The 109,947-nt window shown below is 68.5% G+C and carries 109 protein-coding genes, 2 tRNA genes and 4 pseudogenes (1 of these 115 only partly in view); 56 read left to right on the forward strand and 59 right to left on the reverse strand.

Going from position 1 to position 109,947, the window contains the following annotated elements; translation table 11 throughout:
• The 4 genes and pseudogenes from ACSMFO_RS22815 to ACSMFO_RS22830 form a co-directional block, all read left to right on the forward strand.
• Positions 1 to 265, forward strand: a pseudogene (locus ACSMFO_RS22815) (histidine kinase); the annotation flags it as partial.
• Entirely contained in the window at positions 266 to 676 is a 411-nt protein-coding gene (locus tag ACSMFO_RS22820; protein ID WP_037341577.1) for a roadblock/LC7 domain-containing protein, read from the forward strand.
• Entirely contained in the window at positions 673 to 1,044 is a 372-nt protein-coding gene (locus ACSMFO_RS22825) for a DUF742 domain-containing protein (protein WP_016336739.1), read from the forward strand. Before ACSMFO_RS22820 ends, ACSMFO_RS22825 begins: the two co-directional genes overlap by 4 nt.
• Positions 1,025 to 1,630, forward strand: a complete 606-nt coding sequence (locus ACSMFO_RS22830; RefSeq protein ID WP_026466899.1) for a GTP-binding protein — start codon at positions 1,025 to 1,027, stop codon at positions 1,628 to 1,630. Before ACSMFO_RS22825 ends, ACSMFO_RS22830 begins: the two co-directional genes overlap by 20 nt.
• A 62-nt stretch (positions 1,631 to 1,692) precedes the next feature.
• Here ACSMFO_RS22830 and ACSMFO_RS22835 read toward each other — a convergent pair whose 3' ends face one another.
• A complete protein-coding gene (locus tag ACSMFO_RS22835) occupies positions 1,693 to 2,118 on the reverse strand; it encodes a DoxX family protein (RefSeq protein ID WP_350582228.1) in 426 nt (141 codons plus the stop codon).
• 195 nt (positions 2,119 to 2,313) lie between these two features.
• Positions 2,314 to 2,754, reverse strand: a complete 441-nt coding sequence (locus ACSMFO_RS22840; RefSeq protein ID WP_436460439.1) for a DoxX family protein — start codon at positions 2,752 to 2,754, stop codon at positions 2,314 to 2,316.
• A 141-nt stretch (positions 2,755 to 2,895) separates the two neighbouring features.
• Between ACSMFO_RS22840 and ACSMFO_RS22845 the strand changes: the two genes are divergently transcribed.
• Positions 2,896 to 3,363 (forward strand): NUDIX domain-containing protein, encoded by a 468-nt coding sequence (locus tag ACSMFO_RS22845; RefSeq protein WP_436460440.1) that lies wholly within the window; start codon positions 2,896 to 2,898, stop codon positions 3,361 to 3,363.
• Between the two features lie 304 nt (positions 3,364 to 3,667).
• Here the strand turns inward: ACSMFO_RS22845 and ACSMFO_RS22850 are convergent, their stop codons facing one another.
• On the reverse strand, positions 3,668 to 4,312 hold the full coding sequence (locus ACSMFO_RS22850; RefSeq protein ID WP_436460441.1) for an HAD-IA family hydrolase: 645 nt from the start codon (positions 4,310 to 4,312) through the stop codon (positions 3,668 to 3,670).
• A 148-nt stretch (positions 4,313 to 4,460) separates the two neighbouring features.
• Between ACSMFO_RS22850 and ACSMFO_RS22855 the strand changes: the two genes are divergently transcribed.
• Genes ACSMFO_RS22855 through ACSMFO_RS22865 form a run of 3 tightly spaced genes read left to right on the forward strand, consistent with a single transcriptional unit; the run spans position 4,461 to position 8,332 of the window.
• Positions 4,461 to 6,047, forward strand: coding sequence for a discoidin domain-containing protein (locus ACSMFO_RS22855; RefSeq protein WP_436460442.1), 1,587 nt, complete (start codon positions 4,461 to 4,463; stop codon positions 6,045 to 6,047).
• A gap of 60 nt (positions 6,048 to 6,107) precedes the next feature.
• A complete protein-coding gene (locus tag ACSMFO_RS22860) occupies positions 6,108 to 7,352 on the forward strand; it encodes an MFS transporter (protein WP_037341585.1) in 1,245 nt (414 codons plus the stop codon).
• On the forward strand, positions 7,349 to 8,332 hold the full coding sequence (locus ACSMFO_RS22865) for a hypothetical protein (protein WP_436460443.1): 984 nt from the start codon (positions 7,349 to 7,351) through the stop codon (positions 8,330 to 8,332). The genes ACSMFO_RS22860 and ACSMFO_RS22865 overlap by 4 nt, the downstream gene beginning before the upstream one ends.
• 201 nt (positions 8,333 to 8,533) lie before the next feature.
• On the opposite strand, the gene ACSMFO_RS22870 is transcribed toward ACSMFO_RS22865, so the two are convergent.
• From ACSMFO_RS22870 to ACSMFO_RS22885, 4 genes are all read right to left on the reverse strand, one after another.
• Entirely contained in the window at positions 8,534 to 9,079 is a 546-nt protein-coding gene (locus ACSMFO_RS22870; protein WP_436460444.1) for an O-acetyl-ADP-ribose deacetylase, read from the reverse strand.
• Positions 9,080 to 9,092: 13 nt separating this feature from the next.
• A complete protein-coding gene (locus ACSMFO_RS22875; protein ID WP_436460445.1) occupies positions 9,093 to 9,890 on the reverse strand; it encodes an alpha/beta fold hydrolase in 798 nt (265 codons plus the stop codon).
• A 23-nt stretch (positions 9,891 to 9,913) separates the two neighbouring features.
• On the reverse strand, positions 9,914 to 10,558 hold the full coding sequence (locus tag ACSMFO_RS22880; protein WP_436460446.1) for a DUF998 domain-containing protein: 645 nt from the start codon (positions 10,556 to 10,558) through the stop codon (positions 9,914 to 9,916).
• A gap of 123 nt (positions 10,559 to 10,681) precedes the next feature.
• Positions 10,682 to 11,815 carry a metallophosphoesterase gene (locus ACSMFO_RS22885; protein WP_436460447.1) on the reverse strand — a complete coding sequence of 378 codons (1,134 nt, stop codon included), beginning with the start codon at positions 11,813 to 11,815 and terminating at the stop codon, positions 10,682 to 10,684.
• A gap of 138 nt (positions 11,816 to 11,953) precedes the next feature.
• Here ACSMFO_RS22885 and ACSMFO_RS22890 point away from each other — a divergent pair, with 138 nt between their 5' ends.
• Positions 11,954 to 12,808 (forward strand): hypothetical protein, encoded by an 855-nt coding sequence (locus tag ACSMFO_RS22890; RefSeq protein ID WP_436460448.1) that lies wholly within the window; start codon positions 11,954 to 11,956, stop codon positions 12,806 to 12,808.
• Positions 12,809 to 12,859: 51 nt separating this feature from the next.
• Here the strand turns inward: ACSMFO_RS22890 and ACSMFO_RS22895 are convergent, their stop codons facing one another.
• Complete coding sequence (locus ACSMFO_RS22895) at positions 12,860 to 15,121, reverse strand: ATP-binding cassette domain-containing protein (RefSeq protein ID WP_436460449.1); 2,262 nt, start codon at positions 15,119 to 15,121, stop codon at positions 12,860 to 12,862.
• Between the two features lie 78 nt (positions 15,122 to 15,199).
• On the opposite strand from ACSMFO_RS22895, the gene ACSMFO_RS22900 reads away from it, so the two are divergent.
• The 5 genes from ACSMFO_RS22900 to ACSMFO_RS22920 all read left to right on the forward strand — a co-directional run bounded on the left by ACSMFO_RS22900 (position 15,200) and on the right by ACSMFO_RS22920 (position 19,447).
• On the forward strand, positions 15,200 to 15,982 hold the full coding sequence (locus tag ACSMFO_RS22900; protein ID WP_436460450.1) for a TetR/AcrR family transcriptional regulator: 783 nt from the start codon (positions 15,200 to 15,202) through the stop codon (positions 15,980 to 15,982).
• A 10-nt stretch (positions 15,983 to 15,992) separates the two neighbouring features.
• Positions 15,993 to 16,424 carry a nitroreductase family deazaflavin-dependent oxidoreductase gene (locus ACSMFO_RS22905; RefSeq protein ID WP_038509054.1) on the forward strand — a complete coding sequence of 144 codons (432 nt, stop codon included), beginning with the start codon at positions 15,993 to 15,995 and terminating at the stop codon, positions 16,422 to 16,424.
• A gap of 321 nt (positions 16,425 to 16,745) precedes the next feature.
• Positions 16,746 to 17,225, forward strand: coding sequence for a pyridoxamine 5'-phosphate oxidase family protein (locus tag ACSMFO_RS22910; protein WP_051972360.1), 480 nt, complete (start codon positions 16,746 to 16,748; stop codon positions 17,223 to 17,225).
• Between the two features lie 30 nt (positions 17,226 to 17,255).
• On the forward strand, positions 17,256 to 18,803 hold the full coding sequence (locus tag ACSMFO_RS22915) for a GAF domain-containing protein (RefSeq protein WP_436460451.1): 1,548 nt from the start codon (positions 17,256 to 17,258) through the stop codon (positions 18,801 to 18,803).
• Positions 18,800 to 19,447: a response regulator gene (locus tag ACSMFO_RS22920; protein ID WP_073848207.1), complete on the forward strand. Its 648-nt coding sequence runs from the start codon at positions 18,800 to 18,802 to the stop codon at positions 19,445 to 19,447. Before ACSMFO_RS22915 ends, ACSMFO_RS22920 begins: the two co-directional genes overlap by 4 nt.
• Here ACSMFO_RS22920 and ACSMFO_RS22925 read toward each other — a convergent pair.
• On the reverse strand, positions 19,444 to 20,076 hold the full coding sequence (locus tag ACSMFO_RS22925) for a sigma-70 family RNA polymerase sigma factor (protein ID WP_436460586.1): 633 nt from the start codon (positions 20,074 to 20,076) through the stop codon (positions 19,444 to 19,446). The two genes, ACSMFO_RS22920 and ACSMFO_RS22925, sit on opposite strands and share 4 nt — an antisense overlap.
• Positions 20,077 to 20,319: 243 nt before the next feature.
• Between ACSMFO_RS22925 and ACSMFO_RS22930 the strand changes: the two genes are divergently transcribed.
• Positions 20,320 to 22,089, forward strand: a complete 1,770-nt coding sequence (locus tag ACSMFO_RS22930) for a chitinase (RefSeq protein ID WP_436460452.1) — start codon at positions 20,320 to 20,322, stop codon at positions 22,087 to 22,089.
• A gap of 378 nt (positions 22,090 to 22,467) precedes the next feature.
• Here the strand turns inward: ACSMFO_RS22930 and ACSMFO_RS22935 are convergent, their stop codons facing one another.
• The 3 genes from ACSMFO_RS22935 to ACSMFO_RS22945 form a co-directional block, all read right to left on the reverse strand.
• Entirely contained in the window at positions 22,468 to 23,814 is a 1,347-nt protein-coding gene (locus ACSMFO_RS22935) for a cellulose binding domain-containing protein (protein WP_436460587.1), read from the reverse strand.
• 37 nt (positions 23,815 to 23,851) lie between these two features.
• The gene (locus tag ACSMFO_RS22940) at positions 23,852 to 25,480 is read right to left on the reverse strand and encodes a glycosyl hydrolase family 18 protein (protein WP_436460453.1); all 1,629 of its coding nucleotides are present in this window, start codon (positions 25,478 to 25,480) and stop codon (positions 23,852 to 23,854) included.
• Between the two features lie 261 nt (positions 25,481 to 25,741).
• Complete coding sequence (locus ACSMFO_RS22945) at positions 25,742 to 26,173, reverse strand: RpiB/LacA/LacB family sugar-phosphate isomerase (RefSeq protein ID WP_436460454.1); 432 nt, start codon at positions 26,171 to 26,173, stop codon at positions 25,742 to 25,744.
• A 60-nt stretch (positions 26,174 to 26,233) separates the two neighbouring features.
• Between ACSMFO_RS22945 and ACSMFO_RS22950 the strand changes: the two genes are divergently transcribed.
• Positions 26,234 to 26,863, forward strand: a complete 630-nt coding sequence (locus tag ACSMFO_RS22950; RefSeq protein ID WP_063273720.1) for a TetR/AcrR family transcriptional regulator — start codon at positions 26,234 to 26,236, stop codon at positions 26,861 to 26,863.
• A 50-nt stretch (positions 26,864 to 26,913) separates the two neighbouring features.
• Here the strand turns inward: ACSMFO_RS22950 and ACSMFO_RS22955 are convergent, their stop codons facing one another.
• Entirely contained in the window at positions 26,914 to 27,456 is a 543-nt protein-coding gene (locus ACSMFO_RS22955) for a DM13 domain-containing protein (protein WP_436460455.1), read from the reverse strand.
• A gap of 155 nt (positions 27,457 to 27,611) precedes the next feature.
• Between ACSMFO_RS22955 and ACSMFO_RS22960 the strand changes: the two genes are divergently transcribed.
• Positions 27,612 to 28,466, forward strand: a complete 855-nt coding sequence (locus ACSMFO_RS22960) for a bile acid:sodium symporter family protein (RefSeq protein WP_436460456.1) — start codon at positions 27,612 to 27,614, stop codon at positions 28,464 to 28,466.
• Between the two features lie 14 nt (positions 28,467 to 28,480).
• Positions 28,481 to 29,284: an alpha/beta fold hydrolase gene (locus ACSMFO_RS22965; RefSeq protein WP_436460457.1), complete on the forward strand. Its 804-nt coding sequence runs from the start codon at positions 28,481 to 28,483 to the stop codon at positions 29,282 to 29,284.
• 215 nt (positions 29,285 to 29,499) lie between these two features.
• Here the strand turns inward: ACSMFO_RS22965 and ACSMFO_RS22970 are convergent, their stop codons facing one another.
• Complete coding sequence (locus tag ACSMFO_RS22970) at positions 29,500 to 30,837, reverse strand: aspartate aminotransferase family protein (RefSeq protein WP_436460458.1); 1,338 nt, start codon at positions 30,835 to 30,837, stop codon at positions 29,500 to 29,502.
• An 87-nt stretch (positions 30,838 to 30,924) separates the two neighbouring features.
• Here ACSMFO_RS22970 and ACSMFO_RS22975 point away from each other — a divergent pair, with 87 nt between their 5' ends.
• Positions 30,925 to 31,821 (forward strand): LysR family transcriptional regulator, encoded by an 897-nt coding sequence (locus ACSMFO_RS22975; RefSeq protein WP_037341651.1) that lies wholly within the window; start codon positions 30,925 to 30,927, stop codon positions 31,819 to 31,821.
• Here ACSMFO_RS22975 and ACSMFO_RS22980 read toward each other — a convergent pair.
• Positions 31,742 to 32,968 carry an MFS transporter gene (locus ACSMFO_RS22980; RefSeq protein ID WP_436460459.1) on the reverse strand — a complete coding sequence of 409 codons (1,227 nt, stop codon included), beginning with the start codon at positions 32,966 to 32,968 and terminating at the stop codon, positions 31,742 to 31,744. The genes ACSMFO_RS22975 and ACSMFO_RS22980 overlap by 80 nt on opposite strands.
• 64 nt (positions 32,969 to 33,032) lie before the next feature.
• Here ACSMFO_RS22980 and ACSMFO_RS22985 point away from each other — a divergent pair, with 64 nt between their 5' ends.
• Both ACSMFO_RS22985 and ACSMFO_RS22990 read left to right on the forward strand, forming a co-directional pair.
• Positions 33,033 to 33,404 carry a MerR family transcriptional regulator gene (locus ACSMFO_RS22985; protein ID WP_436460460.1) on the forward strand — a complete coding sequence of 124 codons (372 nt, stop codon included), beginning with the start codon at positions 33,033 to 33,035 and terminating at the stop codon, positions 33,402 to 33,404.
• Positions 33,405 to 33,492: 88 nt separating this feature from the next.
• On the forward strand, positions 33,493 to 34,632 hold the full coding sequence (locus ACSMFO_RS22990; protein ID WP_436460461.1) for a Gfo/Idh/MocA family protein: 1,140 nt from the start codon (positions 33,493 to 33,495) through the stop codon (positions 34,630 to 34,632).
• Here the strand turns inward: ACSMFO_RS22990 and ACSMFO_RS22995 are convergent.
• Together ACSMFO_RS22995 and ACSMFO_RS23000 are read right to left on the reverse strand one after the other, a co-directional pair.
• A complete protein-coding gene (locus ACSMFO_RS22995; protein WP_360134060.1) occupies positions 34,629 to 35,372 on the reverse strand; it encodes a GAF and ANTAR domain-containing protein in 744 nt (247 codons plus the stop codon). The genes ACSMFO_RS22990 and ACSMFO_RS22995 overlap by 4 nt on opposite strands.
• A gap of 59 nt (positions 35,373 to 35,431) precedes the next feature.
• On the reverse strand, positions 35,432 to 37,321 hold the full coding sequence (locus tag ACSMFO_RS23000; RefSeq protein ID WP_436460462.1) for a GTP-binding protein: 1,890 nt from the start codon (positions 37,319 to 37,321) through the stop codon (positions 35,432 to 35,434).
• A gap of 353 nt (positions 37,322 to 37,674) precedes the next feature.
• On the opposite strand from ACSMFO_RS23000, the pseudogene ACSMFO_RS23005 reads away from it, so the two are divergent.
• The 5 genes and pseudogenes from ACSMFO_RS23005 to ACSMFO_RS23025 all read left to right on the forward strand — a co-directional run bounded on the left by ACSMFO_RS23005 (position 37,675) and on the right by ACSMFO_RS23025 (position 43,524).
• Positions 37,675 to 40,827, forward strand: a pseudogene (locus ACSMFO_RS23005) (hypothetical protein).
• Positions 40,828 to 40,888: 61 nt separating this feature from the next.
• Positions 40,889 to 41,488, forward strand: a complete 600-nt coding sequence (locus ACSMFO_RS23010) for a TetR/AcrR family transcriptional regulator (protein WP_436460463.1) — start codon at positions 40,889 to 40,891, stop codon at positions 41,486 to 41,488.
• Entirely contained in the window at positions 41,478 to 42,359 is an 882-nt protein-coding gene (locus ACSMFO_RS23015) for a crotonase/enoyl-CoA hydratase family protein (protein ID WP_436460464.1), read from the forward strand. The genes ACSMFO_RS23010 and ACSMFO_RS23015 overlap by 11 nt, the downstream gene beginning before the upstream one ends.
• Positions 42,356 to 43,246: an AurF N-oxygenase family protein gene (locus ACSMFO_RS23020; protein WP_436460465.1), complete on the forward strand. Its 891-nt coding sequence runs from the start codon at positions 42,356 to 42,358 to the stop codon at positions 43,244 to 43,246. The genes ACSMFO_RS23015 and ACSMFO_RS23020 overlap by 4 nt, the downstream gene beginning before the upstream one ends.
• A 20-nt stretch (positions 43,247 to 43,266) precedes the next feature.
• Positions 43,267 to 43,524 carry a hypothetical protein gene (locus ACSMFO_RS23025; RefSeq protein WP_037341666.1) on the forward strand — a complete coding sequence of 86 codons (258 nt, stop codon included), beginning with the start codon at positions 43,267 to 43,269 and terminating at the stop codon, positions 43,522 to 43,524.
• Between the two features lie 91 nt (positions 43,525 to 43,615).
• Here ACSMFO_RS23025 and ACSMFO_RS23030 read toward each other — a convergent pair whose 3' ends face one another.
• From ACSMFO_RS23030 to ACSMFO_RS23045, 4 genes are all read right to left on the reverse strand, one after another.
• Positions 43,616 to 44,590 carry a hypothetical protein gene (locus tag ACSMFO_RS23030; protein WP_436460466.1) on the reverse strand — a complete coding sequence of 325 codons (975 nt, stop codon included), beginning with the start codon at positions 44,588 to 44,590 and terminating at the stop codon, positions 43,616 to 43,618.
• Between the two features lie 1,004 nt (positions 44,591 to 45,594).
• The gene (locus tag ACSMFO_RS23035) at positions 45,595 to 46,314 is read right to left on the reverse strand and encodes a S1 family peptidase (RefSeq protein WP_073848191.1); all 720 of its coding nucleotides are present in this window, start codon (positions 46,312 to 46,314) and stop codon (positions 45,595 to 45,597) included.
• Positions 46,315 to 46,643: 329 nt separating this feature from the next.
• Complete coding sequence (locus tag ACSMFO_RS23040; protein WP_436460467.1) at positions 46,644 to 47,582, reverse strand: NAD-dependent epimerase/dehydratase family protein; 939 nt, start codon at positions 47,580 to 47,582, stop codon at positions 46,644 to 46,646.
• 11 nt (positions 47,583 to 47,593) lie between these two features.
• Positions 47,594 to 48,856: a DUF3100 domain-containing protein gene (locus tag ACSMFO_RS23045; RefSeq protein ID WP_436460468.1), complete on the reverse strand. Its 1,263-nt coding sequence runs from the start codon at positions 48,854 to 48,856 to the stop codon at positions 47,594 to 47,596.
• 178 nt (positions 48,857 to 49,034) lie between these two features.
• Between ACSMFO_RS23045 and ACSMFO_RS23050 the strand changes: the two genes are divergently transcribed.
• Positions 49,035 to 49,376 carry a hypothetical protein gene (locus ACSMFO_RS23050; protein ID WP_436460469.1) on the forward strand — a complete coding sequence of 114 codons (342 nt, stop codon included), beginning with the start codon at positions 49,035 to 49,037 and terminating at the stop codon, positions 49,374 to 49,376.
• A gap of 4 nt (positions 49,377 to 49,380) precedes the next feature.
• On the opposite strand, the gene ACSMFO_RS23055 is transcribed toward ACSMFO_RS23050, so the two are convergent.
• Positions 49,381 to 50,337, reverse strand: a complete 957-nt coding sequence (locus ACSMFO_RS23055; RefSeq protein WP_436460470.1) for an ArsR/SmtB family transcription factor — start codon at positions 50,335 to 50,337, stop codon at positions 49,381 to 49,383.
• A 49-nt stretch (positions 50,338 to 50,386) separates the two neighbouring features.
• On the opposite strand from ACSMFO_RS23055, the gene ACSMFO_RS23060 reads away from it, so the two are divergent.
• Positions 50,387 to 50,815 carry a hypothetical protein gene (locus tag ACSMFO_RS23060; protein ID WP_436460471.1) on the forward strand — a complete coding sequence of 143 codons (429 nt, stop codon included), beginning with the start codon at positions 50,387 to 50,389 and terminating at the stop codon, positions 50,813 to 50,815.
• Positions 50,816 to 51,184: 369 nt separating this feature from the next.
• On the opposite strand, the gene ACSMFO_RS23065 is transcribed toward ACSMFO_RS23060, so the two are convergent.
• From ACSMFO_RS23065 to ACSMFO_RS23075, 3 genes are all read right to left on the reverse strand, one after another.
• On the reverse strand, positions 51,185 to 51,955 hold the full coding sequence (locus ACSMFO_RS23065) for a GAF and ANTAR domain-containing protein (RefSeq protein ID WP_436460472.1): 771 nt from the start codon (positions 51,953 to 51,955) through the stop codon (positions 51,185 to 51,187).
• Positions 51,956 to 51,995: 40 nt separating this feature from the next.
• On the reverse strand, positions 51,996 to 52,697 hold the full coding sequence (locus ACSMFO_RS23070; RefSeq protein WP_436460473.1) for a GAF and ANTAR domain-containing protein: 702 nt from the start codon (positions 52,695 to 52,697) through the stop codon (positions 51,996 to 51,998).
• Positions 52,698 to 53,111: 414 nt separating this feature from the next.
• A complete protein-coding gene (locus ACSMFO_RS23075; protein WP_436460474.1) occupies positions 53,112 to 53,288 on the reverse strand; it encodes a hypothetical protein in 177 nt (58 codons plus the stop codon).
• 517 nt (positions 53,289 to 53,805) lie between these two features.
• Between ACSMFO_RS23075 and ACSMFO_RS23080 the strand changes: the two are divergent.
• The 3 genes and pseudogenes from ACSMFO_RS23080 to ACSMFO_RS23090 form a co-directional block, all read left to right on the forward strand.
• A pseudogene (locus ACSMFO_RS23080) lies at positions 53,806 to 54,857 on the forward strand (acyl-CoA desaturase).
• A complete protein-coding gene (locus ACSMFO_RS23085; RefSeq protein ID WP_436460475.1) occupies positions 54,854 to 54,997 on the forward strand; it encodes a hypothetical protein in 144 nt (47 codons plus the stop codon). Before ACSMFO_RS23080 ends, ACSMFO_RS23085 begins: the two are co-directional and overlap by 4 nt.
• A pseudogene (locus ACSMFO_RS23090) lies at positions 54,991 to 55,251 on the forward strand (DUF5994 family protein); the annotation flags it as partial. The gene ACSMFO_RS23085 and the pseudogene ACSMFO_RS23090, both read left to right, overlap by 7 nt.
• 368 nt (positions 55,252 to 55,619) lie before the next feature.
• Here ACSMFO_RS23090 and ACSMFO_RS23095 read toward each other — a convergent pair.
• Positions 55,620 to 56,087 carry a hypothetical protein gene (locus tag ACSMFO_RS23095; RefSeq protein WP_436460476.1) on the reverse strand — a complete coding sequence of 156 codons (468 nt, stop codon included), beginning with the start codon at positions 56,085 to 56,087 and terminating at the stop codon, positions 55,620 to 55,622.
• Positions 56,088 to 56,177: 90 nt separating this feature from the next.
• On the opposite strand from ACSMFO_RS23095, the gene ACSMFO_RS23100 reads away from it, so the two are divergent.
• Positions 56,178 to 56,738, forward strand: coding sequence for an STAS domain-containing protein (locus tag ACSMFO_RS23100; protein ID WP_436460477.1), 561 nt, complete (start codon positions 56,178 to 56,180; stop codon positions 56,736 to 56,738).
• A 492-nt stretch (positions 56,739 to 57,230) separates the two neighbouring features.
• Here ACSMFO_RS23100 and ACSMFO_RS23105 read toward each other — a convergent pair whose 3' ends face one another.
• Positions 57,231 to 58,079: a hypothetical protein gene (locus ACSMFO_RS23105; protein WP_436460478.1), complete on the reverse strand. Its 849-nt coding sequence runs from the start codon at positions 58,077 to 58,079 to the stop codon at positions 57,231 to 57,233.
• 53 nt (positions 58,080 to 58,132) lie between these two features.
• Positions 58,133 to 58,894, reverse strand: a complete 762-nt coding sequence (locus tag ACSMFO_RS23110) for a hypothetical protein (RefSeq protein WP_436460479.1) — start codon at positions 58,892 to 58,894, stop codon at positions 58,133 to 58,135.
• Between the two features lie 1,090 nt (positions 58,895 to 59,984).
• Here ACSMFO_RS23110 and ACSMFO_RS23115 point away from each other — a divergent pair.
• Positions 59,985 to 60,233, forward strand: a complete 249-nt coding sequence (locus tag ACSMFO_RS23115; RefSeq protein WP_436460480.1) for a hypothetical protein — start codon at positions 59,985 to 59,987, stop codon at positions 60,231 to 60,233.
• A gap of 176 nt (positions 60,234 to 60,409) precedes the next feature.
• Here the strand turns inward: ACSMFO_RS23115 and ACSMFO_RS23120 are convergent.
• Positions 60,410 to 60,482 (reverse strand) — tRNA-Lys (locus ACSMFO_RS23120).
• A gap of 195 nt (positions 60,483 to 60,677) precedes the next feature.
• On the opposite strand from ACSMFO_RS23120, the gene ACSMFO_RS23125 reads away from it, so the two are divergent.
• On the forward strand, positions 60,678 to 61,898 hold the full coding sequence (locus tag ACSMFO_RS23125; RefSeq protein WP_436460481.1) for an Ig-like domain-containing protein: 1,221 nt from the start codon (positions 60,678 to 60,680) through the stop codon (positions 61,896 to 61,898).
• 51 nt (positions 61,899 to 61,949) lie between these two features.
• On the opposite strand, the gene ACSMFO_RS23130 is transcribed toward ACSMFO_RS23125, so the two are convergent.
• From ACSMFO_RS23130 to orn, 3 genes are all read right to left on the reverse strand, one after another.
• Entirely contained in the window at positions 61,950 to 62,249 is a 300-nt protein-coding gene (locus ACSMFO_RS23130) for a hypothetical protein (RefSeq protein ID WP_436460482.1), read from the reverse strand.
• 101 nt (positions 62,250 to 62,350) lie between these two features.
• Positions 62,351 to 62,426: transfer RNA gene (locus tag ACSMFO_RS23135), tRNA-His, on the reverse strand.
• A 77-nt stretch (positions 62,427 to 62,503) separates the two neighbouring features.
• Entirely contained in the window at positions 62,504 to 63,112 is a 609-nt protein-coding gene (orn, locus tag ACSMFO_RS23140; protein ID WP_076153439.1) for an oligoribonuclease, read from the reverse strand.
• A gap of 112 nt (positions 63,113 to 63,224) precedes the next feature.
• Between orn and ACSMFO_RS23145 the strand changes: the two genes are divergently transcribed.
• A complete protein-coding gene (locus tag ACSMFO_RS23145) occupies positions 63,225 to 64,751 on the forward strand; it encodes a helicase HerA-like domain-containing protein (protein WP_436460483.1) in 1,527 nt (508 codons plus the stop codon).
• Between the two features lie 47 nt (positions 64,752 to 64,798).
• On the forward strand, positions 64,799 to 65,176 hold the full coding sequence (locus ACSMFO_RS23150; protein ID WP_037342546.1) for a DUF3224 domain-containing protein: 378 nt from the start codon (positions 64,799 to 64,801) through the stop codon (positions 65,174 to 65,176).
• Positions 65,177 to 65,262: 86 nt separating this feature from the next.
• On the opposite strand, the gene ACSMFO_RS23155 is transcribed toward ACSMFO_RS23150, so the two are convergent.
• The 3 genes from ACSMFO_RS23155 to ACSMFO_RS23165 all read right to left on the reverse strand — a co-directional run bounded on the left by ACSMFO_RS23155 (position 65,263) and on the right by ACSMFO_RS23165 (position 68,379).
• Positions 65,263 to 66,204, reverse strand: a complete 942-nt coding sequence (locus ACSMFO_RS23155) for a S1C family serine protease (RefSeq protein WP_037341693.1) — start codon at positions 66,202 to 66,204, stop codon at positions 65,263 to 65,265.
• Positions 66,205 to 66,283: 79 nt separating this feature from the next.
• On the reverse strand, positions 66,284 to 67,612 hold the full coding sequence (locus ACSMFO_RS23160) for a M20 family metallopeptidase (protein WP_436460484.1): 1,329 nt from the start codon (positions 67,610 to 67,612) through the stop codon (positions 66,284 to 66,286).
• On the reverse strand, positions 67,609 to 68,379 hold the full coding sequence (locus ACSMFO_RS23165; protein WP_436460485.1) for a class I SAM-dependent methyltransferase: 771 nt from the start codon (positions 68,377 to 68,379) through the stop codon (positions 67,609 to 67,611). The genes ACSMFO_RS23160 and ACSMFO_RS23165 overlap by 4 nt, the downstream gene beginning before the upstream one ends.
• 142 nt (positions 68,380 to 68,521) lie before the next feature.
• Between ACSMFO_RS23165 and ACSMFO_RS23170 the strand changes: the two genes are divergently transcribed.
• The 3 genes from ACSMFO_RS23170 to ACSMFO_RS23180 are packed head-to-tail and all read left to right on the forward strand — an operon-like array spanning position 68,522 to position 71,497.
• On the forward strand, positions 68,522 to 69,463 hold the full coding sequence (locus ACSMFO_RS23170) for a DNA-3-methyladenine glycosylase family protein (protein ID WP_436460486.1): 942 nt from the start codon (positions 68,522 to 68,524) through the stop codon (positions 69,461 to 69,463).
• A gap of 35 nt (positions 69,464 to 69,498) precedes the next feature.
• Positions 69,499 to 70,212, forward strand: a complete 714-nt coding sequence (locus ACSMFO_RS23175; protein WP_038509213.1) for a M50 family metallopeptidase — start codon at positions 69,499 to 69,501, stop codon at positions 70,210 to 70,212.
• Between the two features lie 52 nt (positions 70,213 to 70,264).
• Positions 70,265 to 71,497, forward strand: a complete 1,233-nt coding sequence (locus tag ACSMFO_RS23180; RefSeq protein ID WP_436460487.1) for an aldehyde dehydrogenase family protein — start codon at positions 70,265 to 70,267, stop codon at positions 71,495 to 71,497.
• A 289-nt stretch (positions 71,498 to 71,786) separates the two neighbouring features.
• Here ACSMFO_RS23180 and ACSMFO_RS23185 read toward each other — a convergent pair whose 3' ends face one another.
• The 4 genes from ACSMFO_RS23185 to ccrA all read right to left on the reverse strand — a co-directional run bounded on the left by ACSMFO_RS23185 (position 71,787) and on the right by ccrA (position 76,041).
• On the reverse strand, positions 71,787 to 72,932 hold the full coding sequence (locus ACSMFO_RS23185; RefSeq protein ID WP_436460488.1) for an adenylate/guanylate cyclase domain-containing protein: 1,146 nt from the start codon (positions 72,930 to 72,932) through the stop codon (positions 71,787 to 71,789).
• Positions 72,932 to 73,381, reverse strand: a complete 450-nt coding sequence (locus ACSMFO_RS23190) for a universal stress protein (RefSeq protein WP_037341714.1) — start codon at positions 73,379 to 73,381, stop codon at positions 72,932 to 72,934. Before ACSMFO_RS23190 ends, ACSMFO_RS23185 begins: the two co-directional genes overlap by 1 nt.
• Before the next feature lie 105 nt (positions 73,382 to 73,486).
• Complete coding sequence (locus ACSMFO_RS23195) at positions 73,487 to 74,596, reverse strand: chromosome segregation protein (RefSeq protein ID WP_395861375.1); 1,110 nt, start codon at positions 74,594 to 74,596, stop codon at positions 73,487 to 73,489.
• A 104-nt stretch (positions 74,597 to 74,700) separates the two neighbouring features.
• Complete coding sequence (ccrA, locus tag ACSMFO_RS23200; RefSeq protein WP_038509217.1) at positions 74,701 to 76,041, reverse strand: crotonyl-CoA carboxylase/reductase; 1,341 nt, start codon at positions 76,039 to 76,041, stop codon at positions 74,701 to 74,703.
• Between the two features lie 204 nt (positions 76,042 to 76,245).
• Here ccrA and ACSMFO_RS23205 point away from each other — a divergent pair, with 204 nt between their 5' ends.
• A complete protein-coding gene (locus ACSMFO_RS23205) occupies positions 76,246 to 76,614 on the forward strand; it encodes an SPW repeat protein (protein ID WP_436460489.1) in 369 nt (122 codons plus the stop codon).
• A 16-nt stretch (positions 76,615 to 76,630) separates the two neighbouring features.
• Positions 76,631 to 77,194, forward strand: a complete 564-nt coding sequence (locus ACSMFO_RS23210) for a TetR/AcrR family transcriptional regulator (RefSeq protein ID WP_037341723.1) — start codon at positions 76,631 to 76,633, stop codon at positions 77,192 to 77,194.
• On the opposite strand, the gene mce is transcribed toward ACSMFO_RS23210, so the two are convergent.
• Positions 77,188 to 77,637: a methylmalonyl-CoA epimerase gene (gene mce, locus ACSMFO_RS23215; RefSeq protein WP_038509219.1), complete on the reverse strand. Its 450-nt coding sequence runs from the start codon at positions 77,635 to 77,637 to the stop codon at positions 77,188 to 77,190. The two genes, ACSMFO_RS23210 and mce, sit on opposite strands and share 7 nt — an antisense overlap.
• 131 nt (positions 77,638 to 77,768) lie before the next feature.
• Between mce and ACSMFO_RS23220 the strand changes: the two genes are divergently transcribed.
• Both ACSMFO_RS23220 and meaB read left to right on the forward strand, forming a co-directional pair.
• Positions 77,769 to 78,950 carry an acetyl-CoA C-acetyltransferase gene (locus ACSMFO_RS23220; RefSeq protein WP_436460490.1) on the forward strand — a complete coding sequence of 394 codons (1,182 nt, stop codon included), beginning with the start codon at positions 77,769 to 77,771 and terminating at the stop codon, positions 78,948 to 78,950.
• 5 nt (positions 78,951 to 78,955) lie between these two features.
• Positions 78,956 to 79,924 (forward strand): methylmalonyl Co-A mutase-associated GTPase MeaB, encoded by a 969-nt coding sequence (meaB, locus tag ACSMFO_RS23225; protein ID WP_436460491.1) that lies wholly within the window; start codon positions 78,956 to 78,958, stop codon positions 79,922 to 79,924.
• Between the two features lie 4 nt (positions 79,925 to 79,928).
• On the opposite strand, the gene ACSMFO_RS23230 is transcribed toward meaB, so the two are convergent.
• Together ACSMFO_RS23230 and ACSMFO_RS23235 are read right to left on the reverse strand one after the other, a co-directional pair.
• On the reverse strand, positions 79,929 to 80,273 hold the full coding sequence (locus ACSMFO_RS23230; RefSeq protein ID WP_037341734.1) for a beta/gamma crystallin domain-containing protein: 345 nt from the start codon (positions 80,271 to 80,273) through the stop codon (positions 79,929 to 79,931).
• A 116-nt stretch (positions 80,274 to 80,389) separates the two neighbouring features.
• A complete protein-coding gene (locus tag ACSMFO_RS23235) occupies positions 80,390 to 80,977 on the reverse strand; it encodes a hypothetical protein (protein WP_436460492.1) in 588 nt (195 codons plus the stop codon).
• Positions 80,978 to 81,123: 146 nt separating this feature from the next.
• On the opposite strand from ACSMFO_RS23235, the gene ACSMFO_RS23240 reads away from it, so the two are divergent.
• Positions 81,124 to 81,804, forward strand: coding sequence for a peptidylprolyl isomerase (locus ACSMFO_RS23240; protein WP_436460588.1), 681 nt, complete (start codon positions 81,124 to 81,126; stop codon positions 81,802 to 81,804).
• A gap of 84 nt (positions 81,805 to 81,888) precedes the next feature.
• On the opposite strand, the gene ACSMFO_RS23245 is transcribed toward ACSMFO_RS23240, so the two are convergent.
• Positions 81,889 to 83,268 (reverse strand): PLP-dependent aminotransferase family protein, encoded by a 1,380-nt coding sequence (locus tag ACSMFO_RS23245; protein WP_436460493.1) that lies wholly within the window; start codon positions 83,266 to 83,268, stop codon positions 81,889 to 81,891.
• A gap of 46 nt (positions 83,269 to 83,314) precedes the next feature.
• Here ACSMFO_RS23245 and ACSMFO_RS23250 point away from each other — a divergent pair, with 46 nt between their 5' ends.
• Together ACSMFO_RS23250 and ACSMFO_RS23255 are read left to right on the forward strand one after the other, a co-directional pair.
• Positions 83,315 to 83,779, forward strand: coding sequence for a carboxymuconolactone decarboxylase family protein (locus tag ACSMFO_RS23250; RefSeq protein WP_016336647.1), 465 nt, complete (start codon positions 83,315 to 83,317; stop codon positions 83,777 to 83,779).
• Complete coding sequence (locus ACSMFO_RS23255) at positions 83,776 to 84,519, forward strand: isocitrate lyase/PEP mutase family protein (RefSeq protein WP_436460494.1); 744 nt, start codon at positions 83,776 to 83,778, stop codon at positions 84,517 to 84,519. Before ACSMFO_RS23250 ends, ACSMFO_RS23255 begins: the two co-directional genes overlap by 4 nt.
• Before the next feature lie 63 nt (positions 84,520 to 84,582).
• Here ACSMFO_RS23255 and ACSMFO_RS23260 read toward each other — a convergent pair whose 3' ends face one another.
• The 6 genes from ACSMFO_RS23260 to ACSMFO_RS23285 form a co-directional block, all read right to left on the reverse strand.
• On the reverse strand, positions 84,583 to 86,211 hold the full coding sequence (locus ACSMFO_RS23260) for a solute symporter family protein (protein WP_436460495.1): 1,629 nt from the start codon (positions 86,209 to 86,211) through the stop codon (positions 84,583 to 84,585).
• Positions 86,208 to 86,549, reverse strand: coding sequence for a DUF485 domain-containing protein (locus ACSMFO_RS23265; protein WP_436460496.1), 342 nt, complete (start codon positions 86,547 to 86,549; stop codon positions 86,208 to 86,210). The genes ACSMFO_RS23260 and ACSMFO_RS23265 overlap by 4 nt, the downstream gene beginning before the upstream one ends.
• 67 nt (positions 86,550 to 86,616) lie before the next feature.
• Positions 86,617 to 88,350: a cation acetate symporter gene (locus tag ACSMFO_RS23270; RefSeq protein WP_436460497.1), complete on the reverse strand. Its 1,734-nt coding sequence runs from the start codon at positions 88,348 to 88,350 to the stop codon at positions 86,617 to 86,619.
• A complete protein-coding gene (locus ACSMFO_RS23275) occupies positions 88,350 to 88,697 on the reverse strand; it encodes a hypothetical protein (RefSeq protein ID WP_073848169.1) in 348 nt (115 codons plus the stop codon). Before ACSMFO_RS23275 ends, ACSMFO_RS23270 begins: the two co-directional genes overlap by 1 nt.
• Positions 88,694 to 89,464, reverse strand: coding sequence for a LytR/AlgR family response regulator transcription factor (locus ACSMFO_RS23280; protein WP_436460498.1), 771 nt, complete (start codon positions 89,462 to 89,464; stop codon positions 88,694 to 88,696). The genes ACSMFO_RS23275 and ACSMFO_RS23280 overlap by 4 nt, the downstream gene beginning before the upstream one ends.
• Positions 89,461 to 90,507 (reverse strand): sensor histidine kinase, encoded by a 1,047-nt coding sequence (locus ACSMFO_RS23285; protein ID WP_436460499.1) that lies wholly within the window; start codon positions 90,505 to 90,507, stop codon positions 89,461 to 89,463. The genes ACSMFO_RS23280 and ACSMFO_RS23285 overlap by 4 nt, the downstream gene beginning before the upstream one ends.
• A 71-nt stretch (positions 90,508 to 90,578) precedes the next feature.
• Between ACSMFO_RS23285 and ACSMFO_RS23290 the strand changes: the two genes are divergently transcribed.
• Positions 90,579 to 91,058 carry a hypothetical protein gene (locus ACSMFO_RS23290; protein ID WP_436460500.1) on the forward strand — a complete coding sequence of 160 codons (480 nt, stop codon included), beginning with the start codon at positions 90,579 to 90,581 and terminating at the stop codon, positions 91,056 to 91,058.
• Positions 91,059 to 91,138: 80 nt separating this feature from the next.
• Here ACSMFO_RS23290 and ACSMFO_RS23295 read toward each other — a convergent pair whose 3' ends face one another.
• The 5 genes from ACSMFO_RS23295 to ACSMFO_RS23315 are packed head-to-tail and all read right to left on the reverse strand — an operon-like array spanning position 91,139 to position 96,015.
• Positions 91,139 to 92,128, reverse strand: a complete 990-nt coding sequence (locus ACSMFO_RS23295; RefSeq protein ID WP_350584914.1) for an ABC transporter substrate-binding protein — start codon at positions 92,126 to 92,128, stop codon at positions 91,139 to 91,141.
• Positions 92,129 to 92,157: 29 nt separating this feature from the next.
• Positions 92,158 to 93,219, reverse strand: coding sequence for an ABC transporter permease (locus ACSMFO_RS23300; protein WP_073848166.1), 1,062 nt, complete (start codon positions 93,217 to 93,219; stop codon positions 92,158 to 92,160).
• Positions 93,216 to 93,980, reverse strand: coding sequence for an ATP-binding cassette domain-containing protein (locus ACSMFO_RS23305; RefSeq protein ID WP_038509236.1), 765 nt, complete (start codon positions 93,978 to 93,980; stop codon positions 93,216 to 93,218). Before ACSMFO_RS23305 ends, ACSMFO_RS23300 begins: the two co-directional genes overlap by 4 nt.
• Entirely contained in the window at positions 93,977 to 95,032 is a 1,056-nt protein-coding gene (locus ACSMFO_RS23310) for a class I mannose-6-phosphate isomerase (RefSeq protein ID WP_436460501.1), read from the reverse strand. The genes ACSMFO_RS23305 and ACSMFO_RS23310 overlap by 4 nt, the downstream gene beginning before the upstream one ends.
• The gene (locus ACSMFO_RS23315) at positions 95,029 to 96,015 is read right to left on the reverse strand and encodes a LacI family DNA-binding transcriptional regulator (protein WP_436460502.1); all 987 of its coding nucleotides are present in this window, start codon (positions 96,013 to 96,015) and stop codon (positions 95,029 to 95,031) included. Before ACSMFO_RS23315 ends, ACSMFO_RS23310 begins: the two co-directional genes overlap by 4 nt.
• A gap of 263 nt (positions 96,016 to 96,278) precedes the next feature.
• Between ACSMFO_RS23315 and ACSMFO_RS23320 the strand changes: the two genes are divergently transcribed.
• Together ACSMFO_RS23320 and ACSMFO_RS23325 are read left to right on the forward strand one after the other, a co-directional pair.
• The gene (locus ACSMFO_RS23320) at positions 96,279 to 98,666 is read left to right on the forward strand and encodes a GH92 family glycosyl hydrolase (RefSeq protein WP_436460503.1); all 2,388 of its coding nucleotides are present in this window, start codon (positions 96,279 to 96,281) and stop codon (positions 98,664 to 98,666) included.
• Positions 98,667 to 98,869: 203 nt separating this feature from the next.
• Complete coding sequence (locus ACSMFO_RS23325; RefSeq protein WP_037341771.1) at positions 98,870 to 99,238, forward strand: DUF3817 domain-containing protein; 369 nt, start codon at positions 98,870 to 98,872, stop codon at positions 99,236 to 99,238.
• A gap of 71 nt (positions 99,239 to 99,309) precedes the next feature.
• On the opposite strand, the gene ACSMFO_RS23330 is transcribed toward ACSMFO_RS23325, so the two are convergent.
• Positions 99,310 to 99,810, reverse strand: a complete 501-nt coding sequence (locus ACSMFO_RS23330; protein ID WP_037341773.1) for a MarR family winged helix-turn-helix transcriptional regulator — start codon at positions 99,808 to 99,810, stop codon at positions 99,310 to 99,312.
• Between the two features lie 87 nt (positions 99,811 to 99,897).
• On the opposite strand from ACSMFO_RS23330, the gene ACSMFO_RS23335 reads away from it, so the two are divergent.
• Positions 99,898 to 100,197 carry a thiamine-binding protein gene (locus tag ACSMFO_RS23335; RefSeq protein WP_016336630.1) on the forward strand — a complete coding sequence of 100 codons (300 nt, stop codon included), beginning with the start codon at positions 99,898 to 99,900 and terminating at the stop codon, positions 100,195 to 100,197.
• Position 100,198: 1 nt separating this feature from the next.
• Here ACSMFO_RS23335 and ACSMFO_RS23340 read toward each other — a convergent pair whose 3' ends face one another.
• A complete protein-coding gene (locus ACSMFO_RS23340; protein ID WP_436460589.1) occupies positions 100,199 to 100,615 on the reverse strand; it encodes a hypothetical protein in 417 nt (138 codons plus the stop codon).
• Positions 100,616 to 100,713: 98 nt separating this feature from the next.
• On the opposite strand from ACSMFO_RS23340, the gene ACSMFO_RS23345 reads away from it, so the two are divergent.
• Positions 100,714 to 101,685, forward strand: coding sequence for a tetratricopeptide repeat protein (locus tag ACSMFO_RS23345; protein ID WP_360125252.1), 972 nt, complete (start codon positions 100,714 to 100,716; stop codon positions 101,683 to 101,685).
• Between the two features lie 102 nt (positions 101,686 to 101,787).
• On the opposite strand, the gene ACSMFO_RS23350 is transcribed toward ACSMFO_RS23345, so the two are convergent.
• Complete coding sequence (locus ACSMFO_RS23350) at positions 101,788 to 103,251, reverse strand: neutral zinc metallopeptidase (RefSeq protein ID WP_436460504.1); 1,464 nt, start codon at positions 103,249 to 103,251, stop codon at positions 101,788 to 101,790.
• 144 nt (positions 103,252 to 103,395) lie between these two features.
• Between ACSMFO_RS23350 and glgP the strand changes: the two genes are divergently transcribed.
• Both glgP and ACSMFO_RS23360 read left to right on the forward strand, forming a co-directional pair.
• Positions 103,396 to 105,936: an alpha-glucan family phosphorylase gene (gene glgP / locus ACSMFO_RS23355; RefSeq protein WP_038509241.1), complete on the forward strand. Its 2,541-nt coding sequence runs from the start codon at positions 103,396 to 103,398 to the stop codon at positions 105,934 to 105,936.
• 104 nt (positions 105,937 to 106,040) lie between these two features.
• Positions 106,041 to 106,865 (forward strand): hypothetical protein, encoded by an 825-nt coding sequence (locus ACSMFO_RS23360; protein WP_436460505.1) that lies wholly within the window; start codon positions 106,041 to 106,043, stop codon positions 106,863 to 106,865.
• Here the strand turns inward: ACSMFO_RS23360 and ACSMFO_RS23365 are convergent.
• Positions 106,862 to 107,257, reverse strand: a complete 396-nt coding sequence (locus ACSMFO_RS23365; RefSeq protein ID WP_038509247.1) for a rhodanese-like domain-containing protein — start codon at positions 107,255 to 107,257, stop codon at positions 106,862 to 106,864. The genes ACSMFO_RS23360 and ACSMFO_RS23365 overlap by 4 nt on opposite strands.
• Positions 107,254 to 107,802 (reverse strand): cysteine dioxygenase, encoded by a 549-nt coding sequence (locus ACSMFO_RS23370; protein WP_436460506.1) that lies wholly within the window; start codon positions 107,800 to 107,802, stop codon positions 107,254 to 107,256. Before ACSMFO_RS23370 ends, ACSMFO_RS23365 begins: the two co-directional genes overlap by 4 nt.
• Positions 107,803 to 108,124: 322 nt before the next feature.
• On the opposite strand from ACSMFO_RS23370, the gene ACSMFO_RS23375 reads away from it, so the two are divergent.
• The 3 genes in view from ACSMFO_RS23375 to ACSMFO_RS23385 are tightly spaced (at most 55 nt apart) and all read left to right on the forward strand, a layout consistent with a single transcriptional unit that may run on beyond the window.
• Entirely contained in the window at positions 108,125 to 108,937 is an 813-nt protein-coding gene (locus ACSMFO_RS23375; protein WP_037341789.1) for an ABC transporter ATP-binding protein, read from the forward strand.
• Positions 108,938 to 108,992: 55 nt separating this feature from the next.
• Positions 108,993 to 109,772, forward strand: a complete 780-nt coding sequence (locus ACSMFO_RS23380; RefSeq protein ID WP_005167845.1) for an enoyl-CoA hydratase/isomerase family protein — start codon at positions 108,993 to 108,995, stop codon at positions 109,770 to 109,772.
• A gap of 5 nt (positions 109,773 to 109,777) precedes the next feature.
• Positions 109,778 to 109,947 carry the beginning of a class I SAM-dependent methyltransferase gene (locus ACSMFO_RS23385; RefSeq protein WP_073848159.1) on the forward strand. 793 nt of this gene lie beyond the right edge of the window, so the window shows 170 of its 963 coding nt (coding positions 1–170); the start codon lies at positions 109,778 to 109,780; its stop codon lies beyond the right edge, outside the window.

The following is a 109,947-nucleotide window of genomic DNA, read 5'->3' on the forward strand; positions in this document are numbered from 1 at the left end:
CCAGGACGGCCGTCCGCCGCAGACCCGGCGGCCCGGCCCCGAGGCGCCCGGCAGGCCACCGCTGCCGCAGCGCCGCCGTCAGGCGAACCTGGTCCCCCAGCTGTTGGAGGACCGGCCCGCCGCCCAGCGCGAGGAGGTCCGCGAGGACACCCCCGAGCTGGCCAGGAACCGGCTCGCCGCGTTCCAGCAGGGCACACGCCGCGGCCGGGACACCGAACCCACCGACGACTACACCGACCTCGACATGTACGGAGATCGTGACTAGATGGCCAACGCGGGAGTCAGTGAACTCGACTGGTTGCTGGATGACCTGGTCAAGCGCGTCAGCGGGGCCGACAGGGCGGTGGTCCTGTCCTCCGACGGCCTGCTCATCGGACGGTCCGGGAACCTGTCGGAGCAGGACGGCGAGCACCTGTCCGCGGTCGCGTCGGCGTTCCAGAGCCTCGCGCGGGGCACGGGACGGCACTTCGGCGGCGGCAACGTCCGTCAGACCATGGTCGAGATGGACCACGCCTTCCTGTTCGTCACCGCGGCCGGCCGCGGCGCGTGCCTCGCGCTGCTGGCCAAGGAGGACGCGGACATGGGCCTCGTGGCCTACGAGATGAACCTGATGGTCAAGCGGGTCGGCGCGGTGCTCACCTCGGCGCCCCGCGCCGCGACTCCCACTTCGCCATGAGCGGGCGGCACGAGTCGTGGTTCGAGGAGGAGGCCGGGCCGCTGGTCCGGTCGTACGCCGTCACGGGCGGGCGCACCCGCTCGGACACGCTCGGCCTCGACCTGATCACCCTGGTGGTCGCCATGCGCTCCTCGCACGAGGTCGCGGGCTTCGAGCCGGAGTACGGGCGGATCCTCAACCTGTGCCAGAGACCGACGTCCGTCGCGGAGGTCGCCGCGCGTATCGATCTGCCGTTGCCGGTGGTGAAGGTGCTGCTGAGCGACCTCATCGAACAGAACCTCGTGCTGTTCCGCACCGCGACCCCGGTCACCGACACCCCCAACAAACACGTACTCCAGGCGGTTCTTGATGGCATCCGGAAACTCTGAGCCCCGGCGATCCTTGACCGCGAACGCGGTCAAGGTCCTCATCGCCGGCGGGTTCGGGGTCGGTAAGACCACGATGGTCGGTTCGGTCAGCGAGGTTCCCCCGCTGCGCACCGAGGAGGTCATCACCGCGGCGTCCGAGGGCGTCGACGACCTCACCGGTGTCGAGAAGAAGACGACCACCACGGTGGCCCTCGACTTCGGCCGCATCACCATCAACCCCGAGCTGATCCTGTACCTGTTCGGCACGCCCGGTCAGGACCGGTTCTGGTTCATGTGGGACGAGCTGGCCGAAGGCGCGCTCGGCGCCGTCGTGCTGGCGGACACCCGGCGCCTCGACAGCTGCTTCGCGGCCGTCGACTTCTTCGAGCGCCGCGGGCTGCCGTTCGTCGTCGCCGTCAACTGCTTCGACAACGCGTACCGCTACGGCACCGAGGAGGTCCGGCAGGCGCTCGACGTCGGCATGGACGTCCCGCTGCTGCTGTGCGACGCGCGGGAACGCGAGTCGACGAAGCAGGTGCTGACCGTCCTGATGGAGCACGTGCTGGCGCTTTCGGACCTGGCCGCCGGGTTGCCGCAGGGCCGCTGACGTTTCGCGCGTGAAGGCCCCCTTCCCTCGACTCAGCCGAGGGAAGGGGGCCTTCACGCGCTTCAGGACTTGCGGCGGCGGCGCAGGGTGTCGAGCGCGTAGGTGCCCGGTCCCACCACCGCGAACAGCAGGAAGATCCAGGAGTACAGCGCGGCCGTTTCGCCCTTGTTCTGCAACGGGAGCAGCGCGTCGGGCTGGTGTACGACGAAGTACGCGTACGCCATCGTGCCCGAGAGGAGGACCGCGACGGGGCGGGTGAACAGGCCCGCCAGGATCAGCAGCGAACCGACCGTTTCGATCACCCCGGCGTACCAGCCCGGCCAGGTGCCGACCGGTACGGCGGCCTTGTCGAACAGTCCCATCTTCTGCAAACCGTGGCAGAGGAAGAGGAACGACACCACAACGCGGACCACGGAGAGGGCAAGTCCCTGCCACTTCGGAGCGGTCGGGCCCACCTCGGTGGTCGTGGCGGCGGCTGTCTGGGTCATGACGCATCCTTCCGGCTCAAGGTGGTCTAAACCATTGATGTGATTGAGGATGCCGGATATCCCATCGGTAGGGAACTTTCTTTCGGGGGGTAATTCCATGTTATGCCCTCATTTATTGACAGCGAATCGACAGGTACGCGATAAAAAGGCCCCTTTCCTGGAATCAATCCAGGAAAGGGGCCGCGCGATTCCCGTTCAGCGACGACGGCGCAGGGTGTCGAGGGCGTAGGTGCCCGGGCCGATCGCGGCGATCAGCAGGAAGATCCAGCAGTAGAGGGTCGACAGCTCGCCCATGTTCTGCAGCGGCAGCAGCCCTTCCGGCGCGTGCACGGTGAAGTAGGCGTAGGCCATGACGCCGGAGAGGAGCACCGCGACCGGCCGGGTGAACAGGCCCACCAGCACCAGCGCGGCGCCGGCGACCTCGATCACGCTGCCGTACCAGCCGGGCCAGGAACCGAGCTCGACCGAGCCGCCCGCGCCGTCGACGCCACCGAAGAAGCCGAATCCCTGCAAACCGTGGCAGAGGAAGAGGAACGAGACGACGATCCGGACGGCCGACTGGATCGCGCCCTGGGTCTTGGCGGCACGCGAGGTGGTGGCGGTGGTGGTCTCGGCGGGGGTGATGGTCTGCGTCATGGTTCCGGTCCTTCCGGGAGTGTCTGTCGGGCGGCTTCTGACAACGCGTCGGACAGGCTCGACGCGAATCGACATCCACGACGAAACTTTTTTCGCGGGCCGGTCACATCACCCGGTCGGAGCAAGGCCAGACTGGACGGCATGGCGGGTAAGACGAGTGCCGGGATCCTGCTCTTCCGCAGGTCGGGCGAGGTGACCGAGGTGCTTCTCGGGCATATGGGCGGGCCGTTCTGGGCGAAGAAGGACGCGGGCGGCTGGTCGGTGCCCAAGGGGGAGTACGAGCCGGACGAGACGCCGGAGGCCGCTGCGCGGCGCGAGTTCCAGGAGGAGCTGGGGCTGCCGGCGCCGGAGGGGGAGTACCTCCCGCTCGGCGAGGTGAAGCAGTCCGGCGGCAAGATCGTGACGGTCTGGGCGGTGGAGGGCGACCTCGACCCGGCTCAGGTCGTGCCGGGTGTCTTCGAGATGGAGTGGCCGCCGCGGTCGGGCCGGACGCAGGAGTTCCCGGAGGTCGACAGGGTCGCCTGGTTCGGGCTGGCCGAAGCCGAGGAGAAGCTGCTCAAGGGGCAGCGCCCGTTCCTCGTCCGGCTGGGCGAGCTGCTCAACGGCTGAGCGGCTTAGGGCCGGGGCTGTCGTGAGTGCCGCGTCCATGACGTGGCGCCGCACTCGCGTGATCGAAGCCGGAACTCGCGTGATCAGCGGCGGAACACCGAGCGCGGCATCCAATCACGCGAGTTACGTGCTTGATCACGTGAGTCGCGCCTTTGGTCGCGCCGCGCCTGCGTTCCCAGTTCGCGTGACTGGTTGGACGGCACGGCGAGGCGTCCCTCTGGACACGCGTGTCGTCCCGCTGATCACGCGCGTCGTCCATCCGCGCACGACCACCTGTGCCGACGACGGGCAGAGGCGTGCGGCATCAACGACTGAGCAGCTCGCCGAGTGGTTTGTCGGCCAGCGAACCCAGCACGAGGTCGGCGTGGTCGAAGTTCAGCACCGCGGTGATCGCGTTCGGCACGGCGACGCATTCGAGCCCGGCGGCCTTCGCCGCGGTGACGCCGTGCGGTGAGTCCTCGAACGCGATCGCCTCGGCCGCGGGCAGGTCCAGCGCGGCGAGCGCGGCCAGGTAGAGGTCCGGGCTCGGCTTCGCCTGGTGGAGGTCGCCGGTGAGCACGGCCTCGAACGCGTCCGCGAGGCCGAGCCGGTTCAGGTGGGTAGTGACCCAGTCGCCGGTCGAGCTGGACGCGATGGCCAGCCGCAGGCCCTGCTCCTTCGCGTCCGCGAGGTACTCCTCGACGCCGGGACGCGGCCCCACGGTTTCCAGCAGTTCGATGACCCTGGCGCGGACGCCGGTGCGGACCGCGACCCGGTCGAGGTTCTCGTCGTTCTTCTCCAGCAGCTCGAACATGGCGACGGCGGTGTTCTGCGTGCCGATCACGGTGTGCCAGACGTCGAGGGGGAGTTCGTCGCCGCGGGCGCGGAAGGTCTCCTGCCAGGCCACGAGGACGGCCGCCTCGGTGTCGACCAGCGTCCCGTCGAAGTCGAAGATCAATGCGCCGGTCATGGGACGAGTCTACGTCTTGACTCACTGAGTGGTACGGATTACCGTACGCATTCGTTAGGAAACTTACCAAACGAACAAGTGTACTCGAAGTGAACGCCGCGCACCCGTCCCTCTCAACCCGCCGCCACGGATTCCCGGGGAGATCGATGTGAAGGCCCGAACCCGACTACTGCCACTAGGCGCGGCCGCCATCCTGTTGCCGACGCTGCTCAGCGGCAACGCGCAAGCCGCTGATGTCCTTTTGTCCCAAGGAAAACCCGTCCTCGTCTCCTCGGTGGAGTCGTCCTCCTACGGCGGCCCGCTCGCGGTCGACGGCAAGACGAGCACCCGCTGGGCGAGCGCCGAAGGCGTGGACCCGCAGTTCATCCGCATCGACCTCGGCGGCCCCTCGGCCATCAACCGGGTCAAGCTGAACTGGGAGGCCGCGTACGCCAGCGCGTATCGCCTGGAAGTCTCCAACGACGGCTCGGCGTGGACCTCGATCAAGTCCGTCACCGGCGGCAACGGCGGGACCGACGATCTCACCGGCCTGTCCGGCCGCGGCCGGTACCTGCGCCTCGTCGGCACCAAACGCGCCACCAGTTACGGCTACTCCCTTTGGGAGATGCAGGTTTACGGGACGTCGGACTCGTCCGGCGACACGCAGGCGCCCACCGCGCCGACGAACCTCAAGGCCGGTTCGATCACCGCGTCCACTGTGGACTTGACGTGGACCGGTTCGACGGACAACGTCGGCGTCAGCGGCTACGAGGTGCTGCGGAACGGTCAGGTCGTCGGCACAACTGAAAGCGCTTCCTACACCGACAGCGGGCTGAGCGCGTCGACCGCGTACACCTACACAGTCCGTGCGAAGGACGCCGCCGGCAACACCTCGGCGGCCAGCAACCAGGTGCAGGCGACCACGCAGGCGGGCGGCTCGTCGTTCGTCCTCGCCGCTTCCGGTGACATCGCCGAACAATGCACCGCGTCCTCGTCCTCGTGCATCCACCCGAAGACCGCCGCGCTGGTCGGCCAGATGAACCCGGCCGCGGTGATCACCATGGGCGACAACCAGTACGACGACGCCCACATCGAGGACTTCACGAGCTACTTCGACAAGACCTGGGGCAAGTACAAGAGCATCATGCACCCGGTCCCCGGCAACCACGAGACCTACGACCACACCCCGCTGGGCGCCTACAAGCAGTACTTCGGCAAGATCGCGACGCCGAACGGGAAGACCTACTACAGCTGGGAAATGGGCAACTGGCACTTCGTCGCCATCGACAGCACGGAGTTCTCGCCCGGTCTGGCCGCGAACGCGATCAGCGACGAGCAGCTGAACTGGATCAAGCAGGACCTGCAGAGCAACACCAAGCCCTGCGTCGCCGCGTACTACCACCACCCGCGCTACACCTCGGGTGACCACGGCGACAACGACAAGATGGCGACGCTCTGGGAGACCATGGTCGGAAACAAGGTCGACCTCGTGCTCAACGGGCACGACCACCACTACGAGCGCTTCTACCCGCAGAACGCCGACGGTGACAAGGACGCGGCCGGTCCGGTGCAGATCATCGGCGGTGGCGGCGGGGCGACCCTCTACCCGGTCAAGACCGAACACCCGGCCACCGCGAAGGCGATCTCGACCTACGGCGTGCTCAAGCTGAACATGTCGGACAACGCCTTCTCGACCCAGCTGATCGGTCTCGACGGCAAGACCATCGACTCCTCTCCCACCTACACCTGCCACTGATCCCCGTGAGGAGGTGCCGCGTCGCGTCGCGGCACCTCCTTCCGGCGCTGGAGGTCTCTCATGTACATCGCCACCAGTAGGGGATCGGACGCCGCGGCGGATGTCCCGAAGAGCGGCGTCAAGCGGGCCGTCACCGGGAATGTCGTCGCGCTCGGCCTGGTCAGCCTCGTCACCGACATCTCGTCGGAGATGGTGACCGCGGTCCTCCCGCTCTACCTCGTCCTCGGTCTCGGCCTGAGCCCGCTGCAGTTCGGTGTGCTCGACGGCCTCTATTCCGGTGTCACCGCCGTCGTCCGGCTCGTCGGCGGCCATCTCGCGGACCGCTGGCAGAAGCTCAAGGCGGTCGCCTGCTTCGGTTACGGGCTCTCGGCTTTGGGCAAGATCGGCCTGATGCTGGCGGGTTCGTCCACCGTCGCGATCGGCGCCGTGCTCGCGGCCGACCGCACCGGCAAAGGCGTCCGGACCGCCCCGCGCGACGCGCTGATCACCTTGAGCAGCGATCCCGAACACCTCGGCCGCGCGTTCGGCGTGCACCGCGCGATGGACACCTTCGGCGCGTTCCTCGGCCCGCTGGTCGCGATGGCCGTGCTCTGGCTCAGCCTGGGCAGCTACGACTCGGTGTTCTTCACGAGCTTCTGCATCGCCGCGATCGGCGTGATCATCCTGGTGGTGCTGGTCAAGGACCACCAGCCGAAGCCACGAGCCGAGCGGACCAAGGTCTCCTTGCGGGAGACGGCGGGCCTGATCCGGCAGGCGTCGTTCCGGCGGATCTGCGTCTGGGCGGCGCTGCTGGGCCTGGTCACCCTCAGCGACTCGTTCCTCTACCTCGTGCTGCAGCGCCGCTGGGAACTCGGCGCGGTCTTCTTTCCCTTGCTGCCGCTGGGAACCGCGGGGGTGTACCTGCTGCTCGCCGTTCCGTTCGGCAGGCTTTCGGACCGGATCGGCCGCTGGAAGGTGTTCCTCGGCGGGCACGTCGCGCTGGTCGTCGCGCTGCTGGCGCTGCTCGGCCCGGTGGACGGCGGCATCCTCGCGGTGCTGGCGCTCGTGCTGCACGGTGTCTTTTACGCGGCTACCGACGGTGTCCTGATGGCCGCCGCCGGGCCGCTGCTGCCCGAACACCAGCGGGCGAGCGGGCTGGCGCTGGTGCAGACCGGGCAGGCGACGACGCGGATGCTCGCGTCCGTCCTTTTCGGACTCGCCTGGACCACCTGGGATCTGCACGCCGCGGTCCTGGTCGCCGCGGGCGCGCTGGCCGTGGTGGTCGTGGCGGCCGCCGTCCTCCGTCCGTTGCGGACCTACGCATGAGGGCGCGGATCCTGGGAGTGGCGGCGGCGGTCGTCGTCCTGATCGCGGCGGCCGTCGGCTACGGCGTCCTCTCCCGGGACCGCGGGCCGGCCGTCAACTCGGTCGCCGTCGTGACCGGGCAGCCGGTTTCGGCGCAGGCCAAGGGACAACTGCTGTTCCGCAACACCGCCGAAGGCCCCGACTTCGGCCATCTCGCCACCGTTCCGGCCGACCGTCCCGGCGAACCCCGGAAGGTGTCCGGCCTCAGCTGCGACCGGTTCGCCGCTTCGGCGGGGACGGCGCTGTGCCTGGCCGCGCAGCCGGGGGTGCTGCCGCCGATGACCGACGTCATCGTGCTGGACAAGGACCTCAAGGAGATCCGCCGGATCGAACTGCCCGGCACACCCAGCCGCGGCCGGGTCTCGCCGGACGGGAAGCTCGCCTACTGGACGCTGTTCGTCAACGGGGATTCCTATGCGGAGACCGGGTTTTCGACCAGGGCGGGGATCTTCAACCTGACCACCGGGAAACTGATGAAGAGCATCGAGGAGATGGGGCTCCTGCTCGACGGCAAGCCGTACTACTCGTCCGACGTGAACTACTGGGGGATCACCTTCGCCCCCGACGGCAAGAAGTTCTACGCGACCGTGGGGACGAAGGGGAAGACGTACCTGGTCGAGGCGGACTACGAGAAACTCGTCGCGAGGATGATCCGGGAGAACGTCGAATGCCCGTCGCTCTCGCCGGACGCGAAGCGGATCGCCTTCAAGAAGAAGGTCTCCGCCGATCTCGCGGCGCCGTGGCGGCTTGCCGTCCTCGATCTGGCCTCCGGCAAGGAGACCATGCTGGCCGAGACGCGGAGCGTGGACGACCAGGCGGCCTGGCTCGACGACCGGACCGTGGCGTACGGCGTGGACTCGGCGGTCTGGTCGGTTCCGGCGGACGGGAGCGGGGCGCCGCGGGAGCTGGTCGCGCAGGCCGCCTCACCTGCCGGTGTGTAGTGGGTCGGGCACCTGAAGTACATGAAGGCCCCCTTCCTTGCGCCTGGCGCAAGGAAGGGGGCCTTCATGTACTTGGGGAAGGTGTGAAGGTCGAGTTGCGGTGCAGGTGGCGATCTCTGAAGGTGGTGAAGGCCTCCTTCACTACCTTCAGGGTAGGCAAGGAGGCCTTCACGGACTTCGGACCAGCAGGTACGTAGGGACTTACCCCGAATCGCCACTCACGAGGCCCATCGCGTCCGCCTGCTCCCGGAACACGTCGTAGGCGGCGGTCCCGAAGAGCACGAACCGCACCAGTTCCACCGAACAAGACCCGGCCGCGAGCGTGTTCGTCACGGTCTCGAGGGCGATTTCCGCCGCGGACTCGACGGGCCACCGGTAGATCCCGGTCGAGATGGCGGGGAACGCCACGGTGTGCGCGCCGAGATCGGCGGCGACGTGCAGCGAGTTGCGGTGGCACGCCGCCAGCAGTGCCGAACGGTCTTCGGAATCGGACCACACCGGCCCGACGGTGTGCACCACCCAGCGCGCCGGGAGGCGGCCCGCCGTGGTGGCGACCGCCTCTCCGGTCTTCAGTCCCTTGCCGTAGTGGCCCGCGCGCAGGGCCCGGCATTCGGTGAGGATCTCCGGCCCGCCGCGGCGGTGGATCGCGCCGTCCACCCCGCCGCCGCCGAGCAGTGACGAGTTCGCGGCGTTGACCACGACGTCGACCTCTTGTTCGGTGATGTCGCCTTCGACCAGTTCGATCATCGGGATCGCTCCGTCAGTCGGTGAAGTACTCGATCAGGATTGGGGCAACGGCCTTCGGCTTGAGCATATGCGTCTGGCCCTCGATCGTGCGGTGCTCGGCGCCGGGCACCGCCTTCGCCAGCGCGGCGACGCCGTTGCGGATCCACGCGGGGCTCTTGCCGCCGTCCATGACCAGCGTCGGCACGGAAACGCCCGCCCAGCGGCCTTCGGGCAGCGGGGTGCCGTCGTGCAGGCCGTCGAACAACGCGGCGTCGTAGCGCAAGGTCGGCGCGACCTTCTTCAGCTTCGGCCACGCGGGCATGAACTGCATCATGAAGACGACCGGCGCCGGGACGCGGACGCCTTCCCGCATGAAGGTCTTGATCGCGGTGCCGGGACGACCGGCGGCGATGGCGTTCTCCAGCCGCTCGTCGTAGTCGGCCGGGACCGGCGGGCGCGTGTCGTCGACGACCAGCGGGAATTCGTAGACCGCCAGTTTCGTGATCGGCAGCCCGGCCTTCGCGGCTTCGAGGGCGAGCGCGGCGCCGGACGAGATCCCGTAGACGTGGGCCGTCCCGCCCGCTTCCTTGATCAGTGCCGCGATGTCCTCGACTTCGCGGGCGATGGAGAACGGCGCGGTGTCGCCGCTCTCGCCGCGGCCGCGGCGGTCGTAGGTGTAGACGGTGAAGTGCGCGGCCAGTTCGGCGGCCAGTGGCTTGGCGGGCCCGAACTCGCGATGGCACATCGCGCCGTCGACCAGGATGACGGCGGGGCCGGAGCCGGTGCGGGTGTAGGCGATGGTGGTGCCGTCTTGCGAGGTCACGGTGCTCATGGCGGGAATTCTCCTGTAGTCGTTCAGCGGGTGGTGCGGAGGATGACGGCGGTGACCCAGCCCCAGGCCAGCATCACGGCGGCCCAGAAGGCGAGCATGACGACGGCGTTCGCGTTGCCGGAGCTCATCGTGGCGAAGGCGGCGAAGAACGCGATGCCGGTGGCGCGGGAGTAGGCGGCCCACCCGCGGTGGCCCTCACGGGAGAAGCGGCTCGCGAACACGAAGGTCGCGGCGATCAGCGAGAGGAAACCGACCGAGCCGGCGGCCATGTGCAGGATGCCCGCGGTGCTGATGGTGGCGGGGCCGGAACCGGCCGGGAAGCCATTGCCCGGGTCGGCCTTGAAGACCGCGGCGAAGAGCAGGCTCACGCCGAAGACGCCCAGCAGCCGTGGCCCCCACGTGCTTCCTCTGCCCGGTTCGAGTGTCCGGCTCAGGCCGATCGCTCCCGCGATCATCAGGACCCCGGTGACCAGGAAGTTCGTCACCTGGATCCAGCCGGCCTCGCCGTTGCTCAGCATGCTCGCCGGGTGCTTCGTCAGGTCGAAACCGTCGCGCACGGCGGCCTGGGTGAGCGAGGTCAGGAAGTACAGCGGGCCCGAGACGGCGCCACAGGCGAGCAGGGCGCGCGCGGGAAGCGCGACGTGGGTCCGGGTGGCGGTGATGGTCATCGGTTTCTGCCTTTCGGGGCGGGGTGCGTTGGCACAACTCTCGCTCCGAAAGTCTCGGTTGTCAAGACAAAAAAATTTGTCGGTGGTGTCGATGGGACACCGAGAGGTGTCGCAACGGGGTGGCTACTTGCCGTTTCGCAAGGTCAGGAGGGTGATCTCGCTCGGCGCGAAGACACGCAGCGGCGGTCCCCAGAAGCCGGTGCCGCGGCTCGTGTAGAGCTGCGTGCGCTCGCCATGGCGCGAAAGTCCGGCCAGTACGGGCTGGTCGAGCCGGACCAGGAGATGGAACGGCCAGATCTGGCCGCCGTGGGTGTGCCCGGAGATCTGGAGGTCGATACCCGCCTCCGCGGCCTGCTTGACCTGCTTCGGCTGGTGGGCGAGCAGGACGACCGGCGTGCTCGCGGCGACGCCGTCGAGTGCGGCGGGGAGGTCGGGGCCGTGACCGGGCAGGCCGGAGGCGGCGCCGGTCGGGTCGTCGATCCCGGCGAAGACCAGTGTGTCGCCGCCCTGGTGGACGGGCAGATGCCGGTTGTGCAGCGGCTCCCAGCCGAGGTCGCGCATATGGTCGAGCCAGGCCTGCGCCTCGCCGAAGTACTCGTGGTTGCCGGTGATGTAGAACTTGCCGAGTTTCGCCCGCACCTTCCCGAGCGGCGCGACCTGCTCACGTCGCTTGGCGACGGAACCGTCGGCGAGGTCACCCGCGTGGGCCACGACGTCGGCGTCGAGTTCGTTCACCACTTCGACGACCTTCTCCGACCACTTCGTCCGGTTCAGCGGGCCGAAATGGGTGTCGGTGATGATCGCGAAGCGGAGGCCGTCGAGTCCGGCGCCGAGGCGGGGGAGCACGACGTCGAGTTCCTTGAGCCTCGGCACGCGCCGGGCCTCGGCCATCCCGTACGCCGCCAGCGCCACGAAGGCCACCAGTACGACGCCGGACACAATGCCTGCCGCACTGTCCACTCCGGACACGGCGAGGATCAGCCGCAGTACGTTTCCGAGTACGGACAACGAGAACAGCAGCCAGATCAGCCCGAGGGAGAGGTCGCCGATCTTCGCGGCGAGGTCGCGCTGCCACGGGCCGTGGCCGAGGACCATGCACGCGGGCACGGCGAGGGCCGCGACGGCGAACACGATCGTTCCGAGGACTTCGAGCGCGGCCGGGAGTTCGGGGGAGCCGACGATCGTCCACCACGGCACACCGAACAGGAGGGCGAGGACGGCGATCAACGCGGCGACGCGGACAAGGATGCGGGGCATGATGACGGCCAGACTAACAGCCCAATGGTCTCTACCGCCGTTTTCGCTGAGGGGCGTCTCAGGTACGTAGACGGACGTACGCGCGGTGTCGCTTCACGGCCGACGCTTTCCTCGTCGCCGCGGAAGACACTCGACGGCATGATGCGGACGATCGAACGTGTCGCCTACGCGACCGGGGCGCTCCTGTTCCTCAGCGGTCTCGTGCACGCGGTCGTGCTGATCGCGTCCGGCGGTTCGTGGACCGGGCCGCTGTCGATGCGGAAGGCTGTCACGTTCGGCCTTTCGTTCGGGCTGACGCTGGCCACCGTCGCCTGGGCGACGTCGTACGTCGCGGTCCGGCCACGCGTGCGGAACACGCTGCTCGGCGTGTTCACGGGGGCGAGTGTCGTGGAGACGGTGCTGGTGAGCATGCAGGCCTGGCGCGGGGTGCCGTCGCATTTCAACTTCGAGACCGGCTTCGACAACGCCGTGTCGACGACGCTCGCGGCGGGCGGCGGCGTCATCATCCTGACGGCGGTGACGTTCACGGCCGCGGCGATACGCGGCGAAGGGGAGACGACCGCGAGCATGCGGCTCGCGGTGCGGTTCGGGCTCGTCGCGCTGCTGGTGGCGCTCGGCGCGGGCGCGGCGATGATCGCGAGCGGCGTCGTCGAGGCGCGGGGCGGGAATCCGCAGCTCGCGTACACCACCGCCGGCGCGCTGAAGCCGCTGCACGCGGTGGCGATGCACGCGATCCTCATCGTGCCGGGGCTCGCCTGGCTGCTGCGGTTCGCGGACTGGACGGAACGGCGGCGCGTGCGTCTGGTGTGGGTGGCGATCGGCGCCTACTCGGTGCTGACCGCGGTAGTGGGGCTGGAGTCGGTGACCGGGGTTTCGCCGCTGGCGGCTTCGCCGGTGGAGATGGTGACTTCGGGACTGGCCTTGGTGGTGCTGGGGCTTATCGGTGCGGTGGCCGGTCGTGAAGCGGTTCGGCGTCGGTCCCGGCTGCAATGAAAGGTCCTTTCCTTGCAAAATTTGCAAGGAAAGGACCTTTCATTGCACGCGCTAGCGGCCCACGTAGGTGCGAAGGTGCCGCGCCGTGAGCGTGTCACCCGAAGCGACCAGATCGGCCGGAGTGCCCGTGAACACCACCTGGCCCCCGTCCGAACCCGCGCCCGGCCCGAGGTCGACGATCCAGTCCGCGTGCGCCATCACGGCCTGGTGGTGCTCGATGACCACCACCGTGTTCCCGTCGTCGACGAGCCGGTCGAGCAGGCCGAGCAACTGGTCGACGTCGGCGAGGTGCAGTCCGGTGGTCGGCTCGTCGAGGACGTAGGTCGCCGACTTCTCCGCCATCCGGATGGCGAGTTTGATCCGCTGCCGCTCCCCGCCGGACAGCGTCGTGAGCGGCTGCCCGAGCCCGAGGTAGCCGAGGCCGACGTCGGAAAGCCGGTCCAGGATCGTCCGCGCCTGCCCCGACGGGAAGAATTCGCGTGCCTCGGCGACGGGCATGGCGAGCACCTCGCTGATGTCCTTGCCCCGCAGTTTGTAGGTCAGGACCTCGGCGGTGAACCGCTTGCCCTCGCATTCCTCGCAGACCGTCGCCACCCCGGCCATCATCGCCAGGTCGGTGTAGATCAGCCCGATGCCCTTGCATTTCGGGCACGCGCCTTCGGAGTTCGCGCTGAACAGGGCCGCCTTGACGCCGTTGGCCTTGGCGAACGCGGTGCGGATCGGGTCGAGCAGTCCGGTGTAGGTCGCCGGATTGCTGCGCCGCGAGCCGCGGATGGCCGACTGGTCGAGCACCACCACGTCGTCCCTTGTGGACAGTGAACCGTGGATGAGCGAGCTCTTGCCCGAACCGGCGACCCCGGTGACCACGGTCAGCACGCCCAGCGGGATGTCGACGTCGACACCGCGCAGGTTGTGCCGGGTGGCGTTGCGGATCTCGATCTGCCCGCGTGCCGCGCGGACGTCCGTGCGCAGCCGGGCACGGTGGTCGAGGTGCCGTCCGGTCAGCGTGCCGGACGCCCGCAGGCCGGCGACGTCGCCGGTGTAGCGGATCTGCCCGCCGTTCGGGCCCGCGCCGGGGCCGAGATCGACGACGTGGTCGGCGATCTCGATGGTCTCCGGTTTGTGCTCGACGACGAGCACCGTGTTCCCTTTGTCCTTCAACAGGAGCAGGAGACCGTTCATGCGCTGGATGTCGTGCGGGTGCAACCCGACGGTCGGCTCGTCGAACACATAGGTGACGTCGGTGAGGCTGGAACCCAGGTGCCGCACCATCTTCACGCGCTGCGCCTCACCGCCCGAAAGCGTCCCGGATTCGCGATCGAGGCTCAGGTAGCCGAGGCCGATCTCGACGAGCGAGTCGAGGGTGCCGCGCAGGGTCTGCATCAGCGGGCCCACCGACGGATCGTCGATCTTGCGGAGGAAATCGGCGAGATCGTTGATCTGCATCGACGAGCAGTCGGCGATGTTCAGCCCCTCGATCTTCGAGGACAGCGCCGCTTGGTTGAGCCGCGCGCCGTCGCACGCCGGGCATCGCCGGAACGTGATCGCCCTGTCCACGAAGGCCCGGATGTGCGGCTGCGTCGCTTCCTTGTCCTTCGACAGGAACAGCCGCTGCACCTTCACCAGCAGGCCCTCGTAGGTGGTGTTCAGCCCGCCGAGCTTCATCTTGGTGGCGGGTTTGTGCATGAAGTCTTCCCACTGCTGCGGGGTGTAGTCCTTGAGCTTGACCGCGGGGTCGACGAAACCGGACTCCGCCAGCCCCTTCCAGTACCAGCTGCCGGGCGCGAAGTTCGGGACGGTGATCGCCCCTTCGTCGAGCGAAAGCTCTTTGTCGACGAGCTGGTCGATGTCGATGCTCGAGACCTTCCCCAGCCCCTCGCAGTCGGGGCACATCCCCTCGGGAAGGTTGAAGCTGAACGCTCCCGACGTCCCCACGTGCGGGGTCCCCAGCCTGCTGAAGACGATCCGCAGCATCGTGTGCGCGTCGGTCGCGGTGCCGACCGTGGAGCGGGAGTTGGCCCCCATCCGCTCCTGGTCGACGACGATAGCGGCGCTCAGGTTCCGCAGCGCGTCCACGTCCGGCCGTCCGACGGGGGCCATGAAGGACTGGATGAACGCGGTGTAGGTCTCGTTGATCAGCCGCTGCGATTCGGCGGCGATGGTGCCGAACACCAAGGACGACTTCCCCGACCCCGAGACACCGGTGAAGACGGTGAGGCGGCGTTTGGGGATGTCGACCGAGACGTCGGCGAGGTTGTTCTCTCTGGCTCCGCGCACCTGGATCATGTCGTGGCTGTCGGCGGCCGAAGGCATGGCTCTCCCCTGGTTGGAACTCTTTAGCCTGTAAAGTGAGGGTAGCAGAGGTTAGTTTATACTGTAAGGAGTTGGCAAGTGGTCGTCTACGCGGCGCAGGGTGACCCTCGGCGGTCGATGGCACTGCTGTGGCGGACCGAGCCGCCGGACGCCGAGCGGCCCGGCCCCAAGCCGGGGCTTTCGGTGGAACTGATCGTCGACACCGCCATCACCATCGCGGACGCCGAAGGCATGGCGGGCCTTTCGATGCGTGCGGTCGGGGACAGGCTCGGCCGGACGGCCATGGCGCTCTACACCTATGTCCCGAGCAAGAGCGAACTGGTCGATCTCATGTACGACAAGGCGCTCGCCGAGGTCTCGGTCGTTTACGACGGAGACGGCTGGCGCGCGGACGCCGCGCGCTGGGCCGAGGATCTCTGGGACTTCTACCTGCGGCACCCGTGGGTCCTGCAGGTCTCGCAGGCGCGGCCGGTGCTCGGGCCGAACGAGTACGTCGTGCTGGAAGCGCTGGTGAAGATCCTGCGCCGGACCGGGTTGCGCCCGGCGGCGCTGCGACGGCTGGTCTGCGCGCTGTACTCGTGCGTGCGCGAGCCCGCCAGGACGGCTTCGGAGGCCAGGCTCGCCGAAAAGGTGACAGGGCAGTCCGACGACGAGTGGTGGCACGCGAGGTCCGCGCATCTGAAGGAGGTCTCGCCGGACTTCGCCGAGCGATTCCCGACGCTGACCTGGATGGAGGCCGAGCAGGCGTTCCGCATGGAGGACGAAACGGTGTCCTATCTGGAGCAGGAGGCGAGGGAGGCCTTCGAGTTCTCGCTGTCCGTCTTGCTGGACGGAATCGAAGTCGCGACCAAAGCGGAGTAGCCTTCTCCGCATGCCCTCCGATTTCGCCTTGAAGACCATGAACGCCGTCCACCGCGTCATCCAGAAGGTCAGCGGCGGCCGCGCCGGCTGGCAGGTCGCCGGGATGACCGTCCTGGAACTGACCACCATCGGCCGCAAATCCGGCCAGCCGCGCACCGTCCTGCTGACCTCGCCGCTGCGCGAGGGCGACGCGTACGTCATCGTCGCCTCCCGCGGTGGCGACGACCAGCACCCGGCGTGGTTCCTCAACCTCCGCGACAACCCCGACGTCCAGGTCACGCTGAAGGGCGAGGCCGCGAAGCCGATGGTCGCGAGCGTCGCCGACGCCGATCTGCGTGCCCGCCTGTGGCCGAAGATCACCGCGGACTTCAAGAACTACGCGCAGTACCAGACCAAGACCGACCGGGAGATTCCCGTCGTCCTGCTCTCGCCCAAGGCTTAGGCGCGATCCGGTACCCGCCGCTGATGCGCGGGTGGCGGTGTCGCGTGACTGGATGGCCGACACGTGTGATCAGACGGACGACACGCGTGTCCAGGCGGACGGTTCGGGGGCCTGCCCCGGCTACCTGTGTGTCGTCCGTCCAGTCACGCGTGTCGTCCACCTGATCACGCGCGCCGTCCCCTCGAACACGGGCGACCGCTGAACCTCACGACCAACCGGACCAAGGCATCCCCCGCACGGGCCGGGTCCATCGGCCCTACCGGCGAGTCGGTAAGCCGGGGACCGTGGACCTCGACGCAGAGGAACTACGAGAACGCGGGGATGCCGATGTCCGACTCCTTGGGTCTCGAAACGCTCGATCGCGAGCAGTGCCTGGCGCTGCTCGCGCGGGCCGGGCTCGGCCGGGTGGTGTTCACCTCCCGGGCCATGCCCGCCATCCAGCCGGCGCGGTTCGCGCTGCACCACGGCGCGATCGTGGTACGGACGCCGTCACAGAGCGCGCTGTTCGCCGGGGTACTCGACAGTGTGGTGGCGTTCGCCGTCGACGAGTTCGCCAAGGACCTGGGGACGGGCTGGTACGTCACCGTCGTCGGCCGCGCCTCCGAGGTGCGCGACCCCCTGGTGATCGCCGAACTCGAGACCCTGCCGCTGGGCTGCTGGACCGGCCGGACGGACTCCCGGTATCTCCGGATCCCCATCGAGTCGGTAACCGGTCGAAGGATCCTCGGCGCTTGCAGTAACGAAGCACTGTCCGTGATCGACGCACCAGATGAGCGATCCGGGCGCGTTTGTCATTCCTGACCCCACTGCCCGGGGAGTTACTCCGGGACGGTGACGGCGGTGCGGCGGGTGAGTGCGGCGAGTGACGCCAAGGCGCCCAGGATTCTGGACGCGGTGGCGGGGATCGCCCACGATCTCAGCCTGTCCGACGTCCTGCGGCGGATGGTCGAATCCGCCTGCGAGCTGACGGGTGCGCCGTTCGGCGCGCTCAGCGTGCTCGATTCGGACGAGTTCATCCGCTTCGGCGAGGCCTGGGAGCGGCCGCCGTCCGACGACGACGCCCGCGTGGTGCCCATCCGGATGCGCGGCCGCATCTTCGGGATGCTGTACCTGGCCCGCAAACCGGACGGTGAGGAGTTCACCGAATCCGAGGACGACCTGCTCGTCGCGCTCACCGCGGCGGCCGGTGTGGTGATCGAGAACGCCGCGCTGTTCGACCAGGTGCAGCGGCGCGAACGCTGGCTCGAAGCCTCGTACCACGTGACCGGCGCGCTCCTGACCGACCAGGATCTGACCGCGACCCTCCGCCTGATCGCCGAACGCGCCCGCGTCGTCGCCGGCGGGACCGCGGGCGCGGTGGCCCGGCCGCGCGGCGACGGGCAGCTGGTCTTCGAGATCGTCGAGCCGCCGGGTCCCGACTCGGACAAGCTCGCCGGCATCGCCGTGCCGACGGAGGGCACCGCGACCGGGATGGCGTTCACCACCGGAAAACCCGTCGTGGTCCGGGATTACGGCGAGAAGGTGGTCGAGTACCAGGGTGATCGCGGCGCCGTGATGCCCGCGGCGATCAAGGATCTCGACTCCACGGTCGCCGTCCCGCTGATCGTCGGCGAGGAGAAGCTCGGTGTCCTGCTGGTCGCGAAGTTCCGCGACCGGACCCCGTTCTCCGCCTACGACGTCCAGCTGGCCGAGACCTTCGCCGCGCACGCCGCGCTCGCGGTCGAATTCGCCCGCGCGCAACAGGACAGACAGCGGCTCGCCGTCTTCGAAGACCGCGACCGGATCGCCCGCGACCTGCACGACCTGGTGATCCAGCGGCTGTTCGCGATCGGGCTCGGGCTGGAGGGGCTCAGCAGGCTCGCGAGCGAACCCGCCGTCGCCGACCGGGTGACCGGCTTCGCGCACGAGATCGACCGCACCATCCGCGAGATCCGCAACAGCATCTTCTCCCTGCAGGAACCGGCGGAGGCACAGGGCAGCCTCCGGTCGGAGCTGCTGCGGGTCGCGCTGGACGCGGGCTGCGCGTCCGAACCCCGGGTCGGATTCGACGGGCCGCTCGATTCCACCGTGCCGGACACGGTCCGCTCGGACCTCATCGCGACGCTGCGCGAAGCACTGTCCAATGTGGTCAGACATGCCGAGGCGACGACGGTCTCGGTCGACGTCGCGGTCGATCGCGACGGGCGGTGGCTCAAACTCTCGGTGGTGGACGACGGCGTCGGCATGCCGGCCGAACCCGGCCATCGCAGCGGGGTGGTGAACCTCGCCGAACGCGCGGCCCGGTGGAACGGGACGTTCCGCGTCGAGGCGCGGCCCGAAGGCGGCACGAGGCTCGACTGGTCGGTGGAACTGCCGGCCCGACAGAGGAGTGTGGGATGACGATTTCGGTGTTCCTCCTGGACGATCACGAACTCGTGCGCACCGGGCTCAAGACCGTTTTCGAGGCCGAGGACGACTTCACCGTGGTCGGCGAAGCGTCGACGGCCGCCGAGGCGTACGTGCGGATCCCCGCGGTCAAACCGCAGGTCGCGGTGCTCGACGTCCGGCTGCCGGACGGCGAGGGAGTGAGCGTCTGCCGGGAGATCCGGGCGTCCATCGACCCGCCGCCCGCCTGTCTCATGCTGACGTCCTATTCGGACGACGACGCGTTGTTCGGCGCGATCATGGCGGGCGCGGCGGGTTACATGCTCAAGCAGGTCTCCGGGGGCGCGCTCGTCAAGGCCGTCCGCACGGTCGCCGCGGGCGGATCGCTCCTGGACAGCACGCTGACGGCGTCGGTGATGAACCGGCTGCGCGGCGAGACCGACGCCCCGGACCCGCGGTACGAACAGCTGAGCCCGCAGGAGCGGCGGGTGCTCGACCACATCGCCGACGGGCTGACCAACCGCCAGATCGCGGAAAAGCTGTACCTGGCGGAGAAGACGGTCAAGAACTACGTGTCGTCCTTGCTGCACAAGCTCGGCTTCGAACGTCGCACCGCCGCCGCCGTCTACGCCACCCAGCGCCGTAAGTCCTCTTCCTAGAAGAAGGTGAACCCACCGGCGAAGTCGGGATCCTCGCGCAGCACACGGCGCAGTTCGTTGAGGGCCCGGTGCTGGGTGACGCGGACCGCGCCCGCGCTCGCCATGCCCAGCGCGCCCGCGGTCTCTTCGGCGCTGTACCCGTGGATCACGCGCAGCACCAGCACGTCGCGCTGCTTCGCCGAAAGAACCTCGAACAGCCGGGACAGCCGGCGGCTGCGATCCGCCCTCTCGACCTCTTCGAACGTCGGGTTCCACGGTCCGTCCTGTTCGGGCTCCGGATCGGGCACCGGCGCGGACGGGTCGCGCGCGAGGTTGCGGCGGACGTCGGCGACCTTGTGCGAGGCGATCCCGAAGACGTACGGCAGGAAGCTGTTGTCCTGGTAGCTGTAGCGCGGCAAGGCGACGAGGACGGCCATCAGGACCTCCTGCGCGCAGTCCTCGGCGCCGGCGACGCCGCGTGTCGTCGCGCCCAGCCTCCCCGCGCAGTACCGGAACACGATCGGCCGCAGCAGTGCCAGCAGGCTCTCGACGGCCCGCCGGTCACCGCTGATCGCCGCACGGATCAGCTCGCCGTCCGGTTCCCCCGGCCGGGGTACGTAGGTGGGGCGCACTGCTTCGGACACCGTCATCACGCCGGATCGCCCGTTCTCGGCACGCTCCTGTGCGTTCCCATCATCCCCACCTCCCGAAAGCCCCCAGCCCTCTTTGGCCCTTCCGACGTTACGGAGCGCGCCCGCGCGTCACACCGGTATAGGAGCCCGGAGTAGTCGGGTCTTTAGACCCTGGTGGGCCAGGGGTATGGACTTTCACCAGATTGGTCTAGACAATTAGCCCAGCGCGGCGGCAGGCCGCCCTTTCACGGAGGAATCGCGATGAGGCGTTCCAGATCCATGGCATTTCTGGCCGTTTTGGTGCTCACCTTCACCGGCCTGATCACGGGCGGCGGCACCGCGAACGCGGCCAACCTGCTCCTCAATCCCGGTTTCGAGGCGGGTTCGACCTCCGGCTGGTCCTGTGCGGCGGGCGCGGCCGTGAGCACACCGGTCCGTTCGGGCGGTTACGCCGTTTCGGTCACGCCCGGCTCGACGATCGGGAAATGCGCACAGACGGTATCCGTCCGGCCGAACACGACCTACGCGGTTTCCGCCTGGGTGAACGGGAATCCGGTGTACCTCGGCGTCACGGGCGGGCCGTCGACCTGGACCGCGGCGACCTCGTACACGCAGCTCTCGCTCTCGTTCACGACGTCGGCCACGCAGACGACGGCCGAGGTGTACGTCCACGGCTGGTACGGGTCGGGCACCTTCTACGCGGACGACCTCAGCCTCGACGGACCCGGCGGTGGCACGCCCGGCGCGCCGCCGACCCCGGGAAACCCGGCCGTCGGCACGGTGACGAACTCGTCGATCGCGCTCTCGTGGGGCGCGTCGGCGGGGACGGTGACCGGCTACCGCGTGTACGAGGGCGGGACCGTGGTCGCGACGGTGACCGGGACTTCGGCGACGATCTCGGGGCTGACGGCCTGTTCGTCGCACAACTACTCGGTGGCCGCGTACAACAGCGCGGGCGAATCGCCGAAGACCACCGAAGCGGGCGCCACGACCTCCGGCTGCGTGGACACCGGCCTGCCGAAGCACGCGCTGATCGGCTACCTGCACGCGAGTTTCGCCAACGGCTCCGGCTACACGCGGATGGCCGACGTCCCGGCGGCGTGGGACATCGTCAACCTGGCCTTCGGTGAGCCGACTTCGGTGACCTCCGGCGACATCCGCTTCACGCGGTGCCCGGTCGCGGAATGCCCGACGGTGGAAAGCGACGCGGAGTTCATCGCCGCGATCCGCGCGAAGCAGGCGCAGGGCAAGAAGGTGCTGATCTCCATCGGCGGTCAGAACGGCCAGGTCCAGCTGACCACGACCGCGGCGCGGGACGCCTTCGTCAGTTCGGTGTCCGCGATCATCGACCGGTACGGGCTGAACGGGCTCGACATCGACTTCGAGGGACACTCGCTGTACCTCAACTCCGGCGACAACGACTTCCGCAATCCGACCACACCGGTGATCGTCAATCTCATTTCGGCGCTGAAGACGCTGAAAGCCCGCTATGGCGCGGGATTCGTGCTGACGATGGCGCCGGAGACGTTCTTCGTGCAGACCGGATACCAGTACTACGGCGGTCTCGGCGGCGCCGACAACCGGACCGGCTCGTACCTGCCGGTGATCCACGCGATGCGGGACGCGCTGACCGTGCTGCACGTCCAGGACTACAACTCCGGACCGGTGATGGGCCTGGACAACCAGTACCACTTCATGGGCGGCGCGGACTTCCACATCGCGATGACCGACATGATCAAGGCGGGGTTCACGGTGTCGTCGACCGGATTCCGGTTCCCGGGGCTGCGTGAGGACCAGATCGCGTTCGGCCTGCCGGCCGCGGTGAGCGCGGGCAACGGGCACACCGCGCCGGCGGCGGTGCACGCGGCGCTGAACTGCCTGGTGAAGAACTCCGGGTGCGGGTCGTATTCCTTGCGCGGCGGTGCTTCGCCCGCGTTGCGGGGGTTGATGACGTGGTCGATCAACTGGGACCGGTACTACGGATGGGAGTTCCAGAACGCCCATGAACCGTTCCTGAACGCCTTGCCCTGATCCGCATCCAGAGGACTAAACGCGTCGCTTGTGGGCGCGGTGCCGCAAGTACGTGAAGGACCCCTTCATTGCGCTAGACGCAGTGAAGGGGTCCTTCATGTACTCAGGGCTTGCGGGCGTCGGTCACGGGGCCGGGAGGCGTTGCGAAAGCCACTTTCGCAACGCTGAAGGTTGCGAAAGTGGCTTTCGCAACACGCTCGCGCCGCCTCGGGACCGACTTGACCCGTGCGCCCAGCGAAGGGCCCACGCAGTTAGTACTCTGAATGCGATCCTTGCGCGTGCAACGATCGCATTCAGAGGACGAAACGCGGGCGACAAGGGAGCGAGCCCGCACCGTGCAGCATCGGTGCGGGCCCGCAGTACGGGGAGCAAGGGACGTCAGAAGCCCGCGGTGATCCGCGTGAAGTCCCAGTCGTTCTGTGCGATACCACTGCAGTTCTCGGCGACCCCGCCGTTCGGGCAGCCCCGGTCACGGTTGGTCGACCAGAACGCCAGCCTGGCGATCTTGTTGGTCTTCGACCAGTTCGTGATCCGGGTCCAGGTGTCGAGACTCGTGAGTTCCCGCTGGTCCGAAAGACCGTTCATCCCGCTGATGCCCAGGTGGCCGTACGCCGTGGCGTCGTTCCACCCGAAGGTCGACTTCAGCTTGTCCCGCAGACCGTTCGCGGCGTTGATCGTGTTGCCGTACATGTCCGCGCCGCCGCCGAAGTCGAACGGCATGATCGTGTAGACGTCGATCCCGGCGTTCAGCGCCTTCGACTGGTCGATGAGCCGCTGGCCCCAGAAGTTCGGGCCGGTGGTCGTCGTGCCGAAGGTGAGAATGGTCTGGATACCGGGGTTGTTCGCCTTCACGATCTTCAGCGCGTTCAGCACGCGGTCCTGCACGGCCGCGTTCTCGAATTCGTCGGTGTTCTCGATGTCGATGTCGATCGCCTTGAGACCGTAGGCGTCGATCACCTTCTGGTAAGCGCCGGCGAGCGCTTCGGGCGTCGAGCAGTTCGGGCCGAGCTTGTTGCCGCTCCACCCGCCGAAGGACGGCACGATCTGCCCGCCCGCGGCCTTGATCTGCGCGATCGCGTTCGCGTCGACGCCGCCCTGCAGCGGACGGCTGCCGTCCCAAGCCGGGTTGCAGCCACCGGACGACAGGATGAACGCCATCGTGAACCATTTGATCCCGGTCGCGTTCATGACCGTCTGCGGGTTCGGCGGGCTTCCCCACCCCATGTACAGATACGGCGCGCCACGGCCGCCGGGCAGCGGCGGGTTGCTCGTGGTGGTCGTCGGGGAGGTCGACGTCGTGGTCGTGCTGGTGGGCGTGGTCTGCGTCGTGGTCGGGCCGCCACCGCCCGGATCGCACGAACCGCCGTTGATCTTGCAGTTCGCCGGGGCGACGTAGCCGCCGGAGTACTTGACGTTGAACCCGAAACTGGTGCTGCCGCCGTTGGAAAGGTTGCCGTTCCAGGTGTTCTTCACCGTCACGTGCTGCCCGGAGACCGAGTAGCTGCCGTCCCACAGCGAAGCGATCGAGTGCCCGGCCGGGAGGTCGAATTCGACCGTCCAGGCGGGAAGGCTCGATCCCGAGTTGTTGCTGATCGTGTACTTGCCCTCCCAGCCGGAGCCCCAATCGGAGCCCTTGCTGAAGGCGGCACCGACGCCGCCGGCCGCGGAGGCCGGCGCGATCACGAGGACCGCGCCGGCCGTTGCGGCAGCGGCGGACAGGCCGATGGCCTGGATCCAAGTCCGCTTAGCCACAGTCAACCTCTCAGTTCAGGCCATTGCGCATGGCCGTGACCAGTTCGCCGTTCGAGGTGTCGCCACTGAGCTCCCAGAAGAACGCGCCGCCGAGACCCTGGTTCTTGGTCCAGCCCATCTTTCCGTTGATGGTGGCGGGAGTGTCGTAGCTCCACCAGTTGTTGCCGCACTTCGCGTACGCGGTGCCCGCGATCGTGCCGGTCGACGGGCAGCTGTTCTTGAGGATCTTGTAGTCCTCGATGCCCGCCTCGTACGTGCCCGGTGCCGCACCGGTCGCGGTGCCGCCCGGGGCGTCCTGGGTGACGCCGGTCCAGCCTCGGCCGTAGAAACCGATACCCAGCAACAGTTTGCTCGCCGGGACACCCTTGGCCTTGAGCTTCTGGATGGCGTCGTCGGAGTTGAAGCCCTGCTGCGGGATGCCGGGGTAGGACGTCAGCGGCGAGTGCGGGGCCGTCGGGCCCTGCGCCGCCCAAGCGCCGAAGAAGTCGTACGTCATGACGTTGTACCAGTCGAAGTACGCCGACGCGGGGCCGTAGTCGGCGGCGTCGATCTTGCCGCCGCTGCTGGCGTCCGCGGTGATCGCGGCGGTGACCAGGAACGAGGAGCCGAACTTGGTGCGCAGGGCCTGTGCCACGTTCTTGATCGCGGCGGGACCGCTGGTGTCACAGCTGAGACCGCAGGCGTTCGGGTATTCCCAGTCGATGTCGATGCCGTCGAAGACGTCGGCCCAGCGCGGGTCCTTGATCAGCTTGTAGCAGGATTCCGCGAAGCCGGTCGGGTTCTTCGACGCCTGGCCGAATCCGCCGGACCAGGTCCAGCCGCCGAACGACCACAGCACCTTCAAGCCCGGGTACATCTTCTTCAGCTTGCGCAGCTGGTTGAAGTTGCCGCGCAGCGCGCCCGCGTCCCACGTGTCCGCGACACCGTCCACACTGGACCCGGCGTCGTAGAACTTGTCGTAGTCGGCGTAGGTGTCGTCGTTCGCCGTGCAGGAACCGTTGGTGACGTTGCCGAACGCGTAGTTGATATGCGTCAGCTTGGCCGCGGAACCGGAAGTGTGGATGTTCTTCACGTGGTAGTTACGGCCGTAGACGCCCCACTGCACGAAGTAGCCGAGGTTCTTCTTCGCGCCCGGGTTCGGGTTCGAAGTCGTGGTGGTCGGCGGGTTGCTCGTGCTGGTCGACGTCGGGGGATTGGACGTCGTGGTGGTCGGCGTCGTGGTCGGGTTGCCGCCACCCGGGTCGCAGGAGCCGCCGTTGATCTTGCAGTTGGCGGGCGCGGTGTAGGCGCCGGAGTACTTGACGTTGAAGCCGAAACTGGTGCTGCCACCGTTGGAAAGGTTGCCGTTCCAGGTGTTCTTGACGGTCACGTGCTGGCCGGAGACGGTGTAGCTGCCGTCCCACAGCGAAGCGATCGAGTGTCCCGCCGCGAGGTCGAACTCGAGAGTCCAGGAACTCAGGCTGGATCCCGAGTTGTTGGTGATCGTGTACTTGCCTTCCCAGCCGGACCCCCAGTCCGAGCCCTTGGTCAGGGTGGCTCCGACCCCGCCCGCCGCGTTCGCCGGGACGGTCACCAGACCGACCGCGAGCGCCGCGACGGCCGTGAACAGGCCGACCAGATGCCATCTTTTTCTCGACATTTCACTCCTTACAACCCGGTGCCGGGAAATGATCTTGGAGATGATTTCGTCAAAGGGAAATCGGCGACATCGCGTTGCCTCGGCCGAAACCGGGCAGGCGGGGATGAGTCTTCATCGACCACCTCCATGCGGAACGCTTTGTTGCGGGAGACGGTACGTGGTCTGGACCAATATGGGAAGCGTCACTACGTAGAGTGGTGATTTTCCTGCGAACGGCCTAATACGTTCGACAGCGTTAATCGTTCACTGGTCCACAGCCGGTCAGCGGCGGAATTCGTCCATTTCGCCGAGCCTGGCGATATTCGCGGATTCGTCGGGGTCGGGCAGGATGCCGGAAAGGAACACGTCGGTGATTTCGACGGCCACGTCGGGGGCGAGCCGCTTGAGGCTCAGTGCCAGCACGTTCGCGTCGTTCCACTTGCGCGCGCCGGCGGCGATCCACGTGTCCCAGGCCAGCGCCGCGCGGACCCCGGGCACCTTGTTGGCCGCGATCGCCGTGCCCGTCCCGGTCCAGCACATCACCACGCCGAAATCGGCCTCGCCGTCCGCGACCGCCCGGCCCACCGCCGCGCCGAGTTCCGGCCAGACGTCCGACGCCGCCGGGCGCAGCACCTCGTGGCCCGCCTCGGCGAGATACGCCTGGACGGCGTCCGTGGTGGCGTTCCGGTCGTCGGCGGCGAAGGCGATCCTCATGTCCGGATCGTAACGCCGCGTCGACAGGTGACGAACCCGAAGTCATGGGAGGATCTCGGCGTGGACTCGTCTGCGGAGGAGCACCAGGTCCAGCGTGACCAGGAGATCGCACGGACACGGATTCTCGAAACCGCCGCCCGCCTGATCGGCGAGGCAGGTTTCGCCCGGCTCAAGATCGGCATGATCTGCGCCAGGACCGGCTATCCCAGCGGCGTCGTCTACCAGTTGTTCGGCTCGAAGGAGACGCTGGTGCAGCGGCTCGTCGAGTTCGCCGCGGAGAAGTTCGCCGACGTCTTCAGCGCCGCCGTCGCCACGCGGACCGGCGGGCTGACGCCCAGCCCGATGGACATGCTGCGCGCCCTGCTGGACATCTTCTTCGAACTGCTCACCGACATGCCGCCGCTGAACCGGGCGTTCGTGGTGCTCTGGACGGACGCGACCGTCGGCGATCCGGCGGTGCGGTCGGCGATGACCGAGGCCGACCGCCGGTACCGGTTCGCCATCGCGCAGACCGTCGCCGCCGGACTCGCGGACGGTTCGATCACCGGCGTCCGCGACCCGGACGCCTACGCGGCGGCGCTGGTGGGGCAGCTGCGGGGGATCGCCGTGGCCTCGATCATCGACCCCGGTGGCATCGATCTACGCGCTGTTCGCGCGGAGATGGAGTACGCCGTGGACCGGCTCGCCTAACCCGGACCCCGCCCCGCCGCCACCCTCAACGGACAGGCTTCGCCTGGCTGTCAGATCTTGGCCAGCTCGGCCGCGCCGAAGGACACGTTGAACCGGTCGCACCAGATCGTCACGCTCGAATAGCGCGCCAGATCGGTGCCCGCCGGCAGCGTGTAGTTCTGGCTTCCCTTGTTGCCCTTGAGTTTCCCGGCGCTCACGTATGCGCCGTCGTCGAACACGGACCAGCCGTCCTTGCCGGGGAGTACCGGCGCGTCGGTGAGCCAGACCCGCAGATCCGGGCCGTTGCTCGTGTCGAGGTTTTCCAAGCGCAGCACCAGCGATCCGTCGGCCGCGCGCAGGATCCGGACGTCACCGGTGGTCGCGTGCTCGTGGCTGATCAGCGTGCCGGTCGCCACGACCGTGGGCTCTTTCGGGGCGGGCGTGGCACTTCCGGTGGGTTGGGTGGTGGGCTGGGCCGTGGTCTCGGCGACGGGCAGCGCCTCCTGGACCGTCTCGTTCACCCAGAGCTTCCACGGCTGGAACCAGTAGAGGCCCGCGGCCACCGCCACCACCAGTCCGGCCGCCACGACGGCGAGCACCCGCTTGCGTTTCATGCGTTCATTCAACCCCGCGCGGGGCCCGAAGCGCGGTTACCGAACTCTTACGGGTCACGTCTGGGTTTCGGTGGCTTGACCGGGTTCTCGCCGCTTGACACGATTGCCGATCTGAAAAGGGCATATCGGACGGAGGCCCCTCGATGGGTTCGGCGATGTTTTCGATCCTCCTGCCGATAGCGCTGGCGCTCGTCATGTTCGGGCTGGGGCTGACCCTGACCGTCGGCGACTTCACGCGGGTGCTGAAGTACCCGAAGGCCGCCGTCATCGCGCTGGTGTGCCAGATGATCGTGCTGCCCGTGATCTGCGTCGGCCTCATCGTGCTGTTCGGGCTGGAAGGTGTGCTCGCGGTCGGCATGATGCTGCTCGTCGCGTCGCCCGGCGGCACGTCGGCGAACCTGTTCAGCCACCTCGCCGGCGGCGACGTCGCCCTCAACGTCACGCTCACGGCGATCAACTCGGTGCTGGCCGTGTTCACCCTGCCGCTGGTGGTCGGCCTGTCGATGGCCGAATTCCTCGACGGCGGCGCCTCGGTCGGGCTCCAGCCCGCGAAGTTCGTGCAGGTCTTCGCGATCGTGCTGATCCCGGTCGTGCTCGGGATGGCGGTGCGGCACCGGTTCACCACCTGGGCCGAGCGGATGCGCAAACCGGTCAAGATCGGCTCCGCCGTGGTGCTCGTGCTGGTGATCGCGGCCGCGATCGCGCAGGAGTTCCGGACGCTGGTGGACAACATCGGCACGCTCGGGCCGGTGGCGCTGGCGCTTTCCGTGCTCAGCCTCGCGATCGGGTACTACGTGCCGCGGCTGTTCCGGGTGGACCGCGGGCAGGCGATCGCGTCCGCCATGGAGATCGGTGTCCACAACGCCACCCTCGCGATCGCCGTGGCGTTCTCCGTGCTCGGCGACAAGGCGATGGCCGTGCCCGCCGGGGTCTACGGCGTGCTCATGTTCCTGCCCGCCGGGATCGCGGCCTTCCTGTTGTCCCGCAGCCGGGAGAGCGCACCGGTCTGAGCTAGTTTGGGGCTGTGGCGCGTTCCCCCATCGGCGACATCCTCGACGTGAACGGCGTCGCCGTCCATGTGCGTCAGGACGGCGCCGGGCCGCCGGTGGTGTTGCTGCACGGGTACTGCGGGTCGGTGCACTGGTTCGACCGGCTCACCCTCGGCCTGTCCGCGACGCGGCACGTGATCCGGGTGGATCTGCTGGGGCATGGATGCACCGGTGGTTCGTCCGGGCTCGACGCGGTGTCGCAGGCGCGCATGGTGGCCGGTGTCCTCGATGCGCTGGGCGTCGAGGACGTTCTGGTCGCCGGTCATTCCTTCGGCGCGGATGTCGCCCTGGCGCTGGCCGAAATCTCGCCGCGGGTGGGTTCCTTGGTGCTGATCGGGCAGGCGCCGGATTACAGCTACGCGTCCTTTCCGCCGGGGAGTGCGGTGCTGCTGCCGATGATCAGCGCGCTCGTGCGGCTCGTGGCTCACCGCTCGTGGGTGCGGTTCGCTTCGCGGTTTCGCCGAGCGGGCTGGTTCGACGATCCCTTGCAGGACTTGGCCGATCACGCGGTCACCTCGCCCGCGATGGCCCGGGTGGTACTCGTGGAACGCGCGCGACTGCTCGCATTTCGTCCTCTGGATGCGCAAGTGGCGGCCTTGGGACTGCCGTGCCTGGTGATTCTCGGGCGCCGGGACCGTTTTTACGACTGTGACAAGACTTTCGCGCGGTATTCGGCGGTCGGGGCGCGGGTGGAGGTCGTCGAGGGCGTCGGGCATTCGCCGTTCTTGGAGCGGCCTGGCGAGGTCGCTCGGTTGCTTCGGGACTTCAGGGCCTCGTGAGTGTCCTGCTGGTCCGAAATCCGTGAAGGCCTCCTTGAGGGACTCTGGTTCCCTCAAGGAGGCCTTCACGGACTGCGCGGCGTGAGCGAAGGCGTGACTCGCGTGATCAGGGACGTGATTCGCGTGATTGGAGGCCGCACTCGGGGTGTTCCGCTGCTGATCACGCGAGTTCCGGCTTCAATCACGTGAGTGCGGCGCCACTCACGAGACCTGCCTCAAGACCAGCGCGCGCTTGCGTCCCCGATCGCCTGATCCAACACCGCCAGTCCCTCCGCAAGTTCGTCTTCGGCAGCCGTCAGCGGCGGAGCGATCCGGAAGACCCCGCCCATCCCCGGCAACTGCACGATGTTCATGTGCAGCCCCAATTCGAGGCAGCGTCGCGTGACCAGCGCGCCCAGTTCGTCGGAGCTGCGTTTCGTGGCACGGTCCACGACGAGTTCCACGCCGACGAGCAGACCCCGCCCCCGGATGTCGCCGACGACGGGATGACGGGCGGCGAGGTCGTCGAGGCCGCGGCGGAGGAAGGCGCCCAGTGCGGTGGCGCGCTCGTCGAGGCGGTCGCGGGTGAGGACGTCGAGCACGGTGTTCCCGACGGCCGCCACCAGCGGGTCGGCGACATGCGTGGTGAAGAACAGGTAGCCGCGGTCGTGCGCCTCCTGCTCGATTTCCGCGCTGGTGATCACCGCCGCCAGCGGGAGCCCGGCGCCCAGCGTCTTGGACAGCGTGAGGATGTCGGGGACGACGCCGTCGCGTTCGAAGGCGTACCAGTTTCCCGTGCGGCACAAGCCGGTCTGTGCCTCGTCGAGGATCAGCAGCATCCCGCGTTCCCGGCATTTCTCTTGCAGGGCGGCGAAATAGCCCACCGGCGGCTCGATGATCCCGCCGGAGCTCAGGATCGGTTCGACGATGCACGCCGCCAGGCTGCCGACGGACTGGGCGTCGATCATCTCGAATCCGAAGTCCAGCTGGCGTTTCCAGTCCAGTTCCCCGTCCGGGCCGACGAAATCCGGCCGGTACGAGTTCGGCGCGGGAATGGCGAAGTTGCCGGGCGCGGTCGGGCCGTAACCCTTGCGGCCCGCGCTGTAGGTCGCGTTCGCGGCCGCTTGCGTCATCCCGTGCCACGACCGGGCGAACGACACGATCTCGTGCTTCCCGGTCACCAGTTTCGCCATCCGGATCGCGGCCTCGTTCGACTCCGCCCCGGTGGTCAGCAGCAGCGCCTTTTCCAGCGGTGACGGCAAGGTCTCGGCCAGCCGTCGCGCGAGGTCGACGACGGGGCGGCTCAGCATCCCGCTGAACAGGTGGTCCAGTGAGCCGATCTGCCGCCGCACGGTCTCGACGATCTCCGGATGCGAATGCCCGAGGATCGCGCTCATCTGCCCGGACGTGAAGTCGAGGATCCGCCGCCCGGACTCGGTGAACAGGTAGCTCCCGGCGGCGTGATCGATGATCTCACGGGTGAAGTCGCCGGCCCCGGCGTAGCGCACGAGATGCCGGTCGGCGTCGGCCCAGAAACGGTCGGTGGTGGACAGGTCGGTGAGGGGAGCAGCCATGTTCCGACGGTAAGTGGGAGCCGAGCGACACGTCCAGCTCACGATTCCGGCTGTGCTGTTCGGCTGATCCGTACAACAATGGGTGCCATGCTCAATCCTTGGAGGCTCAGCCTGTTGAGCAGGCTGGACACGCTGGGCACTGTCCGCGCGGTCGCGAAGGCGGCCAACCTGAGCGCGTCGAGCGTGTCCCAGCAGCTCGCGGTGCTGGAGGCCGAGACCCGCACGCGGCTGCTGGAACGCACCGGCCGCCGCGTCCGGCTGACCCCGGCCGGGCGCATGCTGGCGCGCCGAGCGCGAGCGATCCTCGATCACATGGACACCGTCGAGGCCGAGTTGCGCGGCCTCGGCGAGGGACCCGCGGGGCACGTCCGCCTCGGTGCCTTCCAGAGCGCGATCCACACCATCGCCGTCCCCGCGGTGAACCGGCTGGCGCGTTCGCATCCGAGCCTCCAGATCGAACTGCTCGAACTCGAACCGCATGTCAGCATGCCCGCGCTCCGGGTCGGCGACGCCGACGTCATCGTCACGACCACGGATTTCGTCGAGCAGCCGCTGGGGCCGGACATCGACCTGGTGCCGCTCGCGACCGACCCGATCGTGCTCGTCGTCCCGCCCGGTCATCCGGCCGCGGGCCGGGGCCCCGCCGACCTCGCCGCCTACGCGAGCGAGCCCTGGGCGTTCGACATCCCCCAGTCGTACATGGCGAACCTCGCGACCCGGCTCTGCCGCGAAGCCGGTTTCGAGCCGCGTGTGATCGCCCGGTTCAGCAACTACATGATGACCTTGCAGCACGTCGAGGCCGGGCTTTCGATCGCGCTCCTGCCCGGCCTCGCCGTCGACAAGCGCTACCGCGTCGCCACCCGCGAGCTCGCGACGCCGGTCGATCGCTCCATCACCGCGGCGATCAGGCGCGGGTCCGCGCCTCGCGCCGCGGTCGACCTGGTTCTCGAGGCGATCCGGAGTCATCCGGAACTGCCGCTGTGAACCCGTGCCGTCGCGCCACCAGCACCACGGCCAGCGTCGGCACGAGCAACACCAGGACACTCCAGGGGAACGACTCGGCGCCGAAACCGTCGAGAAGGACGCCGCCGGCGATCCCGCCGCCCGCCATCGCCGCGTTCCACAGGGTGACCAGCATGGCCTGCGCGATGTCCGCCGCGCCGCCCTGGTCACCAGCCCGCGCGGCGGCGGTCTGCAGCAGGGTCGGGATACCGCCCCAGCCGAGCCCCCACAAGATCGCCGCGACATAGACCAAGGCCGGATTCCCGCCCAGCAGGGCCAAAAGTGTCGCACCGAGCGCCACGAGGACGGTGCCCGCGACGGTCAGCGCCCGCAGCCGCCGGTCGATGTGGACACCGACGAGCCAGATACTGACCATCGAAGCCAGCCCGAACACCAGCAGGATCCGGTCGACCGCGCCGCCCATCGACACGTGTTCGAGGAAGGTGGCGATGTAGGTGTAGAGGACGTTGTGCGCCAGCACGAAGGTCAGCGTCACGAACAGCACCGCGGCGACGCCGGGCACGGCGAGGGTCTTGCGCACCGGGAGCCTGCCGCCCTTGTCCTGCCCGGGGAAGTCGGGAACGCCCACCGCGATCCAGCCCAGCAGGCCGAGCGCGAGCACCGACATCAGCGAGAACGTCACCTGCCAGCCGAAGACACCGCCCAGGAACGTGCCGGCGGGGATGCCGAGCGAAAGCGCGAGCGGGATACCGGTCATCACGATGGCGATCGCCTTGCCCTGCACCGCTTCCGGCGCCAGCCGCCGGGCATAACCGGCCAGCAGCGCCCAGACCACGCCCGCCGCGATCCCGGCGACGAACCGCGCGCCGAGGGTCAGGGGATAGTTCGTGGACAGCGCCGTGACCGTGTTGGCGACGGCGAAACCGGCCACTCCGGCCAGGAGCAAACGTTTGCGTCGCCAGCCCGCGGTCGCGGCGGACAAGGGGATCGCGGTCAGTGCGGTGCCGATCGCGTACACCGTCACCAACTGCCCGGTCGCCGCTTCGCCGACGCCGAGCCCGGCGCTCATCGCGGGCAGCACGCCCGCGGGCAAGGCCTCGGTCAGGACCGTGACGAACGCCGCCGTGGTCAGCGCGAGCAGCGCGCCGAGCGGGAGTTTCGAAGTCATGCTCCGTATGCTCGAACCATCACATAGATGTGAAGGTCAAGTCGGCCGGGGTGAGGTGGCGCACATGCGGATCGGGGAGCTGGCGGAGCGGACGGGGACGTCGCGCCGTCTGCTGCGGTACTACGAGGAGCAGGGTCTCATCATCTCGGAGCGGCTGGCGAACGGCTACCGCGACTACGCCGAGCCGTCGGTCGACAGGGTCATCCAGGTGCGAGGCCTGCTCGACGCCGGGCTGCCCACCAGGATCATCAAGCAGATCCTGCCGTGCCTGGACAAACCCCGGCAGATCTACTTCCCGGACGCGACCGCGGAGATGCTCGAAACCCTGGAGGCCGAACGCGACCGGATGACCCGGCGGGCCGAATGCCTGCTCCGCAACCGGGACGCCATCACCGAGTACCTCGACGCCGTCCGCGCCTACGATCCTGCTTCCTGAGCCGGAGGGACTTTCCTCGCAACGGTCTTGACAGGGTGAGAAAGCGCTTTCAGGATGTGGTCAGGAAAGCGCTTTCAAAGGAGAACTGATGACCACGCGGAAACTCGGCGTCGTGATGAACGGCGTCACCGGGCGGATGGGCTATCGGCAGCACCTGGTGCGCTCGGTCCTGGCGATCAGGGAGGCCGGCGGGGTCGAGCTGGCCGACGGTTCGCGGGTGCAGCTGGAGCCGGTCCTGGTGGGGCGCAACGCGGACAAGCTCGAAGAGATCGCCACCCGGCACGGGCTGACCCGCTGGACCACCGACCTCGACGCCGCGCTCGGCGACGACGACCTCCCGCTGTACTTCGACGCGCAGCTGACCGCGGTCCGCGAGAAGTCGATCGTCCGCGCCATCGACGCCGGCAAGCACATCTACACCGAGAAGCCGGTGGCCGAATCGGTCGAAGGCGCCCTCGCGCTGGCGCGGCACGCCGAGGCAGCCGGGGTGAAGAACGGCGTCGTCCACGACAAGCTGTACCTGCCCGGCCTGCTCAAACTGAAGCGCCTGATCGACAGCGGTTTCTTCGGCCAGATCCTCTCCGTGCGCGGCGAGTTCGGCTACTGGGTCTTCGAGGGCGACTGGCAGGCCGCGCAGCGCCCCAGCTGGAACTATCGCGCCGAAGACGGCGGCGGCATCGTCGTCGACATGTTCTGCCACTGGAACTATGTGCTGGAGAACCTCTTCGGCGCCGTCAACGCCGTGACCGCGAAGGCCGTCACCCATATCCCGGAGCGTGTCGACGAGAAGGGCGCTCGGTACGCGGCCACGGCCGACGACTCCGCGTACGCGATCTTCGAGCTCGAAGGCGGGGTCATCGCCCAGCTCAACTCGTCCTGGTGCGTGCGGGTCCACCGTGACGAACTGGTGGAGTTCCAGGTCGACGGCACCAAGGGCAGCGCGGTCGCCGGTCTGCACAAATGCGTCATCCAGCCGAGGGAGGCCACGCCGAAGCCGGTGTGGAACCCGGACCTGGCGGAGACGCGGTCCTATCGGTCGCAGTGGCAGGAAGTGCCGGACAACGAGGACTTCGGCAACGGTTTCCGCGCGCAGTGGGAGCAGTTCGTCCGCCACGTCGTGGACGACGCCCCGCACCCCTACGACTTCATGGCGGGGGTGCGCGGCATCAGGCTCGCGGAAGCCGGCCTCGAGTCCTCGCGCGAGGGCCGCCGGATCTCGCTGGGCTAACGTCCGAAGACCGCGCTCGGGTCTTCGGCGATCAGCACCGAGATCTCCCGGATCTTGCGGTTCGTGTGCTGCGACGCCTCGGTGAGCCAGCGAAAGGCCTCATCGGCGTTCAGCTCCAGGCGTGCCATCACGATTCCCTTCGCGGTGGCGATGGCGTCCCTGGTCTCCAACGCGGCGACCAGGGTCTCCGCCTGTCGTTCGGCGGCGGCCCAGCGGGACGCGGTCAGGACGATCGCCGAGATCGCCGAGGTGAACATCGCGACCAGGGCGGCCTCCACCGGATCGAAGGCGTTCTCCTGGAAGCTCCAGACGTTGAGCGCGCCGGACAGCGGCTCGGTTTCCCGCCGCCTGAAATGGGACTCGTCGGGCACGAACAACGGGCAGGCCAGCGCGGTCCGCACGCCGAGGAGGTCGGCGGTGGAGGCGAAGTCCGGCCAGCGGGCGGCCGCGTCGGCGTCCAGCAGGGTCCGGACGATCGTCCCGCTCTCGGCGGCCGTCAGGCAGGGGCCCTCGTCCGCGCTGTACTGCGCCTTGTCCAGGGGGAGCAGGGACTCGTCGGTGGCGGCGACGGTGCTCGGTTCGTTGTCGGAGTACAACGTCACCGTGGCCGCGTCCGCACCCGGCAGCAGCCCGACCACCTTCTTCGCCACCCGTTCCAGCAACTCGTCACGGGGCTCGTCGAGCCGCATCGACTCCGTGAGTTCCCGCAACGCCGAAGCGGTGTCGCGAAACTGATCCATCGTGGCCCTTTCCCTCGGACGGCGGATTTCGCCGACCATCAAGAACGTACTCGTTCCGGCTAGCCGGGCATTGGCCGATTCGGGCTAACCCGGGGCCGGTGGCCCGCCGGTTCGGTGGTCATCAGGCCTTCGCCGTGGGTGAGACCGGGCAGCTGCTGCTCGAACCGGGCGACCTCGCCCAGCGGCAGCACGCCCGTCAGCTCGGCCCGGTCGCCGCGCACCACTGAACCGGTGACGAGCCCACCGCATTCGACCAGCCTGGAGAGCGTCGCGGTCACCGAGTCCGCGGGTAGTTCCACCTCGACGCGGCTGACCGGTTCGAGCACTTCGGTCCCCGCGTCCCGCAGCGCTTCTTCCAGCACGAACGGGGTGACCTTGCGGAAGTCGCCCGCCGCGCTGACCGGGCTGAAGTACCCGGTGTGGGTGACGGCCACCACGCAGTCGATCACCTCCCGGCCGGACGGGCCCCGCCGCAGTGTCGCGTAGACGGTCTCCTCGATGGCCTTGTGGAACGCGAGCGGGAGGGAGCCGAGTTCGACGTCGAGGCCGAAGGTCAGGCCGGATCCGGGGGCGCCGGGGCCGACCCGTAGCCCGACCGTCGCGAAAAAGGGATTCCGCTTCTCCGTGATGAGCCACACCGCGTGCCCCGTGCCGATCGGCCGTTCGACGCACACCGGCCGGGTGAGGCTGAAGCCGACGTCGAGGCCGTGCTGAGTGGCGAGTGTCTCCGCGATGATCTCCTTCTGCACTTCGCCGTAGAGCCGCACTGAGACCCGCCGCGTCTCGTCGTCCTGCCGGACGGTGATCAGCGGATCCTGTTCCGCCAGTTCCTGCAGCGCGGTGAACACCGACGCCGTCTCGGCGGGGACGGCCGGGACGACCTCGGTTTCCAAGGCGGGCGGCGGAAACTGCGTGGACACACCGTCGTCTTCGGGGACGCCGAGGAGATCGCCGATCCGGATCTCCTTGAGCCCGGTGATCTTGGCGATCTGCCCGGCCCTCGCGCGGGCCTCGACGGTTTCGTCGCCGAGTTCGAAGACGCGCACCGCGCTCACCTTCGCCTCCTCCGTCACCGCCCCGCCAGGGCGATGGAACCGGACGTGGTCCCGCGCGCCGATCTCGCCGGAGAACACGCGGACGTAGGCGATCTTCTCGTGCGCGCGGCCGCGTTCGATCTTGAACACCGCCGCGCGCAATCGGTCGTCCGGCGCGGGTTTTCCAGCGCCACCAAGGAATTCGCGGATACCCGAAGTCAATTCGGCGATCCCTTCGCCGCTGCGTGCTGAGCCGAAGTAGACAGGGGAGATCACGCCGAGCCGGGTCTGGCGGACGATCTCGTCCTGGTAGTCCTCGGCCGTCAAAGCGTCTTCGAGATACGCGGCGAGGAAGGCGTCGCTGTGCTCGGCGAGCTGCTCGGCCTGCCCGGACGACGGCGAGCGCGGCCGGACCTTCGCGGTCGCCGTGCCGAGGCCGTCGACCTCCGACATCGGCACGCAGGCGACGCCGAGGCGTTCGGCGAGGTCGGCGAGGAGGCCGTCGTGACGAGCGCCCGCCCGGTCGATCTTGTTGACGAAGATCAGCACGGGGATCCGCAGCCGTTCGAGGGCGCGCATGAGCACCCGGGTCTGCGCCTGCACGCCCTCGACGGCGGACACGACGAGGACGACGCCGTCGAGCACGCGCAGCGCGCGTTCGACCTCGGCGATGAAGTCCGGGTGGCCCGGGGTGTCGATCAGGTTGACCCGCAGGTCGCCGACGCGGAAGGACACGACGGCCGAGCGGATGGTGATGCCGCGACGGCGTTCCAGCTCCATCGTGTCGGTGCGGGTGTCCCCGGCGTCGACGCGGCCGAGGGTGCCGATGGCGCCGGTGTGATGGAGCAGGCGCTCCGTCAGGCTCGTCTTACCGGCGTCGACATGGGCGAGGATTCCGAGGTTCAGGTACTCCATGGATGAACGGCTCCAGGGCTGTCGAAAGGTCCATACGGCTCGGGGACTCGACAGCTCGGCGCACGCCGTTCTCCTTCTTTCCGGGAAAGCACCTGGTCGGGCCGGACGTTAGCAGCGTGTTTCCGGCCGGTCACGCGATTTAGCCCCGGCCGTTGACTTGCGGCGCCCCATGGGCTGTAATTCTTGAACATTTCAGCGCAAGAACATGACAAGGGTCAGGAAGATTCCGCTCAGCCCCCTCCCGGAACAGAGGAATGTCATGAGAACGAGGCGCCTTCTGACGTACGCCGCCCTGTCCCTTCTTCTGGCCCCACCCGTCATCGCGAGCGAAGCCCCGACGGCTTTCGCGACTCCTGCCGCGGCCGCCGACGCGACGTACACGGCCAGCAGTCAGCTGCCCGGCTACGCCGTCTCGAACGTCGGCGACGGGAACCAGGCCACCTACTGGGAAAGCACGAACAACCAGTTCCCGCATTGGATCCAGGCCGACCTCGGCGCGGCCACGAACATCGCCCGGCTCGTGCTCAAACTGCCCTCCGGCTGGGAAGCCCGCACTCAGACGTTCTCGGTGCAGGGAAGCGGGAACGGCGCGAGCTTCAGCGATCTCGTCCCGTCGGCGGGCTACCGGTTCGACCCGGCGACGGGCAACACCGTCACCCTCGACATCACCGGGAACACCCGGTTCGTACGGCTGAACATCACCGCCAACACCGGCTGGCCGGCGGCCCAGCTCTCGGAGTTCGAACTGCACGGACCGGCGGGCGGGGACACGCAGCCGCCGTCCGCGCCCGGGAACCTCGCCTACACCGAACCGTCGAACGGCAAGATCCGGCTCACGTGGTCGGCCTCGACCGACAACACGGGCGTCGCGGGCTACGACGTGTACGCCAACGGGCAGCTGCGAGGCAGTGTCGGCGGTGACGTCCTGACCTACACCGACGACCAGCCGGAAAGCGCGACCGTCGCGTATTCCGTGCGGGCCCGCGACGCGGCGGGCAACCAGTCGCCGAGCAGCGGCACGGTGACCAGGACGGGAACGCGCGCCGGCACGAATCTCGCGCTGGGCAAGCCGATCACGGCGTCTTCGGTGCAGCATTCCTACGTCGCGGCCAACGCCAATGACGACTCCGTGACCACCTATTGGGAGGGGGCGGCCTATCCGAACCTGCTGACCGTGGCGCTGGGATCCAACGCCGACCTCGACCGTGTCGTGGTCAAGCTCAACCCGGATCCCGCGTGGGCCCAGCGCACGCAGACGATCGCGGTCGAAGGGCGTGACCAGGGGGCGGCCGCGTTCACCACGCTGGTGCCCGCGCAGACGTACACCTTCACCCCGTCGAGCGGCAATACCGTGACGATCCCGGTGAGTGGCCGCGCCGCCGACGTCCGGCTGCGGATCACCGCCAACTCCGGTGCTCCCGGCGGGCAGGCCGCGGAGTTCCAGGTTTTCGGTGTCCCAGCCCCGAATCCCGACCTCACGGTTTCGGGTGTTTCGTGGTCGCCGGCGAATCCGGTGGAGACCGACGCGATCACGGTGTCGGCGACCGTCCGCAACGCCGGGACCGCGGCGTCGGGTGCGACGAACGTGAACCTCTACCTGGGCACGGCGAAGGTCGGCACGGCACCGGTCGGCGTACTCGCCGCGGGCGCGTCGGCGACGGTCTCGGCGGACATCGGCACCCGGGAAGCGGGCAGTAACCAGGTCACCGCGAAGGTCGACGAGGCCAACGCCGTCGTCGAGCAGGACGAGGCCAACAACTCCTACAGCGGCTCGTACTCCGGCGCGATCGCCGCCGGGGCCACCGCGCCGCCGGTGAACGTCGGCACCTGGACCGCCGGGAACGGCCGGTACACGGTCAAGACCGTCGTCGCGAACGACGCCAATGAGTTGCCCGCGAAACAGGGCAACAACACGAGCACGCAGGCGTTGTTCGTCGGCCGTGGCGCGAACATGCCCTATGACATGTACGAAGCCGAAGACGGCGTGGTCGCGGGCGGCGCGTCCGTGATCGGTCCGAACCGGAAGATCGGCGATCTCGATGCCGGACGCCGCGGGTGGCGGCGGGCAGAACTCGACGCTGAACGTCTACGTCGACGGCACGTTCCTGAAGGCCATCGACCTGACTTCGCGCCACGCGTGGCTTTACGGCCCTGAAGCCTCTCCGCAGAACTCGCCGGGAGCCGGTCCCGCGCGGCACATCTACGACGAGGCCGGCATGCTGCTCGGCACGACCGTTCCCGCCGGGCACAAGATCAAGCTGCAGAAGGACGCCGGGAACGGCTTGAACTACGCGATCGACTTCGTGAACTTCGAGCTGGCCACGGCGGCCGCGAACCCCGACCCGGCGCGCTACGCCGTCCCGGCCGGGTTCACTCAGCAGGATGTGCAGGCCGCGCTGGACAAGGTGCGCCAGGATCCGAACCTCACCGGCGTCTTCCTGCCGCCGGGGCAGTATCCGATGACGAACAAGGTCACCGTGTACGGCAAGCCGATCACGGTGCTGGGCGCCGGGCCGTGGTTCACGAGGTTCACCGCGCCCGCCGGGCAGGAGAACACCGACATCGGGTTCGACGCGCAGGCGAGCGCGAGCGGTTCGACGTTCGGCGGGTTCGCCGTGTTCGGGAACTACACGTCCCGGATCGACGGGCCCGGCAAGGTCTTCAACTTCACGAACGTCACGAACATGACCATCGACGACGTCTGGGTGGAGCACCGGATGTGCCTGCTGTGGGCGACCAATGTGGACAACACGACGGTGAAGAACTCGCGGATCCGCGACATGTTCGCCGACGGCGTCAACTTCACCAACGGCAGCACGGGAAACCGGGTCACCGACAACGAGGCACGCTCCACCGGTGACGACAGTTTCGCGCTGTTCGCCGCCACGGACCTCAACGCGGGCAACCAGTACGACAACGTGTTCGAGAATCTGACCGTGCTGCTTCCGTGGCGCGCGGCCGGGCTGGCGGTGTACGGCGGGTACAGCAATACCTTCCGGAACCTCTACATCGCGGACACGTTGACGTACTCGGGGATCACGATCAGCTCGCTCGACTTCGGCTATCCGTTCCTCGGCTTCGGTCCACAGCCGACGACCGTCCAGAACGTCTCACTGGTCCGCGCCGGCGGACATTTCTGGGGACAGCAGACGTTCCCCGCGATATGGATGTTCTCTGCCTCCAAGGAGTTCCGGGGCATCCGGGTGTCCGATGTGGACATCCAGAGTCCGACGTACAGCGGCATCATGTTCCAGACCAAGTACTCCGGAAGCCGTCCGGAGAACCCGGTCGAGGACACGGTGCTGACGAACGTGTCGATCACCGGAGCGCACCGCAGCGGTGACGAGTTCGACGCGAAGTCCGGGATCGGGATCTGGGTCAACGAGCTGCCGGAACCGGGTCAGGGCCCGGCCGTCGGCTCGGCGACGTTCTCGGGGCTCACCCTGAGCGACAACGCCGAAGACATCCGGAACACGACGAGCACGTTCACCATCAACCGCAGCTGAGTGCCGCAACCGGCGGAATCGCCCGTTGCTGAAGTGCGGAATCCGTGCTTCACTTCTTGCCATGCCGTACCGACGGACTCCGAAGACGCAGGCCAGACTGGACTCGCAGCGAGGCGAGATCCTGGCCGCGGCCATCGCGCTCCTGGCCGAGACCGGCTACGCGGGCTGCTCCATGGCCGCGGTCGCCACTCAGGCGGGGGTGGGCACCGGCAGCGTGTACCGGCAGTTCCCGTCCAAGGCCGACCTCGTCGTCGAGGTCTTCCGCGAAGTGGTCTCGCGGGAGGTCGACGCCGTCGAGGCCGCCGCGTCCCAAGGCGACGTCCGCGAGCGGGTGGTCGCCGTGATCGAGACCTTCGCCGGGCGGGCGTTGAAGGCGCCGAGGCTGGCGTACGCGTTGCTCGCCGAGCCGGTCGACGCCGTGGTGGAGGCCGAGCGCCTGGTCTTCCGTCGCGCGTTCCGCGAGGTCATCGCCAGGAACATCGCCGACGGCGTGAAGCGGGGGTTGCTGCCTTCGCAGGACGCGGAAGCGACCGCCGCGGCACTGGTCGGCGCGGGCGCGGAGACGCTGGTCGGCCCGTTGGCCGGCGAGAGCGGACCGGACACCATCCCGCACCTGGTCACCTTCACCCTTCGCGCGCTGGGGGGCTCCGATGGCGTTTGAGACGCTCACGTACCGCGTCCAAGACCAGAAGGCCTACCTGACCCTGAACCGCCCCGAGCGGCTCAACGCGATCAACGACGTCATGCCCGGCGAGATCCGGCAGGCCGTGGAGCTGGCGAACGAGGACGACGCCGTCCGGGTGATCGTGGTGCGCGGCGAAGGCCGGTCGTTCTGCGCCGGCTACGACCTCAAACAGTTCGCCGAGGGCGACGCCGAAGGCCGCTGGAACCAGGGCCCGGTCTGGGATCCGATCAAGGACTACCGGGTGATGAAGCGCAACACCGACGACTTCTTCAGCCTGTGGCGGTCGCTGAAACCCACCATCTGCCAGGTGCAAGGGCACGCGATCGCCGGCGGCAGCGACATCGCGCTCTCGTGCGACGTGCTGATCATGGCGGCCGACGCGCGTCTCGGCTATCCGCCCGCGCGGGTCTGGGGCTGCCCGACGACCGCGATGTGGGTCTACCGCGCCGGTGCCCAGCGCGCGAAGCGGATGCTGCTCACCGGCGACACCATCGACGGTGCCACCGCGGCGGAATGGGGACTCGCGCTCGAGGCGCTGGAACCCGAAAAGCTCGAAGCCGCCGTCGAGGAACTGGCCGACCGGGTGGCAGGCGTGCCGACGAACCAGCTGGTGATGCAGAAGCTGATGATCAACCAGGCCTACGACAACATGGGCCTTTCGGGCACTCAGACACTCGCGACGCTTTTCGACGGCATCACCCGGCACAGCCCGGAAGGACGCTGGTTCCGCGAGTTCGCCGAACGCGATGGTTTCCACGAGGCGGTGGCCTACCGGGATTCCGGACAGGTCATCCCGGACGGCGGCGGACCGCTGCCGGAGCACACGGATCCAAGGAGGTCGTCATGACCGCGAACACCGAAAGCGAACGGGTCGCCGAGCGTCTGCAGCGCTCCTCCGCGCGGCTCTCCTACGACCCGGACGTCGATGTCGACTGGCTGGCACCCTTGGTCGACGGCGCGTACGGCAAGACGCCGGAACGCTGTTCCTTGTACGGCACCGCATTGTGGGACCGGCTCGACGATGGGCAGCGCGCCGAACTGAGCCGTCAGGAGGCGGCGGCCGCCGCCGCGTCGGGCATCTGGTTCGAGCTGATCCTCATGCAGGGCCTCGTGCGTCACGTCTACAACAGCGACCCGACCACCCATAACGCGCAGTACGCGCTCACCGAGATCGCCGACGAATGCCGTCACAGCACCATGTTCGCCCGCTCGATCGAGAAGAGCGGCGGTGTCGTCCGGCGTCCGAGCCGCACGGCGCACCGCGCGGGCAAGGTGTTCGGCGCGGTCTGCGGTCCGGCGCTGCTGTTCGCCGGCGCCATCTACGTCGAAGAACTCGCCGACGGCATGCAACGCGAGATGATGCGCGACGACAGCCTGCAGCCGATGATCCGGATGATCTCCCGCATCCACGTCATCGAAGAGGCACGCCACATCAGCTTCGCCAAGGACGAACTGGGCCGGGCCTGGGCCCGTCACGGTCGCGTCGGCCGTGAACTGATCCGCTGGGCGATCGCCGGGATGGCCTACGTGGCGACGTCGGAGTTGTTGCACCCCAAGGCATACACCTCCGTCGGCCTCGACCCGCGCGAGGCCCGCCAGGTCGCCACCTCGAACCCGCACTGGCGCCGGACCAAGGCGGCGTGGGCGGCCAAGGCCGTCGACTACTTCACCGAGATCGGCCTCATCGGCGGCCCGAGCCGACGGCTCTGGCGCCGCGCCGGCGTCCTCGACTGAACGAAAAGGAAGGCAACTCCATGTCCGCACGCACCGGCAAGCTCCTCGGCCTCGGCATCGCCGCGACCGGGCTCGCCCACTTCGCCGCTCCGGCCGCTTTCGAACCCGTGACGAAGATGGCCTTCGCCGACGACGTCCGCAACTGGACCTACCGCAACGGCGCCACCGAACTCGCCATCGGCCTGGCGATCGCGGCCCGCCCCACGCGGAAGGCGGGCGTCGCCGGGCTGGCCGTCTACGCCGGATGGCTGGGCAAGCGGGTCCTCACCCGGCGCTGACATCCCGCTGGCTCATCGAACGTGGGTGGCGCAGTGGGAGCGCGCCACCCCGAACAGAGCCGGGCCCGGGCTTGCTGATCAAGGAGGTCCGCTAGTGGGTCTGGGCTCCCGTGGAGCTTGTGGCACTCCACCGGATCCCGTAAGCGAATCCCGGGGTGAGATGCCGGAACTCGGCCTGCACCTCACCGGAAGCGTCCGGCGTCAGTTGCGTACCCATCACCTCGGTGTCCCTGGCATCGTCTTGGAACACACGCTCAAGGCGCGAGACGCGAACCGGCGCAGGACTGGCGAATCGGAGGTGGAGGATGAACAAGTCGACCGGATGCCGGGGTACGCACACGAAATGCGAGTACCTGAAGGGGGCGCGGAACCGCAGAGCAAATTCATGTCGTTCGCCGCGAGAGAGCTGCCTAGGAAGACGTAGGCCGAGCCCGACCCGTTCGCTCGATTCCATGGCACGGGCGGTCAGCACCCCACCGTAGAACACGTCTACCCTCAGATCACTCCCACTGCTGCGGCCACCGCGCCCGTGGGCGCCTAGCGTCAACGCGAGGTCAAGCTCAGAAGTGTGGTCGGTGTCGGCGACGATTCGGCGAAACTCAAACGTCTCGGGTGTCGGTTGATCGAGTGCGACCATCACCCGGAGTTCCTCGGTGTGCCAGAGCCTGCCTGGCTGTTCAGGCTCTGGGGAACGAACGCCGCCCAAGGCCAGGACCGCAAGCTGGTCCATCCCCTCATCGATGCGGCGGCGGGCGGTGCGGTCGTCGCGATCCAAGGTATGGGCCAGCCACCTCACTCGATCCTGATAGAAAGGATGTCCAGCCTCTTCGTGCATCGCGAGGGCGGCCAGCACCGCGAGACGTAGGTCGTTCGGCAACGTCCTCGCTAGCGTCAGCAGGCCTTCTGTGATTTTGCGTCTGACCTCCGCGTTATCGTCGCCTTCGGAGATCCGGAATGTGGTTTGCAAGGCAGGCCCGGCGCGTTCGCGGAGCTGTGGTGCGGCGACGCCTCTGCCCCGGCGAAGCAATCTGAGCTCGCCGCTCAGATCGGCCACGCTGACCGTCATTTCGGGATTTTCACGTACGCGGAAATCTTCGAACTGAGAGCGGCCGCACGGGAGTCGACTCCTGTCGTGCTGTACTCAGGGACCGTCGAAAGCAGCCCCCGCGCGGCCGCGCTCACACTGCCCACCCGGGGCGAAGCCTGCTGAGCCTTCGCCCGAGCTGTCCTGCGGCCAAGCAAGTAGCACCTGAAGCGGCGAGAGCCACTTCCAGTGTGTAGCCACGGGTGATCAAGAATCCTGTGAAGGCCTGGATCAGGATCACGATGACGACTGCTTCGCGGAGATGGCGTGCTGGAGCTCCAGGAAATGGATCGGGCGTGCAGGGGCGATCCTTGTGTGCCGGTGCCATTGTTCTGTGAAATCCTCTCTGTATCGACCTAGGCTGTACATCCACAGACATGTGGCGAAGGTTGCAGCCTTGCCACGTGGACGGCTTGAGTCTTGCGCAGAGTGTTCATGATCGGAAGAGTGACTACGGAGCGTCAGATCATGGTTGCAAGGCTGAAGGGGCCGCCGGCTGCAACCGGGGCCCCTTCGGCGACTCGCCTAGGTCGATAGACAGATCGCAACAGTCAGGATCGCTGACCGGCTCGACGATGTCGTGTGTTGTCATGCTTTTGACCAGGTTTTGTCCACTTTTTGCCCATGGGTGTCCGGTCCCACTGGTGACTTGGCTTGGCGTGAATACTGGTCAGTGCCGGATTGCGCCGTCCCATGTCCGGATCGTGAATCCTGCCTGAGTGATGCCGTCTCGGCAAGGCCTTCGCCGCGGCGAACTTCGAGGCTTCAGGGCGCCTCGGGTGCGAGCTATCTTGAATAGTATTCGGAAGTAAATTCGATCCCTGCGGTCACGTTGGCCGCGGATCGGCCCGGTGAACGATCGTAGAGGGTGAAGCGTTGAGTATTTCCTTCTCTGTAACACCTTCAAGTCCGACGTAGTGCCCTGGTCCGCTGTCTGCGGGCAGAACCGGCACGCCTCGAGAACGAGGCGTGCCGGTGCCCGGTGATCAGGAGCCGGTCTGCTGCCTGATCCAGCTCAGGTGCTGGGCGATGCCGGTGTAGAGGGTGCTGGTGGCGCATTCGCCGCCGTTGTCGCCGGGGCCGTGGGTCTCCCCGACCAGCGTCCAGCGTCCGGTGGTGCCGACGACCGCCGGTCCGCCGGAATCGCCGTGGCAGGCGGAATGCCCGCGGTCACCGGAGATGCAGACGTCACCGGAGCCGCCACCGCCGGCGTAGCAGGAGCTGCTGGGAAGCACCCGGAGGTCGATCTGGCGCAGTGTGGTCGGGGTGCTGCAGCTCGGCCAGCTGGTGCATCCCCAGCCGAGAAGACGCGCGGTGGTGTTCGGCGCGGGGTTGCTCGTGGCCATCGCGACCGGAGTGGCGCGGACGGCCGTGGACAGGTGCATGAGGGTGAGGTCGGTACCCGGCTTGTTGACGCGGCGGTCGATCCTGCCGACTTCGCCGCCGGAGTACTTGTTCGTCGAGCCGATCCGGCCCTGCGACGCGCCGCCGCAGTGGGTGGCCGTCACGATCCATTGGGGCGCGACGAGGCTGCCGCCGCAACCGTTGTTGAGCGAGACCATGAAACTGTAGGTCTCCGTGGCGGTGCCCCCGCCGATGATCGAGGGCTGGACACCCGAATCCGTTTGGGCTTGGGCGATCCCGGGCGTGGACACCGCGAGTGCCGCAGCCAGGAACCCGAGAGCGATTGAAGCGATTTTCCGCATGGTTGCTCACCTTCGGGCGGCCGAGCCGCCTGGTGGTCGGGGAGGAACAAGGGCGATGCCGGCCGCCCAAATGTTTCCGACGACGGGAGAGCCGGAATACCTTCCTAGGTAGTAAGACGAAAGTCGCGGATCGTTCCGGCCGGAACCAGGCGCGCGGAACCCCGGCCTGCCTCCCCATTTCCGCCATTGGCGGGCTTTCGCGATGGAAAGCCCGGAATGTTCACGGTCTGGATCAGAGAGTTCGGATGGCCATTGATCCATGCTTTGGAATGGTTTCTCCGAATTGTCCGAAAGATCAGGGACATTCTCGAAAGGTGTGCACTCGAAGATTATGTGCGAAGTGCTTTATCGAGGTCGTCCGGCTCGACGCCGAGTTCGGCGCGGGCGATGTCCGGGTCGAGGACCATGGCGGTGGCGTGCAGTTCACTCCATTGCGCCGGGTCGAAACCGAGAGTGAATCCTTGACGGCGTTGGCGTATCCCTGCCCAGCGGAGCAGCAGTTCGACGGCGATCCGATGCAGTTTCCAGACGCGTTTCGGAGGGCGGCCGCTCGCGGTCGCGAGACGCGTGAAGAGATCGGCCCAAGGGAGATTCGCCGTGACGAGCGGGTAGTTCCCGTTCGCGCGACGTTCCAATGCGGCGACTGCCGCTCGCGCGGTCTGGGTGACGGTGACGACCGCGGTGGTGCCGGGGTAGGCGAGGATGTCCGCATCACTGACGGCCATGCTGCGCAGCATGGGTTCGAGAGGTGATCGCCTGCCCGGAGTCGTGCCCGCCACGTACGGAAGTTCGAGAATCGCCACCGAGGTTTCCGCGGTGACGGCGGCGCGGGCGCGCTCGGCTTGGTCGATTCTGCTCGAGATGTACGGACTGCGTTCGGCCAACCGGAGTTTCGGGTGTTCGCGCTGGAGGCTGGCGTAGAAACTGCCGAGGATGACGGCGCGGTCGGTCTGCGCCCGGCAGCCGGCGGCGAGCAACCTGGCGACCGGTGCGACATTGGCATCGTGGAAGAACGCGGCGATGTCGGCGCCGCGCGGTGCGGCGACGGCGGCGGCCGATGCGACGACGATGCCCTGATGACCGGCGACGATCGCCTCGAGTCGTTCCTCGGACATGTCGGTGAGGTCACCCAGTCGGACTGCGACCGAGTCGGGAAGGTTCGTAGGTGGCTGGCGGACCAGCACGGTGACGGTGTGCCCGCGTGCCAGCAGTTCGCGCACGACGTGCTGTCCGATGAAGCCGCTTCCGCCTGTTACCAGTACCTTCATAGGCCTTCCTTTCATCCGGTGAACCCGAGAACGACCTGGGCCAGCAAAGCCGAGGTGAAGAAGGAACCGGCGAAAACGAGAAGCGTCACGACGACCGCGCGCCAGCTCAGGGTCCGCAGGATCCTCAACTGCCGGACGGTCACGCACAGCCCGACGCAGCTGAGCACGGCGGTCGCCAGCGTCAGCAGGTCGACGGCGGACAGGACGCGCACCATGGTCGCCGACCACGGCAGTCCCGGAACGGTCAGCACGGCACCGACGAGCGCCGCCCACAGCACGGTCGGCACGAACCGGCCGGTCCGGTCACCGAGCATCCGCACTCCGAAGGCGAGGGCCAACAGCAAGAGCATTCCCGGCGCCGCATGCCATCCCGCGGTGACGAGCAGGAGCACGGTCACGGCCAAGCCGGTCACCAGCCGAGAGGGCACGACGGTCGCCGCCGGCTCGGCGGTGTCCCCGGAGACCAGCCGATTCCGTACGGCGGTGGGGGAACGGTACAGCCGTTCCAGCACCGGAAGGACGATGAAAGCGCCCAGCAGCACGGTGGTGATGTAGGTCAGCACATCACTGGCCGTCGCCAGCGCGACGATGTCGTCCTGGGGCAGGTCGCGGGAACCGTGCGCGAGCGAACCCGCGCAGGAGATCGTCATGCCCCCGCTGCCGACCCCGCAGGCCATCGCCAGCGCCGTGGAACTGAACAGCGGAATCGCCGAGCCGATGCCCGCGAGTGCCGAGAAGAACAGGGACCCGAAGAGTGTGCCGCTGATGTAAGTGGCGAGAACGCCGGAACCCTCCGGGCCGGAGATGCCGTATCGCTCGGTCACCAGGGCGATGCTGGGTTCGCGGCCGATGGAGAACGTGGCGCCGATACTCGCGCGGCCGAAGCCGAGCAGTAAGGCCGCAGGGAAAGCCAGCAGCGCCGTCCCCGCCTTTCCGAGGCTCTGCACGAGGATCGCCGGTCCGGCCTCGACGATCGTGGGGAGCGCCGTACCGAGCACGACTCCGGCTCGCACCACGAAGACCACCGTCAGCAGTTGCAGGAGTTGCCCGGCGCAAGACCAGATCGGTGCGGCCGCCTCCGGACGTCGCCAGGACAGCGACAGATTCAGGGAGACCGTGATCACGAAGGCGAAGAAAAGCGGAAGCAGGACGAGCGCGAACGAGCCGATCCGTAGTTCCAGCGCGCCCGCGTACTCGGTTCCCACAGTGACCAGCGCGCACAACGCGGTCACCCCGATGGCGACCGCCGTCCCGGCGTTCGATGGTCTGGACATGGCCGTCGTCCCCCTCCCGGAACCACCATGTCCGATGATCATGGCCTCTCGGTGGCTCCTTGGCCAGGACGGCCTGCCCGGTCTGCGGTTTTCCGCCCTGGCGCAAGAGTCTCGACCGGCCGGCGAGGCGGGCGGCAAGCTGTTCCCATGCCCGTGAAGGGCCAAGGGGAGGGGAACGATGATCCGGAAAATGATGCTCGTCGGCGGCGCGATGATCTCGGCGCTGGTACTGGGGACCTCGACCGCGGAGTCGGCGACCGGCTACACCATCTGGCAGGGAAAGGACTACGCGCAGTACGACACCGTCCGCGATGCCGCCGCGGTGTGCGACGAGGAGCAGGACGGCAACGGCGTCTACGCCGAGTACAACCAGAAGAACGGGACGAAGCTGACCATCGGCGACAGCAATGGTTCGAAGGTCGGCTGCGGCAACGCCACGATCCCGGACGTGACGTCCTTCCGGATCTGCGAGGACGACGCGGGGGACGACAGTTGCTCGCTGTGGCGGATCGTGCGCTGAGGGGTCAGCCCAGCAGCGCGGCACCCATCGGCGTGAGGTTGTGCAGCACCACGGCTCCGTGGCGCCGGCTGGCGATGAGCCCGGCTTCGCGGAGCACCGTGGTGTGCCGCGAAACCGCGGCCGCCGAAATGCCGAGCCGGTCGGCGAGTTCGCCGCTGGTGGGGCAGCCCGCGACCGCGTACAGGACGGCGGCGCGGGTCCGGCCGAGCAGGGTGGCCAGGTGTTTCGGCAGGGGAGCGGGCTCGTGCTCGTGGGACACCGGGAAGACGAGGACCGGTGGAAGGTCGTCGTCGGCGAGGGCGACGGGGGTGTCCCAGCAGAAGTAGGACGGGACGAGCCGGATACCGCGACCGTCGAGATGGAGGTCGCGGTCGACGGGGTAGCGCACGGTCAGGACCGGTGCCTCCCAACGGAAAGCGGGCCGGAGCGACTCGAGAAGGCCGAGGGTTCCGCTTTCGCCGGCGAGCCGTGACCGCAAGGCCCGGTCGGTGTCGACCTGGGTCCGCACGTTCGTCCATTGTGGAGCGACCAGGGTGTCGTGGGCGATCTGGAGCGCCCCGGCGACCTGATCGAGCGCCGCGCTCGCCCCCGCCGCCAGCCCCTGCGTCCAACCGGGCAGGCGGTGGTGCTTCGCCATCAGCGCGACTTCGCGCCCGAGCCGATCCGCCGGCGTCCCACGGAGCGCGGACAGCCCCGCCTTCAACCCGCACGCGGCCTCGGCGGGGGTGAGGAAGTCCGGGAAGTACCGGGCAGGCGGCGCGATCGCCTGCAGGAACCGCACCGCGGCCCTGGCGTCACGCTCCCGCAGGCCTTCCCGCACCCGCCGCCGCCAGCGCGCGAAGGCGGGAACGCCGTCGAGCGTGAGCTTCTGCATGGCCAAAACCGTTTCCCACAGCGGATCCGGTGCGGCCGCGACGCGGACACGGGCCAGGTCACGGTCGGTGAAATGAATACGAAGCATGACGCCTCCCCCATGGAGTCGTCATTCATTTATCACATCGGAGGGGAACATGAAGGGCATTCTGAGCAGGAACCTGCGGCGGGCGGCCACGGCGATCGCGGTGGCGTCGGCCGCGACACTGGCGTTCACAGGCACCGCCTCGGCGGCGACCGGCGCGGCCACCGCATCCGGGAGCGAGGTCTACGGATCGGCCAACTGGACCTGGACGTTCAGCGGGATGACGGGCATCAACATGGCCGTGCGGGACACGAAATGCGACGGCAACCCCGTCTACGTGTTCTTCGAGGCCGACCTCGGCATGGGGACCATCGACCCGACGCCGTACCGCTGGAACGAGAGCGGATGCGGCACCACGAGCTACTGGAGCAACCTGAAGTACAACTCGGGCACCAAACTGACCAAGGTCCGCGTCGTAACCTGCGTGGACGACGCGGGTTGGGACACCTGCTACCGGAGCGGATGGCAGTACAACCGCTGATTCGTAACCGGGGCGGTCATACGATCGAAGCCCACCGACGGCACCCGGCAATCCCGGCCGAACCGTTGGTGGGCTTCGTGTGGGAACTGTGCGCCATCAGGGACTCGAACCCCGAACCCGCTGGTTAAGAGTCGGCACGTTCGGCAACGTGTTCGCGCCCGCTCGGCGCTCCGGAGGCGTTCGCCCGCACAGAGAAGCAGTGGCCAGCGGTGCCCCGGCCGCCAACTGGATACTCGACTCGAACAGATGCGGACGGGCGCCCGTCATTCAGGCCCTCACCGCTCTCGTCGCCCAGCCGGGGTGAGGGGCCGGATCGACTTTGGGGCGATCTGGAAGGCTCGCAAAGGATTCTGCCATCGCGGAGGGGGCTCAGTGGCGTTTGGGGGGTCCCGGTCGTGGTTTCGGGCGGGATGCACGGAGTCGGATGGCGTTGAGGTCGGCTGTCCCGTCTGCCACGGTTTTGGCGAGGTCCGACAAGCGCAGGTTGTGCGAGCGGGCATGGTCGCGCAGCGCGGTGAAGGCGTCTTGCATGGTCAATCCCGCGTGTGCCGAGAGCACCCCTTTGGCCTGTTCGATGATGACGCGGCTGTTCAGCGCGGTCTGCAGTTGTTCGGAGAGGATCGCGCTGTCGTGGACCGCCCGCTGCTGCAGCAGGCCGATGGTGGCGACGTCGGCAAGGGCTTGGCCGAGCAGCACGCTGGTGTCGTCAACGCCGTCGCTGTGGGTGTTGAGCATGTTCAGCGACCCGATCACGGTGTGGCGTAACCGCATGGGGACCGCGTAGGCCGCTTGGAAGCCGGCCGCGCGGGCGGCGGGTCCGAAGCGTGGCCACCGGGCGCCCTCGCCGGCCAGATTCGCGCTCGAGACCGGCAGGCCGGTGCGTACGCAGTCCAGGCATGGACCGTCCTCGGCCTGCACAGCGAATAGTTCGAGCAGCCGGGCCTGCTCGGAGGAGGCGGCCGCCATGGCCAGCTTGCCCTTCTGATCGGAGAGCACGACACCCGCCGCGGCGATGTCCAACAGTTCCACACAGCGCTCGACAAGACTGTTCAGGAACTCCAACATGTCGAATTCATCGACGAGCGTGTCCGCCAGTTCCACGAACACTCGCGCCAGCCGTCGTTCGTGCCGGTCGTTCATCGCCGCTCACTTCCCTCACCGTTGCGTTGCCGCTTGAAGGTCATTCTTCTTCCAGGAACAGTTCGCGATCCACGATTCGCTGGGCCACCACCGCGATCGGCATGTCGTTGGCGTACGCGTAGCCGCGGATGCGCAAGAGCGCTGCCTGCATGGTGACGCCGAGGTCGTACTTAACTATCCCTGTCGCCTGGTGGACCTCGGCGTGAATGTCGGTGATCCAGCCCAGATCGTCGTGGGCGTGCCCGGCGGTCTCGGACAAGACCGCCTCGAAGGTCATCTCGGCCAGAATCAGCGCGGCGGCGGTCTGTCGTGAACTCAGCTGCCCAGCCGTGGTGCGGTAGCAATCCAACGATCCCAGCCGGATGGCGCCCAATGACAGGGGGAACGCGAACACCGCCGCCGCCCCGGCGGCCTGGGCGCCGGAGGTGAAAGCGGGCCACCGCGATGCCGTCACGATCAGGTCAGGCGCCAGTATCGCGGTGCCGGAGATGACCGCCTCCAGGCCTGGGCCTTCTCCCACGGTGAATTGCAGTTCCTCCAGACGGGCGGCGGTCGCATCGGTGGCACGAACCAGGCGCTGCTGCGTGGCCGGGGTGCCTGCCTGAGAGATCAGGGTCACCCAGACTCCGGAGACGGCCAGTTCCGCCACGGCCAGTGCGCAGATCTCAGCGACGGCCGAGGAGTTGCCGTCGCCGTTCGCCGTCAGCAACGACCGCAGCCGTCGCCGCTGATCCTCGGTCACCAGCCGCCCCTTTCGTGATCACTTCCTGAAGCGTCTTGACCACCAGATGACCCGAACTCGTAGACACTACCCAGATTCGTCCTGAGTGGCGTGTCGGCGGAGCGGTCGGCCGGGTGGTGAGACTTCGCACTCCTGAGCTGAAACGGCGACGAGCAGGGCGCCGAGGATGCCGGCGGTGGCCAGGCCGGTCGCGAGGGCGAGGGCGGCGGCCGCGCCGGCGATGACCGGTACGAACGCGCAGAGGAAGAGCGAGCGTGCTCAACGGGACGCCCATGATGAGCAGCCCCAGGCCGATGCCGGCGGCGTCGCTGAAGGCGACGGCGGCGGTGCCGCGGATGTTGTAGTTCTCCCACGGTCACCGCCGTGTGAGCGCGCCCGAGGCTATCGCCGACTTGTTCCGGTCGAGCATGGCGGTCAGGTCAGCGTGACCACCGCGCCCGCCAGGTAACGGCAGGCGTGAACGGCCGGCCAGAATCCTACGACCGTGAGGGTGGCCACGACGGCCAGCAGGCGCCGGCTGCGGAGACCGTAGGGCACCATGGACGGCCTTTCGGGAGCGCCGATGTCGTTCGACACGGGTCGATCGGCCAAGCGTGCCTCGGACGGGGCCGGGCCGCCAGACGATCGCGGCAGGTCGCCGCCGTCCGCCGCGGAACGGCTGTCAGCGCGACACGCGCTGCGAAGAACTTCCCGGAAACGAATTCCCGGGCCTCTCGATTCGACAAGAGCTGCAGAGCGCCGTGATCCGTCCAAGGTCTGAACCGGGAACATCTGCGGGTAGGCCGCCGTTATACCTGATAGGTCGTCTGAACGCCGGCACGAGCGCGGCGGCCTTGAGGAGCATCAGCACGTCGAGTTCGAGCCCACCAGGGGCAGACGGCCTGCCGTCCGGCAGCGTCCGCGTCGCCCGACGGCTCAACGACCTCAACCGGCTTCCCCGGCCGTGGCCGCCGGGAACGTGCCGAGACCACAGCACCGATCAGCACGTCTCCAGCCGCGCACGACCAGTGTGCGTGTTGCCCCAAGTTTCGGCCCGCTGCCGGCGGGTACCCCCTACTCGATGGCCCAGGCCCCGCCATCAAGGCGAGCCATCGAAAGAGCGATTGATATGACACAAGCATTGGAACGCCCCCGAACACAGGCCCAGCGGACCGCTGAGCCGCTCCTGTCCGGGGAGCAGTCCGGTACCGAAAACTTTCTCGTCAAGTTGTTCGCGGTGGTGCCGTTGGTGGCGCTGGCCGCGTCCGTCCCCTTTGCGTGGGGGTGGGTCTTGGCTGGGTGGATCTCGGTCTGGCCGCGGGGTTCTACTTCCTCACGGGTCTTGGTGTGACCGTCGGTTTCCACCGCTATTTCACTCATGGTGCTTTCAAGGCCAGTCGTGGTCTGCGGGTCGTTCTTGCGGTCGCGGGCTGTATGGCCATGCAGGGTCCGGTCATCGGCTGGGTGGCTGACCATCGGCGGCATCACGCCTTCGCTGATCGGGAGGGTGATCCGCATTCCCCGTGGCGGTTCGGCACGTCCCCGGCCGCGCTGGCGCGTGGTTTCTGGTATGCCCATATGGGTTGGTTGTTCGAGCGTGAGAAGACCAATGCTCGGCGGTTCGCCCCGGATCTGCTGGCCGATCGTGATATCGCCCGGGTCGATCGCCTGTTCCCGCTGCTGACTGTTGTGACGTTGCTCGCGCCGGCCGTTCTTGGTGGTGTGATCACTTTGTCGTGGTGGGGTGCGGTCACGGCGTTCTTCTGGGCGAGTCTGGTCCGGGTGGCTTTGTTGCACCATGTCACGTGGTCGGTGAACTCGTTGTGTCACATGATCGGTGACCGGCCGTTCGCCGCGCGGGACAAGTCCGCGAATTTCTGGCCGTTGGCGATCGCTTCGATGGGTGAGTCCTGGCATAACTCCCACCATGCTGATCCCACTGGTGCCCGGCATGGGGTCCGCCGTGGTCAGCTCGATATCTCCGCGCGGTTGATCTGGCTGTTCGAGAAGGCGGGCTGGGCGACGGACGTCCGCTGGCCGAAGGTCGACCGGCTCGGCCGCAAACTCAACCCCGGCCACTCGCTGTCACTCCGCGGAGTCGGCAAACTGGAACGCGGACTTCTCGGCGAGACACCCACCAATAAGCAAAACGACGAGCGGCCGGCGGGCAGCCGATCATGAACACCGTTCGTTCCGTGCGCGCCGCCGCGCCCCACCATGAGGAGATCCGGCTGCGGGTGAACCTGCGGTCGGTGGCGGGCACGTCGACGGCGCCTGGTGGCCGCGCTCCCGTGACTCGGGCGTCGAGTTTCCGGCCGTGATCGCGGCGGTGCGGGGCCAGGACGGCTGGGAGGTCGCCCACCGCGAACCCGTGGTGGACGGCCGGCTCGTGCGCCTCGAAGGATTCCACGCCATGCACGCGAACACCGTGACCCTGATCGGCTCGCAACAGCGGCGCCTCACCCTGCTCGTCGTCGCGCCGCACACGTCCTCGGTTGCGGCAGATCCCGATTCCACAGCGAGTGTCGAAGACATCCTCGCCGGCCATGGCTCCGAGGAGCCAAGAGACACGTGACCTCCGCGATCGGCACCGATGGGCAGTCGATCGCCAGGGCGCGCAAACGTCCGGAGCAACCAGCGGTGAAATTGCTGTCTTGACCCGGATTTCATCGGCTGGCCGCTTACCGCCGTCGAATACGAGGGAAATGTGGTGTACAGCCGAAAATACACGTTGAGCCCCGTGCCCCGACGGTTGTGGTCGCGTGATCAGGTGGCGGAAGTGCCCGAACTCGCCACGGTGCCCGCCGCCTGGACTGGCCCGGTATGGCGCATGGGGTTCTCCCCGGCGGGCTGGGCGGTCTCGGAAGGAACGCAGCCTGGAACCGACTGCCCTTCCCGGGTGACAGTCGCATGTGGACAGTCCTTGTCGGACTCCGCCGCGCTTCAGCGTGAGGTTGCCACGAGAAAGGTGAAGTGCCCGTCGATGTCCTTGCGGACATCGAGGAACTTGTCGGAGAGGAGGACGCGGGTCTCACGTGCGAGGAATACCTGGGTTCCCGCGGCGTCGATGACGTCGTCGCCGGGCGCTGGATGCGCGGCGATCTCGACGGAGAGCGCGGCGCCGTCTTCGGGGAGGCCGTTCAGCGTCATACGCAGACCGCCCCGTACCCGGACATCCTGAGCGGTGGTGAGATGGTTGATGGCTTCGGCGGCGGACTCGGTGATCGTGAACATCGGAGACTCGCTCTCTGCCACCTGACGGTGGGATACTGCCGACTGTACGCCGTTGCCGTGCCGGTGACCCGAATCAAGAAGCCGGTCCGGAAAGACGATTCTTGCCCCGCCGGCGCGGTAGAATGCGAGACGACAGCGCCGGAGTGCCCAGACACCGCCCTCACGACGATCGACCATCGACCTGGCCGCCTCTGTCCCTTGGCCGTGCGCATGTCCTTCCGCGCGCTGAGGTTCATCAAGCGGTCGGGAATGTCTGGAGCCCCGATCGTGAAACTCATAACGCTCGACCTTCGTCGTTCGCGCCGTCGGCGGCCGTCGTCCGAACCGCTCGACGCGGCTCCCACGGCAGATGGCGGCAACCGGGACAGAACGGGGCTCGGTGTGGTCCGCGCGGTCATGGAGTTCCCGGCCGGGGGTGGTGGGCCCCCGGTGCGCCTGCCCCCACCGTTGACGGTGGCGGTCGAGCATCTCGGCCGGGCAGTGGTGCTCGCCGTCGACGGCGATGTCGACCTTCACACCGCGCCTGTGGTGCAACGCGCGATCGAATCGCTCTTGGACACCCGACCGCGACGGCTGGTCGTCGATCTGACCCTCGTCCGGTTCCTCAATTCCGCGGGGTTGGAGGTGCTGCTCGCCGCGCACCGGCGAGCGGGGCGGGACACCGACCTGCGCATCGTCGCCACCACGCGCGCCGTCTGGCGGCCCCTTCAGCTCACCCGCCTGCACGAACAGCTGATCATCCACGCCTCACTCCCGGCGGCTATCGCCGCGCCCTCGAGAACGACGGACGAGGACCGTGCTGGTGGATGCGGTCGGCGAGAGAACTGACGATCTCGAACACGACGGACAAACGGGAGCGAAGTATGTCGTCCTCGGTGAACGTGCCGCGGGCGGGATATCGCCACGATCGGGTCACCTCGAACCGATCTCCGTGGTTCGGAGGGTGCCTCGCGGCTGCGTCAGGATCTTGCCTCACAAGGGAAGGGAGCAGTCTCACGGCGATCGAGAGCACCAGTGCGTCCACGCTCGCCGGTTGCATCCGGCTGCGATGGCTGCAATGGTCGATGGCTACCCGCGTCGTTTCCGCACACCCGGCCGGTGGCGTCACCGCTCCAGACCGCGGCGGACCGTCCGTTCGTCCGTCTCGTCAGGAGGCGGGGTACCGCGTGGGGCGCACACCGAGACGTTTCCCGGCGGTGGATTGATGGTGATACAGCACCGAAAGCCGCGATGAGCGTTACCGAGGACAGTCGGTCACCGTACGACAGAGGCCCCAGCGGGATCGCCCGCTGGGGCCTCCGTCGCACAACGGCCGTCGGGTCAGCCGGTGCAGTTGGGGACCGCCGGGGCGCTCCCGGCGCAGTTGCCGGGTGTGTTGGCGGTGATGGGCGCGTTGTTGGTGGTCATGGTGCCGTTGCTCCGGTAGACGCCGCCTGCGGTGAGCACTGCGTGGTTCGTGGTCACGGTGGTCTGGGTGATGGTCGTCGCGGTCGATTCGACCGCTGCGATGCCACCGCCCTGGGCGCCGCTGTTGCCGCTGATGAGCATCGGGGTGCCGGAGACTCCGGTGGTGGTCAGTGTGCCGCGGAGGCCGTTGTAGATGCCGCCGCCCTGGAGCAGCGCGGTGTTTCCGAGAACGCTGCTTCTGGTGAACGACGCGGCGGGTGCCGTGCCGGACGGGGTGTCGGCGTTGGCGAGGCCGCCGCCGGCGAGCGTGGCGTGGTTGCCGCTCAGGCTGCTGGTGGTGAGTGTCACGGCGCCGCGGTTGAAGATGGCGCCGCCGTTGCCGACCACGCTGCCGTTGGTGAAGGCGACCGAGGTGGTCAGTGTGAGGTTGCCGGTCGGGCCGACCTCGGCGATCCGGAAGGGCTGCAGCGCGGTGCGCGTGATGGTCGCCGGACCGAGTAGTTCGATCGGTGTGGTGATGACCGGCAGTCCGTTGGCGGGCCCGCCGTGCGGGGAGGTCAGTGCGTAGGTGCAGCCGCCTGCCAGTGTCAGGGTGTCACTGTCGACTGTGGAGTTGGCGAGGTTGATGGCGGCGACGAGAGCGTTTTCACCGCACGCCACGGGAATGGTGGTGGCCTGCGCCATGGGGGCCAGGATGAGCATGCCGCCGGTCAGGGTGGCGGCGCCGATGACGGCCCGCAGAATGCCACGGTTTCTTCGCATCACATCTTCTTTCCTGGAAACGACTCCGCTGGGATTCGAGCAGGAAACGGCGGTCATCCGACACATCCGGGAACAGGAGAGGGGCTGCCGGTGCAATTGGTCGCGGTGTTGGCGGTCACCGTGGAGGTGTTCAGCGTCGCCGAACCCGCCACGTAGTAGATCCCACCGGGATTCACCGTCGCGGCGTTGGAGTTGACCACGCTGCTGGTGAGTGTGAGCGTCCCGTTCACACTGGCGATTCCGGCGCCTTGGCCCGCGGTGTTGCCGTTGACCGTGCTGCTGGTGAACGTCGCCGCGGCCGGGGTTCCGGTGCTGTACAAGGCGCCGCCTCGGCCGTTGGCGGCGTTGCCGGACAACGCGCCGCCGGTGAGGGTGACCGCGCCGAAGCTGAGGATGCCGCCGCCGTCGTCGTTGCCCGCGGCGGCCGCGTGGCCGTTGCTGATGGTGACCGCTTTGAGCGTGATTCCGCCGGTGGGTGCCACCTGGGCGATGCGGAAGGAGGTCGCTGCCGGTGCGCGGGTGATGGTGTTCGCGTTGCCCTCGAAGATGATGGGCGAGGTGATGATGGGAAGGCCGGCCGGACCGTGCACACCGTCGTCACCGTGGCCGCTGCTGAGGACGTAGGTGCAGCCCGGGGTCAAGGTTATGGTGCCGCCTCCCGCCGCGTTGGCCGCGTCGACCGCGGAGACCAGCGCCGCCTCGTCACAGGGGACCGATTCGGCACCGGCTTGCGCCGATGCGGGCAGGAGGACCGCCGATCCGGTCGCCAGGGCAATGGTGCAGGCAAAAATGGGTAACGTGCGATTGTGTCGCATTTTGACTTTCCTGAATCCGAGACCGATGGTGGAGGAGCAAGAAGCTCAAACGTCCCGCTGGAAAGCGGTCACCGGCGGCCAATGAACAACCACCTTGGATCCTACACCCGTTGGCCGGAAATAGACAGGGAAGCGGTCTTGGTGCCGTGTGTCGGCTTTCGGCAATGGGAATTCGGAAGGTTTCGCAGCGAATATCGCGGGTAAGGGATTGGTGGCGCACCGCGGAAAGCGCGTGTTCCCGCAATGGATACTCCGAAATCGGCTCCAGGATCGGTGTGGCCGCCGATGCGGAACGGAAGGACGACTTGGCCAGTATGTCGGGCGTGAGGCACGTCCTCCGAAGTTTCCGAGGCGAGCCGATTCCGTTCTCGCCTTCACCGACGGATTCGCCGGCCGCCGCTTGGTGCCGGGAGGTCGTTGCCGGGCCCGCGCTCCATGTTCCGGCCGCCCTCGTGCGGGGGGCCACACATCGGCGGACACCACTTCGGCTACCACCCGTTCGCCTGCGGTTCGTGAGGCGGTCGCGGGCTACGCTGGAGAGACCGGTGATGATGTGCCGACACGTTCACTTGTCGACCTCGCCGGCGCTGCCCCAGTCCTTGGCTGCTTGTCCGCGGAACAGCCGACTCGGGAGGTGGCGTAAAGCCGTGATGAGGGCCAAGGGAAGAAAGACAGAGTCCGCCGTGACGAGGCGGCCTGTGGGGAGTCTCGATGGTGTCAGGCCAGAGTCCTACGACATGAGCCACGATCAGCGTTGTCGCGGCGCGCGTCTGGTGGCGTCGGTGGCGAAGGACGTTGAGGACTGTGCGTTGCTGCTCGCCATGCTTGGGCTGGACCCCGCCGACGGACTGAAGCCCAGGGGTGCTTGACGGGGTCACGGGTGATCGGCCTGGCCGCGTCCGGAAGCTCGGCGAGGATCAGGTTCGGGAGTTGATCGCCGGCCATCGGGCGGGTTCGACGGTGCGGGGTCGAGCGGTCGGGCGTCATTTCGGCGTCGACCATGTCACGGTGCAGAACAAGCTGCGTGAACGTGGCGTTCCCAGGCGAGATAGCCACGGGGGCATCCGCGTGTCGAGTCGGGAGAGCCTCGATGACCTGGTCCGCGATGCCGGTGCTCGGATGGGGTCTCCGTCGCGCAGGCCGTCACCGTGGTCATGGGCGTCATCGTCGGCCTCGCGCGGCCAGCCTGTCGCTGGCCGCGGGCAACGACCTCAAGGTCGTGCAGGCAATGCTCGGGCACTCCAGCATCGTGCTCACCGCCGACACCTACACCAGCGTCCTGCCCTGCCTGGCACATAGCGCCGCGGAAGAGGACTGGAAGCGGCTCGTGAAGCTGTGACCCATTGCGGGACCAGGCAGGCGGGAAACATGCCCGGCGACGGAAAGCTAGCCGGAGCCGAGGCAAGAAGGCCAAGAAACAAAGGAGTGGCGGGGTACGGCCCCATCCAAGATCAAAGCCCACCGGCAAGATCCTCTTGTGGAGAAATCCTGCAGATGGGCTTCGATTCGGAACTGTGCGCCATCAGGGACTCGAACCCCGAACCCGCTGGTTAAGAGCCAGCTGCTCTGCCAATTGAGCTAATGGCGCCTGCTTGTTCCGCCGCCTTGGTGTTCCCCTCGGCGACGTGGAAAACATTAACACAGGGTTGCTGGGGCCCGTTTCAGGGGGGTCCCCTTACGTCGGGCCGGGACGTATTCGGCCATCCGGCCGCGAGCGTTGCGGCCGGTCAGGCAGACTATAGCCAGACGTAGGGGTTGGTACCACGCGAAACGGGCGGTGTGCATGAGGGTCTGGGGAGCGACGGGGCGGTCGCGGGTGGTTTTGGTGGCCTTGGTGGCCGGGCTCACTCTGGCCGCGTGCACCAGTACACCGTCGAGTGAATCGCCGTCGCCGGGTGGTGCTCCCGGGGGTTCGCAGCAGAGCGGAGCGCCCGCGCCGGAGCCGAAGCCCGCCGTGATGACACTGACCCCGGCGCAGGGGGCGGCGAACGTGGCACCCGGCGAGCCGGTCACGGTGGCCGTCGCCGACGGCAAGGTCGGCGAGGTCAAACTGACCGGTGCCGACGGCAAGGTCGTCGCGGGCAAGCCGAAGGACGACGGTTCGGGCTGGGAGTCGGCGGAACCGCTCGGCTATGGCAAGAGCTACACCGTCACCGCGGCCGCGACCGGGACCGACGGCAAGCCGGTCACCGCGACCTCGACGTTCTCCACGGCCAAGCCCGGCCGCCAGATCGGTGTCTCGATCAACCTCGTCGAAGGCGAGACGGTCGGCGTCGGCCTGCCGTTGATCTTCACCTTCACCGGCAACGTGCCGGACAAGGCCGCGACGGAGAAGGCGCTGAAGATCGTCACCGAGCCGGTGACCGAGGGCGCGTTCCACTGGTTCGGCGAGAAGACCGTGATGTGGCGGCCCAAGGAGTACTTCAAGGCGGGCACGAAGATCTCGGTCAACGCGGCGATCTACGGCAAGAACCTCGGCAACAACACCTTCGGCCGTGAGGACAAGCCCGCCAAGGTGGTCGTCGGCGACAAGCTGGTCGCGACCGCGGACGGTGGCACGCACCAGATGAAGGTCGTCGTGAACGACCAAGAGGTCAAGCAGATGCCGATCTCGATGGGCAAGCCGTCGAGCAGCACCCCGGCCGGGACCTACACGGTGATGAGCGAGCACACCGGGTACACGATGGACTCCAGCACGTACGGCGTCCCGACGGACAGCAAGGCCGGCTACCGGACGTTCGTGAAGTACGCGGTGCGCATGTCGAACAGCGGCATCTTCTACCACTCGGCGCCGTGGTCGGTCGGTTCGCAGGGCAAACGGAACGTGAGCCACGGCTGCATCAACCTGTCGACCGAGAACGCGAAGTGGCTGATGGACACTTCGAAGAAGGGCGACATCATCACGGTCGCCAACTCGGGCCCACAGGTGCTGGAGCCGACCGACGGCTGGTCGGTCTGGCAGATGTCGTGGGACGACTGGAAGACCGGCGGCGACCGGAACTGACCTGTTCTTCATGAGGGTCCTGTCAGGACGAAATCCGTCCTGACAGGACCCTCATGGCGTTCCGGGCGGCAAGGTGCCGTAGAAGTGCTCCCACTGCACCTCGCCGCTGGTCTTGTAGCGGCACTTCTGGGACTGGGCCTTCGTGCAGTTCGGGTACCCCGGTTCGCATCGCCACGGTGACTTCTTGACCGAGCTCGTGGTCCTCACCGGCTGAGGTGGGGTCACAGTCACGGTCGCCGGCGGCGGCACCGAGGTGGACGGCGTCGCCGTCACGGTCGTGACCGGTGTCGACGTGATCGCCGGTGCGGGCACCTGGTTCGGTGGAGACGTCGGGCAGGCTCCGGCCGCCACGAAGACTCCCAAGACTCGCGCGAGCGCCACGCCGCTTTGCCGATACCCGGGAAAAAGCGAAACCCCAGCCTGCCGGAAGAACCGGCCGAACTGGGGTTCGATGGGGTGAGCGACGGGTTTCGAACCCGCGACCTCCTGGACCACAACCAGGTGCTCTACCAGCTGAGCTACGCCCACCATCGCCGGGCTCGGGGAACCCCCCATCACCTCGGCCGCACTATATTAGCGTGCCCGTTTCCGGGGCTCGCAACGGGTTACCGTTCGTGGCGTTCCTGCACTTCAGCGGCCGCGGCCTTGGCCTGTTCGGTGGTCGGGCCGGGCTGCGGGACGAAGGCGACGCGACGGTAGTAGTCGAGCTCCCCGATGGATTCCTTGATGTCGGCGAGCGCGCGGTGCGCGAGGCCCTTCTCGGGCTTGGCGTAGTAGATCCGCGGGTACCAGCGCCGGACGAGTTCCTTCACCGACGAGACGTCGACCATGCGGTAGTGCAGGTGCGCGTCGAGCAGCGGCATGTCGCGGGTGATGAAACCGCGGTCGGTGGCGATGGAGTTGCCGGCGAGCGGGGCGACGTTGGCCTCGGGCACGTGCGCGCGGATGTACTCGAGCACGCGCTGCTCGGCTTCTTCCATGGTGACCGTGGAGCGCCGGACCTCTTCGGTGAGGCCGGAGCGGGCGTGCATTTCGCGGACGACCTCCGGCATCCCGTCGAGGGCTTCGTCGTCGGCGTGGATGACGATGTCGACGCCTTCGCCGAGGACGTTGAGTTCGGCGTCGGTCACCAGCGCGGCTATTTCGATCAACGCGTCCTTGCCGAGGTCGAGCCCCGTCATCTCGCAGTCGATCCAGACTAGGCGGTCGTTCACCCCGAAACCCTAACCCGACCCGGGGATTCGTGGCGCGCGACGTGCGGGTTCGGCGCGTTGCTGGCACCGTGTGCATCCTCAGGTGAGTCATGTCACAGATCGGGGAGCGACAGTGGCCGAACAGGGTCCAGCCCAGGAGATCGCGCAGGGATATGTGAGCGACGGGGCGGCGGTGGAGCTCGGCGCCGTCGTGATCGACGGCAAGGCCGACGCCGGCGCGGCGGTCCGCCTGCCGCTGGCGACGCTGAACCGGCACGGGCTGGTCGCGGGCGCGACCGGTACCGGCAAGACGAAGACCTTGCAGCTGATCGCCGAGCAGTTGTCCGCCGCGGGAGTGCCGGTGGTGCTGGCGGACGTGAAGGGCGACCTGTCGGGGCTCGCCGCGCAGGGCGAAAGCAACGACAAGATCGCCAAACGCGCGGACGAACTGGGCGACTCCTGGGAGCCCGCCGCGTTCCCCGTGCAGTTCCTGTCGCTGGGCACGGGCGGCAAGGGATCGCCGATCCGGGCGACGATCACGAGTTTCGGCCCGATCCTGCTGTCGAAGGTGCTGGGGCTCAACGAAACGCAGGAGTCGACGCTCGGCCTGATCTTCCACTGGGCCGATCAGCGCGGTTTGGCGCTGCTGGACACGAAGGACCTTCGCTCCGTCATCACGCACCTGACGAGTGACGAAGGCAAGGAGGACCTCAAGGGCATCGGCGGCGTCTCGGCCGCGACGGCCGGGGTGATCCTCCGGGCGCTGTCCAATCTGGAGGCTCAGGGCGGCGAGGACTTCTTCGGCGAGCCCGAGCTGGACGTCCACGACCTGATGCGCGAGGCCGACGGCAAGGCGATGGTGACCTTGCTGGAGCTGGACAACCTCCAGTCGAAGCCCGCGCTGTTCTCGACGTTCCTCATGTGGCTGCTGGCCGAGTTGTTCGAGGAGCTGCCAGAGGAGGGCGACCTCGACAAGCCGAAGCTGGTGTTCTTTTTCGACGAGGCGCACCTGTTGTTCAACGACGCGTCGAAGGCGTTCCTGGAGCGCATCGAGCAGACCGTGAAGCTGATCCGGTCGAAGGGCGTCGGCGTGTTCTTCTGCACGCAGCTTCCGACGGACATCCCGAACAACGTTCTGTCCCAGCTCGGCGCGCGGGTGCAGCACGCGTTGCGCGCCTTCACGCCCGAGGACCAGGCGGCGCTGACGAAGACGGTGAAGACGTACCCGAAGACGAAGCACTACGAGCTGGACTCGGCGCTGACGTCGCTCGGTATCGGCGAAGCGATCGTCACCGTCCTTTCCGAACGGGGCGCGCCGACGCCGGTCGCGTGGACGCGCCTGCGCGCGCCGCGTTCCAAGATGGGCTCCATCGGCGCCGAAGCCATCTCCGCGGCGACGACGTCTTCGGACCTGCACGCGAAGTACGCCGAGACGATCGACCGTGAGTCGGCCTACGAGAAGCTCGCCGCGAAGGTGGCCGCTCCGCCTGCCGGTGAGGCGCCGCCGCCCGAAGCGCCCGCTCCGAAGCCGGAGAAGCAGGAGCCGGGGATGGTGGAGCAGGCGATGAAGAACCCGGCGGTGAAGTCGTTCCTCCGCTCGGCGGCGAGCGCGCTCGGCCGGGAGATCACGCGTGGTCTGTTCGGGAACCGACGGCGGTGAGGAATACCTGACGCGATCTGTCAGGTAAAGGCGGCAAACTCGGTGCCATGACCAACAGCGCGACTGCGTCGTTCACCGTGGACGGCTGGGATCCCCAAGCCGCCGAGAAGGCCGAAGGCACCGAGTTCTCGCGAGTGCTGCTGACCAAGACGTTCACCGGCGACGTCGAAGGCACCAGTGCCGTCGAGATGCTCACGGCGGTGAACGAGACGTCGTCGGCGTACGTCGCCTTCGAGCGGCTGGCCGTCTCCGTCGGCGGGCGTAAGGGCGGCTTCGTCCTGCATCACTCCGCGGGGGAGAACGGGCATCACCTGATCGTCTTGCCGGGCTCCGGCCACGGTGAGCTGACCGGCATCACCGGAACGGCGGAGATCGTCCAGGACGACGAAGGCAACCACACCTTCACCCTCACGTACGAACTCTGAAAGCCCGTGAAGGCCCCCTTGGGAAAGGAGGCCTTCACGGACTGTGCCTGCTGGGCCGCCCCCTGACAGCGGTCCAGACGGCGGGGTCAGCCGACGATCTGCTCGACGATCTTCTTCGCGTCGTTGATGGGGATCGCGAAACCGATGCCGATGCTGCCGGTCGAGGCCGGGTTGTAGAGCGCCGAGTTGATGCCGATGACGTTCCCTTGCGCGTCCACCAGCGCCCCGCCCGAGTTGCCCTGGTTGATCGGGGCGTCGGTCTGGATCGCGGTGTAGCTCGGCCCGGCTTCGTTCGTGGTCCTGCTGTAGGGCGAGCGCCGTTCCTGGCCGCTGCTCAACTCGTCGAGCTTGCGGTTCAGCGCGCTCACGATCCCGGTGGTCACGGTGTTCTGCAGCCCGCCGGGCGAGCCGATCGCGACGACCTGCTGGCCGACGGCGAGCTTGCTGGAATCACCGAGCGAGGCCGCGGTCAGCCCGCTCGCGTTCTTCGCCTGGAGCACGGCGATGTCGGCCTTCGTGTCGGCGCCGACCACGCTCGCCTTGTACTGCTTGCCGTCGGACAGCGTGACGGTCACGTCTCCCTCGGCGTCCGCGACGACGTGGGCGTTGGTGAGGATGCGCCCGTCCGCTGTCAGGATGACGCCGGAGCCGACGGCCTCACCCTGCGCGGTGGTCACGTTCACCTGCACGACGCTCGGCGTCACCTTCGCGGCGACCCCGCTGACGTCACCCGAAGTGTTGTTCCCGACCAGTTGCCCGTTGGCGACCGCGGACGAACCCGTGCCCGACGCCGACGACGTGGAGCCGAGCCCCATGATCGCGGCGCCGCCGACCCCGCCGACGAGTGCGGCGGCGAGTGCCGTCGCGCTGACGAGGACGGCGACCCGGCCGCCCTTCTTGCGCGGTGGCGGGGTGACGAGTGGATTCGGCGCGGCCTGCCAAGGGGTGTAACCGGGGTACTGCTGCTGGTGCGGCGGCTGGTGCCCACCGGTTGAGGCGGGGCCTGGCCGACTCTCGTTCTCGGTCATGGAACAAGATTCGCGCCCGTACTTGTGAACCGCCTGTGGAATCCCCCTGTGCTTTCCTGAGAAGAATTACCTGAGAAACTCAGTCGAAGAAGGCAGGCACGTCCAGCGCTCCGCCCGACGCCTCGAACTCCTCGTGTACCGCTGCGCGGAGTTTCGCGTCGGCCAGGTAGTCGACGGCCGTCAGCGCCAGCCCCAGCGCGCCGTCGACGACCGCGCGATCGCCGTCCGGGGAACCGGCCGCGGCCGCGAACTCCTTGGTGTGCAAGGCGGTCGTCGGTCCGGCGATGGCGATCATCGGGTGGATCGCGGGCATCCGGTAGGAGAGATTGCCGAGATCGGTCGAGCCGGTGAGGAATTCGGGCACGATCCCCGGCGGCAGCGGTTTGCGGCCGGCGTCGACCTGATGCGCAGACCAGCGTCCGGCGAGCGTGGTGTTGAACCGGATCGGCAGATACGCGGGCTGGGCGTCCCACCGGAGTTCGACTCCGCAGCCGGTCATCTCCGCCGCGCCGCGCGCGACCGCCGAAACCCGCTCGGCGAGGTCGCGCAGCGTGTCCGGCTGCGCGGACCGGAGATAGAACAGCAGCGCCGCGCGTTCGGGGACGACGTTCGGCCGCGCGCCGCCGTCGGTGAAGACGCCGTGGACGCGGTCACTGGACGGCAGATGCTGCCGAAGCGCCGCGACACCCTGGTACGCGGCGACGGCGGCGTCGAGCGCGTTGCGCCCCATGAACGGCTGAGCCGACGCGTGCGCGCCGACACCGTGGAACACCATTTCCAGCTGCCGCCTGCCGAGGAACGGGTGCATGGCGATGTCGTGGCTGAACGGGTGCAGCATGAGCACGGCGTCGACGTCGTCGAAAACACCGGCGCGGGCCATGGCCTCCTTGCCGCCACCGCCTTCCTCCGCCGGCGTGCCGATCAGCGAGACCCGGCCGCCCAGCCGTCCGGCGACCGCGGCCGCGCCGAGGAAGCCGCCCGCGCCGGCGGTGCAGATGACGTTGTGCCCGCAGCCGTGGCCGAGCCCGGGGAGCGCGTCGTATTCGGACAGGACCGCGATATGCGGGCCGCTGCCGGGGGTGGTCGCGACCAGGGCGGTGTCCAGCCCGCCCGCGCCGATCGTCACCTCGTGGCCGTGTCGCCGGAGCAGGTCGCCGAGCGCGCGGACCGAACGGTGCTCCGCGAAACCCTCTTCGGGGTGAGCGTGCAGGTCTTGGCTCAACTCCACCAATTCCGTCCGCAGCGCGTCGATCTCGGCGACGACGGCATCCCGTGTGGCGGCGTCCGCGCCGTCATGGGGCGAGCCGAGTGGTTCGGCCGCGGCGACGGCGTCCGCGGTCGCTTCGACCAGTGAACGGAGGTAGCTGTCGTCGGGAGGGATCGGCGAAGCGTGCTCAGAGCGGATCATTTCCGGATGTTAACTCCTAGCTCGCCCGTGACGATCTGCGTGACACCGGAGTACCGCTCGTCGACGTGGTCGAAGCCGCGCCGGGACAGTTTCGCCGCGATCTCGCCGCGGTCGAACATCCGCTGTCCGCTCAGCCTGCCGAGGACGGTGTCCGCCAGCCGCATCGGCTGATCGCCGTGCCGGGCGCTCGTCAGCATCACCAGCGAGCCGCCGGGTTTCAGCACGCGGGCGAACGAATCCAGGGCGGCGTCCGGGTCGGCGAACATGTGTAGCGCGGCGAAGCAGCACACCGCGTCCACAGTGGAATCGTCGAGCGGCAGGTCGACGGCGTCGGCGCGCAGATACGTCACCGAAGCGGGATTGGGCGCGGCGAGTGCCTTCTCCAGCATGGTGACCGAACCGTCGAGACCGATGGAGAGCCCGTCCGGGCCGACAGCCTCACCGAAGGCCCTCGTGAACCGGCCGGTGCCGCAGGCGACGTCCAATGCGACCTGGCCGGGGCGCAGGCCGAGCGCTTCGATCGCGATGCGGACCTCGTCGGCCATGCTCGGGCCGTTCAGTCCTTTCGCGACCCTGCCCAGCGCCGGGCGCCAGTACCGCTCGTAGATCATCGGCACGGCGGAGGTGCGCATGAGCCGCTGCGCGAGCCCGGTCGGCGGCCCCGCCTGCGGGATTTCTCCCAGCAGATCAAGGAATCCCTTGCCCTCACCGGTGGTCGTGATGCCCGGCCTCAGCAGGCTCCTCAGACGTTCGTGATGGTCCGGCATGGCTGCTCCCTTCACGGTGTTCACCCGAGAATCTGCCATGACCGGTCCGTTCGCGACATTCCCGCCGCCGCGACCCGAAACTGTCGGTGCCCGTCTCTAACGTCGGAGGGAGTCGCCGTTCCCCAGCCGAAGGAGCCCGAAAATGACCGGCTCGATCCTGCAGCACCCCGCGTCGACCACGCTTCGCATCCCGGTGCGCGGCCCGTTCGACCTCGACAAGTCCATCCGCTTCCTGACCGACTTCCCGCCCGCGTGCCGCGCGGACGCCTCCGCCGAACCCGGCACCCTGCGCTTCGCCTTCCCCGCCGAAGCGGGTTGGGAGCACGTCGGTGCGGCCGTCAGACAGAGATCGCCCGGCACGATCGAGGTGGAGGTCTTCGCCGACGAAGGGCTCGCCGTCGAGGTCGGCGCCCAGGTCCGGCGGATCCTCTCGGTGGACGTCGACGGCGTCGGCTTCGCCAAGCTCGGCGCGGCGGATCCGGTGGTGCGCCGCCTCCACCAGGAGTATCCCGGCTTGCGCCCCGTGCTGTTCCATTCGCCCTATGAAGCGGCCTGCTGGGCGATCCTGAGCCATCGGACGCGGATGTCGCAGGCCGCCGTGGTGAAAAGGCGGCTGGCCGAGGAGTTCGGCAGGCCGGTGGACGTCGGCGGGCACGTTCTCAGGTCGTTTCCGGCGCCGGACGTGCTGGCCGGGCCCGAAGCCGGGCGCGGGCTGCCGGCGGTGAAGGCCGAGCGGTTGCGCGCGGTGGCCAACGCCGCGAAGGACGGTCTGCTCGACGCCGCGTACCTGCGCGCGATGCCGGTGCCGGACGCGTTGCGCTGGCTGCAGCTCTTGCCGGGGATCGGCCCGTTCTCGGCACAGCTGATCCTGATCCGGGGCGCCGGGCATCCCGACGTCTTCCCCTCCGGCGAGCCGCGGTTGCAGGACGCCATGCGGGCCGCGTACGACCTGCCGGAGGCGCCGCCGGAGGAACTGGAGGAGCTTTCCGCGGTCTGGCGGCCGTTCCGCAGCTGGGTGGCCTTCGCCCTGCGCAACGACCCGGAGTTTCGCACGCGGGGGATCGGAGGTTCCATGACCGCCTGACACGGGACATATCCGGCCTGTGGTGAGCTGGTGAGGTGAGCTCGTCTCCCGCCGAAACGGTTTCCGACATCGCCCAGTCCACTCCGCCCGGCACGATCACCCTGGTCACCGGTGGTCTCGCGCTGCTCGTGGTGCTCTCGGGCAGGCCTTGGCGGATCGCCCGCAACCTGATCACGCTCGTCCACGAGGCGGGCCACGCGCTGGCGGCGGTGCTGGTCGGACGACGGCTGCAGGGCATCAAGCTGCACTCGGACACCTCCGGCGTCACCGTCTCCCGCGGCAAACCGGAGGGGCCGGGGATGGCGTTCACCGCGCTGGCCGGGTATCCGGCGGCCGCGGTGCTCGGGCTGGTGTTCGCGGGGCTGCTCTCGTCGGACCTGATCACCGTCGTGCTGATCGTGATGGCCCTGATGCTGCTGGGTGTGCTGGTGATGGTGCGCAACACCTACGGGGTGTTCACCGTGATCGCCAGCTCGGTGGTGCTCGGGCTGGTCGCGCTGGTGGCGCCGTCGTGGTTCCAGGCGATCTTCGTCTACCTGCTGACCTGGTTCCTGCTGTTCGGTGGCGTCCGGCCGGTGGTCGAGCTGCAGATCAAGCGGCGCCGGGGAGCGGCGAGGGATTCCGACGCCGACCAGCTCGGCAGGCTCACCGGGATGCCCGCGGTGCTGTGGGTGCTGGTGATGGCCGTGCTGACGGTGAGCTGTCTCTTCGCGGGCGGGTTGTGGCTGCTGGAGCCGACCGTCGCCTGACCGGGGCGGTACGGCAGACTGATGGCTCGTTCCGCGCGGAAGGAGTCAGCAGATGGACGAGGTCGCCAAGGCCGTCGAGGAATGCGCTCGATCGGCGAAACGGGCCGCGCCGTCGCTGGCCGCGGCCTCCCCGGAAGCGATCGACGCCGCGCTGAACGCCATGGCGGACAAGCTCCTCGAGCACGCCGACGTCGTGCTCGAGGCGAACCAGGCCGACATCGCCAAGGCGCGCGAAGACGGGATGAGCGCGGGCCTGCTCGACCGGCTCACCATCACCCCCGAGCGGCTGACCGGCATGGCCGAACAGCTCCGTCTCCTGGCGGGGGCGCCGCATCAGGAGCGGTCCGTCGACGTGTCCACTTTGGATGGAGGGCTGCGGCTGGTGGAGCGCCGCCGTCCGGTCGGCGTGATCGGGGCGAACTACGAGGCGCGCCCGAACGTCACGGTCGACGTCGCGTCGCAGCTGGTGAAGTCGCGCAACGGTGGCGTGCTCCGCACGGGTTCCGCCGCGCTCGGCTCGGCCCAGCGTCTGCGCGAGACCGTGATCGCCCCCGCGCTCTCCGAGGCGGGCATCGATCCGGACGTCATCCAGCTGGTGCCGCGCGCCGAACGGGAAGCGGCCTCCGCGCTGGTCCGGTTCCCCGCGCTCGTGCCGCTGGTCATCCTGCGCGGCAGCGGCGACAGCACCAGGGCGCTGGCCACCGAGGCGGCCGTCCACGGCGTCCGCACGCTGGCCCACGCCGATGGCGGCGGCGTGCTGTACATCGACGAAGCGGCCGACACCGACAAGGTGCGTGATCTGGTCTTCAACAGCCTCGACCGGCTCGGTGTCTGCAACCGGCTGAACCTGCTGCTGATCCACGAGGACGCGCACGACCGCGTGTGGCCCGGCATCTCCGGCGCACTGGCCGAACGCGGCGTCACGCCGTCACTGGCTCCGCACGAGCACGCCATCGGCTACGAATGGGCGCTCGACTCGGACCGCGAAGCGACCGTCACCGTCGAGAAGGTCTCCGGCCTGCCCGAGGCGGCGGAGATTGCCAACGAGCGGACCTCGGGCCTGGCCGCCGGCATCGCGACCGAAAGCAGCGAAGCCGCCGACGCGTTCTTCGACGCGTACACCGGCACCGGCGTCTTCTGGAACGCACCGACCCGGCTGCTCGACGGCTTCAAGCTCCTCGCCGTCCCCGAGACCGGCATCAACCTGGACAAGGTCCCCGGCCCGCGCGGCCCGGTCACCTACACCGACCTCTACGTGCGGCAATACGCCGTGCTGCCCGCCTGACCTCACGAGGGCGTGGCACCGCACTCACGTGATCGAAGGCGGAACTCACGTGATCAGCGGCGGAACACCCCGAGTGCGGCCTCCAAACACGCGAATCACGTCCCTGATCACGTGAGTCACGCCTTCGCTCACGCTGCGCCTTGAGTGTCTAGTCCGTGAAGGCCTCCTTGAGGGACCCAGAGTCCCTCAAGGAGGCCTTCACGGACTTCGGACCAACCCGAATCGCCACTCACGACCGGCTCGCTCGCGGAAGTGGTAGCAAAGGTCCCTTGCTCTCCCTGGCCGGGGATCAGCGCCGCCGCCGCTTCGACCGAGGCCGAGGCGGCAAAGAGTCCGCGGTGGCGTCCTCGACCTCCTCCGAAACAGGCGCCGGGTCCGGAGTGGCGTCGGCCAGCCCCAGCATCTCCGCCGCGAGCTGCTGCGAAGACGCGAACACGCCCGAAGGCCGGTCCCGCGCCCGCCGCAAGGACGAAGGCCGCAGCCGGTTGTACCCGCGCACCGAAACCGGCCGCCGCGTGCGGACCTCGAACTGCGGGAACTCCGAGAGCTCGGTGGCGAGTTCCTTGTCCACCAGGATGGTGCCCGGCCGCGCGGTCGAGGTGAGGCGGGCGGCGAGGTTCACGACCGAGCCGTAGACGTCACCGAAGCGGCTGAGGATCCGTCCCGACGCCAGGCCGGCGCGTACGGCGGGCAGGGTTTCGTCGGCGTCGGCGCGTTCGGACAAGGCGAGGGCGATCTCGGCGCCGTCGACGGCGGAATCGGCGACGAACAGCACCTCGTCGCCGATCATCTTCACGATCCGTCCGTGATGGTCGGCGATCACCTCGGTGGCGACGGATTCGAACCGGTCGAGGATGTCGGTGAGCTCGTCCTCGTCGACCTGCCTGGTCAGCCGGGTGTAGCCGACCATGTCGACGAACCCGACCACCTCGGTCCTGGCCTCGAGATCCTCGTCCGGCATGGCCATCGCCCGGCCGGCGTAGGCCGCGAGGTGGCGGCGCCAGACGAACTCCTGCACCTTCTCCAGCTCGGGCAGCAGCCGTTCGACGAGCCGCCCGATCTGGCGTTCGCTGCTGCCGATCTCCTTGTTCTCGGTGATCATCGTCCACAGCATGTGGACCTGCCATTCCGCGAGCCGCGAAAGGTGCTGGCCCAGCGCGCGCGTCACGGCGAGCTCGATGCCCGGATCGATCAGGCCCGAGTTCATCAGCTGGTCCGCCGTGCGGATCGCCTCGATGTCGGCGTCGGTGAAGACGACCTCGTCGTCATCGACGGTCGCGAAGCCCAGCGCACGCCAAAGCCGCCGAGAGCGTTCCTCGGGAACGCCTGCCTTCTCGGCGACTTCGAGCCGGGTGTATTTGCGTTTCCCGCCGAGCAGGATCCGTTCGAGACGCTGTTGCAGCGCGTCGGGCGAGATCTCGCCGGGTTCGGGCATCAGGTGGTGTGGACGATGAGCACGTCCACCCCGGACTTCCGCGCGACTTCGGACGGCACGGAGCCGAGGATGCGGCCCGCGAGCGTGTTCAGCCCGCGGTTGCCGACCACCAGCAGATCCGCGGAGCGCTCGGCGACGACCTTGCGCAGCGAGTCGACCGGGTCGCCGACCACCGCGGCGGTGTCGATGTTCTTGGCGCCGGCCTTCGCCGCCCGGTCGCGGGCGGACAGGAGGGTGTCCTCGGCCGGGGCCGAGCCCACCACCTGGTACGCCTCGTCACCGAGGACGTCCTGCGCCTTCTCCACGTCGCCCTTGTTGGCGGGGTAGTAGGCGCACACGATGACCAGGGTCGCTCCGGAGTCCCCGGCGACGCCCGCCGCCCGGTCGACCGCGGCGAACGAAGAATCCGAGCCGTCCGTGCCCACGACCACGGTCCGATATGCAGCCATCCGCAACCTCCACCGATCTGACAGCCCGCACCTGCGTGCGAGCAGCGACGATAACCGCTCGTCGGCGGCCCCGCAGGCCGTCGTGAGCACGGTCGGGTGAAAAGGTTACTCGCCAGTCGGTTTCTGCGCTGCCGCAGGTCGCGGTGAAGCCTTCGCGCCGGATGTGGCCTTCGGCACATCGGCCGTCCGGAGCTGCACGGTGGCTTCCGCGTCGGGCGACGGCTTCGCCTTCAGGTCCGCCGGGACGTGCGGCTCGTCGCCGAGCACGTGCGTCGCCTCGGCGAGCGCGGTCCGCGCGGTGCGGACCTGCTCGGCCAGGCTGGAGCGCACCTTGCGGAGCGCTTCGACCCGTTCGGTGGCCTGTGTGATCCGCCGGTTGGACTCTTCGGTGGCCTGCCGGACGCGACGGCGTGCCTCGTCGGCCGCCTCGGCGAGCCGGGCGTTGGCCTCGGTGATCGAGTCCTGCTTGCGCTTGTTGGCGTCGGCGACGGACTCGCGCTGACGGCGTTCGATGTCGGCCTTGGCCGCCGTTTCCTCTTCGAGCACCTTCGCACGGATGGCGGCGGCGTCCTCGGTGGCCTCGCGGACGCGGCGGGCGGCCTCGGCCTTGCTCGCGGCCTCCTGCTCGGCCAGCGCGTGCATGGCCTCGGTGCGCCGCGACGCCATCGCGATCTCGAAGTCCTCTTCGACCTGAGTGCGGCGCTGCTGCGACTCGGCGTCGAGCTTGTCGCGCTCGGCCTTCGCCTTGTCGGTGATGTCCTTCGCCTCGGCGCGGGCCTTCTCCAGCACGCCGCGGTGCTCGGCCTCCATCTCCTTGCGACGGAGGTCGAGCTCGTTGAGCAGCTGCTCGTAGCGGGCCCGCATGGCGCTCGCGTCGGTCTCGGCCTTGGCGCGGATGTGCCCGGCTTCGGCTTCCGCGCGCGCCTTGGTGTCGGCGGCCTCGTCCTGTGCGAGCCGCAACATCCGCTGCAGACGCTCGGAAAGGCCTTCGACACTCGTCGGCGGCTGGGCGAGCCTGTCGACCTGCCCGCGCAGATCCGCGATCTCGCCGCGCGCGATCTCCAGCTGCCGTGCCAGGTCGCCCGCCTGTCCGATGGCGGCATCGCGATCGGCGGTGAGCATCTTCAGATCGGCGTCAAGCCGTTCGAGATGTTCGTCGACCTGCGCACGGCTGTAACCGCGCTTCGCCACGTCGAAGCCGGCTCCCAGCGGCACTAGCTCCCGTTCCTCGCCAAGGCTCATCCTTCTACCGTAGTCGAGCTGGAGTCACGGAAGGGTGAGCACCCACGCAACGCGCGGCGAAAGCGCGTTCTGGCGCGTTAAACGTTCCGGAAAGCGTTGATGCCGTCGATGTGCTTCTCGCGCAGCTCGTGGTTCCGGACACCCAGACCTTCTTCCGGTGCAAGGGCGAGCACGCCGACCTTGCCCTGATGCGCGTTGCGGTGGACGTCCAGCGCGGCCTGCCCGGTGTCTTCGAGCGCGTAGGTCTTCGACAGCGTCGGGTGGATCAGACCTTTCGCGATCAGCCGGTTCGCCTCCCACGACTCGCGGTAGTTCGCGAAGTGGCTGCCGACGATCCGCTTCAGGTTCATCCACAGATAGCGGTTGTCGTACTGGTGCATGTAGCCCGAAGTCGACGCGCACGTGACGATCGTGCCGCCCTTGCGTGCGGCGTAGACGGAAGCGCCGAAGGTTTCGCGGCCCGGGTGCTCGAAGACGATGTCCGGGTCTTCGCCGCCGGTCAGTTCGCGGATCTTCTTGCCGAACCGCTGCCACTCCTTCGGGTCCTGGTTGTTTTCGTCTTTCCAGAACTTGTAGCCCTCGGCGTTGCGATCGATGATCAGCTCCGCGCCGAGCTTCCGGCAGATCTCCGCCTTTTCGGGGCTGGAGACCACGCACACCGGGATGGCGCCGCCGTTGAGCGCGTACTGCGTCGCGTAGGAGCCGAGGCCACCCGAAGCGCCCCAGATCAGCACGACGTCGCCCTGCTTCATGTCGGCACCGTTGCGCGAGACGAGCTGGCGGTAGGCCGTGGAGTTCACCAGACCGGGGGAGGCGGCCTCTTCCCAGGTGAGGTGGTCCGGCTTCGGCATCAGCTGGTTCGACTTCACGAGCGCGATTTCGGCGAGCCCGCCGAAGTTCGTCTCGAAACCCCAGATCCGCTGCTCGGAGTCGAGCATCGTGTCGTTGTGCCCGTCCGGGCCTTCGAGTTCCACGTTGAGGCAGTGCGCGACGACCTCGTCGCCCGGCTTCCAGTTGTGCACGCCGGGTCCGGTGCGCAGCACGACGCCGGACAGGTCCGAGCCGACGACGTGATAGGGCAGGTCGTGGCGCTTCGACAGCGGCGAGAGCCGCCCGTAGCGCTCCAGGAACTTGAACGTCGAGACCGGTTCGAAGATCGACGTCCAGACGGTGTTGTAGTTGATCGCGCTCGCCATGACCGCGACCAGCGCCTCGCCCGGGCCGAGCTCCGGCACCGGGACCTCGTCCACGTGCAGGGACTTGCGCGGGTCCTTGTCCCGGCTTTCGAGGCCTTCGAACATGTCGGCCTCGTCCTTGTGCACGGTCACCCCGCGATAGGTCTCCGGCACGTCGAGCGACGCCACGGCGCCGAGGTCATCGTTCAGAATGGCCTGCTGGATCTCGCCGAGCTGCGACATCGAAACCTCCGCGAATGGGGGGACGGCGTTTGGCGGCTTAAATTACTCATGGGTAACCAGGTCCACAACTGTACGAGACGTGGAGCACGTCCACATCCCGAAGTGTTATCGACCGGTCTTGACCGGCCGGCCAACCAAGCGGACCATCGGACGTGGAGATCTCTCCGACCTGCAGGTTCAGCCGATTTTCGGAGGTGAGCACGCATGAATGAACCCACGACGCGCCCTTGGAGCCGTCCCCATGACTGGGCGGAGGTGGTCATCGGTGTCGTCGTCGCGCTTTCACCCCTCTGGATGACCACGGACAACACCGCCATGTGGACGCTCGTCGTCCTCGGCGCGCTGGTCGCCCTCGACGGTCTCGCGTCGCTTGCGATGCCTGGCATGGTCTACGGCGAAGGCATCCAGATCGTTCTGGGCGCGCTGCTGTTCATTTCGCCCTGGGTGATGGGATACGCCGACTTCATGGGCGCGTCCTGGACCGCTTGGATCGGTGGCGTCCTGACCGTGGTGGCCGGGGCGGCGGCGATGCCGATCGCCCAGGCGACGCACAAGATGGCGGGACAGCACTGACCCGGGAGGGAACGGCGTGAAAGAGGATTCGGCGAAACAGCGCATCCTGCGAGCCGCGGAGGCGCTTTTCGCCGAATCCGGTTTCGACGCCACGCCCACTTCGCGGATCGCGGAGCGGGCCGGCGTGCCGAAAGGCCTCGTGCACTACTACTTCCGGCGTAAGTCGGATCTGCTGGCCGCACTGGTCGCCGAACTGCCCGACGCCCGGATCGAACCGGCCGTCGTGGTGGTCCCCGGCGACCTCGCGGGCAGCCTTCGCGGCCTCGTCGTGGAGCTCGACAGGCGGTTCAACCGGTCGCTGGCGCTCTCACATCTGCTGTGGCGGGAAGCCGATACGCACCGCGCGGTCCGCGACGCGCTGGCCGAACGGTTCCAGCAGCTCGTCCGGCAGGTGAAGGCGGTGATCGTCGCCGCGACCGGCGGCAAACTCGCGATCGCCGACGTCGATTCGGCCTCGGGGCTGCTCGCGCGGGCGGTGAGTCACCGCCACGCGACGGCGCGGCACACCGAGGACGGGGACCCCGCCGAGATCGACCGCGAAGTCCTCTTCATCGCCTCGGCGTTGACGCGGGGTCAGTGACCGTCCTTCGCGGGCTCGACCAGTTCGACCAGCACACCGCCGGCGTCCTTGGGGTGGACGAAGTTCACCCGGCTGTTGGACGTGCCGCGTTTCGCCTCGGCGTAGAGCAGCCGGAGTCCCTGCGCCCGCAGAGCCTCGGCCGCGGCGTCCACATCGGACACTCGATACGCCAGCTGCTGCAGCCCGGGCCCGCTCTTCGCGAGGAACTTGCCGATCGCGGAATCGTCGCGCAGCGGCGCGAGGAGCTGGATCGCGGTCTCGGTCCCGGCGGTGCCCGGCGCGCGCAGCATCGCCTCGCGGACACCCTGCTCCTCGTTGATCTCCTCGTGCGCGACCTCCAGACCGAAATGCTCGGCGTGGAAGGCGATCGCGGCGTCGAGATCGGGTACCGCGATGCCGACGTGGTCGATGGCCGTCACGAACGGTTTCAGCGCCTGGTTCATGCAGAGCAGGATAGGTGCGCGGGCGGGCGGACCGGCGTGCGCCGCCTCACACTGGCTCCATCAAGAGGCCCGTGACCCGGGTATGGTCGCGAAGACCCCCTTTGCCCTTGCGCCGATGCTTGGAGGACGCCGTGTCCGGTTCCGTGATCCTGGGTGCCGCCCGTACACCGATCGGGCGATTGCTCGGTTCCCTGAAGGATTTCTCGGGCGCACAACTCGGCGGATTCGCCATCAAGGCGGCGCTGGAGCAGGCCGGTGTCTCCCCGGACGCGGTCCAGTACACGATCATGGGCCAGGTGCTCACCGCCGGCGCGGGCCAGATCCCGGCCCGTCAGGCCGCGGTCGCCGCCGGTATCCCGATGAGCGTCCCGGCGCTGACCATCAACAAGGTCTGCCTCTCCGGTCTCGACGCCATCGCGCTGGCCGACCAGCTCATCCGCGCGGGTGAGTTCGACCTGATCGTGGCCGGTGGCCAGGAGTCGATGACCCAGTCGCCGCATCTGCTGCCGAAGTCCCGCGCCGGGTTCAAGTACGGCGACACCACGCTCGTCGACCACATGGCCTACGACGGTCTGTTCTGCGCCTTCGACCAGGTCGCGATGGGCTCTTCGACGGAGAAGTACAACAGCCGCTACGGGATCACCCGTGAGCAGCAGGACGAGTTCTCCGCGCGTTCGCACCAGCGCGCCGCCGCTGCGATCGCCGAGGGCCGCTTCGACGCCGAGATCGCGCCGGTGTCGATCCCGCAGCGCAAGGGCGACCCGGTCGTCTTCTCCCATGACGAGGGCGTCCGCGCCGACACCACCGCCGAAGGCCTCGCGAAGCTGCGTCCCGCCTTCGCCTCCGACGGCACCATCACCGCGGGCTCGGCCTCGCAGATCTCCGACGGCGCGGCCGCGGTCATCGTCGCGAGCAAGGCCAAGGCCGAGGAGCTGGGCCTGACCCCGCTCGCCGAGATCGGCGCGCACGGCGTGGTCGCTGGCCCGGACGCCAGCCTGCACGAGCAGCCGTCGAACGCGATCCTGGCCGCGCTGGCCAAGGAGAAGCTCACCGCCGACGCGCTCGACCTCGTCGAGATCAACGAGGCGTTCGCCGCCGTCGGCCTGGTTTCGGCGGACAAGCTCGGGCTCGACCCGGAGAAGGTCAACGTCGACGGTGGCGCCATCGCTCTCGGTCACCCGATCGGCGCGTCCGGCGCGCGGCTCGCCGTGCACCTGATCCACGAACTCCGCCGTCGCGGCGGCGGCCTCGGCGCGGCCGCCCTCTGCGGTGGCGGCGGCCAGGGCGACGCGCTGCTCCTCCGCGTCCCGTAAAGCCCTTGCCGGTACAGCTGGACATCGACGAACTGGTCGGTCGCGCGCGGGACGGCGTCCCCCGCGCGATCGCCCGGTTGTTGTCGCTGGTCGAGGACGCTCATCCCAGGTTGCCCGAGGTCGCGGCGAAGTTGACGCCGCACACCGGCAACGCGCGGATCGTCGGCCTGACCGGACCGCCCGGTGTCGGTAAGTCGACATCGACCTCCGCGCTGCTCACGGCTTTGCGGGCGAAAGGCCTGCGCGTCGGCGTACTGGCGATCGACCCGTCGTCGCCGTTCTCCGGCGGCGCGCTGCTCGGCGACCGGATCCGGATGACCGAACACGCCACCGATCCCGGCGTGTTCATCCGGTCGATGGCCACGCGCGGCCATCTCGGCGGGTTGTCGTGGGCGACGCCGCAGGCCGTCCGGGTACTCGACGCGGCCGGGTTCGACGTCGTGCTGATCGAGACCGTCGGCGTCGGTCAGTCCGAAGTGGACGTCGTGAAACTGGCCGACACCACCGTGGTCCTGCTCGCGCCCGGGATGGGCGACGGGATCCAGGCGGCGAAGGCCGGTGTGCTGGAGATCGCGGACGTGTTCGTGGTCAACAAGGCCGACCGCGAGGGCGCGGACGCGACCGTGCACGACCTCAAGCAGATGATCTCGTTGGTACGCCGGGAAATCCGCGGTCCGAGCTGGCGTCAGCCGATCGTGCGAACGGTGGCCTCGCGCGGCGAAGGCGTCGCGGACGTCGTCCGCGCGCTCGACGAACACCACGATTGGCTGGTCCGACGCGACGAACTGCCCCGCCGTCGTGCGGCGCGGGCCCGGGACGAGGTCGAGGCGATCGCCGTGCAACGGTTGCGCGCGGAAATCGTCGACCTGCGTTCCGGGGACCGGCTCACCGAATTGGCCGAACGCGTGGTCGCGCGGAAACTCGACCCGTTCGCGGCGGCCGAAGAACTCATCGGAGATCTTCGCGGTTCGTGAGGGTTCAGAGGATTTCGATGACGCGGACCTTCGGCGGCCGGTTCGGGAAACTGATGTCGGTCCACCGGTTGATGCGCACGTCGGCGCCATTGCTGTCGTAGTACATCAGGTCGTTGTTGCCGGTGTAGATCCGGTCGATCCACCAGCCGCCGAAACCGATCCGCCCGCGGTTGGCGTAGCAGTCGACGCTGCTGCTCCCGCCGAGATGCGACCAGATCTTCAGGAAGTTCTCCCCGTCGCGGCAAGGGATGTGGTCGATGGCGAACGAGGTGCCGGTCGGGACGAGCAGGCTGAACGCGGCGGCAGCGGCGGCCGCCACGGTCAGGACGCGTTTCTTGATCGAGAACACGGAATTCTCCTTTAGTCGTGGAAAAGGAGCCTGTGCTTCGAGCATCTCGATCATCGGTGGAGCATGTCAATTTCCCGGTACGCCGGGACAGGCAACTCTGGTCTTACGGGCAGCGGTCAGAATTCGACGTACATCTTGATGTCGCCGAAGTCGCTGTCGAGATTGTCCAAATGGGCGATCGCGTCCTCTTTCCAGACTTCGAGCTGGTTCGTCTCGCCGTACGTGAGCTGTTCGCCGTCGGCCACCTTGTGGGCGTACTTCGTGATCGTGACGGTCTGCCCCCGGCAGAACTCGACCCGCTCCAGGAACCTGTCCGCCATGTCGGGATCGAAGACGCGGCCCATCCGGACGTAGCCGTTGTTGATGTGCTCCTCGCAGTAGAAGTGCGCCGCCGCCGAGGCGATCCACTCGGTCAGCGTCGGTTCGCGGGGCGGCCACTTCTCCCGGACGTGCGACTTGATCTCCCTGGCGAGGCGGACGACGCGGCGCCGTTCGAGGTCGCTCAGCCCGTCCTCCTTGCGGAAGTCGAGGATCATGTCGTCGACGACCTTGGCGAGCCTGAGCATGCGCGGTTTGTCGAGTTCGGCCGGTTTCTCCGGCGGCAGCCCCGCCATGACCCGCTCGTGCACGAGGACGTACTGCGTGTACGCGTACAGGAAGGTCAGGGCGTTCAGCTGCCATTGGTGTCGTTCGGCGATCTCCACGGCTTCGACCCTAACCGCGGACCTACTTCCGGACCTGTGTGAGCGCCGGGGATTCACCCTATGCTCTCTTCTTCGTCCACGGCTGGGAGGCAGGAACCGTGCAGAGGATCGCGAAGGTCTTTGTGGCAGTGCTGGGAGCCGGGCTGATGCTCGCGGCCGGCACCGGAACGGCGTCGGCGGAAGGCGCGCCGCCGAAGGTCACGAAGGGGCCGTGCCAGTACACGCAGACGCCGGACGACCCGGCAGCGCGCCCGGTCCCGCTGCCGCCGGACCCCCGTCGGACGCCGGACCGGGGCAAGGTCCCGGTACAGCTGAAGACGAACCAGGGCACCATCGATCTGACCCTCGATCGGGCGAAGGCGCCGTGCACGGTGCAGAGCTTCCTGCACCTGGCGAAGCACCGGTTCTACGACCGCACGACGTGTCACCGGCTGACCGCGTACCCGACGTTGAAGGTGCTGCAGTGCGGTGACCCGAGCGGCACCGGCGAGGGCGGCCCCGGCTACAAGTACAAGGACGAACTGCCCGTCGGCCTGCCGCCCGCGCCGACCGACCCGACCGGTGAGCGCAAGGTGTATTCGCGCGGCGTCCTCGCGATGGCCAACGCGGGCCCGGCGACGAACGGGAGCCAGTTCTTCGTGGTGTACGGCGACTCCGCGCTGCGGCCGAACTACACGATCTTCGGCACCGTCGGTCACGAAGGCCTCGAAACCCTCGACGACGTCGCCGCCGGCGGCATCCGGCCGACTCCGGAGAACCCCGCCCCGGTCGACGGCGCCCCGGTGCTGAAGACCGACATCCTCCGGGCGCGTGCCTGGTTCTGCTAGGTGACCCCCCGCATTTAGTCCTCTGGATGCGGTGGTTCGCGATGCCGACTACCGCATTCAGAGGACGAAATGCGGGGGTGAGGGTCAGGTGACCTCGAAGATGGCCTCGCGCAGGGCCTGGGTGGCGCCGCCGAAAGCGTGCTTCGCGGCGGCGCCGTACCCGATGATGAGCCCTTCGCGTCGCGGCTCGCCGATCCAGTAGCCGCGGAGGCCTTCGAGCCCGATCGCGCGACGGCGGCAGGCGGCCAGCACCTCCATCTCCCTCGGGACCTCGCCGGGGAACTGGAGCACCAGATGCAGCCCGGCGGAGATCCCTTGCGGCAGCACGGAATCCGGCAGGGCCGCGAGCAGCTTGTCCCGCCGGGAGCGGTACTCGATCCGGCAGCGGCGGATGTGCTGGTCGTAGGCGCCCGATTCGATCAGTTCGGCCATCGCCAGCTGGTCCAGCAGGGCCGGTCGCGCACCGCTCTCGGCCAGCGCCGCGCGCACCGGTTCGACCAGGAACCGCGGCAGCACCATCCATCCCAGGCGTAGCGACGGCGCGAGCGTCTTGCTCGTCGTGCCCACGTACACGACCCGTTCCGGTGCCAGCGCCTGCAACGCGCCGACCTGCTGGTGGTCGAACCGGAACTCGCCGTCGTAGTCGTCCTCGATGACGACGGCGCCGGTTTCCTCCGCCCACCGGGTGAGTTCCGCCCGTCGTTCCGGGGCGAGCGTGACGCCCAGCGGGTACTGGTGCGCCGGGGTGACCACCACCGCTGGACTGTCCAAAGAGGACACGGTGATCCCGTGGTCGTCGACGGGGACGCCGACCACGCGGGGGCCGTTGGCGGCGGCGATGTTCCGGTAGATGTGCAGCGACGGGTTCTCGAACGCGATCTCGTCCGCGTCGCGCGCGTGCAGGACCCGCGCCAGGATCGCGATCGCGTGCGAGAACCCGGAGCACACCAGGATCCTCGCGGGGTCGGCGATCACGCCGCGGCTGCGGGCGAGATAAGCGGCGAGCGTCTCCCGCAGTTCCGCCGCGCCGGACTCGGCCGTGTAGTCGAACGCCGTCATCGGCGCCCGGTGCAAGGCCCGGCGGGTGGCCGCGAGCCAGGCCGACCGCGGGAACGCGGACAGGTTCGGCCTGCCGGGCCGCAGGTCCCAGCGCGGCGCAGGGTCGCGGGGGACGGGCCTCGGCGCCGACGCGGGCAGCGCACCCGCCGTCGCGACGCGGGTCGGGGCGCCCTGTGCCGTCCGCAGGTAGCCCTCGGCGGCGAGATCGGCGTAGACGCGGGTGACCGTTCCCCTGGCGACGCCGAGGTCCTGCGCCAACGCCCTGGTCGAGGGCACCGCGGCGCCCGCCTGCCAGCGTCCTTCCCGGATGGCCGCGCGGATCGCCGTCGCGAGCCCGGTCCGGCCGCTTTCGGGCCGCCAGTCCAGGTGGACGTCTATTCCCGAACTGGACCACGAATCTGCCATGACACTGGACCATACTCGTGGGCCAGTCGCCGCTAGATTCGCAGGCATGACCGAGCGAATCCACGTGGGCAAACGAGTGCCCGAGATCTACCAGGCCATGGCGAAGCTCCAGGCCGAAGTCGAGAAGGCCGCCGCCAACGCCGGCGTCGACCAGAAGATCCTCGAACTGGTGAAGATGCGCTCTTCGCAGATCAACCACTGCGCGTTCTGCCTCGACATGCACTCCCACGACGCGTTGCAGATGGGCGAGTCGCCGCGGCGGCTGTTCGTGCTGCAGGGCTGGCGGGAGACCGAACTGTTCACCGAGCAGGAGCGTGCCGCGCTCGCCCTCACCGAGGCGATCACGAACGTCGCGACCCTGCACGACGTCCCGGACGACGTCTACGAAGAGGCCACGCGCGTCTTCACCGAGGAGCAGTACCGCGCCATCGTCTGGGAGGCGATCGCGATCAACAGCTGGAACCGGATGTGCGTGACCAGCCACGCGCCGCTGCCCGAGCGCGCCGAATGACCGCGGCGCGGCTGCGGGAGCTGCACGTCGCGGGCGAGCCGCTCCTCCTGCCGAACGCGTGGGACGCCGACAGCGCGCGTCTCGTGGAGGCCGCCGGGTTCCCGGTCGTGGCGACGAGTTCCTTCGCCGTGGCCAAGGTTCTCGGGTACGACGACGGGGAGGACGCGCCCGCCGACGAGATGTTCGCGGCGGCCGCGAGGATCGCGCGGGCGGTCTCGGTGCCGGTGACCGTCGACGCGGAAGGCGGGTACGGGCTCGAAGCGGGAGAACTCGCGGCGAGGCTGGCCGAGGTGGGCGCCGTCGGCTGCAACTACGAGGACACCGACCATGCCTCGGGCGGCGTCCTCCCGGTGGAGACACAGGCGGAACGGGTCGCGAAGTTGCGCGAGGCCGCCGGGGACGCGCTGGTGATCAACGCCCGCGTCGATGTCTTCCTCGGCGCGTCCGACGAGCGGGCCGTCCTGGACGACGCGATCCTGCGGGCCAAGGCGTATCTGGAGGCCGGGGCGGACTGCGTCTACCCGATCATGGTGAAGTCGCCGGAAGTGCTGGGCGAGTTCGTGAAGGCGGTGGCACCGGGGGCGGTCAACGTCGCTCCGATGCCTTCGGGCCCCGATCTCTCCGCGCTCGCCGCACTGGGGGTGGCGCGGATCTCGCTGGGTACCGGGCTGTGGAAGTCGGCGAGGGCCGATCTCCGCGCGAAGCTGGCCGAACTGACGGCGGGGAAACTGCCGTACTGAGGGAAATGGGAACCGGGGCGGTGCGGCCGGGGGCGTTGGATGCCGGCCGCACCGTCCCGGCGATCAGTGGGCGACGGCCTTCTCGGCGCCCGCTCCGGTGAGGGATCGGACCTCCATCTCCGCGTACTTCTTCTGGTTGTGCTCCTTGGACAGCACGGTCCCGAGCCAGCCGAGGAAGAACGCCACGGGGATCGAGACGATGCCGGGGTTGTCCAGCGGGAACCAGTGGAAGTCGACGCCCTGGATCATCGACGCGCTCTTCCCGGTCTTGGCGTCGACAGGCTTCCCCGAGACCGCGGGCGAGAACACGATCAGCAGGATGCAGACCGCGAGACCGCCGTAGATGCTCCACAACGCGCCTTGGGTGTTGAACCGCTTCCAGAACAGCGAGTAGAGGATGGTCGGCAGGTTCGCCGACGCCGCCACCGCGAACGCGAGCGCCACGAGGAACGCGATGTTCTGCCCGTTGGCGAGGATGCCGCCGAGGATCGCGACCGCGCCGATCACCAGCGCGGTGGTCCTGGCGACCTTCACCTCCGAATCCGGTGACGCCTTGCCCTTCTTGATCACGTTGGCGTAGACGTCGTGCGCGAACGACGCCGACGCGGTGATCGTCAGTCCCGCGACCACGGCGAGAATCGTCGCGAACGCGATCGCCGCGATCAGGCCGAGCAGGATCGGGCCGCCGAGTTCCAGCGCCAGCAACGGGGCCGCCGAGTTCACACCACCGGGCGCGGCCTTGATCTTGTCCGCGCCGACCAGCGCGCCGGCGCCGTAGCCGAGCACCAGGGTGAACAGGTAGAAGACGCCGATCAGGCCGATTGCCCACACCACGGAACGACGGGCTTCCTTCGCCGTCGGCACGGTGTAGAAGCGCATCAGGACGTGCGGCAGGCCCGCGGTGCCCAGCACCAGCGCGATGCCGAGCGACAGGAAGTCGAGCTTCGTCGTGCCGGTCTTGCCGTACTGGTTGCCCGGCCCGAGCAGCGCCTCACCGGCCTTGCCCGCCTTGTCCACCGCGCCCTGCAGCAGCGAGGAGAGGTTGAAGCCGTACATGCCCAGCACCCACAGCGTCATCGCCAGCGCGCCGACGATGAGCAGCGCCGCCTTGATGATCTGAACCCAGGTGGTGCCCTTCATCCCGCCGATGAGCACGTAGGCGATCATGATGATGCCGACGATCACGATGATCACGGCCTGCCCGGCCTTGCTCTCGATCCCGAGCAGCAACGCGACGAGGCCACCGGCGCCCGCCATCTGCGCGAGCAGGTAGAAGAACGACACGGCCAGGGTGGACGTCGCCGCCGCGGCCCGCACCGGGCGCTGCTTCATGCGGAACGCCAGCACGTCGCCCATGGTGAACTTGCCGGTGTTGCGCAGCAGTTCCGCGACCAGCAGCAACGCCACCAGCCACGCCACCAGGAAGCCGATGGAGTACAGGAAACCGTCGTAGCCGTAGACGGCGATCGCGCCCGCGATCCCGAGGAACGACGCGGCGGACAGGTAGTCGCCCGCGATGGCGACGCCGTTCTGCGGACCGGTGAACGCGCGGCCCGCGGCGTAGTAGTCCGACGCCGTCTTCGTGTTGCGGCTCGCCCGGAACACGACGAACAGCGTGACCACCACGAACAGGCCGAAGATGGTGATGTTGAGTACGGGGCTGCTGCCCTCGACTCCGGCGGCGAGGGTCATTTGGCCTCACTCTCGATGTCCGTGCGGATCTTCTCCGCGATGGGGTCGAGTTTCTTGTTCGCGTAGCGGACGTAGATCCCCGTGATCACGAAGGTCGAAACGAACTGCAGCAGACCGAAGACCAGGCCGACGGTGATGTTGCCGACCAGCTTCGTGCTCATGAAGCCGTGCGCGTAGTCGGCGAGCAGCACGTAGAGCAGGTACCAGAGCAGGAACAACGCCGAGACGGGGAACACGAACCGGCGCAACCGAGCCCGCAGTTCCTTGAACTCCGCGCTGTCATGGGCTTTGTCCCAGTCCGTTTCCGGCGGACTGGGAGCGTTCGTTTCGGTACTCATCGTGCTCTCCTCGCACCGCGAATGTGTTCCGCGACACGTTAAGGAGAGGTCAAGGAGACCGGAACCTTCAGCGGTTCAAACGTCTGCCGAGACGACGAACGGTCGACGAACGGTGGTCGGACCACGACGAAGGGGTCTCCGCCGTCCGATCGTCCAGATGCAGCCGCAGCATGGCGGCCGTGGACCAGGCGGGAGGCCTGCCCCGCAAGGAAACCACGATCATTACTCCGAATGCCAGCGGAACCGACCAAGGCGCGGGCTGTGACACCAGGATCGCGGGCAGGCCGCTCAGGCTCGGGACGAACAAGGCCACGAGGATCGAGCCCGAAGACGCGACGAGCCCGGCGAGGACACCGCTGATCGCGCCCGCCGCGGTGAGCCGGTTCCACCAGATGCCGAGCACCAGCAACGGGCAGAACGTCGACGCGGCGACGGTGAAGCCCCAGGTGACGAGGACGCCCGCGTCCAATCTGGCCGACGGCAGCGCCAGCAGGACCATCACCGCCGCCGCGCCGAGCACCGACCAGCGCAGCCTCCGCAGGCCGCCGGGCGCGAGGTCGTGCGCGACCGCGCCGGAGATCACCAGCAGCAACCCGAGCGACGTCGCCAGGAACGCGGCGAACGCGCCCGCCGTCAGCAGCCCGGTGAACAGTGATCCCGCCCAGCCGTCGTCGATCTGCGCCGGCAACGCGACGACGACCGTGTCCGTCGCGCCGGAGACGTACAGCTCGGGAACCAGCACCCGGCCGAAAACGCCGTAAACCCCTGGGAACAGGTAGAAGACGCCGAGCAGGGCGACGGTGATCGCCGCGGTCCGGCGGGCGGCGCGGCCGTCCGGGCTGGTGTGGAAGCGCATCAGGACATGCGGCAGGCCCATCGTGCCGAGCATGGTGGCGATCAGGATCGCCCACGTGCCGAGCAGCGGGTAACCCTGGTCGCCGAGGTCGAGCAGCGGCCGTTGCCAGTCCGGCCCGCCGAGCGGGGCACCGCCCCGGACGGCGGGAACCGGGGTCCCTTCGGCGAATTCCAGGGTCTCGCCGCTCCTGGCCACCAGCTCACCCGGTGGCACGACATGCTTTTCCGGCGTGAGCAGGGTGGTCGGCTCGCGCAGGGTCAGCGTCACGTCGATCTCGAAGGACAGCCGGGTGTCGCGGGCGAAGTGGGTGAATTCCACCGGATGCACCGAAGCCGACCGCTGCTCCGGGGACACCTGGGAGACCAGCCAGATCGCGGGAACGATGAACAGCAGCAGTTTCAGCACGAACTGGAAGGCCTGGACGTAGGTCGCCGCGCGCATCCCGCCGAGCGCCAGTGTCGCGCTGACGGCGGTGCCCGCGATGACGACGCCGACCCAGTACGGCGTCCCGCCGACCGCGGTCAGCACGAGCCCCGCCGTGCGGAATTGCGGTACCAGGTAAAGGGTTCCGATCACGAGGACGACCACGGCGGCGAGGCGGCGCAGGGCGGGGGAGGCGAGCCGAGCTTCGGCGAAGTCCGGGACGGTGAGCGCGCCGGAGCGCCGCATCGGCGCCGCGACGAGCACCAGCATCGCGATGTACCCGGCGGTGAACCCGACCGGATACCAGAGCGCGCCGATCCCGTCCTTCACCACCAGCCCGGCCACGCCGAGGAACGACGCCGCGGACAGGTATTCGCCGGAGACCGCGGCGGAGTTGACCAGCGGCGAGATCCGGCGCGAGGCGACGAGGAAATCCGACGTCGTGCGCATGGCCGCGACCCCGCGCAACCCGATCAGCAGGGTGACCAGCACGACCGGGGCCACCGAGAGCGCCGCGACCACTACTCGTCCTCGATCTTTTCCGCCCGGCGCAACTGCCACCACGACAGCAGGGCCATGGCCGGGTACGGGAGGATCGCGATCATCAGCCAGGACAGCGGGATTCCCAGCAGCCGCACCGAATCCAGCCCGGGGAAGATCCCGAACACCAGCGGGAGCCCGAAGACCAGCCCGAACATCCCGGCCAGCGCGGGAAGCCCGCGACGACGTTGGGCGCGGTACAGCAGATCCGCGCGTTCGGCGTCGCTCGCCGCCAGCCGGGGGACGCGCCAGCGGCCGCGTGCCCGGGGCCGCGACCGCGCGAGCCGGGTCTGCGGGCTGGTGACGGCGACCCGTTTGACGCGGCTCACGGGCGGCCTCCCCGGCCCAGTTCCCCGCGTTGCGCGGCGGCGAGCAGCCGGTCCCGCAGGTCGCGCGCGTGGCGGCGGCTCACCGGCACGTCACCCGCCTCCGTATGCGCCAGCAGCCCGCCGGTGGTGTCGCTGCGCAGTTCGAGCACCGCGTCCACGGCGAGCAGGAAACCCCGGTGGACACGGGTGAATCCCGTTCCCTCCCAATACTCTTCGAGCCGGGAGATCGGCATCCGCGTGACATGGACGCCGGATTTCGTGTGCAACCGGACGTAATCGCCGTGCGCTTCGACGAACTGGACGTCGTCGCGCCGGACGTACCGGGTGCGCCCGCCGGATTCCACCGGCAGGGCGGACATCGCGTCCGGCGCGGGTTTCGGCTCGTCGGCCTGGTTGCCCGCCATTCGGACCACTTTGGACAGTGCGGCGGACAGCCGTTCCGCGCGGACCGGTTTGAGCAGGTAGTCGACCGCGCCGATACCGTACGCCGCCACGGCGTGCCCGTCGTGCGCGGTGACGAACACGATCACCGGCGGTTCGTTGAGCCGCGCCAGCAGGGAGGCGAGTTCGAGCCCGTCGAGACCCGGCATGGAGATGTCGAGGAAAACGGCGTCGAAATGACTGCCCTGCAACAGCTTGAGCGCGTTGACCGCGTCGCCGGCGGCGATCACCTCGGCGACTTCCGGAGCCTCGCGCAGCAGGCTGCACAGCTCGTCGAGGGCGGGCGGGACGTCGTCGACCGCCAGCACCCGCAGCCCGTTCGTCACGGCAGCACCCCCGGCTGGAAGCGGGGCACGCGCACCACGACCCTGGTGCCCGCGCCGGACTCGGTCTCCACCGTCAGGCCGTACCAGGGGCCGTAGACGCTGCGCAGCCTTCTGTCCACATTGGCCAGTCCGACACCGCCGTCGTCGCCACGTCCGGCCAGGATCGCCGCCGCGCGTGCGGGGTCCATGCCGACACCGTCGTCCTCGACGCTGATCACGCAGTCGTTCCCTTCCGCCATTCCCTGAACCTGGATGAACCCCGCCTCGGCGCGTGGCTCGATCCCGTGCCGGATCGCGTTCTCCACCAACGGTTCCAGCACGAGGTACGGCACCGCGACGGCCAGTACCTCCGGCGCGACGCGCACCTGCACGCGTAGCCGTTCGCCGAGCACGGCGCGCTGCAACGCCAAGTACGTCTCGATGGCGCGGAACTCTTCGGCGACCATCGTGTACTCCCCGTGCCGCGCGAGGCTGTAGCGCGTGTACTCGGCGAAATCGAGCATCAGGTCGCGGGCGCGGTCCGGATCGGAGCGGACCAGCGAGGAGATCACGGTGAGCGCGTTGTAGACGAAATGCGGCGAGATCTCGGCCCGCAACGCCCGCAGTTCCGCCTCCGCGGCCTGCTCGGCGGAGGCCTCCAGCCTGCCGCGTTCGAGCGCGTGGACGACGAGTTCGACGGCCTGGCGGGCGACTGCGTTCGTGGTTTCGGTGACCAGGAGGACCCCGGCCAGTTCGTCGTGGACGTGCAGGGGCATCGCCAGCAGCCCGGGTTCGGACACCGGCGTCTCGGAGTGGAGGACCTCGTCGAGGGCCGCGACCACGACGTCGTCGGCGGCCGGTCGGCCCGACCAGATCAGCGAGCCGGAGAGGTCGGTCAGCCCGAGGCCGGGGACGTCTAACAGCCGTCGGAGGCCGTGCGCCGCGTGGCGGGCGCGGGGCCCGGCGAGGCCGTCCATGAGGTCGTCGGAAACGCGCTGGGCGGCGGCGAGCACGGGCACCGGATCCGCGCTCGCGGCCGGACGCCAGGGCAGACGGGTGGTCATCCGGCCTCCTCCACGACGTCGGGGCCTAGATCCTAACGTCGGTGCGTGGTTTCGCCGGTTACGCTCCGGGCATGGTCCCCGGTGATGCGGTGATGGTGCGCCTGGACGTCGTGATGCGGCGGTTCGCGATGGCCGGTTTCGTGGTGTTCGGCGTCGGCGGCCTGGTGGCCGTCGTGCTGGCGTTGTTCTCCGGCTCGGTGTCCGGGGTGGTGTTCAGCCTGCTCAGCGTGGCTTTCGCGGGGCTGATCCTGCTCGCTCTGCGGAAGTCGGCGAGTTCGTTGGTGATCTCCGCTGCGGGGTTCTCGGTCCCGGGCGTTTTCGAGGTCCGGTGGACCGAGGTGACGCGGCTGCGGGTGTACCGGGAGAAGCGGCGGGTGGGGCGGTGGATGCACTGGTGGCACTACCGGCTCGACTGGACCGGCTCGGGGCCCGAAGTGTTGCTTGAGGACGGCGAGTATGCGTACGCGCTGGGGCACCTTGGTGGGGGCGCTCGGCTGTACGCGGCTCTCACGCGCTTCGCGCCCGCTGGGGTGGTCGAGTTCGCCGAGTGAGCCGGTCCCGAACGCTATGAAAGGTCCTTTCCTTGCAAAATTTGCAAGGAAAGGACCTTTCATAGCATTACCAAAGCGCGTCAGCAGCTCTGCTTGTAGAAGTACTGGGCGTTCGCGTCCATGTTCGCCTTGGTGATCGAGTGCAGCGAAGCGGTCAGGTTCCGCGTCACCGGCTTGCCCTCCAGCGCCGCGATGGCCTGCTGCACGCCCTGCTGCCCGATGGCGGCCGGGTCCTGCGCGATGAGGCCCTGGTACTCGCCCTTCTTCAGGCCCTCGATCTCCGACGGCGAGGCGTCGAAACCGATCAGGTTGACCGCGCCGACCTTGCCCGCGTTCCGCAGACCGGTCGCGGCGCCCTCACCGGTGTTGAGGTTGGTCGCGAAGATGCCGATCAGGTCCGGGGTGGACGCCAGCGCGGCGGTCACCTTGGACGCGGCCTGGTCGGGCTCGTTCTGGGTGAACTGCACCCCCGCCGACTTCAGGTTCGGGTAGTTCTTCAGCTCGTCCTCGAACCCCTTCGCGCGGGTGTTCGTGGTCGAGGTGCCGGCGATGGTGTCGAGCACCAGCACCGAACCGGTCTTGCCCGCGGCCAGTTCCGCCATCGTCTTCGCGGCGAGCTTGCCGCCCTCGGCGTTGTCCGACGAGATCGACGACTCGGCCACGCTGGTGTCCTTCAGCGCGGTGTCGACCTCGATGATCTTCGAGCCGCGGCCCTTGACCTGCTGGATCGGCGCGAGCATCGCCTGGGCGTCGGTCGGCGCGATGAGCAGCGCGGCGGGCGGGTTGGAGCCCAGCGCGTTGACGAGCTGGGTCTGCATGGCCGCGTCGAACTTCTGCGGGGCCTGCGTGGTGAGCTCGTAGCCCGCCTTCTTGGCCTCGGCCTCGGCGCCGCACTGCATCGAGATGTAGAACGGCTCGGCCTGCACGCCCGGGATGAGCGACAGTTTCTTGTTGTTGGTCTTGGCGCCGGAGTCGCCCGACGGCGCCTCGCCGACGGTGCCACCGCCGCACGCGGTGAGCAGGAGGGCCGCGGAAACGGCGGCACCGGCGGCGAGCAGGGTCTTCTTCATGGGGATTGCACCTCTTTGTGCGTAGGGAATCAGCGAGAATTGCGGCGACGACGGCGCCGCTGGTCGAACCAGACCGCGGCGATCAGCACCGCGCCGACCGCGATCATCTGCCAGAAGTCCTGGACCTGCGTGATGTTGAAGCCCTTCTTCAGCACGGCCGGGATGAACACGCCGATCACCGTGCCCAGCACCGAACCGACACCGCCGAAGAGACTCGTCCCGCCCATCACCGTGGCGGCGATGGCGTTGAGGTTGTCGGTGGTGTGCGCCGAAATCGTCGTCGACGCGTAGTACGCCAGCGAGAGGAAACCGGCGACACCGGCGAGGAAACCGGTGAGCGTGTACACCTTCAGCAGGTGCGCGGTCACCCCGATGCCCGCCCGCCGCGCGCCCTCGGCGTTCGAGCCGACGGCGTAGGTGTAGCGGCCGAATTTGGTGGTGTGCAACAACCAGGCGCCGATCAGCGTGATCACCACGGCCACCAGCACCAGGTTCGGCACGCCGCCGAACGACGTCCCGTAGCCGAGCGTCTTGTTGAGCTCGGTCGGCACGCTGCGCACGTCGGACCCGTTGTTCAGCAGGTACGCGGCGCCGAGCGCGGCACCCATCGTGCCGAGCGTGACGATCAGCGGCGGGATGTTCGCCACCGCGATCAGGAAACCGTTGATCAGGCCCCAGATCGTGCCCGCGACGACAGCGGCCACGAGCCCGGCGGTGATGACGCCCCAACCGGCCTTGGTCGCGTCGCCGTCCGGGCTCAGCGCCTCCATCGTCTTGCCGGCCACCATGCCCGCGAAGATCAGTACCGAACCGACCGAGAGGTCGATCCCGGAGGTGATGATCACGAACGTCATGCCGACCGAGAGCACCAGAAGCACCGAGGTCTCGATGAGCAGGGTCTGGAACGTGAACAACGTCGCGAACTCGGCGGGCGCGATCGCGGTGAACACGATGATCAGCGCCAGCAGTACCAACGCGATCCAGAACGTGTTGGCCCCGATGAGCCGTTGCCCGATCGAACGCTTGCCGAAGCCACCGTCCACAGAGGTCTGGATCTCGGGGCCGTTCTTCGTCGGAGTGGACACGGTCACGCCGCCTCCTCTTGTACGAGGGCGCCCGTCATCGCGGCGACCAGGTCTTCCAGTTTCGTGCCGTCGCCGGTGAACCGGGCGACGCGTTTGCCGAGCCGCAGCACCTCGATCCGGTCGGCCACCGACAGCACCTCGGGCATGTTGTGGCTGATCAGCACGACGGCGATGCCCTTGTCCCGCACCTTCTTGATCACGTCGAGCACCCGTTCACGCTGCACGACACCGAGCGCGGCCGTCGGCTCGTCCATGAACACGACCTTCGACGCCCAGACGACCGACCGCGCGACGGCGACACTTTGCCGCTGCCCGCCCGAAAGCGAGCCGATCGGGACGTCGGTGCTCTGCAGGGTGACGCCGAGCCGCTGGAACTCCTCCACGGCCTGGCGTTTCATCTCCTTCTTGTCCAGCATCCCGAGTTTGCCGAGGATCCCTTTGCGGTGGATCTCCCTGCCGAGGAACAGGTTCGCGGCCGGGTCGAGTTCCGGTGCGACCGCGAGGTCCTGGTACACCGTCTCGATCCCCATCCGCCGTGCCGTGGTGGGGGAGTCCAGCACCACTGCGGAGCCGTCGAGCAGGATGCTGCCCGACGTCGGCTGCTCCGCGCCGGACAGGCATTTGACCAAAGTGGACTTCCCGGCGCCGTTGTCGCCGATCAGCGCGGTGACCTCGCCGGCGCGGGCCTGGAAGGACGCGCCGCGCAGCGCTTCCACCGAGCCGTAGCGCTTGACGAGGTTCTGTGCGTCGAGCAGGAGTTCGCTCACGATCGCTCCCTCTTCTCGGGTGCGGGCGGCCGGCAGCGGATGACCGTGAGGTCACCCTCCACAGTGGATTGACCGGCGTCGTGCGGGACCACGTACGTCTCGCCCTTACGCAGTGAGTACTCGCCGCCGTGTTCGGTACGGAGCGTGCCCGCACCGTCCATGACGACCAGTACCGCGAACGACGGATCGAGTGACAACGTTGTCGCCCTACCCGAAACAGCCGGACGGAGCTGGTCGGCGCGGAAGAACGCGTCAGTGCCATCGGCGAGCAGGTCCACAGTGGACGCTTCGTCGCCCGCAGTGCGCTTGACGATCGAACCGAGCCGTTCTTCGTCCCAGCCCGTGGTGTCCAGGGTTTCGATGGCGGTCTCGAAGCCGATCCCGAGGTGCGCCTTCTCCGGGTTCGCCAGGAAGTCGCGCCATTCCAGGGTCAGCGAGAAGTCGGTCGGCTGCTGGAGTTCGACGACGAACACGCCTTCGCCGATCGCGTGCGGCAGGCCAGCCGGGATGTAGACCGTGTCGCCGGGGGTGACCGCGACGCTGTTCAGCGCGTCGAGCATGGCGGGCGCGTCCTGGGTGCGGGCCCATTCGTTGATCGTCGCCTTGTCGACCGTCTGCTTGAAGCCGGGGTACACGCGGGGGTCGTCGCCGTAGGTGCCGACCACGATCCACGCCTCGGTCTTGCCGAAGTGCGAGTCGAAATGCCGCTTCGCGAACGAGTCCGACGGGTGGAAGTGCACGGGCAGGCGCTGGCCCGCGTCGAGCAGCTTCACCAGCAGGCCGGTCGAATCGCCGAGCGCTTCGACGTGCTTGGCGCCGAGCCAGGCGGCCGGGTTCTCGCGGACGGCGTCGCGCAGCCAGACCCCGCTGGGCAGCTTGGTCAGGCCGTTGGTCTCCTGGCCGAACATCGTGGTGGCCGAGCCGACCCAGTCCTCCGGGCCGTACTTGGACTCGGACGAAGCGCCCCGCAACGCGGCGATGGCGTCGCCGCCGCGGTAGAACTGCGGCGGCTGGTTCGCCGGCAGGCGGATCGGTTCGAGGTGACCGCTCATGAAGGCGCGACCTCCCCGGAACCGCGGGCTACGAGATGCACGGGCAGAACTACCTTTCTCGGTGCGGATTGATCTCCCTGTACCCGGGCGAACAGCAGTTCCGCGGCCGCCCGGCCCAGCGCGCTCACGTCGTGCGCGATCACGGAGACCGGCGGATCCAGCAGATCCGCCAGTTCGAAGTCGTCGAAGCTGATCATCGCGGGACGCCGCTCCGCGTGGGCCAGCGCGCGCAGCAGGTGCACGGCGACCCGGTTGTTGCCCGCGACCACGGCGGTGGCCGGGTTCGCGCCGGTGAGCAGCCGTTTCACGGCGTCGCCGACGCTCTCGGCGGTCGGCGTCCGCATCACGACGAGGCTGTCGTCGAAGGGGATCCCGTTGCGGACGCAACCTTCCCGGAACCCGCGCAGGCGTTCGCCCGCGGTGAAGATGCCGGGGCTGTCGGCCAGGAACGCGATCCGGCGATGGCCGTGTTTCGCGAGGTGGGCGACCGCTTCGACGGTGCCGCCGATGTTGTCGACCAGCACCGTGTCGGCCATGATGTCGCCGGCGGGCCGGTCGAGGAACACCACGGGCGTGCCGGCGCGCATTTCGGGGACCAGATAGCCGTGCTGCATCCCGGCGGGGACGACGAGGATGCCGTCCACCCGGCGCGAGCAGAACTCCAGGACGAGTTCGCGTTCGCGGTCGGAGTTCTCCTCCGACGACCCGGTCAGCACCTGGCGGCCGAACGAGGTCGCGATGCGTTCCACGGCCCGGTTGAGCTCGGAGTAGAAGGGGTTGCCGACGTCTTCGACGATCAGGCCGATCGTCCCGGTCGTCGAGCCGCGCCGCAGGTTCCGCGCGCCGAGGTTGCGCCGGAACCCGAGCTGCTCGATCGCCGCCATGACGCGCTCCGCGGTGTCCGGATGGACGGCGGGCTCGTCGTTCACCACCCGCGAGACGGTCTTGATGCTCACGCCCGCGAGCCGGGCCACGTCACTCATCGTGGCCCGTCGGCCGGTTGTGCGGTGGCCGCTGTCCGGTCCGCTGGAAGACAACGTTGTCATAGTGGCCGGAATTGAACGCCAGCGACGCCGCCGTGTCAATGCCCGGTTCGTCCTGGGTCCGCTTTCCGAGTTCGAACCGTTACGGCCCGCCGGGTCGCTGTCCTGAATCGGACAGGGTTTGGCGGACCTCTTGACCGGGTGGTCCGTTCTTGTCGAAGGTGAGCAGGCAGCGACAACGTTGTCAGGAGGCGGCCTTTCCCATGCCTGCACGCACTTCGACCCGCGTCGCCGGGTTGCTCACCGCGCTCACCCTCCCCGCCGGGCTCCTCACGCCCGTCGCGGCGGCGGCGCCCGGTGGCGACCCCGTGGACGCGGTCAACACCTTCATCGGCACCAAGGACGACGGAAACACCTTCCCCGGCGCTTCCGCCCCGTTCGGGATGACGCAGGTCAGCCCGATCTCATCGCATTACGCCGGCTACCGCTACGACGACACCGCGATCCGCGGCTTCGGGCATTTCTTCCTGTCCGGCGCGGGCTGCTGGGAGCAGGGCGGCCTCGTGTCGACCCTGCCCACCACCGGCGCGGTCGGGCCCGGCGCGGCGTTCGACACCGCGAAACCCGAGACGTTCGACCACAAGAAGTACGCCTCGCCGTACACGCACGAGGGCGAGGTCGGGAAACCCGGCTACTACAAGGTGCGGCTCACCGGTTACGGCGGCGTCGACGCGGAGACCACCGCGACCACGCGGACCGGTGTCGAGCGGTACACCTTCGCGAAATCGGGCGATGCGAACGTTTTCGTGAACGTCGGGCAGGCCAACGACAAGGAACCGGTGACGGCGAGCCAGATCCGCGTCGTCGGGGACCGGACGGTCGAGGGAATGGTCGAGTCGCAGGCGTTCTGCGGTGGGAAGCCGTACAAGACCTGGTTCACCACGACGTTCGACAAGCCGTTCAAGTCCTTCGGCACCTGGTCGCCGACGGGCGGCACGCCGGGCTCGAAGGAGTCCGCCGGTGGTGAAGGGCTGCGCGGTGCGTGGCTGACCTTCGGTGGCGGGCAGGTCACCGCGACGACGGCGATCTCCCATGTGGACGCTTCCGGCGCCAAGCTCAACCTGGCCTCGGAGAAGGGCCGTTCGTTCGACGCGGTCCGCGACGGCGCCCAGCGCGCCTGGCGCAAGGAACTGTCCTCAGTGGACATCAAGGGCGGTACGAAGGACGACCGCACGGTTTTCTACACCTCGCTGTACCACGCGCTCCTGCAACCGTTGACCGGCAACGACGCCGACGGCCGTTACCGCGGGTTCGACGACAAGATCCACCGTGCGCTGGGCTGGACGTATTACGAGTTCTTCTCGTTGTGGGACACCTATCGCACGCAGAACCAGCTGCTCGCGCTGCTGCGGCCGTCGCGGGCGAAGGACGTCGCGAAGTCGGTGCTCGCCATCCACGACCAGGGTGGCTGGCTGCCGCGCTGGGCGTACGCGAACCAGGAGACGAACACGATGACCGGCGATCCGGTCACCCCGTTCCTGGTCGACCTGTGGCGTTTCGGCGCGCTGTCCGGGCAGGAGCTCGAGGCGTACCAGGCACTTCTGCAGAACTCGAGGGAGATCCCGCCCGCGTCCTCGCCGTTCCAGGGCCGCTCGGGCAACGCGAGCTACCAGAAGGACGGATTCGTCCAGTACGACAAGGACTTCCCGAAGAAGGGGCAGGACACCGACCCGAACCACGGCGCTTCGGCCACGTTGGAATACGCGCTCGCGGACTGCTCGCTGTCCATCATGGCCTCCGGTCTCGGCAAGAAGGACGACGCGAAGGCCTTGGCGGACAAGGGTCGCAGTTATCGCACCCTGTGGGATTCTTCGGTCAGCGATCGCGGCTTCACCGGTTTCTACCGGCCCAAGCTCGAAGGCGGCCAGTGGTTCAGCCCGGCGGACAAGCCGTACACCCCGCAGAGCCCGGACGGGTTCCACGAGGGCACGTCGTGGCAGTACCAGTGGCTGACGCAGCAGGACGTGCCCGGCCTCGTCGAGCGGATGGGCGGCAAGGAGAACGTCGGCAAGCGGCTCGACGACTTCTTCGCCTACGGGGATCTGGTCCAGGATCCGGCGAAGACCGTGCGCGAGGAATGGGTCGTCGGCCCGTACAACTACTACAACCAGTTCCGCTACAACCCGAACAACGAGCCGGATCTGCACTCGCCGTGGATGTACACGCTGACCGGGCAGCCGTGGAAGACCTCGGCCGTCGTCCGCGCGGCGCACACGTTGTTCACCAACGCGCCCAACGGGGTCACCGGCAACGACGACCTCGGGACCATGTCCGCGTGGTACGTCTTCAGCGCGCTGGGGCTGTATCCGGCGGTGCCGGGCACCGGGCAGTTCCTGCTGAACGCGCCGCGGTTCGAGAAGTCCGTGGTGCACTTGGAGAACGGTCGTGACATCACGATCAAGGCCGACGGCGCCGACGGGGCGAAGCTCCAGTACGTCCAGGGACTGGGATCCGGTTCGCAGCGGGCGTATGTCGGGTTGGAACAGTTGACGCGCGGGACCACTTTGGACTTCGAGCTCACCGCGGATGTGGCCAAGGCCACCTGGGCTACCGGCCCGGAAGGCGCGCCGGAATCGCCCTGCGCCGGGTGATCCGAGTGGTTTAGACCGGTTCTCACCGGGGGTCGTGAGCAGCATCACGACCCCCGGTGTTCCGGTGAGGGCCGTCACGCCTCACACTGGTATTACCACGTCCGACAGTGCTGTTGACGTTCTTGGCGAGTCCGCCTTGGACAGTGCTCGTCGGACGTAGTCATGTGTGCACGCATAGTGGTGAGACCCCACAGGAGGAGAAAGTGTCCAGCAAGGCCGCTCTAGTATTCCGCGTGGCCGCGGTAGCCGAAGCCCTCTCCTGGGCCGGGCTGCTGGTCGGGATGTTCCTCAAGTACGCCGTCAAGCTCGGCGAGGGCGGCGTCCCCGTCCTCGGCATGGTGCACGGCGTCGTGTTCGTCCTCTACGTGCTGGTCTCCCTGTCCGTGGCGAAGCCGCTCGGCTGGCGCCCGAAGACCCTGATCCTCGCGCTGCTGTCCAGCATCCCGCCGCTGTTCACCTGGCTGTTCGAGTCCTGGGCACTGCGCAACGGCAAGCTCGACGGCCCGCAGCGGCTGTCGCACGGTGGTGTCGGCCTGTTCGCGGCCAAGTCCGCGGAACCCGCCGCCGTCTGAATTCTTTAGCGCGTGAAGGCCCCCTTCACTCGGCTCAGCCGAGTGAAGGGGGCCTTCACGTACTTCCGGGGTTATTCGGTGAAGTCGCCGGTGGCCTTGCGGACCTTCGTGAGCAGGTCGGTCAGCTGCTCGGTCTGCTTGCCCGTGAGCCCGGTCAGCCCGAAGTCGATCTCGGTGACCGCCTTCGTGGCCTCTTCGCGGCGTGCGCGGCCTTCGTCGGTGATCTCGACCAGCGTGGTCCGGCGGTCGGTCGGATGCGGCACGCGTTTGACCAAGCCGTCCTTCTCCAGCCGGTCGACGATGTTGGTGACGCTCGTCGGGTGCAGCTGCAGGCGCTCGCCCATCACGCGCATCGGCAGATGGGAAGCGCGGGCGAAGGTCAGCAGGACCAGTGCCTCGTACCGGGCGAAGGTCAGCCCGTGCGGTTTGAGCGCGCCGTCCACCGCGGACTGGATGATCTGTTGCACGCGCATGATCCCGGTCACCGCGGCCATGGTTTCGGAAGGCCCGATACGGGCTTCCCACAGCTGCGCCGCGCGGGCGATCGGGTCGAACGGCAACGGACGGCTCATGGCGCTCGAAGTTACCAGCGGGTACCCGTGCCATGCCGCACCACCGGGTGTTATGCGTGGAAAAACCGTCTGAATGAGGAGCGAAAGATGATCGTGGCCTTCAGTGTCAGCCCGTCCGCGGCCGAGGAGGACGGCGGTGTCAGCGAGGCGGTCGCCCGCGCGGTGAAAGTGGTCCGCGAGTCCGGCTTGCCCAACTCCACCAACGCGATGTTCACGAACATCGAGGGCTCGTGGGACGAGGTGATGGACGTCGTCAAGCGGGCCGTCGAGGCCGCGGGCGAGGGATCGTCACGGGTCGGGCTGGTGCTCAAGGCCGATATCCGTCCCGGTTACGAAGGCCAGCTGACCGCGAAGGTGGAGCGCGTCGAGAAGCACCTGAGCGACTGAGTCAGGGGAGTGGCGGGGTGAACGAGACCAGCCACAGCTTGTCCTTGACCGCGACGGCCACCGGATAGCCGAAGGAGCGGCCGTCGCCGAGCTTCCCGCTGACGGTGGCCGAGGTCGGCGCGAGATCGTCCGGCGCGAACTTCACCGTGACGTCGTGGGCGCCGCGGCCGGCCAGCGTGTCGATATAGGACTTCGCGAAGTCGCCCGCCGACGCGGGCGGGTAGTCGATGAGTTCCGAGAGGGCCTCGACGTCGTGCTCGTTGAGTGCGGCGGTGAGGCCTTCCCGGAGCTGCCCGGGACTGGCGACACCGGGGTCGGGCTGATGGGCGATCAGGACCGTGATGACGCTCACCCACGTGACGGCGATGGCGATCGCGACGGCCACGGTGGCCGTCCTGCGTGTCGGAATGTCGATCACCCCCTCGTGGCGAGCCTGCCGGAACACCGGCGTCCTGCCAAGCGGGCAGCCGGGGGCATGCGGTGAAACGCTCGGGGATGCGTGCCAGGATGGAACCCGTGACACACCCACGCGGATCAGCATCGAAGACGGCGGCCCTGTCCGCCGCGCTTTCCGGCGCGGTCGACCTTTCCGCGCTCAAGGCGCGTGCCGAAGCGCCCCAGAAACAGCCTCCCGCCCCGCCGCGGCCCGCCGACGGCCCCGCGCCCGGCGGACCCGCCCCGGCGGGCGCCGTGATCGACGTCACCGAGGCGACCTTCCAGACCGAGGTCGTCGAGCGCTCCTTGCAGCAGCTGGTGGTCGTCGACCTGTGGGCCGAATGGTGCGGCCCGTGCAAGCAGCTCAGCCCGGTGCTGGAGCGCCTCGCCGCCGAGTCCGGTGGCGCCTGGGTACTCGCGAAGGTGGACGTCGACGCCAACCCGCGTATCGCGCAGCTCTTCGGCGCGCAGTCGATCCCGACGGTCATCGCCATCGGCGGCGGCCAGCCGGTCGACGCGTTCTCGGGCGCCCTGCCCGAACCCGAGATCCGCAAGTGGCTCGGTTCGCTGCTCGACGCGCTGCGCGACCGGCTGCCCGGCATCAAGGCCGCCGAGGAGAACGGCGGCGGTGTCGAGGTGCCGGAGGACCCGCGCTTCACCGAGGCGGAGGAGGCCTTCGAACGCGGTGACTTCGCCGCGGCGCAGGCGGCCTACGAGCGCATCCTGGACGTCGAACCGGCGAACGAGGAGGCCAAGACCGCGCTCGCGCAGGTCAAGTTCACCGCGCGCGCCGAGGCCGCCGGCCCGGACGCGATCGCGAAGGCCGACGCCGACCCGGCCGACCTCGACGCCCAGCTCGCCGCCGCCGACCTCGAAGTCGCGGGGCAGCAGCCCGAAGCGGGCTTCGCGAGGCTGATCGCCGCCGTGCGGCGTACGGCGGGCGACGAGCGCAACAAGGTGCGGGAGCACTTGGTGGCGCTGTTCGAACTGTTCGACTCGGCGGACGAGCGCGTCATGAAGGCGCGCCGGGATCTGGCGAGCGCGCTCTACTGAGGTTTCTTTCGGTACCCCCGGACGCCATGAAAGGTCCTTTCCTTGCAAAATTTGCAAGGAAAGGACCTTTCATGGCACTTCAGGGAGCGATGACCGGACCGATCAGCCGTACTGGGTCGAGCAGACGGACGAGTTCTCCAGGTAGCCCTTCCGCAGGGCTTCGAGCCGCTCGAAACCGTTGTCCACGCGCTTGCCGTTGACGTCGGCCGAGACCAGGCTCTCCGGGCTCAGCAGGTCCGAGATGGCCTCGTCGAGGTCACCGGCCGAAAGCCGCAGCGTCGCGCCGGGCACGGTGCTGGCCTTCGCCCACGCGCCGACCAGGCAGGCGGTGCGCAGTCCCGCGTTCGCGTTGTCGATCGACGCGCCGACACCCTTCTGGATGCCCATCGCGTACCGGGACGCGATCTCCGAGAACGCGGCGAAGTCGCCCTTGCCCTCGCTGTGCCCGCTTTCCCATTCCGCCTGCTGGTCGACCGGCTGGGCGAGTTCCCGCAGCTTGGCCATGTCGATGCTGACGGTGTTGTTCGACGGGCAGTACGACGCGGGTGGGGTGCTGGGGCCGCCGGGGCAGCTGCCGTTGCCGTCCTCGGTGATCTCCGGGCCGGGCACGCCCGCGCCCTTGAAGGCCTCGTCGAGGCTCTTCTTCAGGATCCCGATGATCTCGGCGTCGAGCTTCTCGTCGCCCTTGCCCTTGTCACCCTTGTCGAACGGGCGCTCGGTGATCCGCGCCTTGATGTTGTCCTCGTTCATCGCGGCGCATTCCTTCGGGCCCTTTTCGAACCCGACCTGGAACGCGTACGTGCGGTCGAACGCCGTGCCGTGCGCGCCCTGTTTGGTCGCGCTGGTGCCCGCCTGGTCGCGGATCAGGAACAGCGACGCCATGACCTGGTTGAGGCCTTCGGACGTGGAGACCCGGTAGTACTTGCTCTTGTCCTCGGCGACCCAGCGGAAGTAGCCGCCGGCGAAGCAGTCGGCCTGCTGTTCCTTGACGATCGACGGGGTGTTCTTCTTGATGCCCGCCTTCTCGGCGAGCCGGTACTGCACGGCGTGCCCGAGTTCGTGCGACAGCACGACGGCGCCCGCCATCTTCCCGAACCGCTCGCGCAGCATCGGCAGCAGCACGCCGCGGTCCCACGCCACCAGGTCACCCGGCGGGCAGTAGAACGCGTTGACGAGCTTCTTGACGCTCCCGCATTCGGTCTCTTCGTCGTCGGTCTTCGCGCTGTAGGACAGCAGCGACTTCAGCGGCTCGTACGGCTGCCCGAAATCGCGCGGCATGACCTCGGTCCAGTAGGCCTGCGAGTCGGCGATCGCGGCGATGGCCAGCTGGTCGTCTTCGGAGCCGTCCTCGTTGCGGACCTGCAGGTCCGGCTTCGGCGCGTTCGGCTTGAGCCCGCTCTCGAAATGCGTGATCGGCAGGCCGGCGACGTCACCGGCTCCCGGCTGGCTGCCTTGCTGACCGGTCGAGCTTCCCTTGTCGCTGCAAGCGCTCAGCCCGAGGGCCAGCACCGTCACGACCGCGATCAGAGCCGGGCGTTTGAAGCCCCGCGCTCCCCCTTGGATCATGTTCACTCGCTTGTCGTCAGGGCCCCGACCGGGCCGCGTACTCCGGCAAGCACGGACCCTACCCAGCGCTTATGGCCCGCGTGCAGGTAATCCCCGAAGTGGGTCTTGAGCGGGGCGGGGGCCCTGCCGATATGGTCGCTCCTCATGAGAGCAGTCCGCCGGTTCACCGTCCGCGCGAGCCTGCCGGAGTCGCTTTCCGGCCTCGGTGACCTCGCCACGAATCTGCGCTGGACCTGGCATCCGCCCACGCGCGACCTGTTCGCGTCGATGGACGCGGAGCTGTTCAACCGCGTTCGCGATCCGCTGCGGATGCTCACCGCCCTCCCACCCGCCCGGCTCGACGAACTCGCCGTGGACGACGCGTTCCTCGCCCACGCGCGCGAGGCGGTCGCCGATCTGGACCGCTATCTCGCCGAGCCGCGCTGGTACCAGAAGCAGGACGACCCCGATCTCCCGCCGGCCGTCGCGTACTTCTCGATGGAGTTCGGCGTCACCGAGGCGCTGCCGAACTACTCCGGCGGCCTCGGCGTGCTCGCCGGGGACCACCTCAAGGCGGCTTCGGACCTCGGCGTGCCGATGGTCGGCGTCGGGCTGCTCTACCGCGCCGGGTACTTCCGGCAGGCGCTGTCCCTCGACGGCTGGCAGGTCGAGCACTACCCGGTGATCGACCCCAACGCCTTCCCGCTGGAACTGCTGACCGACGGCGGCGAACCGGTGCTGGTCGACGTCGCGATGCCCGCCGGGCGGACGCTGCACGCGCAGATCTGGAAGGCCCGCGTCGGCCGGATCCCGCTGCTGCTGCTGGACACCGACACCGAGGCGAACGACGAAGACCTGCGCGCGGTCACCGACCGGCTGTACGGCGGCGACGCCGACCACCGCATCCGGCAGGAGATCCTGTCCGGGATCGGCGGCTTCCGCGCGGTGCGGCGCTACTGCGAGCTGACCGGGCATCCGCAGCCGAAGGTGTTCCACACCAACGAAGGCCACGCCGGATTCCTCGGGCTGGAACGGGCCCGCGAGATCATCCAGGCCGACGGGCTGGCGTTCGACGAGGCGCTGCCCGCCGTCCGCGCCGGCACCGTGTTCACCACGCATACGCCGGTCAGCGCCGGGATCGACCGGTTCCCCGTCGACCTGGTCCAGCGGTACTTCACCGACGGCAGGCTGGTCCCGGACGTCGACCCGCGCCGCGTGCTCGCCCTCGGCGCGGAGGACAACCCCGGCCTGTTCAACATGGCGCATATGGGGTTGCGGCTGGCCCAGCGCGCGAACGGCGTCTCGGCCCTGCACGGGCGCGTCTCGCGGCGGATGTTCTCCCGGCTGTGGCCCGGGTTCGACTTCGACGAAGTGCCCGTCTCGTCGGTCACCAACGGCGTCCACGGGCCGACCTGGGTGGCGCGCGAGCTGAGCGCGCTGCTCGGGCGCAACCACGAGGAGCTGGGCCTCGACGGGGCACAGGGCAAGCCGCTGCGGGACGGCGTCACCGACGAACAGCTGTGGGCGCTGCGGCGGGAGCTGCGCGAGAAGCTGGTCGCGGAGGTGAGGCGCCGGGTGCGGGCCGCGTGGATGCAGCGCGGCGCGTCCGCGCTCGAACTCGGGTGGACCGACACGGTCTTCGACCCGGACGTGCTGACCGTCGGCTTCGCGCGCCGAGTGCCGACGTACAAACGGCTCACGCTGATGCTGCGCGACCCGGATCGCCTGCGCGCGCTGCTGCTGGACGAGCGGCGCCCGATCCAGCTCGTCGTCGCGGGCAAATCGCATCCGGCCGACGAGGGCGGCAAGCAGCTGATCCAGCAGATCGTCCGGTTCGTCGACGATCCCGAGGTCCGGCGCCGCATCGTCTTCCTGCCGGACTACGACATGTCCATGGCGCGCTACCTCTACCGCGGCTGCGACGTCTGGTTGAACACGCCGGTGCGGCAGCTGGAGGCTTGCGGCACGTCGGGGATGAAGTCCGCGCTCAACGGCGGTCTCAACCTGTCCATCCGCGACGGCTGGTGGGACGAGTGCTACGACGGCAGCAACGGCTGGGCGATCCCGACCGCGGACGGCGTCACCGACCCGCTGCGCCGCGACGAACTGGAGGCCGCGGCGCTCTACGATCTGCTGGGTCACCAGATCGCGCCGCTGTTCTACGACCGCGGCGCCGACGGCGTGCCCGGCGGCTGGCTGTCGATGGTGTGGCATACGCTGGAGACCCTCGGACCGCGTGTGCAGGCTTCGCGGATGGTGCGCGAATACGTCGAATCGGGTTACCTGCCCGCCTCTCGGATGGTCGCCGAAGCCACGGGTGACGGCTACCGCGGCGCGTTGTCGCTGGCCGACTACCGGACCAAACTGGACGTTTCCTGGCCACGGGTGCGGATCTTCGACACCGAACTGCTCGTCGAGGATTCCGCGCCGATGGTCACCGGCACCGAGGTGACCATCCGGGCGCGGATCGACCTCGCCGGCCTGGAACCGTCCGAAGTGGACGTCCAGGCCGTCGTCGGGAAGGTGGGCGACGGGGACGAGTTGAGCGACCCCGTCACCGTCGGCATGTCGGGCGACGGCATCGGCGCGTTCGCGGCGCGGCTGAAACTGCCGCATCCGGGCTCGATCGGCTACACCGTCCGCGTGCTGCCGAAACACCGTCTGCTGGCCACGCCCGCGGAACTGGCCCGCGTCGTCCACGCATAGGCCGGTACCGAACAAAAGAAACCTCCGATTCTCGATTTCCGCCGAACAATGCGGAACGGCCCGGTGAAATAGACTTTGCCGGGCCGATCGCGAATCGCGGAGGAATGGTGGCTTCGGCGAAGGAAACGAAAACATCGCGCAGGGCCAAGGACCGGCTGCACCATGTCCACGCCCGCGCCGGTATCCGGCAGGACGGCCTGCGCCATGCGCTGGGGCCGGAATTGCGGGACATCTGGGGGATAGCCGAGGACGCCGAGCCGGGCCGGGTGCGCGAAATCGTCCTGCTGCGGCTGAACCGCGTTCTCGAACGGTTCGCCGACCCGCTCATGCCCGAGATCGTCTGGACCGCGTACAACCTCGGCGTGGATCCGGCGAACGGCGGGGCGGGCATGGTCGGCCGGATCCGGACCATGGTCGGCCGCGGCCGGGTCGCCGTCTCTGAACGGACCTGCACCAGGCGGTTCTACGACTTCCTGGGGAGCGTCAAGAACAGCCTGGACGGCTTCCAGGAGGACCTCACCGGCGAGGACTTCAGGCTCGCTTCGCGATGGATCGCCGAGAACGTCCGTCCCGAACGGGAGCGAAATCCGAGCGAGCCCGTGCCGTCGGTCATGCGGATGTTCCTCGACGGCACGGTATGCGGCCCGGCGGACGAGGCGGGCGCGCCGATCCCGGCCCGCCTCGGCGCGCACGGTGAGTGGCTCTGCGTCTTCACCGACGAACGTCTGCTGGCCGAGTACCGCGCGGTCACCGGCGCGGGCTGGTCCCGGATCAGGCACCGGACCGGCCGCGAGGTCGTGCTCGCCGCCGCCGGTCGCGACGCGGCGACGGGGGTGCTGGTCAACCCCAGGCCGACACGCGGCGCCGGGATCCACGCCGCGCTCCCGCTCTCCCCGGACTCGATCGCCCGGCTCGCGGTCCGCCGTTAGGGAACGGCGGGCGTGCCGCCTTCCCGGATCGGGAGGCCGGCCGAACGCCAGGCCCGGAACCCGCCTTCGAGATCGGTAGCGCCCGGCAGGCCGAGCCGCTGCAGGTCTGCGGCGGCGAGGCTCGACGAGTACCCCTCGTTGCACACGACGATCACCGTCGAGTCCGGGTTCACTTGCGGCAGCCGCCACTCGCTGTCCGGCGCGAGCCGCCATTCGAGGTGGATCCGCTCGACGACCACCGAGTCCGGGATCTCCCCTTCTTCGAGCCGGTTGACGTGCGGGCGGATGTCCACGATCAGGGCGCCGTCGCGCTGCAGCCGCAGCGCCTGCTCGGGCGCCGCCCGGTCCAGTCCGGCCCGGGCGGCGGCCAACAGGTTGTCGATAGCGCTCATCGGCCCAGTATCGGGGCCAGCGAGGGGATCTCGGCGGGAACGTCGGCGAGCGTGCGGTATTCGCGGGTCGCGACCAGCGGCGGCGAGTAGGCGTGGACGCTGGCGGCGGGATCGGTGCCGATGCCGGTCACCTGGTGCGCGCGCCCCGCGCCGAAGCCGATGCCCTCGCCCGCGACGTGCGTGCGGCGCCGGATCGGGCCGCCGGGGTAGCGGTACTCCTCGCCGAGTTCGCCCTGCAGCACGGTGAACGAGCCGGACGCGCCGCCGTGGTCGTGCGGTTTGGTCTGCTGGCCGGGCAGCCAGGACAGCAGCCACAGCTCGACGCCGTCGGTCAGCGCGAGACGCGCCCACCAGCGGTGGTCGGCGTCGAAGCGCAGCAGGCCGCGCAGGCCCGAGGTCAGTTCGGTGGCGACGGTGGAGGTCAGGTCGGCCAGTTCCCGCGGCGTCCACAGCAGACGGTCGGGGTGCAGCAGTTCCGGCAGCAGCGGGTCGACCAGCTGCGGATGGATCTCGAAGTCCTGGCGCGGGGTGATGGACGTGGTCACGGTGAGGCTCCTCGTGGAGGTTCGCGGGCTCGGAAGCAGGGCCGAACGCGGCGCGACACGGGGTGCCGTCGGAAGAGCGGGGACTCAGCCGTGTCGCGCGGTGGTACACCCGCACGAGGCGACGAGCAGCAGGTCGATGGCCCGGCGGCGCCAGAAAGAGCCCCCGATGACGGGGAAGGCGGCGGACACGGACCTGATCACGTGCTCGATGCTGCCACAGCGGCCGCTTCCGGGGCGCTTCGTCCCACTCCCTGGACCAGCCGCTTTCCGTCGACCGGCGGCCCGGTGCACACACGCGCGCGAGTGCGGACACAATGGGCGCGTGAGCGAGCCGATCCAGCCCAGCGAACTTGACGACCTCGTGGTGAGGATGACCGGTGTCGGGGTCCGCCGAACAGGCAACGACCTCCTCGCCGACCTCGATTGGACCGTGGAACTGGACGAGCGCTGGGTGGTGCTCGGCCCGAACGGCGCGGGCAAGACCACCCTGCTCCGGCTGGCCGCGGCCGAACTCCACCCGACCTCGGGAACGGTCGACCTGCTCGGCGACCGGATCGGCAAGGTCAACATCTTCGAGCTGCGCCCGCGGATCGGGTTCACCTCGGCCGCGATCGCCCAGCGTGTGCCGGGTGAGGAGCGCGTCGTCGACGTCGTGGTGAGCGCCGGGTACGCCGTCGTCGGCCGCTGGCGTGAGGAATACGACAGCCTCGACACCGACCGCGCCCTGGAGCTCCTGGGCGCGCTCGGCATCGCGCACCTGGCCGAGCGCACCTTCGGCACGCTGTCCGAGGGCGAGCGCAAGCGGACCCTGATCGCGCGTTCGCTGATGACCGACCCGGAGATGCTGCTGCTCGACGAGCCCGCCGCGGGGCTCGACCTCGGCGGCCGCGAGGATCTCGTCGCCCGTCTTTCGGAGCTGGCCCTCGACCCGGAGGCGCCCGCCATGGTGCTCGTCACCCATCACGTGGAAGAAATCCCGCCGGGGTTCACCCACGCGCTGCTGCTGCGCGACGGCCGCGCGGTCGCGTCCGGGCTCGTGGACGACGTCGTGACCAGCGACAACCTGTCCAAGACGTTCGATCAGGACCTGCTGCTCGAACGGTCCGGTGATCGCTTCTTCGCCCGTCGCCGCTGACGGGTCGTACTGACCGGTAGCCTGCAATCTGTCTTGGACGGTTAAGGAGGACGGCGTGGGAGAGTTCGTAAGTCTCGAGGTCGAAGGCGGGGTCGGCACGATCCGGCTGGACCGCCCGCCGGTCAACGCGCTGAACAACCAGGTGCAGGCCGAGCTGGCCGAGGCGGCCCGTGAGGCCTCCGAGCGCGACGACGTGCGCGCCGTGATCCTCTACGGCGGTGAGAAGACCTTCGCGGGTGGCGCGGACATCAAGGAGATGGCCGAGCGCACGTACCCCGAAATCGCGAAGTTCGGCGCCGCGCTGACGGCGTCGCTGGCCACCATCGCGAACATCCCGAAGCCGGTCGTCGCGGCCATCACCGGCTACGCGCTAGGCGGCGGCCTCGAACTCGCGCTGACCGCCGACCGCCGCATCGCCGGCGACAACGTCAAGGTCGGGCAGCCCGAGATCCAGCTCGGCGTCATCCCCGGCGCCGGCGGCACGCAGCGCCTCGCGCGGCTGATCGGCCCGAGCAAGACCAAGGACCTCGTGTTCACCGGCCGGTTCGTGAAGGCCGAAGAGGCCCTCGCGCTGGGCATCCTCGACGAGGTCGTGGCGCCGGACGACGTCTACGCCGCCGCGCACAAGTGGGCCTCGCAGTTCGCGAACGGCCCGGCTGTCGCGCTTCGCGCCGCGAAGGCCGCCATCGACGGCGGTCTCGACACCGACCTCGCGAGCGGCCTGAAGCTCGAATCCCACCTCTTCGCCGCGCTCTGGGCGACCGAGGACCAGCGCAACGGCATGAAGTCGTTCATCGAAAACGGCCCCGGCAAGGCCACCTTCGAGGGGAAGTAAGCGCGATGACCCAGGTGAACGATCCGGCGCCGAATCCGCACGCCACCGCCGAAGAGGTCAAGGCCGCCTTCGACGACCCGAAGCTCGCCAACGTGCTCTACCACGACTGGGAAGCCGGGACCTACGACGAGAAGTGGTCCATCTCCTACGACGAGCGCTGCATCTCCTACGCGAC

The sequence above is a fragment of the Amycolatopsis sp. w19 genome (assembly GCF_051373225.1).
Classification (GTDB): Bacteria; Actinomycetota; Actinomycetes; order Mycobacteriales; family Pseudonocardiaceae; genus Amycolatopsis; species Amycolatopsis japonica.

Coding starts and splice junctions, on each gene's coding strand:
- ACSMFO_RS22820 (WP_037341577.1), top strand. CDS start 266: ATGGCCAACGCGGGAGTCAGTGAACTCGACTGGTTGCTGGATGACCTG.
- ACSMFO_RS22825 (WP_016336739.1), top strand. CDS start 673: ATGAGCGGGCGGCACGAGTCGTGGTTCGAGGAGGAGGCCGGGCCGCTG.
- ACSMFO_RS22830 (WP_026466899.1), top strand. CDS start 1,025: ATGGCATCCGGAAACTCTGAGCCCCGGCGATCCTTGACCGCGAACGCG.
- ACSMFO_RS22835 (WP_350582228.1), bottom strand. CDS start 2,118: ATGACCCAGACAGCCGCCGCCACGACCACCGAGGTGGGCCCGACCGCT.
- ACSMFO_RS22840 (WP_436460439.1), bottom strand. CDS start 2,754: ATGACGCAGACCATCACCCCCGCCGAGACCACCACCGCCACCACCTCG.
- ACSMFO_RS22845 (WP_436460440.1), top strand. CDS start 2,896: ATGGCGGGTAAGACGAGTGCCGGGATCCTGCTCTTCCGCAGGTCGGGC.
- ACSMFO_RS22850 (WP_436460441.1), bottom strand. CDS start 4,312: ATGACCGGCGCATTGATCTTCGACTTCGACGGGACGCTGGTCGACACC.
- ACSMFO_RS22860 (WP_037341585.1), top strand. CDS start 6,108: ATGTACATCGCCACCAGTAGGGGATCGGACGCCGCGGCGGATGTCCCG.
- ACSMFO_RS22865 (WP_436460443.1), top strand. CDS start 7,349: ATGAGGGCGCGGATCCTGGGAGTGGCGGCGGCGGTCGTCGTCCTGATC.
- ACSMFO_RS22870 (WP_436460444.1), bottom strand. CDS start 9,079: ATGATCGAACTGGTCGAAGGCGACATCACCGAACAAGAGGTCGACGTC.
- ACSMFO_RS22875 (WP_436460445.1), bottom strand. CDS start 9,890: ATGAGCACCGTGACCTCGCAAGACGGCACCACCATCGCCTACACCCGC.
- ACSMFO_RS22880 (WP_436460446.1), bottom strand. CDS start 10,558: ATGACCATCACCGCCACCCGGACCCACGTCGCGCTTCCCGCGCGCGCC.
- ACSMFO_RS22885 (WP_436460447.1), bottom strand. CDS start 11,815: ATGCCCCGCATCCTTGTCCGCGTCGCCGCGTTGATCGCCGTCCTCGCC.
- ACSMFO_RS22890 (WP_436460448.1), top strand. CDS start 11,954: ATGATGCGGACGATCGAACGTGTCGCCTACGCGACCGGGGCGCTCCTG.
- ACSMFO_RS22895 (WP_436460449.1), bottom strand. CDS start 15,121: ATGCCTTCGGCCGCCGACAGCCACGACATGATCCAGGTGCGCGGAGCC.
- ACSMFO_RS22905 (WP_038509054.1), top strand. CDS start 15,993: ATGCCCTCCGATTTCGCCTTGAAGACCATGAACGCCGTCCACCGCGTC.
- ACSMFO_RS22910 (WP_051972360.1), top strand. CDS start 16,746: ATGCCGATGTCCGACTCCTTGGGTCTCGAAACGCTCGATCGCGAGCAG.
- ACSMFO_RS22920 (WP_073848207.1), top strand. CDS start 18,800: ATGACGATTTCGGTGTTCCTCCTGGACGATCACGAACTCGTGCGCACC.
- ACSMFO_RS22925 (WP_436460586.1), bottom strand. CDS start 20,076: ATGACGGTGTCCGAAGCAGTGCGCCCCACCTACGTACCCCGGCCGGGG.
- ACSMFO_RS22930 (WP_436460452.1), top strand. CDS start 20,320: ATGAGGCGTTCCAGATCCATGGCATTTCTGGCCGTTTTGGTGCTCACC.
- ACSMFO_RS22940 (WP_436460453.1), bottom strand. CDS start 25,480: ATGTCGAGAAAAAGATGGCATCTGGTCGGCCTGTTCACGGCCGTCGCG.
- ACSMFO_RS22945 (WP_436460454.1), bottom strand. CDS start 26,173: ATGAGGATCGCCTTCGCCGCCGACGACCGGAACGCCACCACGGACGCC.
- ACSMFO_RS22955 (WP_436460455.1), bottom strand. CDS start 27,456: ATGAAACGCAAGCGGGTGCTCGCCGTCGTGGCGGCCGGACTGGTGGTG.
- ACSMFO_RS22960 (WP_436460456.1), top strand. CDS start 27,612: ATGTTTTCGATCCTCCTGCCGATAGCGCTGGCGCTCGTCATGTTCGGG.
- ACSMFO_RS22970 (WP_436460458.1), bottom strand. CDS start 30,837: ATGGCTGCTCCCCTCACCGACCTGTCCACCACCGACCGTTTCTGGGCC.
- ACSMFO_RS22975 (WP_037341651.1), top strand. CDS start 30,925: ATGCTCAATCCTTGGAGGCTCAGCCTGTTGAGCAGGCTGGACACGCTG.
- ACSMFO_RS22980 (WP_436460459.1), bottom strand. CDS start 32,968: ATGACTTCGAAACTCCCGCTCGGCGCGCTGCTCGCGCTGACCACGGCG.
- ACSMFO_RS22985 (WP_436460460.1), top strand. CDS start 33,033: ATGCGGATCGGGGAGCTGGCGGAGCGGACGGGGACGTCGCGCCGTCTG.
- ACSMFO_RS22990 (WP_436460461.1), top strand. CDS start 33,493: ATGACCACGCGGAAACTCGGCGTCGTGATGAACGGCGTCACCGGGCGG.
- ACSMFO_RS22995 (WP_360134060.1), bottom strand. CDS start 35,372: ATGGATCAGTTTCGCGACACCGCTTCGGCGTTGCGGGAACTCACGGAG.
- ACSMFO_RS23000 (WP_436460462.1), bottom strand. CDS start 37,321: ATGGAGTACCTGAACCTCGGAATCCTCGCCCATGTCGACGCCGGTAAG.
- ACSMFO_RS23010 (WP_436460463.1), top strand. CDS start 40,889: ATGCCGTACCGACGGACTCCGAAGACGCAGGCCAGACTGGACTCGCAG.
- ACSMFO_RS23015 (WP_436460464.1), top strand. CDS start 41,478: ATGGCGTTTGAGACGCTCACGTACCGCGTCCAAGACCAGAAGGCCTAC.
- ACSMFO_RS23020 (WP_436460465.1), top strand. CDS start 42,356: ATGACCGCGAACACCGAAAGCGAACGGGTCGCCGAGCGTCTGCAGCGC.
- ACSMFO_RS23025 (WP_037341666.1), top strand. CDS start 43,267: ATGTCCGCACGCACCGGCAAGCTCCTCGGCCTCGGCATCGCCGCGACC.
- ACSMFO_RS23030 (WP_436460466.1), bottom strand. CDS start 44,590: ATGACGGTCAGCGTGGCCGATCTGAGCGGCGAGCTCAGATTGCTTCGC.
- ACSMFO_RS23035 (WP_073848191.1), bottom strand. CDS start 46,314: ATGCGGAAAATCGCTTCAATCGCTCTCGGGTTCCTGGCTGCGGCACTC.
- ACSMFO_RS23040 (WP_436460467.1), bottom strand. CDS start 47,582: ATGAAGGTACTGGTAACAGGCGGAAGCGGCTTCATCGGACAGCACGTC.
- ACSMFO_RS23045 (WP_436460468.1), bottom strand. CDS start 48,856: ATGTCCAGACCATCGAACGCCGGGACGGCGGTCGCCATCGGGGTGACC.
- ACSMFO_RS23050 (WP_436460469.1), top strand. CDS start 49,035: ATGATCCGGAAAATGATGCTCGTCGGCGGCGCGATGATCTCGGCGCTG.
- ACSMFO_RS23055 (WP_436460470.1), bottom strand. CDS start 50,337: ATGCTTCGTATTCATTTCACCGACCGTGACCTGGCCCGTGTCCGCGTC.
- ACSMFO_RS23060 (WP_436460471.1), top strand. CDS start 50,387: ATGAAGGGCATTCTGAGCAGGAACCTGCGGCGGGCGGCCACGGCGATC.
- ACSMFO_RS23065 (WP_436460472.1), bottom strand. CDS start 51,955: ATGAACGACCGGCACGAACGACGGCTGGCGCGAGTGTTCGTGGAACTG.
- ACSMFO_RS23085 (WP_436460475.1), top strand. CDS start 54,854: ATGAACACCGTTCGTTCCGTGCGCGCCGCCGCGCCCCACCATGAGGAG.
- ACSMFO_RS23095 (WP_436460476.1), bottom strand. CDS start 56,087: ATGGTCGATCGTCGTGAGGGCGGTGTCTGGGCACTCCGGCGCTGTCGT.
- ACSMFO_RS23105 (WP_436460478.1), bottom strand. CDS start 58,079: ATGCGAAGAAACCGTGGCATTCTGCGGGCCGTCATCGGCGCCGCCACC.
- ACSMFO_RS23110 (WP_436460479.1), bottom strand. CDS start 58,894: ATGCGACACAATCGCACGTTACCCATTTTTGCCTGCACCATTGCCCTG.
- ACSMFO_RS23115 (WP_436460480.1), top strand. CDS start 59,985: ATGACCTGGTCCGCGATGCCGGTGCTCGGATGGGGTCTCCGTCGCGCA.
- ACSMFO_RS23125 (WP_436460481.1), top strand. CDS start 60,678: ATGAGGGTCTGGGGAGCGACGGGGCGGTCGCGGGTGGTTTTGGTGGCC.
- ACSMFO_RS23150 (WP_037342546.1), top strand. CDS start 64,799: ATGACCAACAGCGCGACTGCGTCGTTCACCGTGGACGGCTGGGATCCC.
- ACSMFO_RS23155 (WP_037341693.1), bottom strand. CDS start 66,204: ATGACCGAGAACGAGAGTCGGCCAGGCCCCGCCTCAACCGGTGGGCAC.
- ACSMFO_RS23160 (WP_436460484.1), bottom strand. CDS start 67,612: ATGATCCGCTCTGAGCACGCTTCGCCGATCCCTCCCGACGACAGCTAC.
- ACSMFO_RS23165 (WP_436460485.1), bottom strand. CDS start 68,379: ATGCCGGACCATCACGAACGTCTGAGGAGCCTGCTGAGGCCGGGCATC.
- ACSMFO_RS23170 (WP_436460486.1), top strand. CDS start 68,522: ATGACCGGCTCGATCCTGCAGCACCCCGCGTCGACCACGCTTCGCATC.
- ACSMFO_RS23180 (WP_436460487.1), top strand. CDS start 70,265: ATGGACGAGGTCGCCAAGGCCGTCGAGGAATGCGCTCGATCGGCGAAA.
- ACSMFO_RS23185 (WP_436460488.1), bottom strand. CDS start 72,932: ATGCCCGAACCCGGCGAGATCTCGCCCGACGCGCTGCAACAGCGTCTC.
- ACSMFO_RS23190 (WP_037341714.1), bottom strand. CDS start 73,381: ATGGCTGCATATCGGACCGTGGTCGTGGGCACGGACGGCTCGGATTCT.
- ccrA (WP_038509217.1), bottom strand. CDS start 76,041: ATGTCGCAGCTCGGCGAGATCCAGCAGGCCATTCTGAACGATGACCTC.
- ACSMFO_RS23205 (WP_436460489.1), top strand. CDS start 76,246: ATGAATGAACCCACGACGCGCCCTTGGAGCCGTCCCCATGACTGGGCG.
- mce (WP_038509219.1), bottom strand. CDS start 77,637: ATGAACCAGGCGCTGAAACCGTTCGTGACGGCCATCGACCACGTCGGC.
- ACSMFO_RS23240 (WP_436460588.1), top strand. CDS start 81,124: ATGCTCGCGGCCGGCACCGGAACGGCGTCGGCGGAAGGCGCGCCGCCG.
- ACSMFO_RS23245 (WP_436460493.1), bottom strand. CDS start 83,268: ATGGCAGATTCGTGGTCCAGTTCGGGAATAGACGTCCACCTGGACTGG.
- ACSMFO_RS23250 (WP_016336647.1), top strand. CDS start 83,315: ATGACCGAGCGAATCCACGTGGGCAAACGAGTGCCCGAGATCTACCAG.
- ACSMFO_RS23255 (WP_436460494.1), top strand. CDS start 83,776: ATGACCGCGGCGCGGCTGCGGGAGCTGCACGTCGCGGGCGAGCCGCTC.
- ACSMFO_RS23260 (WP_436460495.1), bottom strand. CDS start 86,211: ATGACCCTCGCCGCCGGAGTCGAGGGCAGCAGCCCCGTACTCAACATC.
- ACSMFO_RS23265 (WP_436460496.1), bottom strand. CDS start 86,549: ATGAGTACCGAAACGAACGCTCCCAGTCCGCCGGAAACGGACTGGGAC.
- ACSMFO_RS23285 (WP_436460499.1), bottom strand. CDS start 90,507: ATGACCACCCGTCTGCCCTGGCGTCCGGCCGCGAGCGCGGATCCGGTG.
- ACSMFO_RS23290 (WP_436460500.1), top strand. CDS start 90,579: ATGGTCCCCGGTGATGCGGTGATGGTGCGCCTGGACGTCGTGATGCGG.
- ACSMFO_RS23295 (WP_350584914.1), bottom strand. CDS start 92,128: ATGAAGAAGACCCTGCTCGCCGCCGGTGCCGCCGTTTCCGCGGCCCTC.
- ACSMFO_RS23310 (WP_436460501.1), bottom strand. CDS start 95,032: ATGAGCGGTCACCTCGAACCGATCCGCCTGCCGGCGAACCAGCCGCCG.
- ACSMFO_RS23315 (WP_436460502.1), bottom strand. CDS start 96,015: ATGAGTGACGTGGCCCGGCTCGCGGGCGTGAGCATCAAGACCGTCTCG.
- ACSMFO_RS23320 (WP_436460503.1), top strand. CDS start 96,279: ATGCCTGCACGCACTTCGACCCGCGTCGCCGGGTTGCTCACCGCGCTC.
- ACSMFO_RS23330 (WP_037341773.1), bottom strand. CDS start 99,810: ATGAGCCGTCCGTTGCCGTTCGACCCGATCGCCCGCGCGGCGCAGCTG.
- ACSMFO_RS23335 (WP_016336630.1), top strand. CDS start 99,898: ATGATCGTGGCCTTCAGTGTCAGCCCGTCCGCGGCCGAGGAGGACGGC.
- ACSMFO_RS23350 (WP_436460504.1), bottom strand. CDS start 103,251: ATGATCCAAGGGGGAGCGCGGGGCTTCAAACGCCCGGCTCTGATCGCG.
- glgP (WP_038509241.1), top strand. CDS start 103,396: ATGAGAGCAGTCCGCCGGTTCACCGTCCGCGCGAGCCTGCCGGAGTCG.
- ACSMFO_RS23360 (WP_436460505.1), top strand. CDS start 106,041: ATGGTGGCTTCGGCGAAGGAAACGAAAACATCGCGCAGGGCCAAGGAC.
- ACSMFO_RS23365 (WP_038509247.1), bottom strand. CDS start 107,257: ATGAGCGCTATCGACAACCTGTTGGCCGCCGCCCGGGCCGGACTGGAC.